97 protein-coding genes, 2 tRNA genes and 1 pseudogene (2 of these 100 only partly in view) are annotated in these 115,343 nt (G+C 72.9%); 61 read left to right on the forward strand and 39 right to left on the reverse strand.

What is annotated here, in order from left to right:
• On the forward strand, positions 1-272 hold the 3' end of the coding sequence (locus D7147_RS18225; protein ID WP_120679223.1) for a glycosyltransferase family protein. Its footprint begins 328 nt before the window's first position; the window shows 272 of its 600 coding nt (coding positions 329-600); the start codon falls outside the window, past its left edge; the stop codon is at positions 270-272.
• Between the two features lie 98 nt (positions 273-370).
• Here the strand turns inward: D7147_RS18225 and D7147_RS18230 are convergent, their stop codons facing one another.
• A complete protein-coding gene (locus D7147_RS18230) occupies positions 371-1,669 on the reverse strand; it encodes a zinc-dependent metalloprotease (RefSeq protein WP_199716579.1) in 1,299 nt (432 codons plus the stop codon).
• 112 nt (positions 1,670-1,781) lie between these two features.
• On the opposite strand from D7147_RS18230, the gene D7147_RS18235 reads away from it, so the two are divergent.
• From D7147_RS18235 to D7147_RS18290, 12 genes are all read left to right on the forward strand, one after another.
• The gene (locus D7147_RS18235) at positions 1,782-2,795 is read left to right on the forward strand and encodes a YlbL family protein (RefSeq protein ID WP_120679227.1); all 1,014 of its coding nucleotides are present in this window, start codon (positions 1,782-1,784) and stop codon (positions 2,793-2,795) included.
• A 187-nt stretch (positions 2,796-2,982) separates the two neighbouring features.
• Positions 2,983-5,994 carry a UPF0182 family membrane protein gene (locus D7147_RS18240; protein WP_120679229.1) on the forward strand — a complete coding sequence of 1,004 codons (3,012 nt, stop codon included), beginning with the start codon at positions 2,983-2,985 and terminating at the stop codon, positions 5,992-5,994.
• A 162-nt stretch (positions 5,995-6,156) separates the two neighbouring features.
• Positions 6,157-6,669: a SigE family RNA polymerase sigma factor gene (locus D7147_RS18245; protein WP_120679231.1), complete on the forward strand. Its 513-nt coding sequence runs from the start codon at positions 6,157-6,159 to the stop codon at positions 6,667-6,669.
• On the forward strand, positions 6,659-7,585 hold the full coding sequence (locus tag D7147_RS18250; protein ID WP_120679233.1) for a hypothetical protein: 927 nt from the start codon (positions 6,659-6,661) through the stop codon (positions 7,583-7,585). The genes D7147_RS18245 and D7147_RS18250 overlap by 11 nt, the downstream gene beginning before the upstream one ends.
• 95 nt (positions 7,586-7,680) lie before the next feature.
• A tRNA-Met gene (locus D7147_RS18255) sits at positions 7,681-7,754 on the forward strand.
• Between the two features lie 241 nt (positions 7,755-7,995).
• On the forward strand, positions 7,996-9,162 hold the full coding sequence (locus D7147_RS18260; protein ID WP_120679235.1) for an ROK family protein: 1,167 nt from the start codon (positions 7,996-7,998) through the stop codon (positions 9,160-9,162).
• 61 nt (positions 9,163-9,223) lie between these two features.
• Positions 9,224-11,083 carry an alpha-galactosidase D gene (locus D7147_RS18265; protein WP_120679846.1) on the forward strand — a complete coding sequence of 620 codons (1,860 nt, stop codon included), beginning with the start codon at positions 9,224-9,226 and terminating at the stop codon, positions 11,081-11,083.
• A 116-nt stretch (positions 11,084-11,199) separates the two neighbouring features.
• Entirely contained in the window at positions 11,200-13,611 is a 2,412-nt protein-coding gene (locus D7147_RS18270) for a glycosyl hydrolase family 95 catalytic domain-containing protein (RefSeq protein ID WP_120679237.1), read from the forward strand.
• Positions 13,608-14,903, forward strand: coding sequence for an SGNH/GDSL hydrolase family protein (locus D7147_RS18275; protein WP_120679239.1), 1,296 nt, complete (start codon positions 13,608-13,610; stop codon positions 14,901-14,903). The genes D7147_RS18270 and D7147_RS18275 overlap by 4 nt, the downstream gene beginning before the upstream one ends.
• Before the next feature lie 101 nt (positions 14,904-15,004).
• Positions 15,005-15,078: transfer RNA gene (locus tag D7147_RS18280), tRNA-Met, on the forward strand.
• A gap of 122 nt (positions 15,079-15,200) precedes the next feature.
• Positions 15,201-15,764 carry a hypothetical protein gene (locus tag D7147_RS18285; RefSeq protein WP_147437410.1) on the forward strand — a complete coding sequence of 188 codons (564 nt, stop codon included), beginning with the start codon at positions 15,201-15,203 and terminating at the stop codon, positions 15,762-15,764.
• A gap of 112 nt (positions 15,765-15,876) precedes the next feature.
• The gene (locus tag D7147_RS18290) at positions 15,877-16,128 is read left to right on the forward strand and encodes a hypothetical protein (protein WP_120679243.1); all 252 of its coding nucleotides are present in this window, start codon (positions 15,877-15,879) and stop codon (positions 16,126-16,128) included.
• 50 nt (positions 16,129-16,178) lie between these two features.
• On the opposite strand, the gene D7147_RS18295 is transcribed toward D7147_RS18290, so the two are convergent.
• On the reverse strand, positions 16,179-17,552 hold the full coding sequence (locus tag D7147_RS18295; protein ID WP_233563207.1) for an ABC transporter substrate-binding protein: 1,374 nt from the start codon (positions 17,550-17,552) through the stop codon (positions 16,179-16,181).
• 124 nt (positions 17,553-17,676) lie between these two features.
• Here D7147_RS18295 and D7147_RS18300 point away from each other — a divergent pair, with 124 nt between their 5' ends.
• Positions 17,677-18,510, forward strand: a complete 834-nt coding sequence (locus D7147_RS18300; protein ID WP_120679245.1) for a phosphoribosylaminoimidazolesuccinocarboxamide synthase — start codon at positions 17,677-17,679, stop codon at positions 18,508-18,510.
• A gap of 37 nt (positions 18,511-18,547) precedes the next feature.
• Here the strand turns inward: D7147_RS18300 and D7147_RS18305 are convergent, their stop codons facing one another.
• Both D7147_RS18305 and D7147_RS18310 read right to left on the reverse strand, forming a co-directional pair.
• A complete protein-coding gene (locus tag D7147_RS18305; protein ID WP_120679247.1) occupies positions 18,548-20,527 on the reverse strand; it encodes a hypothetical protein in 1,980 nt (659 codons plus the stop codon).
• Between the two features lie 19 nt (positions 20,528-20,546).
• Positions 20,547-21,581, reverse strand: a complete 1,035-nt coding sequence (locus D7147_RS18310) for a hypothetical protein (protein WP_120679249.1) — start codon at positions 21,579-21,581, stop codon at positions 20,547-20,549.
• 247 nt (positions 21,582-21,828) lie between these two features.
• Here D7147_RS18310 and D7147_RS18315 point away from each other — a divergent pair, with 247 nt between their 5' ends.
• From D7147_RS18315 to D7147_RS18370, 12 genes are all read left to right on the forward strand, one after another.
• Positions 21,829-22,188, forward strand: coding sequence for a WXG100 family type VII secretion target (locus D7147_RS18315; RefSeq protein WP_233563209.1), 360 nt, complete (start codon positions 21,829-21,831; stop codon positions 22,186-22,188).
• Between the two features lie 33 nt (positions 22,189-22,221).
• Entirely contained in the window at positions 22,222-22,512 is a 291-nt protein-coding gene (locus D7147_RS18320; protein WP_120679253.1) for a WXG100 family type VII secretion target, read from the forward strand.
• A gap of 144 nt (positions 22,513-22,656) precedes the next feature.
• Entirely contained in the window at positions 22,657-23,058 is a 402-nt protein-coding gene (locus tag D7147_RS18325; protein WP_120679255.1) for a YbaB/EbfC family nucleoid-associated protein, read from the forward strand.
• Positions 23,051-23,425: a hypothetical protein gene (locus D7147_RS18330; protein WP_120679257.1), complete on the forward strand. Its 375-nt coding sequence runs from the start codon at positions 23,051-23,053 to the stop codon at positions 23,423-23,425. The genes D7147_RS18325 and D7147_RS18330 overlap by 8 nt, the downstream gene beginning before the upstream one ends.
• 45 nt (positions 23,426-23,470) lie before the next feature.
• Entirely contained in the window at positions 23,471-34,774 is an 11,304-nt protein-coding gene (locus tag D7147_RS18335) for a WXG100-like domain-containing protein (RefSeq protein ID WP_120679259.1), read from the forward strand.
• Positions 34,771-35,877 (forward strand): hypothetical protein, encoded by a 1,107-nt coding sequence (locus D7147_RS18340; RefSeq protein WP_120679261.1) that lies wholly within the window; start codon positions 34,771-34,773, stop codon positions 35,875-35,877. Before D7147_RS18335 ends, D7147_RS18340 begins: the two co-directional genes overlap by 4 nt.
• A 237-nt stretch (positions 35,878-36,114) precedes the next feature.
• A complete protein-coding gene (locus D7147_RS18345) occupies positions 36,115-36,648 on the forward strand; it encodes a hypothetical protein (RefSeq protein ID WP_120679263.1) in 534 nt (177 codons plus the stop codon).
• 95 nt (positions 36,649-36,743) lie between these two features.
• Positions 36,744-37,274, forward strand: a complete 531-nt coding sequence (locus D7147_RS18350) for a hypothetical protein (RefSeq protein WP_120679265.1) — start codon at positions 36,744-36,746, stop codon at positions 37,272-37,274.
• A gap of 112 nt (positions 37,275-37,386) precedes the next feature.
• Positions 37,387-38,052, forward strand: coding sequence for a hypothetical protein (locus D7147_RS18355; RefSeq protein ID WP_147437411.1), 666 nt, complete (start codon positions 37,387-37,389; stop codon positions 38,050-38,052).
• 66 nt (positions 38,053-38,118) lie between these two features.
• The gene (locus D7147_RS18360; protein WP_147434642.1) at positions 38,119-38,361 is read left to right on the forward strand and encodes a hypothetical protein; all 243 of its coding nucleotides are present in this window, start codon (positions 38,119-38,121) and stop codon (positions 38,359-38,361) included.
• Positions 38,361-38,921 (forward strand): hypothetical protein, encoded by a 561-nt coding sequence (locus tag D7147_RS18365; RefSeq protein WP_120679271.1) that lies wholly within the window; start codon positions 38,361-38,363, stop codon positions 38,919-38,921. Before D7147_RS18360 ends, D7147_RS18365 begins: the two co-directional genes overlap by 1 nt.
• Positions 38,918-39,466 (forward strand): hypothetical protein, encoded by a 549-nt coding sequence (locus D7147_RS18370; RefSeq protein ID WP_233563211.1) that lies wholly within the window; start codon positions 38,918-38,920, stop codon positions 39,464-39,466. Before D7147_RS18365 ends, D7147_RS18370 begins: the two co-directional genes overlap by 4 nt.
• Before the next feature lie 14 nt (positions 39,467-39,480).
• Here the strand turns inward: D7147_RS18370 and D7147_RS18375 are convergent, their stop codons facing one another.
• On the reverse strand, positions 39,481-39,924 hold the full coding sequence (locus tag D7147_RS18375; RefSeq protein ID WP_120679273.1) for a hypothetical protein: 444 nt from the start codon (positions 39,922-39,924) through the stop codon (positions 39,481-39,483).
• Positions 39,925-40,072: 148 nt separating this feature from the next.
• Here D7147_RS18375 and D7147_RS18380 point away from each other — a divergent pair, with 148 nt between their 5' ends.
• The 3 genes from D7147_RS18380 to D7147_RS18390 are packed head-to-tail and all read left to right on the forward strand — an operon-like array spanning position 40,073 to position 43,271.
• Positions 40,073-41,017 carry an SseB family protein gene (locus D7147_RS18380; RefSeq protein WP_120679275.1) on the forward strand — a complete coding sequence of 315 codons (945 nt, stop codon included), beginning with the start codon at positions 40,073-40,075 and terminating at the stop codon, positions 41,015-41,017.
• Positions 41,014-41,988: an SMI1/KNR4 family protein gene (locus D7147_RS18385; RefSeq protein ID WP_199734200.1), complete on the forward strand. Its 975-nt coding sequence runs from the start codon at positions 41,014-41,016 to the stop codon at positions 41,986-41,988. Before D7147_RS18380 ends, D7147_RS18385 begins: the two co-directional genes overlap by 4 nt.
• Complete coding sequence (locus D7147_RS18390; RefSeq protein WP_120679277.1) at positions 41,985-43,271, forward strand: S8 family serine peptidase; 1,287 nt, start codon at positions 41,985-41,987, stop codon at positions 43,269-43,271. The genes D7147_RS18385 and D7147_RS18390 overlap by 4 nt, the downstream gene beginning before the upstream one ends.
• Before the next feature lie 11 nt (positions 43,272-43,282).
• Here the strand turns inward: D7147_RS18390 and eccB are convergent, their stop codons facing one another.
• Together eccB and eccD are read right to left on the reverse strand one after the other, a co-directional pair.
• Positions 43,283-44,677, reverse strand: coding sequence for a type VII secretion protein EccB (gene eccB, locus D7147_RS18395; protein WP_120679279.1), 1,395 nt, complete (start codon positions 44,675-44,677; stop codon positions 43,283-43,285).
• Between the two features lie 7 nt (positions 44,678-44,684).
• Positions 44,685-46,061, reverse strand: a complete 1,377-nt coding sequence (gene eccD, locus D7147_RS18400; protein ID WP_233563213.1) for a type VII secretion integral membrane protein EccD — start codon at positions 46,059-46,061, stop codon at positions 44,685-44,687.
• 213 nt (positions 46,062-46,274) lie between these two features.
• Here eccD and eccCa point away from each other — a divergent pair, with 213 nt between their 5' ends.
• Complete coding sequence (gene eccCa / locus D7147_RS18405; protein WP_120679281.1) at positions 46,275-50,225, forward strand: type VII secretion protein EccCa; 3,951 nt, start codon at positions 46,275-46,277, stop codon at positions 50,223-50,225.
• Between the two features lie 44 nt (positions 50,226-50,269).
• Here eccCa and D7147_RS18410 read toward each other — a convergent pair whose 3' ends face one another.
• The 4 genes from D7147_RS18410 to glpK form a co-directional block, all read right to left on the reverse strand.
• Entirely contained in the window at positions 50,270-51,298 is a 1,029-nt protein-coding gene (locus D7147_RS18410) for a polysaccharide deacetylase family protein (RefSeq protein WP_120679283.1), read from the reverse strand.
• A complete protein-coding gene (locus D7147_RS18415) occupies positions 51,295-52,428 on the reverse strand; it encodes a type VII secretion protein EccE (RefSeq protein ID WP_120679285.1) in 1,134 nt (377 codons plus the stop codon). The genes D7147_RS18410 and D7147_RS18415 overlap by 4 nt, the downstream gene beginning before the upstream one ends.
• 385 nt (positions 52,429-52,813) lie before the next feature.
• A complete protein-coding gene (locus D7147_RS18420) occupies positions 52,814-54,490 on the reverse strand; it encodes a right-handed parallel beta-helix repeat-containing protein (RefSeq protein WP_120679287.1) in 1,677 nt (558 codons plus the stop codon).
• Positions 54,491-54,655: 165 nt separating this feature from the next.
• The gene (gene glpK / locus D7147_RS18425) at positions 54,656-56,140 is read right to left on the reverse strand and encodes a glycerol kinase GlpK (protein ID WP_199716583.1); all 1,485 of its coding nucleotides are present in this window, start codon (positions 56,138-56,140) and stop codon (positions 54,656-54,658) included.
• A gap of 126 nt (positions 56,141-56,266) precedes the next feature.
• On the opposite strand from glpK, the gene D7147_RS18430 reads away from it, so the two are divergent.
• Entirely contained in the window at positions 56,267-57,205 is a 939-nt protein-coding gene (locus D7147_RS18430; protein WP_120679858.1) for a ribose-phosphate diphosphokinase, read from the forward strand.
• 15 nt (positions 57,206-57,220) lie between these two features.
• On the opposite strand, the gene D7147_RS18435 is transcribed toward D7147_RS18430, so the two are convergent.
• From D7147_RS18435 to D7147_RS18450, 4 genes are all read right to left on the reverse strand, one after another.
• Positions 57,221-57,682 carry an ATP-binding protein gene (locus tag D7147_RS18435; RefSeq protein WP_120679289.1) on the reverse strand — a complete coding sequence of 154 codons (462 nt, stop codon included), beginning with the start codon at positions 57,680-57,682 and terminating at the stop codon, positions 57,221-57,223.
• Between the two features lie 143 nt (positions 57,683-57,825).
• Positions 57,826-58,398 carry a DUF5709 domain-containing protein gene (locus D7147_RS18440; RefSeq protein ID WP_120679292.1) on the reverse strand — a complete coding sequence of 191 codons (573 nt, stop codon included), beginning with the start codon at positions 58,396-58,398 and terminating at the stop codon, positions 57,826-57,828.
• 103 nt (positions 58,399-58,501) lie between these two features.
• Positions 58,502-59,266, reverse strand: coding sequence for an ATP-binding protein (locus D7147_RS18445; protein WP_120679294.1), 765 nt, complete (start codon positions 59,264-59,266; stop codon positions 58,502-58,504).
• Positions 59,263-60,264 carry an SDR family oxidoreductase gene (locus D7147_RS18450; RefSeq protein ID WP_120679296.1) on the reverse strand — a complete coding sequence of 334 codons (1,002 nt, stop codon included), beginning with the start codon at positions 60,262-60,264 and terminating at the stop codon, positions 59,263-59,265. The genes D7147_RS18445 and D7147_RS18450 overlap by 4 nt, the downstream gene beginning before the upstream one ends.
• Before the next feature lie 232 nt (positions 60,265-60,496).
• Here D7147_RS18450 and D7147_RS18455 point away from each other — a divergent pair, with 232 nt between their 5' ends.
• The gene (locus D7147_RS18455) at positions 60,497-61,696 is read left to right on the forward strand and encodes a glycosyltransferase (protein WP_120679298.1); all 1,200 of its coding nucleotides are present in this window, start codon (positions 60,497-60,499) and stop codon (positions 61,694-61,696) included.
• Here D7147_RS18455 and D7147_RS18460 read toward each other — a convergent pair.
• The 4 genes and pseudogenes from D7147_RS18460 to aroA form a co-directional block, all read right to left on the reverse strand.
• A pseudogene (locus D7147_RS18460) lies at positions 61,654-62,630 on the reverse strand (hypothetical protein). The gene D7147_RS18455 and the pseudogene D7147_RS18460 overlap by 43 nt on opposite strands.
• Positions 62,631-62,656: 26 nt before the next feature.
• Complete coding sequence (gene hisN / locus D7147_RS18465; protein WP_120679302.1) at positions 62,657-63,475, reverse strand: histidinol-phosphatase; 819 nt, start codon at positions 63,473-63,475, stop codon at positions 62,657-62,659.
• Positions 63,476-63,503: 28 nt separating this feature from the next.
• The gene (rsgA, locus tag D7147_RS18470; RefSeq protein ID WP_233563215.1) at positions 63,504-64,487 is read right to left on the reverse strand and encodes a ribosome small subunit-dependent GTPase A; all 984 of its coding nucleotides are present in this window, start codon (positions 64,485-64,487) and stop codon (positions 63,504-63,506) included.
• 121 nt (positions 64,488-64,608) lie between these two features.
• Positions 64,609-65,910, reverse strand: coding sequence for a 3-phosphoshikimate 1-carboxyvinyltransferase (aroA, locus tag D7147_RS18475; protein ID WP_120679306.1), 1,302 nt, complete (start codon positions 65,908-65,910; stop codon positions 64,609-64,611).
• A gap of 92 nt (positions 65,911-66,002) precedes the next feature.
• On the opposite strand from aroA, the gene D7147_RS18480 reads away from it, so the two are divergent.
• From D7147_RS18480 to rsrA, 5 genes are all read left to right on the forward strand, one after another.
• Positions 66,003-66,710, forward strand: a complete 708-nt coding sequence (locus D7147_RS18480) for an SOS response-associated peptidase (RefSeq protein ID WP_120679308.1) — start codon at positions 66,003-66,005, stop codon at positions 66,708-66,710.
• 198 nt (positions 66,711-66,908) lie between these two features.
• Positions 66,909-67,301 (forward strand): WhiB family transcriptional regulator, encoded by a 393-nt coding sequence (locus D7147_RS18485; RefSeq protein ID WP_120679310.1) that lies wholly within the window; start codon positions 66,909-66,911, stop codon positions 67,299-67,301.
• Between the two features lie 99 nt (positions 67,302-67,400).
• Positions 67,401-68,063, forward strand: coding sequence for an alpha/beta hydrolase family protein (locus D7147_RS18490; protein WP_120679312.1), 663 nt, complete (start codon positions 67,401-67,403; stop codon positions 68,061-68,063).
• 369 nt (positions 68,064-68,432) lie between these two features.
• Positions 68,433-69,245: a sigma-70 family RNA polymerase sigma factor gene (locus tag D7147_RS18495; protein WP_120679314.1), complete on the forward strand. Its 813-nt coding sequence runs from the start codon at positions 68,433-68,435 to the stop codon at positions 69,243-69,245.
• 1 nt (position 69,246) lies between these two features.
• Positions 69,247-69,534, forward strand: coding sequence for a mycothiol system anti-sigma-R factor (gene rsrA, locus D7147_RS18500; RefSeq protein WP_120679316.1), 288 nt, complete (start codon positions 69,247-69,249; stop codon positions 69,532-69,534).
• Positions 69,535-69,644: 110 nt separating this feature from the next.
• Here rsrA and D7147_RS33705 read toward each other — a convergent pair whose 3' ends face one another.
• A complete protein-coding gene (locus D7147_RS33705) occupies positions 69,645-69,719 on the reverse strand; it encodes a 50S ribosomal protein bL37 (RefSeq protein WP_369700219.1) in 75 nt (24 codons plus the stop codon).
• A gap of 246 nt (positions 69,720-69,965) precedes the next feature.
• On the opposite strand from D7147_RS33705, the gene D7147_RS18505 reads away from it, so the two are divergent.
• Together D7147_RS18505 and D7147_RS18510 are read left to right on the forward strand one after the other, a co-directional pair.
• Complete coding sequence (locus D7147_RS18505) at positions 69,966-70,181, forward strand: biotin/lipoyl-binding carrier protein (protein WP_120679319.1); 216 nt, start codon at positions 69,966-69,968, stop codon at positions 70,179-70,181.
• Positions 70,178-70,684, forward strand: coding sequence for a GNAT family N-acetyltransferase (locus D7147_RS18510; protein ID WP_120679322.1), 507 nt, complete (start codon positions 70,178-70,180; stop codon positions 70,682-70,684). The genes D7147_RS18505 and D7147_RS18510 overlap by 4 nt, the downstream gene beginning before the upstream one ends.
• Before the next feature lie 129 nt (positions 70,685-70,813).
• Here D7147_RS18510 and D7147_RS18515 read toward each other — a convergent pair whose 3' ends face one another.
• Positions 70,814-71,401, reverse strand: coding sequence for a TetR/AcrR family transcriptional regulator (locus D7147_RS18515; protein WP_199716584.1), 588 nt, complete (start codon positions 71,399-71,401; stop codon positions 70,814-70,816).
• A 110-nt stretch (positions 71,402-71,511) separates the two neighbouring features.
• Between D7147_RS18515 and D7147_RS18520 the strand changes: the two genes are divergently transcribed.
• Positions 71,512-73,077 (forward strand): MDR family MFS transporter, encoded by a 1,566-nt coding sequence (locus tag D7147_RS18520; RefSeq protein WP_120679326.1) that lies wholly within the window; start codon positions 71,512-71,514, stop codon positions 73,075-73,077.
• A gap of 87 nt (positions 73,078-73,164) precedes the next feature.
• Here the strand turns inward: D7147_RS18520 and D7147_RS18525 are convergent, their stop codons facing one another.
• Positions 73,165-74,979, reverse strand: a complete 1,815-nt coding sequence (locus tag D7147_RS18525) for a tetratricopeptide repeat protein (RefSeq protein ID WP_120679328.1) — start codon at positions 74,977-74,979, stop codon at positions 73,165-73,167.
• A 189-nt stretch (positions 74,980-75,168) separates the two neighbouring features.
• Here D7147_RS18525 and D7147_RS18530 point away from each other — a divergent pair, with 189 nt between their 5' ends.
• Complete coding sequence (locus tag D7147_RS18530) at positions 75,169-76,200, forward strand: SIS domain-containing protein (RefSeq protein ID WP_120679330.1); 1,032 nt, start codon at positions 75,169-75,171, stop codon at positions 76,198-76,200.
• Between the two features lie 25 nt (positions 76,201-76,225).
• Positions 76,226-77,842 (forward strand): PAS domain-containing sensor histidine kinase, encoded by a 1,617-nt coding sequence (locus tag D7147_RS18535; RefSeq protein ID WP_120679332.1) that lies wholly within the window; start codon positions 76,226-76,228, stop codon positions 77,840-77,842.
• Positions 77,843-77,865: 23 nt separating this feature from the next.
• Here D7147_RS18535 and D7147_RS18540 read toward each other — a convergent pair whose 3' ends face one another.
• A complete protein-coding gene (locus D7147_RS18540) occupies positions 77,866-79,314 on the reverse strand; it encodes a glycosyltransferase family 39 protein (protein WP_407663368.1) in 1,449 nt (482 codons plus the stop codon).
• Positions 79,315-79,679: 365 nt separating this feature from the next.
• Here D7147_RS18540 and D7147_RS18545 point away from each other — a divergent pair, with 365 nt between their 5' ends.
• From D7147_RS18545 to D7147_RS18555, 4 genes are read left to right on the forward strand one after another with little or no spacing between them, the layout of a single operon-like run.
• Positions 79,680-81,392, forward strand: coding sequence for a nitrite/sulfite reductase (locus tag D7147_RS18545; protein ID WP_120679334.1), 1,713 nt, complete (start codon positions 79,680-79,682; stop codon positions 81,390-81,392).
• A complete protein-coding gene (locus D7147_RS32695; protein WP_187398655.1) occupies positions 81,389-81,550 on the forward strand; it encodes a hypothetical protein in 162 nt (53 codons plus the stop codon). Before D7147_RS18545 ends, D7147_RS32695 begins: the two co-directional genes overlap by 4 nt.
• Positions 81,547-82,335: a phosphoadenylyl-sulfate reductase gene (locus D7147_RS18550; RefSeq protein WP_407663364.1), complete on the forward strand. Its 789-nt coding sequence runs from the start codon at positions 81,547-81,549 to the stop codon at positions 82,333-82,335. The genes D7147_RS32695 and D7147_RS18550 overlap by 4 nt, the downstream gene beginning before the upstream one ends.
• Complete coding sequence (locus tag D7147_RS18555; RefSeq protein ID WP_120679336.1) at positions 82,317-83,174, forward strand: sirohydrochlorin chelatase; 858 nt, start codon at positions 82,317-82,319, stop codon at positions 83,172-83,174. Before D7147_RS18550 ends, D7147_RS18555 begins: the two co-directional genes overlap by 19 nt.
• A gap of 155 nt (positions 83,175-83,329) precedes the next feature.
• On the opposite strand, the gene D7147_RS18560 is transcribed toward D7147_RS18555, so the two are convergent.
• Positions 83,330-83,587, reverse strand: coding sequence for a WhiB family transcriptional regulator (locus tag D7147_RS18560; RefSeq protein WP_076472094.1), 258 nt, complete (start codon positions 83,585-83,587; stop codon positions 83,330-83,332).
• A gap of 442 nt (positions 83,588-84,029) precedes the next feature.
• A complete protein-coding gene (locus D7147_RS18565; RefSeq protein WP_120679338.1) occupies positions 84,030-84,980 on the reverse strand; it encodes a diacylglycerol/lipid kinase family protein in 951 nt (316 codons plus the stop codon).
• On the opposite strand from D7147_RS18565, the gene D7147_RS18570 reads away from it, so the two are divergent.
• On the forward strand, positions 84,979-85,416 hold the full coding sequence (locus D7147_RS18570; protein WP_407663365.1) for a hypothetical protein: 438 nt from the start codon (positions 84,979-84,981) through the stop codon (positions 85,414-85,416). The genes D7147_RS18565 and D7147_RS18570 overlap by 2 nt on opposite strands.
• A 12-nt stretch (positions 85,417-85,428) precedes the next feature.
• Here D7147_RS18570 and D7147_RS18575 read toward each other — a convergent pair whose 3' ends face one another.
• The 3 genes from D7147_RS18575 to sodN form a co-directional block, all read right to left on the reverse strand.
• Positions 85,429-85,836, reverse strand: coding sequence for an ATP-binding protein (locus tag D7147_RS18575; protein WP_120679864.1), 408 nt, complete (start codon positions 85,834-85,836; stop codon positions 85,429-85,431).
• A 32-nt stretch (positions 85,837-85,868) separates the two neighbouring features.
• On the reverse strand, positions 85,869-86,324 hold the full coding sequence (locus D7147_RS18580) for a GNAT family N-acetyltransferase (protein ID WP_120679866.1): 456 nt from the start codon (positions 86,322-86,324) through the stop codon (positions 85,869-85,871).
• 65 nt (positions 86,325-86,389) lie between these two features.
• Positions 86,390-86,794 (reverse strand): superoxide dismutase, Ni, encoded by a 405-nt coding sequence (sodN, locus tag D7147_RS18585; RefSeq protein WP_120679342.1) that lies wholly within the window; start codon positions 86,792-86,794, stop codon positions 86,390-86,392.
• Positions 86,795-86,819: 25 nt separating this feature from the next.
• Here sodN and D7147_RS18590 point away from each other — a divergent pair, with 25 nt between their 5' ends.
• The 3 genes from D7147_RS18590 (at position 86,820) to D7147_RS18600 (ending at position 89,602) form a co-directional block, all read left to right on the forward strand.
• The gene (locus tag D7147_RS18590) at positions 86,820-87,227 is read left to right on the forward strand and encodes a S24/S26 family peptidase (RefSeq protein ID WP_199734201.1); all 408 of its coding nucleotides are present in this window, start codon (positions 86,820-86,822) and stop codon (positions 87,225-87,227) included.
• A 143-nt stretch (positions 87,228-87,370) separates the two neighbouring features.
• Positions 87,371-88,549 carry an NAD(P)-dependent malic enzyme gene (locus tag D7147_RS18595; protein WP_120679344.1) on the forward strand — a complete coding sequence of 393 codons (1,179 nt, stop codon included), beginning with the start codon at positions 87,371-87,373 and terminating at the stop codon, positions 88,547-88,549.
• A gap of 90 nt (positions 88,550-88,639) precedes the next feature.
• Positions 88,640-89,602, forward strand: a complete 963-nt coding sequence (locus D7147_RS18600) for a zinc-binding dehydrogenase (RefSeq protein ID WP_120679346.1) — start codon at positions 88,640-88,642, stop codon at positions 89,600-89,602.
• An 18-nt stretch (positions 89,603-89,620) separates the two neighbouring features.
• Here D7147_RS18600 and D7147_RS18605 read toward each other — a convergent pair whose 3' ends face one another.
• The 3 genes from D7147_RS18605 to D7147_RS18615 all read right to left on the reverse strand — a co-directional run bounded on the left by D7147_RS18605 (position 89,621) and on the right by D7147_RS18615 (position 92,317).
• On the reverse strand, positions 89,621-90,586 hold the full coding sequence (locus tag D7147_RS18605) for an alpha/beta hydrolase family protein (protein WP_120679348.1): 966 nt from the start codon (positions 90,584-90,586) through the stop codon (positions 89,621-89,623).
• A gap of 200 nt (positions 90,587-90,786) precedes the next feature.
• Complete coding sequence (locus D7147_RS18610; RefSeq protein ID WP_120679870.1) at positions 90,787-91,392, reverse strand: nucleotidyltransferase domain-containing protein; 606 nt, start codon at positions 91,390-91,392, stop codon at positions 90,787-90,789.
• Positions 91,393-91,429: 37 nt separating this feature from the next.
• A complete protein-coding gene (locus D7147_RS18615) occupies positions 91,430-92,317 on the reverse strand; it encodes an alpha/beta hydrolase family protein (protein WP_120679350.1) in 888 nt (295 codons plus the stop codon).
• 154 nt (positions 92,318-92,471) lie between these two features.
• Between D7147_RS18615 and D7147_RS32700 the strand changes: the two genes are divergently transcribed.
• Positions 92,472-92,645: a hypothetical protein gene (locus tag D7147_RS32700; RefSeq protein ID WP_199734202.1), complete on the forward strand. Its 174-nt coding sequence runs from the start codon at positions 92,472-92,474 to the stop codon at positions 92,643-92,645.
• A gap of 4 nt (positions 92,646-92,649) precedes the next feature.
• Here D7147_RS32700 and D7147_RS18620 read toward each other — a convergent pair whose 3' ends face one another.
• Both D7147_RS18620 and pta read right to left on the reverse strand, forming a co-directional pair.
• Entirely contained in the window at positions 92,650-93,765 is a 1,116-nt protein-coding gene (locus tag D7147_RS18620; protein WP_120679352.1) for an acetate/propionate family kinase, read from the reverse strand.
• The gene (gene pta / locus D7147_RS18625; RefSeq protein ID WP_120679354.1) at positions 93,762-95,837 is read right to left on the reverse strand and encodes a phosphate acetyltransferase; all 2,076 of its coding nucleotides are present in this window, start codon (positions 95,835-95,837) and stop codon (positions 93,762-93,764) included. Before pta ends, D7147_RS18620 begins: the two co-directional genes overlap by 4 nt.
• Before the next feature lie 176 nt (positions 95,838-96,013).
• Between pta and D7147_RS18630 the strand changes: the two genes are divergently transcribed.
• Entirely contained in the window at positions 96,014-96,967 is a 954-nt protein-coding gene (locus D7147_RS18630) for a hypothetical protein (RefSeq protein ID WP_120679355.1), read from the forward strand.
• Positions 96,960-99,146 carry a bifunctional polysaccharide deacetylase/glycosyltransferase family 2 protein gene (locus tag D7147_RS18635; RefSeq protein WP_120679357.1) on the forward strand — a complete coding sequence of 729 codons (2,187 nt, stop codon included), beginning with the start codon at positions 96,960-96,962 and terminating at the stop codon, positions 99,144-99,146. The genes D7147_RS18630 and D7147_RS18635 overlap by 8 nt, the downstream gene beginning before the upstream one ends.
• An 87-nt stretch (positions 99,147-99,233) precedes the next feature.
• Here D7147_RS18635 and D7147_RS18640 read toward each other — a convergent pair whose 3' ends face one another.
• The 6 genes from D7147_RS18640 to D7147_RS18665 all read right to left on the reverse strand — a co-directional run bounded on the left by D7147_RS18640 (position 99,234) and on the right by D7147_RS18665 (position 107,180).
• A complete protein-coding gene (locus D7147_RS18640; RefSeq protein WP_233563216.1) occupies positions 99,234-100,268 on the reverse strand; it encodes a glycoside hydrolase family 6 protein in 1,035 nt (344 codons plus the stop codon).
• A gap of 31 nt (positions 100,269-100,299) precedes the next feature.
• On the reverse strand, positions 100,300-100,479 hold the full coding sequence (locus D7147_RS18645; RefSeq protein ID WP_076472068.1) for a DUF6104 family protein: 180 nt from the start codon (positions 100,477-100,479) through the stop codon (positions 100,300-100,302).
• 113 nt (positions 100,480-100,592) lie between these two features.
• Positions 100,593-104,309 (reverse strand): multifunctional oxoglutarate decarboxylase/oxoglutarate dehydrogenase thiamine pyrophosphate-binding subunit/dihydrolipoyllysine-residue succinyltransferase subunit, encoded by a 3,717-nt coding sequence (locus D7147_RS18650; RefSeq protein WP_120679359.1) that lies wholly within the window; start codon positions 104,307-104,309, stop codon positions 100,593-100,595.
• A 303-nt stretch (positions 104,310-104,612) separates the two neighbouring features.
• Positions 104,613-105,425 carry an ABC transporter permease gene (locus D7147_RS18655; protein WP_120679361.1) on the reverse strand — a complete coding sequence of 271 codons (813 nt, stop codon included), beginning with the start codon at positions 105,423-105,425 and terminating at the stop codon, positions 104,613-104,615.
• Positions 105,422-106,354 carry an ABC transporter ATP-binding protein gene (locus D7147_RS18660; protein ID WP_120679363.1) on the reverse strand — a complete coding sequence of 311 codons (933 nt, stop codon included), beginning with the start codon at positions 106,352-106,354 and terminating at the stop codon, positions 105,422-105,424. Before D7147_RS18660 ends, D7147_RS18655 begins: the two co-directional genes overlap by 4 nt.
• A 160-nt stretch (positions 106,355-106,514) precedes the next feature.
• Entirely contained in the window at positions 106,515-107,180 is a 666-nt protein-coding gene (locus D7147_RS18665; RefSeq protein WP_120679365.1) for a hotdog family protein, read from the reverse strand.
• Positions 107,181-107,342: 162 nt separating this feature from the next.
• Here D7147_RS18665 and D7147_RS18670 point away from each other — a divergent pair, with 162 nt between their 5' ends.
• The 8 genes from D7147_RS18670 to D7147_RS18705 all read left to right on the forward strand — a co-directional run.
• Complete coding sequence (locus D7147_RS18670) at positions 107,343-108,140, forward strand: GNAT family N-acetyltransferase (RefSeq protein WP_120679367.1); 798 nt, start codon at positions 107,343-107,345, stop codon at positions 108,138-108,140.
• The gene (locus tag D7147_RS18675) at positions 108,137-109,078 is read left to right on the forward strand and encodes a lysophospholipid acyltransferase family protein (RefSeq protein ID WP_120679369.1); all 942 of its coding nucleotides are present in this window, start codon (positions 108,137-108,139) and stop codon (positions 109,076-109,078) included. The genes D7147_RS18670 and D7147_RS18675 overlap by 4 nt, the downstream gene beginning before the upstream one ends.
• A gap of 94 nt (positions 109,079-109,172) precedes the next feature.
• Complete coding sequence (locus D7147_RS18680) at positions 109,173-110,006, forward strand: DUF4097 family beta strand repeat-containing protein (protein WP_120679371.1); 834 nt, start codon at positions 109,173-109,175, stop codon at positions 110,004-110,006.
• Positions 110,003-110,635: a PadR family transcriptional regulator gene (locus D7147_RS18685; RefSeq protein WP_120679373.1), complete on the forward strand. Its 633-nt coding sequence runs from the start codon at positions 110,003-110,005 to the stop codon at positions 110,633-110,635. Before D7147_RS18680 ends, D7147_RS18685 begins: the two co-directional genes overlap by 4 nt.
• 120 nt (positions 110,636-110,755) lie before the next feature.
• The gene (locus tag D7147_RS18690; protein WP_120679375.1) at positions 110,756-111,457 is read left to right on the forward strand and encodes a response regulator transcription factor; all 702 of its coding nucleotides are present in this window, start codon (positions 110,756-110,758) and stop codon (positions 111,455-111,457) included.
• Positions 111,454-113,010, forward strand: a complete 1,557-nt coding sequence (locus D7147_RS18695) for a sensor histidine kinase (RefSeq protein WP_120679377.1) — start codon at positions 111,454-111,456, stop codon at positions 113,008-113,010. Before D7147_RS18690 ends, D7147_RS18695 begins: the two co-directional genes overlap by 4 nt.
• Positions 113,011-113,072: 62 nt before the next feature.
• Positions 113,073-114,860: a trypsin-like peptidase domain-containing protein gene (locus D7147_RS18700; protein WP_120679379.1), complete on the forward strand. Its 1,788-nt coding sequence runs from the start codon at positions 113,073-113,075 to the stop codon at positions 114,858-114,860.
• Positions 114,861-115,029: 169 nt separating this feature from the next.
• Positions 115,030-115,343: the 5' portion of a BON domain-containing protein gene (locus D7147_RS18705; protein WP_120679381.1), read on the forward strand. It continues 358 nt past the right edge of the window; the window shows 314 of its 672 coding nt (coding positions 1-314); it begins with the start codon at positions 115,030-115,032; its stop codon lies off the right edge, out of view.

The following is a 115,343-nucleotide window of genomic DNA, read 5'->3' on the forward strand; positions in this document are numbered from 1 at the left end:
CCAGTCGCCCCGCCGCGGTGGCGCCGGCCGAGGGCGCCGGCCCGGGGCTGCTCGGCGTCGCCGTGCGGCTGCCCGTACCGTCGTGGCTTCCGTCGTTGGACCTGGACCGGACGAGGCCGACGGAGATCCGCGCCGCCGCCCCACGCCCCGGCGACCTCTCGGTGACGCCGGCGTGGCGCCGGCTCCGCGGCCCGGCCGACCTGGCCACGCTCGACCCGGCTCTGGAGGGCTGGGAGGCCACCCGCGCCCTGCTCTCGGGCACCGCCGGCTGACCCGACCCGGGCAAGGATGCGGGGCACGATCGCGGCCGGTGCCGACCGCTGGTCGGCACCGGAACCCGGGTCGGTGGAACTCGGCCCAACGGGTGAGGTCAGGAACGCTTGTCGTCGTCGCCCTCGTCGCCGCGCCGCTCCGACTCGCCGGGCGTCTCCTCGTGCGGCCCGCCGGGAGCGGTGAAGTCGAAGTTCTCCAGCTCGCCGATGACGTCGAACTCGGCCATCGCGAACGCCACCGGATCGGCGAAGTCGTCCTCGGAGGGGAGCAGGTCGGGGTGGCCCCAGAGGGCGTCCCGCCCGGCGATGCCGCGGTGCTCGGTGAGCGCCGCCCAGAGCGCGGCCGCCTCCCGCAGCCGGCGCGGACGCAGCTCCAGGCCGACCAGGGCGGCGAAGGTCTGCTCGGCGGGCCCACCGGCCGCACGGCGACGGCGGAACGCCTCGGCGAGGCGTACGACGTTCGGCAACCGGCCACCGGCGGCGCTGTCCACCACGTGGCAGACCCACCCCTCGACCAGCGCCAACGCGGTCTCCAGGCGGGCCAGCGACGCCTTCTGCGCCGGGCTGTCCTCCGGGGTGAAGATCCCCTCCAGGGCGATCGCCTGCATCGACTCCGGGTCGGTCGGGTCGACCCGACCCATCGCCTCCTCGATCGCCTCCCGGTTCACCCGGATGCCCGCGGCGTACGTCTCGACGGCGTTGAGCACGTGCCCGCGCAGCCACGGGACGTGCTGGAAGAGCCGCTGGTGGGCGGCCTCGCGCAGGGCCACGTAGAGGCGTACCTCGTCCTCCGGCAGCTCCAGACCCTCGCCGTACGCCTTGATGTTGGCGGGGATGAGCGCGGCCGTGCCGGCCGGGCCGAGCGGCAGCCCGATGTCGCCGGCCGAGAGCACCTCGGCGGCGAGCGAGCCGAGCGCCTGACCCAGCTGGCCCCCGAACAGGGCCCCGCCGAGGGTGGCGACCATCGACTGCATCGGGCCGAGCTGGGCGCGGGCCTCCGGCGGCACCAGGTCACCCATCGCGCCGACCATCCGGCTGGCCACCGGGTCGCAGAGCTTCCGCCACACGTCCAGCGTCTTGTAGATCCACTCGTTGCGGTTCCAGGCCAGCGAGGTCTGGATGCCGGACGGCAGGGCCGAGGCGGGCTCGAGCCAGAGGTCGGCCAGGCGCAGCGCCTCCTCCACGGCGTTTCGCTCGTACGGCGAGACCGCCGGGTCGCCGGCGGCGGCGAGCTGGCTGGCGGCCACCTGCCGGGCGAGGTCCCAGTTGACCGGCCCGCTGCCCGGCGCGGAGAAGAGCTGCTGCAGCTGCGCCATGAACTGCTGCATCTGCGCGGGGTCGTTGGGGTCTGGTGGTTGCCCACCCGGTAGCGCGAAACCGAACGGAATATCAGGCACGAGGTCTACGGTACGCGCGCTGCGCCCCAGGTAGCGCCGCTGGCGTTGCGCTTAGGGCGAAGTCCTCCGCGCTGCGGTCGGCCGATCCGTGGCGGTCGGTACGCTCTGCCGCATGAGACGTCGCGGCCTGACCGTCCTGCTCGGTGCCCTGTTCACGGCCCTGCTCAGCATCGGGGTGCTCGGGGCGCCGATCCCGTACGTGGTGCTCGGTCCCGGCCCGACCGTCAACACGCTGGGTGCGGAGAACGGAAAGGACGTCATCCAGGTCTCCGGACGGGCGACCTCCACCTCGGCCGGGCAGCTGCGGCTGACCACGGTCGGCGTCCAACCCTCGGTCAAGCTCCGGTCGGCCATCGCCGGCTGGTTCTCGAAGGACGAGGCGGTGGTGCCCCGCGAGTTGATCTACCCGCCCGGGGAGTCGCAGCAGCAGGTCGAGAAGCGCAACGCCGAGGACTTCGCGGCGTCGCAGACCAGCGCCGAGACCGCCGCGCTGCGGGAGCTGGGCTTCCCGGTGCAGGTGGTGGTGAAGGCGGTGACCGCCGGCGGCCCGTCGGTCGGGATGCTGGCCCCCGGCGACGTCCTGACCTCGGTCGACGGCCAGCCGGTGCCGGTCGCCGCCCGGCTCACCGAGCTCATCCGCGCCAAGCGCGCGGGCAGCGCGCTGACCATCGGTTACACCCGGGACGGAGCTCCGGCCACCGCGCGGATCACCAGCCGTGAGCAGGACGGCAACCCGCGGATCGGGGTCGAGGTCGAGCAGAAGCAGCCGCACCCGTTCACTCTCAACATCGACCTGGAGGACATCGGCGGGCCGAGCGCCGGCCTGATGTTCGCCCTCGGCATCGTGGACAAGCTGACCCCGGCCGACCTGACCGGCGGCATGGTGGTGGCGGGCACCGGCACCATCGACGACGAGGGGAAGGTCGGCCCGATCGGCGGGATCGCCCAGAAGCTGGTGGGCGCGAAGCACGCCGGGGCGAAGGTCTTCCTGGTGCCGGCCGACAACTGTGCCGAGGCCGTCCGCAATCCGCAGCCCGACCTGCCGCTGATCCGGGTCGGATCACTGGACGAGGCGCTCACCGCCCTCGAGAAGCTGCGCGCCGGGGGGCAGCCGACCCGCTGCTGAGCCGCCGAGCCCGGCGGTGCGCCACCGCCCGACCGCCTCCGCCGGATCCGCGGAGCCGGTCGGGTGGGCTTCGCCGACGCCCCGTGACCGGCCGAACGCGACCATGGGACGCCGCATTCAGGAACACCCCGTACTCTGGGTGCCTGGTCGGAGCCGATCAATCGAGCGTGCGGAGCCAACAGTGGTCATGCGAAGCGGCAGCCCTCTGCCGAGGATGAGTCGGCGGGGACGGGTCACGATCGCCGTCCTGGTCGGGGTGTTCGCGCTCTTCACCCTGCTCGGTTGGGGCGTGCGCGCCTGGACCGACTGGTTGTGGTTCGACGAGGTCAACTACACCGAGATCTTCACCGGTGTGCTCGTCACCCGGCTGCTGCTCTTCCTGGTGATCGGGCTCGCCATGGCGCTGGTCATCGGCGGCAACCTCTGGCTGGCCTACCGGCTGCGTCCACGGCTGCGCCCGCACTCCATGGAGCAGGCGACCCTGGAGCGCTACCGGATGGCGCTCACGCCGCGCCTCGGCACCTGGATCGCGATCATCTCCGCGGTCGTCGGTCTCTTCGCCGGGCTCTCCGGGCAGGGCCGGTGGAACCAGTGGCTCCTCTTCCGCAACGGTGGTGACTTCGGCGTCAAGGACCCGGAGTTCGGCGTCGACGTCGGGTTCTACGTCTTCCAGCTGCCGTTCTGGCGCTACCTGCTCGGCATCGGCTTCACCGCGGTGGTGCTGGCCGTGATCGGTTCGCTCGCCATGCACTACGTCTTCGGCGGGGTCCGCTTGCAGGGCGTCGGCGACCGGATGACCACCGCCGCCCGGGCCCACCTGAGCACGCTGGTCGCGGTCTTCGTCGCGCTGAAGGCGGTCGCGTACGTGCTGGACCGGCGGGCGATGCTGCTGGAGTACAACGAGGGCGCCAAGCTCTACGGCGCCGGCTACGCCGACGTCAACGCGCTGCTGCCGGCGAAGGAGATCCTCGCGTACATCTCGATCGTGGTGGCCATCGCGATCATCATCTTCTCCAACGCCTGGATGCGGAACCTGGTCTGGCCGGGCATCTCGCTCGCCCTGCTCGGCGTCTCCGCGGTCGCCATCGGCGGCATCTACCCGTGGGCCGTGCAGACGTTCGAGGTGAAGCCGAGCGCCAAGGAGAAGGAGGCGCCGTACATCGAGCGCAGCATCCAGGCCACCCGGACGGCGTTCGACCTCGGCGACACCAAGACCACCGCGTACGCGGCGAACAACCTCACCCCGCCGGCCAGTCTGGCCACCGACACCTCGGTGGTGCCGAACATCCGGCTGCTCGACCCGCAGCTGGTCAGCGAGACGTACACGCAGCTCCAGCAGGTGCGCGGGTTCTACGACTTCGGCCCGAAGCTGGACATCGACCGGTACGGGGTGAACGGGAAGACCTCCGACTACGTGGTCGGCGTCCGCGAGATCAACTACGGCGAGCTGACCGACCAGCAGAACACCTGGATCAACCGGCACACCGTGTACACCCACGGGTACGGGCTGGTGGCCGCGCCGGCCAACCAGGTGTGCAGCGGGCAGCCGTTCTTCGTCTCCGGCTTCCTCGGCGACAAGGCCGGGCAGGGGTGCGCCTCGCAGACCGAGCAGATCCCGGCCGACCAGCCGCGGATCTACTACGGCGAGCGGATGGGCGAGGACGACTACGCGATCGTCGGCCAGACCGACCCGAACAAGAAGGCCGAGTTCGACCGGCCGGTCGGTGAGGGCGGCGGCGAGTTCTACACCTACACCGGCACCGGCGGTGTGGAGATCGGTTCGTTCACCCGGCGGCTGCTCTACGCGATCAAGGAGCAGGAGTCGAACTTCCTGCTCTCCGGGGCCGTCAACGACGACTCGAAGCTGCTCTACGTACGCAACCCGCGGGACCGGGTGGAGAAGGTCGCCCCGTTCCTGACGCTCGACGGCGACCCCTACCCGGCGGTCGTGGACGGCCGGGTCCAGTGGATCGTCGACGGCTACACCACGTCGGCGAGCTACCCGTACGCGCAGCGGGTCAACCTGCGCGAGGAGACGACCGACGAGTTGACCGGCCGGGGGACCTTCCAGCTGGCCCGGGAGAACGTCAACTACATCCGCAACTCGGTGAAGGCGACGGTCGACGCGTACGACGGCACCGTCCGGCTCTACGAGTTCGACGAGAACGACCCGGTGCTCAAGGCCTGGAACAAGGCGTTCGGCGGCGACCTGGTGCTGCCGAAGAAGGACATCCCGGTCGAGCTGGCCGAGCACTTCCGCTACCCGGCGGACCTGTTCAAAGTGCAGCGCAACCTGCTCACCAAGTTCCACGTCACCAACCCGGGCGACTTCTACTCCGCGCAGGACTTCTGGCAGGTGCCGAACGTGCCGGACGCCCCGGACAGCGGCCAGACGCAGCCCCCGTACTACCTCTTCACCCAGTTCCCGGGGCAGGAGGGGCCACGGTTCCAGCTCACCTCGGCGGTCACCCCGAACGGGCGGCAGAACCTCGCCGCGATGATCTCCGGGTCGTACGTCGACGGTGAGCCGCAGTTGGAGGTGCTGGAGCTACCGGACCAGACCCGGATCTCCGGGCCGGTGCAGGTGCACCAGCAGATGACCAACAACGGAGACATCCGGCAGCAGCTCAACCTGCTCGCCGCCTCGGGCCAGGCCCAGGTGTTGTACGGCAACCTGCTCTCGCTCCCGTTCGGCAACGGCATGCTGTACGTCGAGCCGGTGTACGTGAAGAGCAACAACCAGGACGCGTTCCCGCAGTTGCAGCGGGTGCTCGTCTCCTACGGCGACGGCAGTTCGTTCGTGGCGCTGGCGAACAACCTCGCCGACGGCATCAAACAGCTCGTCGAACAGGGCAAACGGGCTGCGGAGAACGCGCCGCCGCCACCGCCCACCGGGGACAACCCGCCCGCGCCGCCGCCCACCGGGCCGGACACGCCGCCGCTCACCGGTGAGCTCGCCGCCGCGGCGGACCGGGTGCAGACGGCGATCGTCGAGGTGCGCGCGGCTCAGGCCTCGGGCGACTTCGAGCGGTACGGCCGGGCGCTCAAGACGCTGGACGACGCGATGAAGGCCTTCGAGGCGGCCCAGTCGCAGGCCACGCCGACCGCCGGCACGCCGGCCAGCCCGACGCCGAGCGGAACGCCGACACCGGGCGGTAGCAGCCCGCCGCCGAGCAGCGGCGCCCCCTCGGGCGGCTGACCGCGGCGGAACGACAGTTCAGCCCCCGGCCCGTGGACCGACTCCGGTCCCGGTGTCCGGGGGCTGTGTCGTCTCTCCGACTCGTCACCGACTGCAACCACCCGCACCGCCCGTCCGTCCTGTCTGCATACGGGCGATGACCGTGGGGAGCGTGGTGGCGAGATGAGGGACGCAGGCAGTTTCGACGATTTCTACCGGAGCACGTCACGGCGGATGCTCCGGTACGGGTACGCGGTCGCCGGTGACTACGTCGAGGCACAGGACCTGGTGCAGGAGGCGTACGCCCGGGCCTGGCGGCAGTGGGGGCGGATGTCGACGCACCCGGCGCCGGAGGCGTGGCTGCGCCTGGTCGTCGCGCGGCTGGCCACGGACCGCTGGCGTCGGCTCAACGGCTGGCGGGCGGCGCTCATCCGCAGCGGCCCGCCGCCGGCCGTGGTGCCGCCACCCGGTGAGGACGGCGTGCTGCTGCTCGACGCGCTGCGGCAACTGCCGGCCGCCCAACGGCAGGCGCTCGCTCTGCACTACCTCGTCGACATGTCGGTGGAGGAGATCGCCCGGGAGACGCAGGTGCCTGTCGGCACCGTGAAGTCCTGGTTGTCCCGGGGGCGGGCGCGGCTGGCCGCGCTGCTGCCCGACGGCGCCGCCGAGGAACTGGAGGCCAACGATGTCGCGTGATCTGTCTGACTTCTACCGATCGCTCGCCGCGGACGCCGACGGCCGCCCGCTCGGCGGGCCGGGCGAGCTGCGCCGGCGGGCCGACCGACGGGCGCGGGTACGGGCGGCGGGGGGAGTGCTGGCGGTGGCGCTGCTGGTCGCCGGCACAGCCACCGGCACCCGGCTGGTCCTCGCCGCCGACGAGGGCCCGGTGGGGCCGCCGGCCGGTCCGCCGGCCCCGACGGTGACCGCGCCCAGTCCGTCGCCGTCACCTGTCACCCCGTCGCCGTCACGGGCCGACCCGTCACCGGTCGGCTCGGCGACGGCGACCGCACCGAGCGGCGGTACGCCCTCGACGAGCAGCGCCCCGCGTACGCCGACCTCGATCCCGGACCGGGCGTTCTTCACCCAGCCCGCGTCGACCACGGCGGCACCACCTGTTTTCCGGCAGGGGGAAGACGTTCTGCCGGACTTCTGCGGGGCGGACCTCGATGGTCGGGTGGTGCAGACCCGGAGTCGGGTGCTCACCTATCACCTGACCCCGAACCAGCCGGAGGCGACGGTGCCGTACGGCATCTACCGCAACTCCATCACCATTCACCGATCCGGTCGGGCGGACGACTGGATGGCCGACCTGCGCCGGGCGGTGCGGGAGTGCCCGGAGCAGGAGACCACACCGGGACGGTTCGACCGGCACCGGCTGCTCCCCGGCGGCGACCTCGGTGACGAGGCGGTGCTCGTCGAGGTGCGCGAGCCGGCCTGGGAGGCGGGTGAGCCGGCGGAGGGCGAGGTCCTGCGGTTGATCCGGGTGATCCGGATCGGCGACGTGGTGACGGTGCTCTGGGAGATGGGCTGGGAGGGCACGTCCAGCGACCGGGCGCAGGTCGACGACTACAGCCGTCGTGCGGAACGGGCCATCTCGAACTGGCTGGACTGATCCACTGCCGGGCCGGCGCTGCGGGTGCCGGCCCGGCACCCGCCCCGATGTCGTTTTGCTACCTGGGGGACGGTGCGCTACCGTTGTCGAGCCGACGCGGGGTGGAGCAGCTCGGTAGCTCGCTGGGCTCATAACCCAGAGGTCGCAGGTTCAAATCCTGTCCCCGCTACGAAGAAACACCAGATCGAGCCCGTCCCCGTTCTCGGGGGCGGGCTCGATTGTTTTGGACCGGCGCTGCCGTGCGGCGCGAGGGCGGGGCTGGCCGTCGCGCCGTCGACCGTGCCAGCGGCCGGACTGCCGCGGACCGGTCCGACCTGGCGTTGCGGGGGTCACGTCGCCGCGAACTGTAGGGCGGCCAATCGCCAAATTCAATACTTGAAGAAGTTAAATATTTACCTAGGCTTGCGGGCATGTCTCCGGTCAGCGACGCGGGTTCGCCAGTAGGGGCACCGGCCGCGACGGCGGTGTTCACGACGGTGTTGACCGAGGGCCCGGTGAGCAGGGTCGGCCTCGCCCGCCGGCTCGGGCTCTCCTCCGCCGCGGTGACCAAGGCGGCCCGCCCGCTCATCGAACTGGGCTACCTGCACGAACTCGCCGCCACGGAGCGCAGCGGCCCGGGCGCCGGGCGCCCGGCCAGTCCACTGGCCGTCCGGGCCGACCGCGAGTTCTTCGTCGGTGTGAAGATCACCGCTGACGAGCTGATCGGGGTGATCTGCGACCTCTGCGCCCAGGTGCGGGCCACCGCCCGCCGCCCGCTCAGCGGTCCCGACGTCGAATCCGTGCTCGCCGAGGTCGGTCTGCTCGTCGACGGACTGCTCGACACGCTGCCCGAACATCGCCCCCGCCTCCGTCGGCTCGGGCTCTCCCTCTCCGGCGACGTGGACCACACCAGTGGTCTGGTCCGCTACTCGCCGTTCCTGCACTGGCGGAACGTGCCGCTGGGCGAGCGGGCCGCCCGGCTGACCGGCCTCGCCGTCACCGTCGAGAACGACGTCAAGGCGCTGACCGCCGCCGAACACTGGTTCGGCGAAGGGGTGGGGGCCGAGTCGTTCGCCCTCGTCACCGTCGGCACCGGCATCGGCTGCGGCCTGGTCGTCAACGGGCGACTGGTCTCCGGCTCGTACGGGGTGGCCGGCGAGATCGGGCACGTCGTCGTCGACGCGACCGGCCCCGACTGCCACTGCGGGGGGCGCGGCTGCGTGGAGTCGATCGCCGGCACGGACGCCATCGTGGCGCAGGCCCGGGAACGAACCGGCCAGCCGGACCTCACCCTCGACGAGGCGGTGGCCCTGGCGCGCGGCGGCCACGAGGGGCTCCGCTCGGTCTTCGCGCGAGCGGGCGACGCGATCGGCTGCGGCATCGCGGCCGTGGCGAACCTCGTGGGTCCGAGCCGGATCGTCGTCTCTGGTGAAGGGCTGGCCGCCTACGACCTGTTCGACGCTCCGATCCGGGCGAGCTTCGAACGCCAGGCCTTCGGCGCGGCCGCCCGCTGCCCCGTCACGATCCGCCCGCTGCCCTTCGAGGAGTGGGCCCGCGGGGCCGCCGCGGTGAGCATCCAGTCGCTCGTCCTTCCCTGACCCCTCGGGGCCGGCCCCGGCCCCGTCGACGCCGGCACCACCCGCCACCAGGAGGTTGATGATGAGAACCAGCAGAGGTTCCCGGTACCGCACAGGCGTGGCCGTCGTGGCCGCGGCGCTGGCCGGGACACTCGGCGCGGGAGTCGTCCCGGCGCAGGCCACCCCCGCCTCGCCGGTGGCAGCGGTACCGGGCGGCGCGGCGGTCACCTCGGCCGACGTCGACGCCGACGTCGACGCGGACGGCGACGTCGCGGCCCGCCCCTACATGGGGTGGACCAGCTGGAGCATGCAGTCCTCGAAGTACCCGGGCCTGAACCCGGACGGTGACTACAGCTACCTGACCGAGTCGAACGTGCTGAAGCAGGCGGACGCGTTGGCGCGCAAGCTGAAGCCGTACGGCTACGAGTACGTGAACATCGACGCCGGCTGGTGGCGTGACTTCGCCTGGAAACCGAGGTTCGACGAGTACGCCCGGCAGACCCCCGAACCGTCGCGCTTCCCGCGCGGGATGAAGGCGGTCGCCGACGACATCCACGCCAAGGGGCTGAAGGCCGGTATCTACCTGCCCGTCGGCCTGGAGAAGGAGGCGTACGTCGAGGGCGCGGCGCCGCTCTGGAACGCGCCGGACTGCACCACCGCCGACATCGTCTACCCGGACCTGCGTACCACCAACGGCTGGGACAGCGCCTACAAGCTGAACTTCGACAACCCCTGCGCCCAGCGGTACATCGACTCGCAGGCGCAGATGTTCGCCGACTGGGGGTACGACTTCCTCAAGCTCGACGGTGTGGGACCGGGCTCCTTCAAGTCCGGCGACAACTACGACAACATCGCCGACGTGGCCGCCTGGCAGCGGGCCATCGCCGCGACCGGCCGCCCGATCCACCTCGAACTCTCCTGGTCGCTCGACATCAACCACGCCGCCGACTGGAAGCGCTACTCCAACGGCTGGCGAATCGACACCGACGTCGAGTGCTACTGCAACACCCTGGTCACCTGGGAGAACTCGGTCGACGACCGGTTCGACGACGCACCGGCCTGGAGCCGCTGGGCCGGCCCCGGCGGCTGGAACGACCTCGACTCGCTCAACGTCGGCAACGGCGTGATGGACGGCCTCACCAACGCCGAGCGGCAGACGTACACGACCTTGTGGGCCATCTCCAAGTCCCCGCTCTACACCGGCGACGACCTCACCCGCCTCGACGAGTACGGGCTCTCGCTGCTGACCAACCGCGAGGTCATCGCCGTCGACCAGAACGGTGGCCCGCCCGCCCGTCCGGTCACGCCCGCCGGCGACCAGCAGGTCTGGGGTACGCACAACCCCGACGGCAGCCGGACGATCGCGCTGTTCAACCTCGCCGAAGCGCCGGCGGCCGTCACCGCCGACTGGGCCTCCTTCGGGTTCACCGGCAAGGCCTCGGTGCGCGACCTGTGGAACCGGAAGAACCTCGGCACGTACCAGAACAAGATCACCGCGACCCTGCCCGCGCACGGCTCCCGGCTCTTCACCGTCCGCCCCGGCGGCACCGAACTGGTCACCACCAGCTACGAGGCCGAGGCCGGCACGAACACCCTGAGCGGCAACGCGTCCGTGAACGGTTGCGACGCCTGCTCGGGCGGCCAGAAGGTCGGCAACCTCTACCTCGGCGGCAAGGTGCAGATCAACGGCGTCACCGTGCGGAAGGCGGGGATCTACACGATCAACGTGGCGTACGTCAGCGGCGACGCCCGGTCGGTGACCGTCTACTCCAACGACGGCAACGGCACCAGCCTCAAGTTCCCCGCCACCGGCGACTGGGGCACGGTCGCGACCGTCAGCGTCCAGCTCGCTCTGAAGGCGGGCGTCAACACGGTCACCTTCGACAGCGCCGACTGGTACGCGCCGGACATCGACCGGATCGACGTACCGCGGACCCCCTGACACGACGCGCGGGGCCCGGTCGTCGACGGCCGGGCCCCGCCTCCCGCCGGGCCGCCACACCCGCCGCCCCCGTCCTGACCCGCGCATCCGCCGAACGCCGGAGTTGGAGCACCGACATGGATTTCCGGAACACCGAATCGCGCGACCTCCGTCCGAGCCGCCGCGGCTTCCTGGCCCTCGCCGCCACCTCCGGCCTGGCCACCGCCCTCGGCGGCGTACCGGCGTTCGCCGCCTCGGCGGCACCCCGGCGCCCCACCGAATCCCCGCTGCTCTCCCCGGGCGACGCGGCACGCAACCAGCTCTGGTGGTCGGCGCCCGGCTCCGCCAACTCCATGATCGAGCAGGGGTTGCCGGTCGGGAACGGGCGTCTCGGCGCCCTCGCCAGCAACGACCCCGCCCGCGAGCTCCTGACGATCAGCGACGCCACCCTCTGGACCGGGGGGCTCAACGACACTCTCCAGAGCGACGGGCAGTTTCCCTACGGGCGGGACGACTTCGGCTCGCTGACGCTGCTGGGGACGCTCACCGTCGACATCCCCGAGCACGACCTGGGCGTCGTCGACAACTACCGCCGTACGCTCGACCTGGCCCAGGGCCTGGTCGGCACCACGTACGAGATCGACGGGGGCAGCTACCGCCGGCAGATCTTCGCCAGCCGCCCGGACGACGCCATCGTGCTCCACTTCAGCCGGGAGGGGCGCGGCACCTACACCGGCACCGTCTCGCTGGCCGGCACCCACGGCGAGGCCACCACCGCCGGCGGTCGGTGCGCGTCGTTCGGCGCCTCCTTCGCCAACGGGTTGAGGTACGGCGCCGCCGTCACCGCCCACAGCAGCAGCGGCACGGTCGCGGTCCAGGGCAACTCGATCACGTTCACCGGCTGCCGGGACCTCACGGTCGTCGTCAGCGGCGGCACCAACTACGCCCCGGACGCCGGCACCGGATTCCGCGACCCGTCGGTCGAGCCCGAGCACCTGGCCCGGGCGAAGGTCCTGGCCGCGGCCCGGGAGTCCCTCCGCGATCTGCTGCACACCCACGTCGCCGACTTCCGTCCGCTCTTCGAGCGCTTCGACCTCGACCTCGGTACGTCGTCGCCGGCGCAGCGCGAGCTCGACACCTGGGGCCGGCTGGCGGCGCGCTGGCGGGACAACGTGCCAGACCCGGAGCTGGAGGCCGCGTACGTCCAGTTCGGGCGCTACCTGACGATCTCCGGTTCCCGAGGCAGCCTGCCGATGGGCCTGCAGGGGCCGTGGCTGGACGGCAACGACCCGGACTGGATGGGGGACTACCACACCGACGTCAACATCCAGATGAGCTACTGGCTCGCCGACCGCGCCGGCCTCTCCGACTGCTTCGACGCCCTCGCCGACTACTGCGTCGCGCAGCTGCCCGCCTGGACGGACGTCACCCGGCGGCTCTTCAACACTCCGACCAACCGGTTCCGCAACTCCAGCGGCAGGGTGGCCGGCTGGACGGTGGCCTTCTCCACCAACCCCTACGGCGGCAGCGGATGGTGGTGGCACCCGGCCGGGAACGCCTGGCTCTGCCAGAACCTCTTCGAGCACTACGAGTACGTCCAGGACCGCGCCTACCTGGCGAAGATCTTCCCCCTGCTCAAGGGCGCCGTGGAGTTCTGGGAGACCCGCCTCGTCACCATGACCGTCACCGACGCGGCGGGTGTCACCCGCGAGGTGCTGGTCGCCGACAGCGACTGGTCGCCCGAGCACGGCCCGCAGGACACCAGGGGCAACACCTACGCCCAGGAGCTGGTGTGGAACCTCTTCGAGAACTACCGCACGGCGACCCGGCTGCTCGGCCGGGACACCGGCCACGGCGAGACCGTCGACGGCCTGCGCCGGCGCCTGTACCTGCCCGAGGTCAGCCCGACCACGGGCTGGCTCCAGGAGTGGATGTCGCCGGACAACCTCGGTGAGACCACCCACCGGCACCTCTCCCCGCTCATCGGCCTCTTTCCCGGCGACCGGATCCGCCCCGACGACTCGACGCCCCCGGAGATCGTCGCCGGAGCGACCGCCCTGCTCACCGCGCGGGGCATGAACAGCTACGGCTGGGCCAACGCGTGGCGGAGCCTCTGCTGGGCACGACTGAAGGACGCGGAGAAGGCCTACCAGCTGCTGGTCAACAACCTGAAGCCGTCGACGAACGGTAGCAACGGCACCGCCATGAACCTCTTCGACATCTACGAGACGAACCCGGGCCGCGGCATCTTCCAGATCGACGCGAACCTCGGCACCCCCGCCGCCGTGGTGGAGATGCTGGTCTACTCGCGACCGGACCACGTCGAACTGCTGCCCGCGCTCCCCGCCGCCTGGGCCGCCTCCGGTGCGGTCTCCGGGGTGGGCGTACGCGGTGGTTTCGTCGTCGACGTGGCCTGGAAGGACGGCGCGGTCACCCGGGCGACGTTGACCAGCGTCGGCGGGCGCGCCACGACGGTCGTCGCCGGTGGCCGGTCGCGGCAGGTCACGCTCCGCCCGGGGGAGTCGGTCACGCTGCGGAGCTTCCGGTGAGGGCACGGGACAACCACGTCGGACGGGGCGCTCGCCGCCGCCGCTCGTCGGTCGTCGTCGCGGCGGTCGCCGCGGTCTGCGTACCCCTGACGACCGCGACGGCGGTGCAGGCCCGGCCGTCGGTCCCGGCCGACCCGCCGGCGGCATCTGTCGCGGCGGGCGGCCCGGCGACGACCCGGACGGATCGACACTCCGTGATCACGTGGGGGGCCAGCGCCGATCGGCAGGGCGCCGGGCCCGCGGACCGCAGCTACCGGCTGGTCGTACGCACCAGCGTCGGCGGGTCGAAGCCGCGCATCCGCCTGACCAACGCCTTCGGCGAGCACCCGGTGACCTTCGCGAGCGCCTACCTCGGGCTGCAGCGGCAGGGTGCGGAGCTGGTGCGGGGGAGCAACCGTCGGCTGACGTTCGGCGGGCAGGGCTCCGTCGTCGTACCGGCCGGTGGGACCGTCTACAGCGATCCACTGCCCGGGCGGTTGGCCGCCCAGGTCGACCTGGTCGTGAGCCTGTACGTCACGGGTGCGCAGGGGCCGACGACCGGACACGGAATGGCGATGCAGACGTCGTACGCGGCCTCGGGCGACCATGCGGCGCAGGAGGAGGCCACCGGCTGGACCGATCGGATCAGCTCCTGGTACTGGCTGGACGCCGTCACCGTGGAGACCTCGGTCGAGGTCGGCGCGGTGGCGCTCCTCGGTGACTCCATCACCGACGGCTGGGCCTCCACCCAGGACGAGAACCGTCGCTGGCCCGACTATCTCTCCCGACGGCTCCAGGCGGCGCAGACCGGCGGGGTGAAGGGTGTGGCCAACGAGGGCATCTCGGGCAACAAGGTGCTCGCGGACGGCGCCGGTGAGGCAGCCCTGCGCCGGTTGGACCGGGACGTGCTCTCGCACCCGGGGGTGGAGACGGTTGTCCTGTTCGAGGGGATCAACGACCTCAAGGCCCACAGCGGTGTCACGGCCGACGACCTGATCGCCGGGTACCGGGAGATCGTCGAACGGGTGCACGCGGCGGGGAAGTGCGTCGTCGGTGCGACGGTCATGCCGTTCAAGGGCTGGTCCGAGTACGACGACGCCGGCGAGGCGGTGCGCCAGGCGGTCAACGACTGGATCCGGCGCGGCGGCGAGTTCGACGCGGTCGTCGACTTCGACCGGATCACCCGCAGTCCGTACGACCCGCAGCGGATGCTGCCGTTCTTCGACGGCGGGGATCACCTGCACCCCAACGACAAGGGGATGCAGGCGATGGCGGACGCGGTCGACCTGGCCGCCCTGGAGTGTGACCGCTGAACCGTTTTCGCAGGTGGCAGCCCTTCTCGAAGGGGTGCCTGAGCGAATCTTGGGCCCACCGAACGGGCCTGCAGAGGATGGGGTAGAGTTGTCTTCACCGACGCGGGGTGGAGCAGCTCGGTAGCTCGCTGGGCTCATAACCCAGAGGTCGCAGGTTCAAATCCTGTCCCCGCTACGAGAGAAGAAGAACCCGGTTCCCCGGTTGGGGGGCCGGGTTCTTTCGTATCCGGAGGTCTCTGCGGGACGGCGGGCCAGGGGCGTGGCGCGTACGGTGTGGGCAACCTGAAGGAGATCCGGATGGCAGTCCGACCGCAGGGGCGTCGCAAGCCCAACAAGCTACGCTTCTTCGTCCTGTTCACCGCGCTGATCGTCGTCGGTGTCGGCGCTGTCTACGGCTTGCACTGGGCCGCGAATCCGTGGGCCCTCTCCCTGCCGGGCCGGCCGGCGCTGACGGGTCACTGGCAGGGCACGGTGCCGTACGGGCCGGCCGACGATCGACGGATCGTGCTGCGCCTCGACGACGACCCGCCGAGCGCGACCGACCGCTGTGGCGACTGCCCCGGCATGGTGGGCGTCGCCAAGGTCTGCGCCGCGGGGCGGACCGAGACCTACGAGCTGTGGGGAGACGCCCGTAACTACCGCGGGACCCGCTTCTCGCTGCACACCCGATCAGAGATCGAAGGCCCGGGGCCACAGCTGAACGAGCTCCACGGCGAGTGGGACGGCGATCTGGTGCGAATCCGTACCTCGTTGACCACGCTCGGCGCCGATGGCACCACCACCGGGTCGGACTCGCCGCCGCTGACGTTCGAGATGACTCGCGCCGACGAGGACGACTTCGACGGCCTCTCCTGCGGCTGACCGGGCTCGACGCCCGGCGCGTCGACCGAGCGTCGGGGGCGGTGGCCGTCCCGGCCGGGACCTTCTAGGCACCGATGCTGCCCTGGTTGCGGCCTTCGGCGAGGATGTCAGCATGTCTTCTTTCGGCAAGTGGTGGAGCCGACTCGGCGCGGTCCTCGGCGCGGTCGTGCTCTCGGTGTTCGTACCGGTGGCCGCGTGGGCGTCGACCGGGACGGGCGAGCTGGTGGTGGAGGCCGCGCGACGGCGTTCGCGGGGCGGAATCGGTTTCGGCTTCCTCGGGGCGCTCTGCTGCCTCGCGGTCGTCGTGGTGATCGTCCTCCTGCTGCTACGCCTGACCCGCAACCGTCGCGGTCCGCGGCGCTGACCGACGCGGCGGCGCCGACGTGTGACGTCGCGGTGCCGCCCCCGGCCGGCTCAGCTGGTCAGGGCAGCGTCGGCCTGGGCCAGGAAGCGGGTCGCGGCCGCCCGGGCGCCGCTGTCACCGGAGCGGACGCTCTCGGCCGCCGCGACCAGCAGGCTGCGAACCTGGGCGTGCCCCCGCGGCGGTGGCGCCGGGGCGGGGCCGGGGGCCGCGCCCAGAAGGCCACCTAGGGCGGCGGCGCGCCGCTGCGCCGGATCGGTGATGCTGCCCTCGACAGCCCGCCGGACGGCCTGGTTCGGGGTGAGGCCGCGCTCGTGCCCTAGGAGGGCTCCCGCCGCGACGTCGCTGGTCAGAAAGTTGATCACGTCGATCGCCGTCTCGGGGTCGCGGCTTCCCCGGAAGACCGCCCAGTACATCGAGGCCCGCGGCCACTGACTGGTGGGGGAGCCGGGAAAGGCGATCAGCCCCAGCCCGGCCCGGGTGAGGCGTTGCAGCTCGGGCAGCTGGTGCGACCAGGCGAAGGAGGCGGCGGTCAACCCCGACACGACGAGCTGCTGGGCCGGCTCGCCGCTGTCGGTCTGCTCGACCAGCGCGGCGCTCGGGGTGGCTCGCCCGGCGCGCGCCCGACGCCACAGCTCGAACCAGCCGACCAGCTCCTCCACACCGAAGGCGAGCTGCCGGCCCCGGTAGAACTCCCCGCCGCGCCCCCGCAGCCAGAGCCACAACGCCCGGTAGTCACCGGACGGATCCGTGCTGCCGGCCACCCGCCCCCTGCTCGCCTCCGTCACCTGCTCGGCCCAGTCGACGTACTCGTCCCAGGACATTCCGGTGCGTGGCTCGGGTACCCGCAGTTCACTCAGCAGGTCCCGGTTGAAGATCACCGCTGCGGCGGTCTGCCCGGCGGCCACCGCCATCGTCCGGCCCGCCACCTGGCCGTACTGGGCCAGCCCTTGGGGAAGGTTGCGCAGATCCAGCCGGTTGTCCGCGACGTGGTCGGTGAGGTCGCGGATGATCTCCCGATCGGCGTACTCGGTCAGGATGCTGTCGTCCAGCTGGATCAGGTCCGGCACGTTGCCGCCGGCGGCCTGGGTGGCCAGCCGCCCGTAGTAGCCGTCGATGCCCTGCCAGGTCACCCGGAAACTCACCCGCGGGTTGCGTTCGCTGTAGAGACGCAGCGCCTGCTCGGTCAGCTTCGCGCGGTCCGGTCCGCCCCACCAGAAGACCGACAACTCGATCGGCCCGTCCCCGGTGGGGGTCGTGGCCGGCCCGGAGGTGCAGCCCGTGAGCCCGCCGGCCGCGAGGAACGGCGCACCCAGTAGCGCGGCGAGCACGCGGCGCCGGCCGGGGTCGGCTGCCGGCACCGGCGGTCGGGAAACGGGCACGCGGGACTCCCGGGACGAGACGTTGGGGACGATCGGATCATTCACGCAGGCACCGCCCGAAGGTGTCAACGTCCGTCCGGGCAGAGCCGCCGCGCACCACTGGCGTACGCATCGATGCGCTCGGGCCACCCTGACCGCCGTACGTGTGCCGCGTGGTCTACTAGGCCGCGTGGAACTTCTGCACTCGGGCAAGGTCCGGGACGTGTACGCCGACGGCGACGACCTGATCCTGGTCGCCTCCGACCGGATCTCGATCTACGACGTGGTGCTGCCGACACCCATTCCCGACAAGGGCAAGCTGCTCACGGCGCTCTCGCTCTGGTGGTTCGAGCAGCTGTCGGATCTGGTACCGAACCACGTCATCTCGGCCAGCGACGTGCCCGCCGAGTTCGCCGGCCGGGCGATCCGCTGCCGACGGCTGGAGATGGTGCCGGTCGAGTGCGTCGCGCGCGGGTACCTCACCGGCGGGGGGCTCAGGGAGTACGAGCGCACCGGCATGGTCTCCGGTGTTCAGCTGCCCCGGGGCCTGGGCGAGGCCTCGATCCTGCCTGAGCCGATCTTCACGCCGTCCACGAAGGCGCCGGCCGGCGAGCACGACGAACCGATCACCTACGCGGACGTGGTGGCCAAGGTCGGTGAGTCGCTCGCCGAGCGGCTGCGTCAGATCACCATCGACGTCTACCGCCGCGGTGCCGAGATCGCCGCCGACCGGGGCATCCTGATCGCCGACACGAAACTCGAGCTGGGCTGGGCGCCGGACGGCAGCCTGCTCCTCGGCGACGAGCTGCTCACCTCGGACTCGTCCCGCTTCTGGCCGGCCGAGTCGTACCAGCCGGGGCGGGTCCAGTTCTCCTACGACAAGCAGTACGTGCGGGACTGGGCCGTCAACAGCGGCTGGAACAAGCAGGCGCCCGCGCCGGACGTGCCGACCGAGGTGGTCGAGGCGACCCGGGCCCGCTACGTCGAGGTCTACGAGAAGCTGACGGGCAACAGCTGGAGCTGACGGTTCCCGGCCGGCGAGCCGGCCGGGAACGCGTCACTCAGTTACCGCCGCCGAGCGCGGTCTTCGGCTCCGGCCGGTACGAGCGGTCCTCCGCCTGCCGACCGACGACCCCGCCGCCCGGCGTCTCCACGCTGAACGCCTGCTCGTCCGTGACGATCTTCAGCTCGTCCTGCTCGTCCCGGTGTGCTGCCTGCTCGGGGATGCTCGTCCGGCGCTTCGCCAGCTCCGGAGGAACGGCCTGGCCACCGCGGGCCGGACGCGCCGGCCCGCTCGCCGCCGGACGGCCCCGCAGGCTGCTCGGCACCTCCTCCAGCCGGGACACCCGCGCACCCGTCGGCGGCGCCACCGGCCCGTCGAGCACCGGCGCGACACCTTCCGGCTGACCGTCGCCCAGCCACTCGCCGCCCGGCTGCACGGGCCGGGTCGTACGCTCCTGGTCCCGCCTCGACCGGGCCGGCGTCGCCGGTGGCGTGCTGCCGCCCTTGGCCGAGTTGCCCAGCACCGATGGGGAGGTGCCCGGGCGGGTCGGCGTCGAGCTGCCGTGCCCGTCGGAGGGCAGTCCCGTCCCCGGCCGGCCCTTCGTGGGCTGCCGATTCTGCAGCACCGGCGGGGCGGTGGCGTTGCTGCGCGGCGCGAACTGCTCGGCACCGGGCGCCCCTGGCCGGCCCGGCGTACGGCCGGTGGTGGACTCGCTCGTCGTGCCGGGCGCACCCGGCCGACGCGTGGTCGACGCCGGCGGGGCACCCGTCTGGCCGGGATTGCCCCGGGTTCCGGCCGGCGGCGGCGTGGCGTTCGCCGACGCCCCCGGCGAGCGCAAGGCGTTCGGCGGTGCGGACCGTCCACCGGCCGGGGGTGGGGTGGCGGTGGCGCCGGGGGAGCGCAGCGAGGCCTGCGGTGGCTCCGCCACGGGCGCGCCCGTGCCGCCCCGGATCACCCCGTTGCGCATCGCGCCGCGTTCAGCGGCGTTCAGCCCGTCGAGCCCCGGCGGACGCGTCACGCTGGGCCGCGGCACGCTCGTCGCCGGCGGGCCGGTCCGGACCGGCGGAGGCACGACCATGGGGGGCGTCGCGACCGGCGGCGGGGCCACCGACGGCGTCGGCGTCGGGGTCACCACCGTCGGTGGCGGCTGCATCTTCTCCAGGATCTGCTTCTGGATCTCCGCCGGATCGGTCGGCCTGGGCACCGCCTTGACCGGCACGGGCGGCTTCGCGACGGGCGGCTTCGCAACCGGCGGAGGCGCGACCGGCGGGGGTGCCACCGGCGGAACCCCGGTCGGGCCGCGCCACGGCGGGTGACCCACCAGGTTGAGCACGGCGTCCATCGGGAAGAACGGCGGACCGTGCCCGCCGCTCACCTTGCTCATGGTGTCGAAGTACTCGTTGGCCGTCTGGTGGGCCAACTGCTGTGCCTTGCGGTTGTACTCCTTCTGCTTCTCCTGGACCGCCTCGGCCTCGGCCGCCTGGATGCCCTTCTCACCGTCGTAGAGACCCAGGGTGAAGCCCTGCTTGAAGCCCTCGGAGAACTGTGTCCAGCCGTCCGCGTTCTTGGCGTCGTCGATGGCGTTCTGGTACTCCGTCCAGAGCCGGTCCATCTCCGCCCGGGAGTCGCGGGCGATGCCCACCATCGCCCGCAGCGCGGCGACGTTGTTGAGCGTGGCGTCCATCCACTCGTCGAGGTAGGCCAGGGTCTTACCCGGACCAGCCTGCAGGAAGGCGTCCCGCGCCTGCGGTGACTTCCAGGTCTCGTCGTGCAGCGCCTGGCTGGCGTTGAAGAGCTGCTGGTGGATGCTCTGCAGCAGGTTGTAGGCGTTCTGCCACTGGTCGGCCAGCGCGGAGATGTCCTCCGGGTGCTGGCCCAACACCTGCTGGCGAACCGCCTCGATCGTGGCCCCGCCCTCGTCGGACGGGGGTGGGGTGAACTGCAGATCGGTCTGCTGCGGCGGAGTGACGTAGCGGGTGCCCTCGCCGCTGGGGCCGCCGTGTGGATAGATCGCGCGGGCACCCCAGTAGTCCGCCATGGCGTCTTTCCTCCCTGGCTCAGATGCCGTAGTCGTGCCGCTTGATCTCGTCCAGGGCGTTCCTGGTCGGCGAGTCGCAGACCTCGCTGGGATCCACCCCGTCGGTGTTCTGCCCGACGTGCAGCTCCTGGGTGACGTTGCCCTCGCCGTCGCTCTCCGTGACGTGCCGGGTGCCGTCGGCGTTCTGCCGGTCGACCGACCTGGACGTCGTTTCGCCTTCGGCGTCCAGCTGCTCGTCGGTCCGGCTGTTGCTGCCGTCCTCGCCGTACGTGGTGGTCTGCCGGCTGCCGCCGGTCGTCTTGCCGTTCGCGTCGTAGTTGGTGGTCGTGGTGATCGTCGAGTCGTCCCGCACGACCGTGGTGGTCCGGCTGCTGCTGGTGCTGGTCACCTTGCCGGACGGGTCCTTGGTGACGATCGTGGTCAACGTCCCGCCGCCCGGCAGCGTCTGGGTGGTGAGAGTACGCACGCTGCCGTCCTCGGCGAGCGACGTGTGGGTGACGCTCCCGTCGGGGTTGACCGTCGGCTGGCCGGTGTCGGTGAACTTCTGCTGCTCCCCGCCCCCGCCCTGGTCGGTCGCGGACAACGACTCGAATTGCTGGTCCCAGTAGGTCTTGCCGGTGACGAAGGGGGGCAGGCCCGGCGGCCGCGGCGCGTTCGCGTCGCCGAAGGCGAACCGCACCGCGTCCAGCGACGCCGCGGAGAAGCCGTCGGTCGAGGAGTAGGCGTCGGCGATGGTCTGTGCCGCCATGCCGGTGTTGGTCAGCGCCGTGCCCAGGTAGGTGATGTAGCGCTGCAGCTCGCCGTAGTTGCCCGCCATCTGGCCCTTGATGTATCCGGCCTCGGGCAGCACCGCGCCTTCCCAGGCGCTGTTCGGCAGCTCCGCCAGCAGGCTCAACTGGCCACCGTGGTTCTGCAGGTTCTCCTGGATGGTGACCATGTTCTTGCCGTAGTCGACCATGCCGTCGATGTCGACGTCGACCGGCTTCTGATCGGCGAGCCAGTCCGTGCGGGTGTTGAGATCAGTCTCCCGCTGGTAAGGATTTTCCTCCGCCACCGACCCTCCCCTGGTGCGGCGGGCCCCCGCCCGAGTGTGCACAGATCGATGCCCAGACTAGCTTCTGTCAGCAACGCGCGGGTAACGGCGAACGGTCACGACCTGTCATCATCCACCACATCGGACCGATCGAGGTAGCCCGATTCGGCACGGGACGCTACCGTCAGCATCGGCCGTACTAGGCCACCACATCAAGGGGACGCTTCCCTGAACGGGGGGCGCGAGCAGAGGAGCGGGTGAGTCCACCTTGACCGACACTCCAGGACTGGGTCAGGTTCACGCCACCCAGGAACAGCTCAACGCGATGGCGCAGCGGTGCAACGACACCGGTGAGGGTCTCGCGCAGGGAATGGCTCAGCTCATCGAGCGGATCCAGACCCTGGGCGGCGGGGGAATGCGGGGCTCGGCGAACAACGCCCTGCAGGACGTGTCAGTTCAGCTCAACGACGGTCTGCGGACGATCATCACGGCGCTCGACGAGCTGTCCGGCAAGATGACCAACGCCGCGACGCAGTACGGGATGAACGACGAGGACGCGGCGACCGAGATCCGTAACGCCGCCGCCGAGACCGGCGACACCAGCGTGATGAGCATCCTGCGTGGCTGAGGCCGCAAGCGACGAGCGAGAGGTGAGAAATCAGTGACCAGTCCCATCACTTACAACTTCGGCCAGATCTCGGACGTGGCGACGGCCATCGGCACCTACCAGGGCCACATGGACGGTGCTCTCCAGGACCTGTACGGCCAGTTCCAGCAGCTCTTCGCCGCGGACTGGCAGGGTGCCGCGGGCCAGGCCTGCAACGAGGCCCAGCAGAAGTGGAACCAGGGCGCCGAAGAGATCAAGAGCGCGCTGATGCGCGTCGGTGTCAAGCTCGGTGCCTCGGCCGAGCGGATGCAGCAGGTCGATCAGGCGATCGCCGCCGGCATGTGACGGGCGGGACGGGCCGCCTCCATCCACGGTGGAGGCGGCCGGCCCGGTCGTAGCGCCACCGGCGACCCGCATCGCGGCACCAGCGGGGCGGTCGGACGGCAGGGATTTCGATAGGCTTCCGTCGGCGACCTTGGGGGAGGGGCGATGGAGGAGCGACCGAACTTCGGCGCGTTGAGCGCCATGATCGGTGACCTCAAGAAGGCCTGGTCCGGAATGGACGAGGTGCAGAGCAAGATGCTCAAGGTCACCGGCACGGCCTGGTCGGACGACCAGACCATCAAGGCGGTGGTCGGGCCCCGAGGTCACCTGCTCGAACTCGAGATCGACCCGCGGGTCTTCCGGCACCCCAACTCGAAGGCGCTGGCGGCGACGATCGTGGCCACCGTCCGACTGGCCGTCGAGGACGCCGCCGAGCAGTCCAAGGAGATCCTCGACGGCAGCCTCGCCCCCGACCTGCGGCGCATCGCGCCCGGCGGGAACCAGCTGCAGAAGCTGCTGCACAGCCACGACGCCGACGTGCTCGTGAAGGGGGACGACGATGAGTAGCTTCGTCGAGATCAAGTCCAGCGTCGCCGACATCATCGGCATCGCCAACCGCATCAGCGCCAGCGGTCAGTCGCTCGCCTCGACCATGACGTCGAAGCTCGACGCGGTCACGGCCATGGAGTCCGGGCACGGCACGCTGCCCCGCGGCGACGAGTTCGTCGAGGAGTTCCTCAAGACGTACCACAAGTCGATCGAGGTGCCCGGCGGTGGCGCGCAGCCGATGAACGAGGCCGTCAAGAGCAGCATGCCGAAACTGGGCGAGGCGATGGTCCAGCTCGGCAAGTACGCCGCCGACGCCATGTGGAGCTACACCGGCACCGACGACGACAACCGCGACCAGATCAACCGGGCCGGTGGCCGCAGCTGACCGTGGCCCCGTCGTGAAGCACGGCGGTGAAGGAGAGGACTGCGCGTGAGCGACAGTGACCACGCGCTCGCCGAGATTCTGGAGTGGTTCTCCGACCTCGAAGCCGCGATCCCCGGGGTGCGCTCCACCGTCGGCGAGATCCTGATCGGCAAGATCCCCGAGTCCGACATCGGCGCCGTCTACGACCTGGCCGACACCTGGGCCGACGCCACCGAGGCACTCGGGACGTTCTACGAGGAGGCCGCACACGCGGCCGACGGCATCCTGAACAACTGGTCCGGTGACGGCGCGTCGGCCGCCTTCGCCGAGCAGTGGTACAAGTACATCGAGTCGCTGGCCGGATCGGTCGACACGCTCGCCTCGATGGAGCAGGCCGTACAGAGCTACGGGCTGCAGGTCGAGCTCATGAAGTTCATGGCCCTGATCGGCCTGATCATGCTCGCGGTCTCGCTCTTCATGCTGGTCGCCGCGGCCATTCCGTCGCTCGGCCTCTCCACCGCCGGAATCCCGGGGGCCTTCGCCGCCTGTCGCGCGGCGATCGGCGCCGCGGCCAGCAACGCGATGCGCGCGATCGGCAGCATCTCGGTACGCGCGGCGCTCGCCGAGGCGACCGCGCTGGTGACCCGGGCGCTGCCCACCCTGGTCCGTACCCAGCTGCCCAATCTGGTCCGCACCCAACTGCCCCGCCTGGTCACCACCCAGCTACCGAACCTGATCCGGCACGAGCTGCCCACGCTCATGCGGCACACCCTGCCCACCCTGCTCCGGCAGGGCGGCACCACCTTCGCGCGCGGCGTCCTGCCCCGCAACGTGATCGCCCGCTCGGTGGCCGACCGGATGGCCGGGCAGTGGCTGCGCAGCGCCACCAACCGCGAGCTGCTCCGCCAGCTCGGCCGCGAGGCCGGGCTGGAGTCCCGTCGGCTCGCCGGGCGTGGTCTGCTCGCCGCCCGAAACCAGCTGGCGAAGGAGATCGAGGAGCAGCTGCTCCGTAAGTTCGGCGCCCGGGTCGGCACCGACCTCGCCGGACGCGCGGCCGGCACCTCGCTGACCCGGATGGCCGGCAACGAGGTGTTCGAACAGGTCAGCCGCGAGGCGCTGGGCCAGTACGCGGCCCGCGAGATCGCCGCCACCACGTTCAGCCGGGAGCTGGCCAAGTACGTGGGCACCCGGGTGGCCTTCGGCGCCGGCTTCATGGGCGCCGGTGACCTGCTCGGTCAGATGTACCAGATCGCCGGTGGCGAGCGGGCCAGCCTCGACCTGGGGCAGCTGGGCATGTCCACGCTCCAGGGCGGTGTCTTCGGCGCCTCGATGTTCGGCGGCATCACCGGGCACATCGTCGGCGGCGGGGTGGTCGGCGCGGGCATGTCGGCGGCGACGCTCGCCGCGCAGGGCAAGCTCGACCTCACGAACATCACCGGGGCGAACGTCACCGAGATCCTGCACGGCGGGGCCGAGGGCGCCAAGGCCGGCGCGATCTTCGGCGCGCAGAACAAGATGGAGGCCGTCAACGTCGGGAGCACCCTGCGGATCGGCCACGACGTCGTGGTGCTCCCCGAGGGGATCGGCGCGTTCGACCGGGCCGACGGGCTGCAGGTCACGTACAGCGAGTACGGCGCGTCCTGGCAGCGGGTCGACGGCAGCGGCACCCGGATCGACGGTGGGAGCATCGGCGCCGACGGGACGGTTCTCTCCCGGGACAGCACCCAGTCGCCCGCCCCGCACGTGGTCGACGGGGACGTCATCCGGTCCGAGCCGTCCGCCCCGCACACGCCCCTCGCGCAGCTGCCCAGCACCGACGTCCCGCAGCGTACGAACCTGGTCAGCGGGACGGGCGGTGGGGACGGCGGAGGCGGCGGAGGTGGCCCGCGTCAGCCCGCCCACCCGACGTCCGGCGGTCGTACCGGAGATGTCGGGATCCGGACGACGGACCCGTCGCGGCCGGTCGGCGAACTCACCCGGCCGACCACCGATCACAGTGCGCCGGTCGCCGACCGCACCCCCACCGACGCGTCGCCGCAGCGCCCGACGCCCGACTCGGCGCCGCCAGGCGACCGGACACCCACCGACGGCGGGCCGACCGGCGACCGTGGCCCGGAGGGTCCTTCCACGCGGGAGACGGCGCCGGATCGGATCGGGGACGACCCGAGCCGGCCGGAGCAGCGCGAGCCGGGCGACGCCCCGCCACCCGAACCCACCCGCTCGGAGCCGCCCGGGTCGCCCCGGGACACCACCGGCCGGCACCCCACCGATCCGGCTCCGACCCGGCCGCACTCGGATCCGGTTCGGTCGGGCGACGCGCCTCCGCCGCGGACGGATTCGGAGTTCCCGACGGAGCCGCGCTCCGGGGCACGCGCCGACACCGCCCCGCCGGCCCGGCCGGACACCGCCCCGCCCGTGGAGACCGGGCCCGCCGTCCGGGGCGACACCCCGCCGCCGGTACGCACCGATGCTCCGCCGCCGCGCGTCGAAGGCCCCACCGCGCCGCGCGCGGACGCCCCCACGCCGCCGCGTGCCGACGGGCCCACGACGCCGCGTGCCGACGGGCCCACGACGCCGCGTGCCGACGGGCCCACGCCGCCACGTGCGGACAGCCCCACGCCGCCACGCGCGGACAGCCCCACGACCCCGCGCACCGACAGCCCCACGCCGCCGCGTGCGGACGGTCCGCCGTCGCCGCGCGACCACTCCGCGCCGACGAGTCGGCCGGAGACGCCCACGAGCCGGGACGGTCAGCGCGGTCCGACCGATCCGGTCCAGGACCGGCCCACCGGCACGGGCGACCGGAACGGTGCACCCACAGGCCGGGACGAGCACGGCCCACCGCCGAGCCGCCACGAGGATCCGTCCGCGCCGGTCCGCGCCGACGAGCAGCACGCCGACCCGACGGCGGGGGAGGCGCAGAGCGGCGCGTCCATCCGACCCCGCGACGAGCTGCGGGCCCAGGAGTGGGCCAACAAGGCGTACGACCGGTTCCGGGCCGACCCGGAGGACGTGCCGGAGATCGCCGCGCACCTCGCCGAGGTGGAGCGCCCCGACGGCACCATCGGCTACAGCCAAGCCGAGATCGCCCGGGTCAAGCAGCACCTGATGTTCGACGAGCACACGCTGCGCGACTACCCCGACGGTTGGGAACGGCGCCGGTTCGATGCGGACGAGGACATCGCGGAGGCCTGGATCCGCCTGCGGGAGGGGCGGCACCTCGAGCCCGACCTGGTGCTGCTGGAGCACGAGCTGGCCGAGTCGGGCTACATGCGGGTCCACCCCGACGCCACCTACCCGGACGCCCACGCGCACGCCCAGAGCCTGTTCAATTGGGAGCGGGTCGCGCCCGGGCGTACCGGGGAGGACCTGGACAACGCGTATCCGAGGAGAACCGGCGATGGCGATTCTGGTGGACTTCGAACTGATCCGACAGGACAGTCGGGAGGTCGAATACAGCTTCGGCTTCCCGGAGAAGGATCGTCGACTGGTCATCCAGAAGGACTCCCGCCAGGGGACACCGCTGGACGGGGCGGAGGACATGCAGTACCGGAAGGCGTTCGGCAAGATCCTGCGGATGCAGGCCGAGGCGGCGACCTGGCCGGCCGGGGGGAGCTACGCGGCGTAACGCCGGAGGGCGAGCGGGTTCCGTTCGAGCTGGTGCCGGTCGAGCCTCGTCCGGTCGGGCCGTCGGTGCCGATGCCCGAGGCTGTCCGGTCGACCTTCGACGGGCACATCGGCGAGCTGCTCACCGGCCGCGATCCCGGCCCGGTGGATCAGCCGCACCGGGCGAGCTGGGACGAGTCGTCGCGGCTGCTCACCGTGGAGTACCCGGACGGCGTCACCGTGCAGGTCGCGCTGCAGGTCAACTCGTCCCTACCGCCCGGTCAGCCGGTGGTGCTGCGACCAGGGCTGGAGGTCGAGCACGGGCAGTGGGTGCAGCGCGAACCGGCCGGTGTGGTGCTCCCCGACCACCTGCCGACCGACCCGAACACCCGGGCGGCCTTCGTCGACCGGCAACTCGGCGACGCCTGGAGCACCCTGCACCGGGAACTGCACCAGGTGCTCGACCGGCCGGTCGAGCCCCCGTCGCCGCGTGGCGACGGAACGACCCGGACCGACACCTCACGCATCGAGAGCGGGCCGCGTACCGATCGGACGCCCACCGACGGTGGACCGCGTACCGATCGGACGCCCACCGACACGTCCCGGACCGACACGGCGCGGAATGACGGCACGACCCGGACCGAGCGGCCTCGGGATGACGCCGCCGGGCCGCGTACGGACCGGGACGACACCGCCGGGCCGCGTACATCGCGGGATGACGCCGCCGGGCCGCGTACGGAGCGGGACGATGCCGCCGGGCCGCGCGCGGACCGCGACGGCACCCCGACGGAGCCGAGGCGTGGGCCGGACGCGAACGATCCGGCGCCGGTCCGGCCCGAGCACGACGCGCGGGCCGACGGGGTGCCGGAGAGCCCGCGCGACACCGCGGCGGCGCCGCGTCCGGAGGAGCCTCCGCGCCGGGCAGACGAGCCGTCGCTGGCCGAGCTGGAACGACCCCTGCACCCCGACCCGCCGGTGCTCGACCGGGTCACCCTCCGCGACGCCACCCCCTCGGATCCCGCGCCGCCCCGGCCGCTCACGCCGGACACCGTTCGCGGCCTGCTGGCCGACGCCGGCACCCCGGAGCAGGTCCGCGGCTGGGCCCGCGACCACCTCGCCGTACGGCAGGAGGACGGCTCGTACGTGCCGCGCTCGCAGGCCGAGATCGACGCGGCGGTGACCCGGCTGCACGAGGAGACCGCAGCGGTCGTCGACTCCCACGTGCCGGCCGACCCCAACGCGACGCCGGAGGGCGCGGTACACCCGGAGCAGACGGCGCGCCCGGGCGACTCGCCGATCCTCCAGGAGTTGGCGCCCAGCGAGAACTTCCCGCCGCATCGTACGAGGACCGGCGCCGAGCTGCCCGAACAGGTCCACGAGCTGGTGCAGCGGGCCAAGGAGAACCTGCTCGGCCGCTACCCGGAGACGGCGGTGGCGGCCCGGATCGCCGACCTGGACGCCATCGGCGGTATCGCCGACCGGTTGCAGACGGCCGCCGACGCGGCCCGCGAGAGCGGCCGGCTCGGTGACGTGGTGCAGGGCGTCCGCGACCTGAGCCGAGCCGTCAACGAGTACGCCGACCAGTACCGGGACTGGCGTGACTTCGAACGCGGCGGTGACTACGCCGACCCGGGTTGGCGGGACCTCGACGGCGTCGACCCGCTGAACTCGGTGGAGATGGCCACCCGGGTGGTGAGCGTCGACCCGCAGACCCACCGCTTCCACGTCATGGACCAGGCGATCGCGATCGCCAAGATCGGTGACGTGCTCGGGCCGACGTTCGAGGGGCACGCGGCGCGTACGTTCGAGCGGCTTGTCCCGAAGGACATGGAGAGCGTCGACGCGCTGCTTCCGCCCGAACTGCGCAGCCCGGAGCTGGACAAGTGGATCCAGGGGACCGCCCGGGGCGGCTTCAACCCACGAACCGAGATTCTCTACGTCGACCCGCGAGACGCAGGAGGGTCGAGCCGGCCGATCAGCGCGGTGGCCGCGACCGTGGTGCACGAGAGCATGCACCGCCTCCAGCCCCGCACGGACCTGGTGGCCGACCACATCGATCAGGGCGTGGCCGAGGGGCGATACGGCGAAGACGTCTTCCTCAACGTCATGGCCCCGCTGCGTTTCGAGGGCGAGTTCCAGGCGTTCGCCGTCCAGCAGCAGTTCCTGCGCGGGCTGGCCGGCTTCCGGGAGATCCAACACGGCGGTGATCTGCGCGTACCCCGGAGCGACGGCTATCAGGAGATGGCGGACTGGACCCCGCAACAGATGCGGGACAGCATCCTCGACCGGTACGTCCCCAACCCCGCCGAACGTGCCGCCATCCCCGATCATCTGCTCGACCAGCTGGTGGCGCTCACCCCGGAGAGTGTTCTGGATCGGGCCCGCCTCTCGATCGACGAGGCGAACTTCCCGATCGCCGACGACCGCCGGCAGGGCACCTTCTACGGCCCGATGACGCGGGAGACCGCCGACCGGTACGGCATCGACCTCGACGCGATCGGGCAGGAGCACGGCAGGCAGTCGCTGCCCCGGCTGCTGGATCAGGAGGCCGCGCCGGAGACTTCGGTACCCCGGAACGGCTCCGACTCGCTGCCGCTGGCGGAGTGGGGACCTCGCCGGGACGGGGACGCGGCCTGGCCGCCCGAGCAGCAGTCGCCTTACACCGCCCCGCCGTGGCGAACCGACGGGCCTGCCCACGACAGCACACCCCCATGGCACGACCCATCGCCGACGCACGGGCCGGGTGCGCACCACGACGGGCAGCCGGCCCGCCCGGAGCCGGAGCGCCGGCCCGGTGCGCTGTCGCGGGCGTTGCGCCGGATCACCGGCCTCTTCGGCGGTGGCGAGGCGGCCCCGCACGCCCCCGAACCGAACCCGGCGACCCCGCAGCCGTGGGCTCCGCGCCCCGGTGAGCCGAGCCACGGTGGCCTCGGAGAGTGGGGCGGGCAGCGGCCAGGGGAGCCGACCCAGGGCGGCTTCGGGACGTGGGGCCAGCGGTCCGGCGAGCCGGTTCACGGCGACACCAGCCCGTGGGGCCAGCGCCCAGGTGAGGCCCAGCAGTGGGGTCAGCGTCCGGCGGAGTCTCAGCAGTGGGGTCAGCGCCCGGCGGAACCTCAGCAGTGGGGTCAGCGTCCGGCGGAGCCCCAGCAGTGGGGCCAGCGCCCCGGCGAGGCGGCCCCGAGCTGGCGGCCCGGCGAGGCCTACCCGCCGGCCCACGACCCGTATGCGAGCCGAGGCTGGCCGCCGGAGGCCGACCCGGGTCACACCGGGACGCCGGGGCGGCCGGGCGTCGACCCGTACACCGGGCAGGCGCGTCCGACGTCGGATGCTCCCGCCTGGGGCACCCCCGAGCGTGCGCCGGAACCGAGGACGCCGGCCTGGTCGACGCCGGAGGCCGCCGACCGTCCCGCCTGGACGAACGGCCCCGAGCGCGCCTCCGCCGACCCGGTTGCTGCCGACGGGCGGACAAACCTGGCGCTCACCGAGCGTTCCATCGCGCTGGAGGAGCTGCGCGCGTCGACGGACCCGGTGCACCAGGCCCAGGTACGCGCGGATCTCCAGCGGATCGACGCCGATCTGGCCCAGCGCGGCTACCCGGTGCACCAGTTGGAGCGGGTGCCGGAGGCGGAAGGTCCCACAGCCGCCGACGCTCCCGCGGCGGACGGTCGGGACCACTCCCGGCACGACGAGATCTGGTCCGACCCGCCGTGGCGGCAGGAGGACCGGCGGCCCTCGCTGGACGAACTGATCCCCAGCTCGCAGGAGGAGGCGACGGCCTGGGGCGACTCGGTCCGGCGGGAGTTCGCCGACCAGCTCGACGGGCGCGAGTTCGCGGGGCTGCGGATCCGGGTGGACCTGGAGGACCCGTACAGCGTCAGCGTGCACCGCAACGAGGTCGTGGTCCGGGCGGAGGTGCAGGACGCGAACGGGGTGAGCGCCGGGCGGGTGGTGCGCTCCTTCCAGCGCGACCACAACGGCAGCCTCTTCGTGGAGCACGTCTCGCTGAAACTCGACGACCGCGTCCAGGGCCACGGCTTCGCCCGGGAGTTCAACGACAGCCTCATCGACTGGTACCGCTACTCCGGCGTCGAGCGGATCGAGGTGCACGCCGCCTCCACCGTCGGCGGGTACGCCTGGGCGCGCGACGGCTACGACTGGGCTCCCAACACGGAGCACCGGTCCAGCGCCGTACTCGACCGGCTCCGGGTCGAGCTGCGCGGTCTCGACGCCGACGTCGACATGGCTCGCCGGCTGGCCACGGACGACCCGAGCGTGGACGCCGACCGGCTGCGCAAGCGCTACGGCACCACTGATCCGGAGCAGGTGGCCCAGGAGGTGCAGCGGCAGCGGGAGGCAGCCGAGCAGATCCTCGAACGCGCCCGTACCAGCTCCTTCGGCAGCGCCCGGTACCCGACGCCCTTCGACATCAGCCAGGCCGGCTGGGGCGACCACCACCACGGCCGGGAAGCGTCGTGGGTCGGCAAGCGCGCGCTGCTCGGCGCGGACTGGAAGGGCGTCAAGGAGATCAGCGACACCGGTCCGCTGCATCCCCGGTCGGCGCACACCCAGGGCATGCCCCGGGTTCCCGACCCGTCGTCGATCCACAGCCTGCTCAGCGGGGACGGGCATCCGCCGGTCACCGCCGCCCGGGTGCCGGAGGGCGAGTTCCACGGGTACGGCCGGGACGTCCCCGAGCCGGACGCGGTGCGGCAGCTCGGTGACGACGCCCTGCGCCAGGTCACCGAGGCGCTGCCGGAGGGGAGCCCACTCAAGGGCGTACGGCTGGAGTTGACCACGGTCCCGGCGGACGCCCTGCCGGACGGCGCGGTGGCCCGGTCCGTGCCGATCGATGCGCAGGGGCGGGACCTGCCGCACGGTACCGTTCCGCCGGAGGGCGGCGGCTGGCGCGTCGAACTGTCGGACCGTGCGAGCGATGTCAATGTCGCCCGCGCCGTCGCGCACGAGGCGGCCGAGCTGACGGCGATCCGGCAGCGGGCCGACGGTGGGCTGGACCCCTTCACCCCGGACGCCCTCGTTCCCGGTGCGATGGCCGACGGCGCCACGCTCAGCCCGCACGACCACGGTCGGCTGGCCGAGGCCGAGGTGCTGGCGGACCTGCTGCGCGATCCGGCGCAGGCCGCGCACGCCCGGACCGAGCTGCGGGCCCTCCGCGACCACCTCGGCCTGCACCCGGACGATCCCGGCGCGGCGGCCCGGTCGCGGCTGCTCGACGGGCGGATCAGCGACGCCGGCCGGGACGCCCTGCTCGGCCGGGAACGGCCTCCCGCCGACTCCACCCGTTCGCCGGCGGACGGCGGCCCGGCACGGGCGGCCGACGGTGAGACGGTCCCGCCGGCGGGTCGCGACAGCGACGGCGCGGCGCCCGATCGCGTCGACGCCGATCCGGTGCCGGACCGGTCAGATCCCGCCGAGCTGACGGCGCCGGAGCGGTCCGACTCCGCCGAGCTGGCGGTGCCGGAGCGGGCCGAGACGGCCGCCGCGACCTACCCGGCCCGGACCACGCGGGTGCCGTTCGACTTCGAGCGCTTCCTCAACGACCCGCGCTGGGCCGACGAGGCGACGCAGTTCGAGCAGCGCCTCGGCGCGTACTACTTCCGCGACCCGGAGGTGCTGGACACCGTCCGTACGGCGTTGACCCGGATGCGGGACATCCTGGTGGACCTCACCGAGCCGCGCGCCGGCGAGACCCCCGCCCAGGTGAAGGCCCGCGTGGAGAGCGCGTTCTTCCGGGACGACGCGAAGGACAGCGCCGGCCAGGTCGGCAGCGGGGTTGGCTTCGACCGGCTGATCCGCGAGGGCAACCTGCGCGAGACGATGACCGCCTTCTACAACGCCGCGTACACGAACCAGGCGAACCCGCACACGCTGTCCCACGCCTTGCGGGCGGTGTTGGACGGGGACCGCTGGGAGCAGGCCCGGGCGGCGGGCGTCGACGTGCCGTCCGTACGCCGGATGGGCGAGCTGCTCGACGGCAACCTGAACCGGCTGATGCCGGAGGCCCTACAGAAGACGTTCAAGTTCGGTCGCGACTTCTTCGCGACCGGGAACGTGGCGCGCAACTCCGAGCACGGCGTCCGCGACCTGACCGAGATGACGGCGAGCCAAAAACCCCGGCAGAACCGTAGCCACTCCGAGATGCTGGAGCGGGCGAACACCCCGGACCACTACGCGAACCTCGGCACGCCGCTGGGACGGCTCGAGCGGGCCTACGTGGACCAGCTGGAACGGAACAAGACCGGCGAGCCGCTCGGCGAGCATGGCAAGCTGCCGTGGCGGGAGGGCGTCACGGCGCACCACACGGATCGCGGCCCGTGGGCCTGGTGGGTCGGTCGGGACGGCTTCCCGGTCATCGACGGTGTCTCGGGCACCACGGCACGGATGCTGACCGCCGCCCGCTTCATCGGTCTCGACGGCCCGCAGCTGGAGCGGTTCCTCAGCGGATTGATGGGCTGGATGCTCCCTGCCCGCGACCACAGCCTCTTCGAGATCCTGCGCGGATCGGAGATCGCCGGCGTCGCGCGGGTCGACGTGCGTCCGCCGGGCACCCGGTTCACCGCGGTGGACCTCTACCGGGCCCTGCCGGACATCGACCTGCCGACGTTGCGGAGGGAGGTCGGCGTTGACGGGCTCCTCCCGCACGAGGCCCGCTACCTGGAGCACGCCGTCGACCCGCGCGGCTTCTCCGAGACGCAGCACAAGGTGCCGCAGATCGCCGACCGGTTGTGGCCGCAGCTGGAGAGCGGGCACGTCCGGGACCCGGACCTGGCCGACTGGCTGCGGCGCAACGGCATCGACCCGACCGACTCGGCCGCGGTGCGGGAGCTGGGCCAGCGCCTGTCGAAGCCGCACGTGATGGCCTTGACCGTCTACACCCGGCACAGCCACTACCTGATCAACAATGTGATCCGCGGCCACCTGTGGACCAGGTTGGCCGGAGACGTGCCGATGGAGGTGCTCTTCGGTCGTAAGATCCGCGAGCTGGTGACCAACTACCTCGACAACCTGACGGCGGACACGAAGGCTTTGCCGCTGCCCCTGAAGCTGCGTTCCGTGGTCCACGTCGGGGAGGGGCATCTCAACTCCCGATCCGACCTGGCCGAGCCGGCGCAACGGTACGTGGACGCCCACCGCCGGATCGCCGACGCGAATGTCCGAATGGCGGAAGAGAGACGACTGGGCAACCTGCGTGAGGAGGGCCAGGCCCGGCTCGAAAAGCTTCGGGCCCAACGGGACGCCGCGGTTGCCTGGAGGCAGATCCGGCGTGAGCTGGACGCTGTGACACCACAACTGCTCGACGAGATGCGTTGGCACGCCGACATGGTCCACGACGCCATGATGCAGCTACCCGCCCTCGGCAGCCCGGAACGCCCGACGGTCGCCTACCGGGGCGACTGGATCACCCCGGTCTACTCGCCGATCTACGGCAGTTCCACCTTCCCAGTTGGTATTGCGCGGGAGTTCCTCAGCGTCAGCCGCCAACTCGACGTCGCGGTGCGGTTCATGTCGGAGAACCCGGCGTCGGGCGGTAAGGTGCTGGTCGTCTACCTGTTGACCGGCGAGCAGGCGCGCGACATCTCCGTCTTCTCGTCGTTCGCCGAGGACGACGAGGCCGTCTTCCCGCCCCGGTCGAGGATGCGACGGACATCCGATCATCCTGAGTTGGTCGAGCAGGTACGGGCCGGATTGCCCGAGGAGTTCCGGGACAACTGCGAGATCATCGTGATGGAAGAGGAAAGACCGTGACGGACGGAACCGGCTGGGACGACGCAAGCCAGTTCTTCGCCGACGTGCACCGGATGCTGACGCGGCTCGCCGGTCGGGTGCCGGACGAGATGCTCACTCGGCTCCGTGAACTCTTCGGTAGCGGCGACCTGCGCTATCTGCCGGACGCCGTGTCGGTGGCGGCGGTGGAGCTGGACGTTCCGCTGACTCCGGCCGACCGAGACCTGCTGGCCCACATCCTGGACGTGCTGGACGTACCAGGCGGGAAGCCCCAGTTGTTCGACCGGGTGCCGGTGGCCGCCGACCCGTCGGCCGTCGGGCCGTTCCGGTTCCTGCCGGTGCGGCCGGCGGTGCTGGCGGAGGCAGGCCCACGTGTGCCACCCAGACTCGATCTGACCGGCGGCGACCCCGACGACCTGACCGATCTGCCGCCGGAGCTTCGCTCCCTCGCCGATCTCGCCAACCGCCTCACCGAACCGTCCGATGACACGGCGATGGTGACGCTCACCGTCGAGCCGGGAGTGGTGGGCGTCTGGCGTGCCTGGCGGGTGGGAACGGACCAAGAGGCCGCAGCCCGTCCGGTGTACCTCGCCGAGGTGGCGCCCGGCGTACCGGCGTGGGACCTCGCGTACGACACTCAGCGCTCGCTCGCCGAGGACGGCGACCCTGCGCCGCAGGTCGAGGTGTGGTGGACCGGCGACGTGCTCCCGGCGTACCACCGGCTGGCGCTGGCCGGGGCGGCGCTGCTGTGGACGCCGGAGGTGGGCCGGGTCCGGCTGGCACTCGGCGCGGAACAGCTGACCGATCTCGTCCGGTCCGGGGCTCCCCGCGTACCCGTGCCGGAGCGTCGGATGTTGGCCGAGCGGTTGGCAGCGGGCGCGGCGGTGCCCGGCCGGGCCGAGCGGCTTACCGACCTGGTCGAGCCGGGGCGCGGCGAGGTCGTGCCGGGCGGGTACCGCACCGACGGCCGCTGGGTGTGGCCGGAGGCGCTCGGCTACTACCTCACCGAGTACGGCGTGACACCCCCTCGGGAGCTGACGGAGGCGCTGGCAGCGGGTGGCGCGACGACGCCGGCGAGCCAGGTCGCGGCCTTCCGCGCCAGCCTCGCACTCTCGGGCCGCTGACCGCCCGATCGCGGCGCCCACGCCGCGCGTGTCGACGGCCCGGCGTTCGGCGCAACCGATGAACCTGGCGGGCTGAGGCAGGAGGAGCCGTCGCCCGGTACGACGGGGAGGGTGTCCGAGTGGATGCGGAGCGCGTCGCCGCGGCAATTCAACATCAGGTGCTGACGCCAGGTGAGACCGCAGAGAGCATTCTGGTCCTCGCTTGACGACCATGGGCCGCCGGGCGATCGTTGGCTCATGTATGACGCGAGCCTCGCGAACCTGGACCGGCTGCCGGACCACGTGCGCGACGATTACCTGCGTCTTGTGGAGTGGACGCTGGCCGAGTTGCCCTCGCGGGGGTCGTCGAGGTTGTCCGTGCCCCTGCTGTGGCTGACTCTCGGGACGGCAGGAAACGCCGTGCACGTGGAGCGGGTCGACACCACCGAGTTGTATCGCCGCAACGGCTACCCCGACGAGTTCTCTCGCTGGGTGCTGTCAGCGGTGCGGTCACGGCTGGCGGAGGTTCATGCACGGTGTGCTGCGATCGTCTCCAATGACCGCATGGACTCGTCGTTCCCGGGCCCGATATTGGGCGCGCTGCTAGGTCCGTCGGAGGACAACCTCTTTCTGTATGCGGCCCACCGGGACGTCTCGCGTACGTTCCGGGATTCCTTCCGGATCGGGCGCGGGCCGTTACGGCGGTTGCGGTTCGCTCCCGAGGTACACCAGAAGCTGGCGGAGGCACGACGCGACTGGCCCGATCAGAGGGATACCCGGCGCGGGCTTTGACGCGGATTGCCGGGCTTGCTTTCCGGCCGGGTGCTCGGCGTATTCGGGCGGGTGAGCCGCTTGACGACGATGGGCCGTCGGGTGAACGTTGGCCCGTGTACAACGCGAGCCTCGCGCACCTGGATCGGCTGCCCGACCACGTACGCGACGACTACCTGCGGATATCGGAGTGGGTGCTGGCCGAGCTGCCCGCCCGGTGGTCGTCGAGGTTGTTCGTGAACTCGTTCTGGCTGACGCTCGGAACGACCGGGAGCATCGTGCGGACGGAGCGGGTCGACCTCACCGAGTTGTATCGCGGCAATGGGTATCCCGACGAGTTCTGGCGCTGGGTGATGTCGGCGGTGCGGTCACGGATGGCGGAGACTGGGGCACGGTGCGCCGCGATGATCGCGAACAACCGCATGAACGCACCGCTGTCCGGCCCGCTGCTGGGCACGCTGCTCGGCCCGGCGGAACGGAACGTCTTCCTGTACGCCACCCACCGGGATGTCTCGCTCGAATTCCGGGACGCGTTCCGGATCCGGCGCGGGCCGTTGCGGCGTCTCGGGTTCGTCCCTGAAGTCCACCAGAAGCTGGCGGAGGCCCGGCGGACCTGGCCCGACCGGACGGATTCCGGGCGCGGGTGACAGCGGCTTTCGCGCCCTAGGCCCGGCCCCGGTCGGGCGCTCGGCGGCCCCGGAGGGGCGGGCCGTTGTGGCAGGATTGGGCCGCTGCGGGTGAGCACGGGGAGGGTGTCCGGTGGATACGGAGCGGACCGCCGAGGCGATTCAGCGTTATGTGCTGAGCCCTGCGGAGACGGTCGAGAAGATCTGGCAGGGCCCGACCTCGGTCACGGTCCGGTCATCCCGTTACCGCTACGCGGCCCGCCCGGCCGACTGGGCCGTCGCCGACGAGGGCTGGGTGTCCGAGGCGGTCCGGGTGGTCGCCTCGGGGCAGCCGATCTACGTGACCCATGGCCTGCTCCTTCCGGTCGATGGTGAGTCGCTGCACCTGAACCGTCCGGAGGTGATGGCGGAGCTCGGTCGTCGGGTCGGTGCCGGGTTGAGTCCGTTGGCGTATGCGGAGCTCTTCGGCGAGCTGTATTCGGTGCAGGACATCGACGGTCCGGTGGTGTATTCGTTCGGGGCGACGGAGAGCGCGCGGGCGGGTTGGTTGGTGCGTGAGGCCGACCACTTCGCGCGGGTGATGGTCGTGCCCGACGCGCCTGCGGTGGCTCCTCCCGTGTTCGAGCAGGGCCCTGGCAGTGAGTGGACATTGACGTTCTTCTCGCACAACTATTACTTCGTGTCGGAGATGATGACGGCGGTGGACGTCTACGCGTGGACGGTGACCGGCGGTCCGAACCGCGCGGCCACCTGGGAGCGGAAGACCATCGCCGACCGGGTGCTGATCCCGCTCTCCTGAACGGGTACGGCGGGAGACCGGAAACCGTCGACCAGCAGCTGGAACCGGGTGCTCGACGACCACGGCGTGAAGGGAGACAGCGCGGCGATGAAGACCGATCCGGAGCGGCAGCGGCGCCTACGGGAGCTGACCGAGCTGCACCGTCGGTGGCAGGCGGAGCACCGGGTGGACGACGCGGACTTCACCCCCGACGGGGCCGACTCGGAGAATCGCCGACCGCCGTCACCGGAGGCCGAGCGCGAGTACATGCGCCGGGCACGAGAAATCATGGGACTCGACCCGGATACCGGGCACTACCGGGAGGCGTGATGACGCTGCTGCCCGCCGTACGCAGCCGGGACGAGGCGGACCTCTACCTGGAGCTGCATCCGTGTCCGCGGTGCGGGGCGATGGAGGCCGCCTGGGACGAGGCGCCCGCCGCGCAGGGGACCCGGCCGGCTTACCGGTACAGCGGTCGCTGCGTGGACTGCGGTGACCAGCGCGAGTTCCTCTTCGCGCTGCCCGACGGGCAGCCCGCCCCCGCCGCTCCCGGTCCGCACCCCACCAATCGCTTCGGCGGGCCGCAGCCCTCGGCGCTGCTCGACCCGGGCGAGTGGCTGCTGGTCGCCGACTGGTGCGGGGAGGCGTCGGAGATCGCCGAGCGGCAGGGCGACGACGCCGAGGCGGCGGACCTGCGCTGGACCGCGGTGGCGGCCATGGAAGAGGTCCGCAAGTTCGTCCCGACGGAGGGCGACGTGGTGCCCGAGTCGGCGTTCTGGTCGACCCGGGGCCGTACGGTCTACCAGCGTGACCCGGGCCGCTTCCGGCGTCGACGGCTCGAAGGGATCCGCGACTTCTACCTTGACCACATGCCCTGGAGCCCGTCGTGAGCGCGCTGGCGGCCCGTAGCGCCAACGAGGCGCACCTCTACATGGATCTGCACCCCTGTGGCTGCGGGGAGGGCCGCTTCCCCCGTGCCTCCACGATCCTCGCGCTGCCCGACGGCGAGCTGGCCCGCCGGTACGCGGGTTCCTGCGAACGCTGCGGCACCGCCCGGGAGTTCCTCTTCCGGCTGCCCGCGGAGCCGGAGAGCGCCGAGGCGGGCTTCCGTTACGGTGCTGCCGAGCCCTCCGCGCTGATCGACGCGGGGGAGTGGCTCTGGGTGGCCGAGGGGCACGCGCGGGGCGTACCCGCCGGTGCGGAGCGGTTGCCGGAGGCCGACCGGCGGCGGTGCCGTACCCGGCTGACGGCGGCGGTCGCGGCGGTGGACGAGGCGCTGAAGTTCGTGCCGGCGGGGGGCGGTCGGGTGCCGTTCACCGCCGTCTGGAGCCCGCTGGGCCGCTCGGTCTACCAGCGGGAGCCGGGTCGGTTCCGGGCCAGCCGCCTCACCGCCGTCCGTTCCGCGTACGACACCGCGCTGCGGCGGCTGGGCTGACGCCGGGGGAACCTTCAGCCGGCGCTGCCGCTCGGCGCCGCGGGCGGGGTTCCCGTGAGGTTGAAGTCGCACTGCGGGGAGGCGTTCGTCGCCGTCTTGACGACCTGGCCGTTGATGCGCAGGCGGCACTCGACCGACGGCTGGCCGTTGACGAAGGCGAGCCGGTCGTCCACAGTGGGCTTCTTCCGGGCGGTCCCGTTGACGTAGACGTACACGTCGTCGGGCCAGGTCAGCGTCAGATCCTTCACCCAGTTCGGTGCCGGGGTGTGCTCCTCCTTGTTGGCGACGGTGGTGTGCCCCCACTGCACCACGAGGTCGAAGAACTCGGCCGGGCCGACCAGCGCCAGCTCGAGGGTGACCTTCTGCTGAACCGGCTTCTGCGCGTCCAGCGCCGAGGTGTCCGGCGAGCAGCCGGCCAGTAGGGCGGTCAGCGCGGCGATCGTGGCGACACGTCGCATGGATCCTCCTCAGGGGACGTCGATGGACGGCGACCGGCCCGTAGCCTAACGTGCGCCGTCGGCGGGGTCCCGCCCATCGACGTCGGATCGCTAGGCTCGGACCCGACGGCGCGGGAAGCGCGACGACGCGTGGGGGAGGAGACCCGTCGTGGACGAGTCGTGGCAGCCGGCCAACGACACCGAACGGGCGCTGCTGCGTGCGGCGCAGGCCGACGACCGGGTGGAGTTCTTCCGGATCCTGACCCGGGCCGAGCTCTACCTTCCGCAGCTGAGCGGCGACACCGACACCGCAGGCCAGCGGTTCATCACCATGGACCTCTTCGGGCAGCCGTTCCTGCCCGTGTTCACCTCGGTCGAGACCATGGCGCCGCGGATCGCCGGGGTGGCCGACGCCTACACCGTGACCGGGTACGACGAGCTGCGTGAGCGGTGGCCGATGGCCGACTGGAAGCTGGCGGTCAACCCAGGCACCCCGCTCGACGTGTACCTGCCGGTGGAGGCGGTCCAGGCGGCGGCGGACGGCGAGTTGACCGTACCCGCGGGTCTGGAGGTCCTCGCCGAGGTCGCCGAGGCGACCGCCGGTGAGGAGATCACCGCCGCCGTCACCGACGGCGACGACGGCGACCTGATGGCGGAGTTCGAGGCCGCGATGGCGCGGACCGCGCGCACCCCGGAGCCGGACACCGCCGAGCTGCTGCTCAGCGCCGGGGAGAGCGGGGACGTGGCCGGCTACCTGGACGCCCTGCTGGACGCGATGGTGGTGCTCCCGACCGCCCGCCCGGTGGACGATCCGGCCCAGGTGGTCGACCTCGACTTCCCGTGGCGTCCGGTGGGGCCGCCGGAGGCCCCGGTGATCGAGGTCTTCACCACGCCGGAGCGCTTCCAGCGGGCGTACCCGGACGGTGCGCCGAGCCTGCGCGCCACTCTCGTCTCGCTGCTCACGGTCTGGCCGGAGGGGCATGCCCTCGCCGTCGACCCGGACTCACCGGCGGGCATCACCCTGCCTCCCGAGCAGGTGCAGTTCCTGCTGCTCTGGCCGTCCGCCGACGAGGAGGCCTCCGACGGGGACACCACCGGCGGGTGGCCGAGGTGAGCGGGACGCCGCGGATTCCCAGCTCGGGGTACGCCTTCGGCGTGTTCCACCCGGCCTCCCCGATGCTGCGGATCCGCTACCGCCAGGGCGTGGCCGTCGACCCGCACGGGTTTCCCGACTGGGTCCCGTACGCGCGCGAGGTGGTCGAGCTGCCGCCGCTGCCACCCGGCACCGGCGTCGACGTGGCCCGGGTGCTGGCCGTGGTCACCGCCAACCTGGCGCTGGCCGACCCGGCCGACCCCGACGCCCGTACGCCGCTGGGCTGGACCTGGGCGCACCTGGCCGGAGCCCGCCGGGTGGCGCTGGTCCCCGCCGAGCTGCACGCCGCCTTCCGGCACCTGGGCGGGGTCAGCGCCGGAGACGCCGACCACGGGCGGCGGGGGTTGCCGGTGGAGACCGCCGAACCGCCACCGATCGAGGTCGCCGAGCGGCTGTCGCCCGAGGTGGTGGCTCTCGTCGAGGAACGGGTCGGTGGTCCGCTGCCCGCCGGCTACCGCGACTTCCTCGCCCGCACCAACGGCGGGCGGCCCGGGTGGCCGGCCGTACACCCGCGTTTCGGGTTCGTGGTCGACCAGCCGTTCCTCGGAGTCGCCCGCTCCGACGGGCTGCAGGACCTCGGCTACGCCAACACCTGGTGGGCGGACCGCTTCCCCGCACAGTGGCTGGCCGTCGGCTACGTGCAGGGCGGGCTGCTCCTGGTGAAGATCCGGGGCGGGGACGAGGGGTCGATCTGGTACTGGGACGATGACGACCCGCGAGCCCGCGACGGCGACAGCGCCGCGGAGATCGGTGACCGGTTGCTGCACCGGTGCGCGGACGGCTTCGGTTCCTTCTGGCAGGCGCTGCGCGCGGTCCCCGCCACGCTGTGGGAGTCCGCCGCCAGAGCGGTCGCCGAGGGCCGGGCGGTGCGGGTCGACGACGACCGGATCGGTACGGCCCTGCCGGTCACACGGCGGGCCGGCGTGAGATGACGGAGGTACAGGTCGGAATGGCGAACCGTCGGCTGGCACGGACGGTACGACGCTGGACGGCGGGGGCGGCGGCCGCCGGCACCGTGGCCGCCGTCCTGGTGGGGCCGGCGGCGCCGGCGCAGGCGGCACCGGAGTGCGCGCAGCCGGGTGGCCAGGTCACCGCGATGCCGTGGGCGCAGCAGGTGCTCGCCCCCGAGCAGGTGTGGCCGTTCAGCCAGGGAAGCGGAGTGACCGTCGCCGTGCTCGGCTCCGGTGTGGACGGTTCACACCCGCAGCTGCGCGGCCGGGTGCTGGAGGGCTACGACGCGGTCCGCCGAGGCGGCACCGCGAACAGCGACTGCACCGGGGCGGGTACCCGAGTGGCCGGGCTGATCGTCGCCCGGCGGACCGAGGGGGCTCCGTTCACCGGACTCGCGCCGGCGGCCCGCATCCTGCCCGTCCGGGTGCGCGACGACGCCAGCCCCGGCGACGCGCCGGCCGATCCGCAGGTGCTCGCCGACGGCATCTCCTGGGCGGTCGACCGGGGTGCCCAGGTCGTCGCGGTCACCATCGACTCGGACCGGGACGCCCCGGCGCTGCGGGAGGCGGTGGGCAGGGCGGCCGACCGGGGGACCATCGTGGTGGCCGCCAGTGGCGACCACGGCGACGACGGCAATCCGCCGTCGTACCCGGCGGCTTATCCGGAGGTGCTCGCGGTCGGGGCGATCGACCAGCAGGGCCAGCGCTGGGGCCGGTCGCAGTTCGGTTCCTACCTCGACCTCGTCGCCCCGGGGGTGGGCATCACCACCACGCAACGCGGTGGCGGGCTGACCGAGGCGGCCGACGGCACCGCGCTGGCCTGCGGCTTCGTCGCCGCCTCGGTGGCACTCACCCGGGCGAAGCGGGCCGGGACGCCGCGCAGCGAGCTGATCCGGCTGCTCACCGCCAACGCGGTGCCCGGAGCCGACCCGCAGCAGTACGGGCACGGCCTGGTGAACCCGTACGGCGCGATCAACGGCCAGCTGCTGCCGAACGGGAAGCCGGCGTCGCCCCCCGGGTTCACCGCCGCCACCGAACGGACCGACCCGGCCGAGGCGGCGAGCCGCCGCACCGCGCTCACCGGCGCGCTCGCCGCGCTGATCGTGGTTCTGCTGGTCGCCATCGTCGCGATCATGCTGCCCCGGGCGCGGCGGCGGCGCTGGCGGGCGGCGGTCGCTTCCCGTCCGGTGACGCCGCCGGAGCCCGACGAGCCGGGGCCGCCCGTTCAGCTCTTCGACGAGGTCCCGGCCGGCCCGGCCCGCTGACGCCCGGGCGCTCAGCTCCCCGCGCCGGCCACCGCGGGCAGCGTGGCGGCGCGGGGATCGAGCGACGGCCCGGTCGGGATGAGCAGGATCAGGCTGGGCGGCACGTCGAGCGCCGCCTCCGCCGGGTATCCGAGCAGGCCGAGCACTGCCGCCGACGGGACCGGATACCGGATGCCGAGGTCGGTGACGATGCTGTACGAGCCGGGGCTGTTCAATGCCTTCAGCACGGTGACGCGCCCGGCCGGGGCGAGAATCCGGTCCGCGAGCGGGATACCGTCGGGTGAGACCGAACCGGTCGGCGTGGCCCGTTCCGCACCAGCCACGCCGCCGCCCACCGTCAGCTCCGGCGGCTCGCCGGAGCTCCGGGTGACGGCACAGATCTGCTGACCGCCGTCGACCGTGACGAGCCGTGGCGGCGTGGCCGGCGGCTGACCGTTCGTCGCGGGCGGCGGAGACTGGCTGCTCCTCGGCAGCGAGGTCACGTCGGAGACCGGCACCTCGATCGGCTGGTGGCCGTACCGTCCACTGAGGATCGCCTGCTGCACCGGAGTGATCGGCGCCACGCCGTCGGCGAGCACCAGGTAGTGCTGGGGGCCGGAGCCGGTCTGCGCGACAAGCACGTCGCCGTTGCGTCGCCCGGGCACCGCGTCCGACCGCTTCTCCCGGTTCGCGATCGGCACGGCGGCGAGGTCCGCACCGGCCGGCATCGCGTTGAGCCAGGAGGTGCCGACCGGCGCGGGGGTGACGGCGCCGAAGAGCGCGGGCACCAGGACCCGGGACTCCTGCACCAGGTGCCGGCGACCGTGCCACACCAGGTACGTCATGCCCAGCGCCGCGTCCGTGACGAGGAGCCCGCCGTCGCCGACCCCGGTCCCGCCGGAGGGCGTGGCGGCGAGCGCGAGGGTCACCGTGGTCGCCGCCTGCCCGCTGCCGTTCGGGTTCGGTGTGGAGCAGACCGACCACGGCAGGCCGGTCTGCCCCTTCACTCCGGGCAGCGAATCGGGCGCGTTCGGGATGCCCATCGGAACGCCCCGGGGCACACCGGCGAGGGTCCCGCTGGAGACCCGAGCCACCGGAGCGCCGGGCTTGCCCACGGCCAGCAGCGCCGAGGTGTAGTTGAGCGTCGGGTGCAGCCTGCCGTCCAGGAAGACGTAGGTGGCGCCGTTCTCCTTCTCGACCACCACCGAGCCGGGCTTGCGCCAACTGTCGCCGCCGACCTTGGTCAACAGGCCGTAGATGCCGACGCCGGCGGCGACGAGCACAGCCACCATCAGCCCGCCGAAGAGCGCGCCGATGCCGCGGCGCAGCGGTGACTGTTGCGGATCGGTCTCCCGCATCACGAAGGCGGAGATGACCCGCTGGGTCATGAACTGGTACGACTGAAGCTGATCCCGCCGTGTCGCCATCCGTGCCTCACCCGCCGATCGAGGCGAACATTCCCTGGATCGCCCCGAACAGGCCGATCACCGCGCAGGCCAGCGGAATGAGCGCCATGATGGCGACCACGTCCGCGATGTCGGCGGCTCGGCCGAGGTAGGGCGTCGGCCGCCGCCGGCTGAACCGCAGCCCGGCCGCCAGCACCACCGCCGCCGCGGCGAGCACACCGACCAGAACCAGCAGCCGTCCGCCGCCGGACCCGGTGCCGGACATCTCGCCCATCGCGAGGGCGACCAGCCCGAGCAGGCCACCTGCCAGCAGCGGAATCCGCTGCTCGGCGGTGGGGAAGAGTCGGGCGCGCAGCAGCATCGCGCCGGACCCGCAGAGGGCCAGCAGCGCGCCCGCCGGCGTCTGGTCGTGGTTGAGGAGGAAGGCGATGGCCAGCGCGCCGCAGATCGAGACGGAGAGCAGCATTCCGGTGAGCAGCTCGGCGGCCCGGGCGACGGTCACGAAGACCTTCGCGCGCTCGGGCACCGGCCGGTCCTTGAGGATCTCCTCCGGCCGGTCGGGCAGCTCCGGCACCGGCAGCTTGCCCAGCCAACTGGCGATCAGCGGGTAGCCGGGCAGCAGCCCGATGACCGTGGTCAGCGTGGCGGCGGCCGCCCCGGCCGGGGAGACCCCGGCGTAGCTGAGCAGCGCGGCGAGCAGGCCCGTCACGCTGGCCGCGAGCCCGGCCATGAAGAGCCGCTGCACGCCCGCGACGGTGGCGTACCCGATCAGGCTGAAGACCAGCAGTGTGGACGAGCCGAGCAGCAGCCCGGGGGCGCCGATGCCGGTGACCGGGGTGCCGTCGGGGGTCGCCAGCAACGCTCCACCGAAGAACCCGTAGGGGAGGCCCGCGGCGGCCACCACCGCGCCGGTGGTGGCGTCGCCCATGGCCCGGGAGAGCACCGGCCCGGCGATCGCGAGCAGCAGCGCGACGCCGAGCGCCACCAGCGCCGGAACGAGCCACGGCGAACCGATCGCCAGCAACGCGATGAGGCCGACCCCGAGCAGCGCCGCGGTGACCGCCAGCGCGCATCGTCGGGTGGCGTCGTCGCTCCAGGGCCGGCCGGCCCGGCGCGCGCTGCTCGCGATCACCTCGACCACGTCGTCGTAGGCGAGATCGGGCCACTCGTCACGGCCGGGCGCCAGGTGCAGCAGTTCGCCGTCGCGTACGCCCTGCGCGGACAGGTTCCGGTTGGCTTCCAGCAACGTGCCGGTGGCCCGCCGGAGCACCCAGCCGCCCTGCTGCTCACCGACGTCGCCGAGCCCTTCACCGGCGTGCCGGAGCAGGTGCGGCATCAATTCCGCAACGAGCATGGCGTTCGGTAACGCCACGTCCATCCGCCGCTTGGGAGCGGCGATAGTCACCCTGGCCAGACTGAGACCGCCGGGGGCCGTCACGCTGGTCACCTCCCGTGCATGCGTCTGCGCGCGGTCGCTCCTCGGCCTCCGCGCCGGTCAACGTAACACGGCGGGATCGAGGCCGGCGTCCGTCCGTCGGCGGGCGGCGGTCCCTGCGCGTGACGAACGGTCGATAGGATTGGCGCCGCTGTCGGCCAATGTGGTGGGAGGGACTGGCAGATGTCGTCGTTGGTGGTCGTCAAACGGCCGCCCCGTCGGCCGGCGCCCATGTTGCCGACCGGTGAGGTGTTGCTCGATCCTCCGCCCGAGGTGCCCCCCGCGGGTGGCCGCGGCTGGACCCGCATGCTGATGATCCTGCCGATGGCGGCGGGCGCCGCCGCGATGGGCCTGATGATGGGCATGCAGCGCGGCGGGGTCATGACCTATGTGGTCGGTGGAATGTACGGCGTCTCCATCCTCGGCATGATCGCCGTGATGGTGGTGAACCAGTCCGGCCCGGGCAAGAAGGAGATGATCGAGTCCCGCCGGCAGTACATGCGGCGACTCGCCCAGCTCCGGGCGCAGGTACGGGCCACCATCCGCCAGCAGCGGGAAGCCCTGCACTACCGGCACCCGGACCCGGACGCGCTCTGGTCCACGGTGACCAGCGGGCGGCTGTGGGAGCGACGCCGCGGCGACGCCGACTTCGGCGTGGTGCGGATCGCGCTGGGGCCGCAGGAGGTGGCGACCCCCCTGGTGCCGCCGCAGTCCCGCCCGGTGGACGAGCTGGAGCCGCTCTGCGCGCTGGCGCTGCGTCGCTTCGTCTCGACCTACTCGGTGGTCCCGGACCTGCCGGTGGCGATCGCGCTGCGGGACTTCTCGCACGTCTACCTGCGCGGCGAGGGGGACGCCGTGCCGAACCTGGTCCGCGCGATGCTGGCCCAGATGACGTCCTTCCACGCCCCCGAGGACCTGCTCGTCGCGTTCTGCGTCGCCGAGGAGAAGCGGGCCGAGTGGGAGTGGGCCAAGTGGTTGCCGCACGCCCAGCACCCGGACAAGCTCGACGCCGTCGGGCCGATCCGGCTCTTCGCGCCGACCGTGGTGGCACTGGAGGCGATGCTCGTCGACGTGTTGGCCAACCGGCCCCGCTTCGACCCCGCCGTGACCCAGTCGGCGATGCCGTACGTGCTGGTGGTGATCGACGGCGGACATGTCGGTGGCGCCGACCACCTGATGACCGAGGGCGGCCTGGCCGGGGTGACCGTCCTGGACCTCACCAGCCGGCCGCCCCGCCTGCTCGACGAGACCTCGGTGGTGCTGGAGGTGGCCCCGGACGGCAGCGTCTCCGGCGCCACGGCGGACGGCAGCACGCGGGTCGGCCAGGCCGACCGCCTGGAGCGGGACCGGATCGAGGTGCTCGCCCGCGAGCTGGCCCCGCTGCGCCTCTCCGCGGTCTCCTACCAGGACCAGCCGGCGGTCAACGTCGACCTGGGCCTCGCCGAGCTGCTCGGCCTCGGTGACCCGTACGAGCTGGACCTCACCGAGAGCTGGGCGAGCCGCCCCACCCGCAACCGGCTCCGGGTGCCGATCGGCGTCAACGAGAGCGGGCGCCCCATCGAGCTGGATCTCAAGGAATCCGCTCAGGAGGGCATGGGCCCGCACGGCCTGCTTGTCGGCGCCACCGGCTCCGGCAAGAGCGAGCTGCTCCGTACGCTGGTGCTCGCCCTGGCGGTGACGCACAGCCCGGAGATCCTCAACCTGGTGCTCGTCGACTTCAAGGGTGGCGCCACGTTCGCGGCGATGGACCGGCTGCCGCACACCAGCGCGGTCATCACCAACCTCTCCGAGGAACTCTTCCTGGTGGACCGGATGCTCGGCGCCATCCAGGGTGAGATCACCCGCCGGCAGGAGCTGCTGCGCCGGGCCGGCAACTACGCCTCGCAGCGGGACTACGAGCGGGCCCGGGCGGCCGGGGTGCCGCTCGCCCCGCTGCCGAGCCTGCTCCTCGTGGTCGACGAGTTCAGCGAGCTGCTCAGCGCCCGCCCCGACTTCATCGACATGTTCGTGCAGATCGGCCGCGTCGGCCGGTCACTCGGCATGCACCTGCTGCTCGCCTCGCAACGGCTGGAGGAGGGGCGGCTGCGGGGGTTGGAGACGCACCTCTCCTACCGGCTGGGCCTGCGGACCTTCTCCTCCATGGAGAGCCGCGCGGTGCTCGGGGTGGCCGACGCGTACGAGCTGCCCCGCTCGCCCGGACACGGTTACCTGAAGGCGGGAACCGAGGGGCTGATCCGGTTCAAGGCCGCGTACGTCTCCGGCGCGGTGCGGCACTTCAGCGGCGTACCGACCGTCGGTGGCCGGCAGATCGACCCGGTACGCGACTACAGCACCGACTACGTTCCGGTGGCAACCGACGAGGAGCCGGACGAGACGCCGGAGACCTCGAACGAGGAGGTCGTCGGGGAGAGCCTGCTCGACGTCCTGATCGAGCGGATGGAGGGGCGGGGCGCCGCCGCCCACCAGGTGTGGCTTCCGCCGCTGGACGAGCCGCCCACCCTCGACCAGCTGCTCGGTTCGATCGTGCCGATCCCGCAGCGGGGCTTCGCGGCCGCCGCAGAGGAGCGGCACAACGCGCTGCAGGGCGTCGCGGGCATCGTGGACAAGCCGCTGGAGCAGAGCCGCGACCCGTTCTGGATCGACCTGTCCGGGGCGGCCGGCAACGTGATGGTGGTGGGCGCCCAGCAGACCGGCAAGAGCAACGTGCTGCGTACGCTCGTGGCCAGCCTCGCGCTCACCCACACGCCGCGCGAGGCCCAGTTCTACTGCCTCGACTTCGGCGGCGGCACGCTCGCCGCGCTGAGCGGCCTGCCCCACATCGGTGGCGTGGCCAACAAGCGTGAGGTGGACAAGGTCCGCCGCACCATCGCCGAGTTGCACGGCCTGATGCAGGCCCGGGACGCGATGTTCGCCACGGAGGGCATCGAGGGTGCGGCGGGCTACCGCCGGGCCCGCCGCGAGGGGCGGTTCCGGCAGGACCCGTTCGGCGACGTCTTCCTGGTGGTGGACGGCTGGTCCACGCTGCGCGCCGACTTCGAGGACCTGGAGCCCCTGGTCACCGAGCTGACCAACCGGGGTCTCGGCTACGGCATCCACATCCTCGCCGCGACGAACCGGTGGATGGACGTCCGGCCGGCGGTGCGCGACATGTTCGGAACCAAGGTGGAGCTGCGGCTCGGCGAGCCGGCCGACTCGGTCATCAACCGCCGGGCCGCGGTCAACGTGCCCGAGCAGAGCGGTCATGGCCTCACCCCGGACGGCCTGCACTTCCTCGCCGGCCTGCCGCGGGTGGACGGTCGGCCGGAGACCGACGACCTGGCGGACGCCCTCGGCGCCCTGGTGAAGCAGGTCCAGCAGAACTGGACGGCGGCCGGCGCCCCGCCGGTGCGGCTGCTCCCGGCCGAGCTGCCGTACGACTCGCTGCCCGCCGCGCAGGGTGGCCTGATCCCGGTCGGCATCGCCGAGACCAACCTGCAGCCGGTCACCCTGGACTTCACCGCCGAGCCGCACCTGCTGCTCTTCGGTGACGTCGAGGCCGGCAAGAGCACCTTCCTGCGCACGTTGGCCCGCAGCATCGTGACGGGCAACGACGCGGCGCAGGCGCGGATCATTCTGGTGGACTTCCGGCGCAGCCTGCTGGGCGCGGTGGAGAGCGAGCACCTGATCGGCTACGGCACCTCCCAGCAGGTCACCACCGACCTGGTGAAGCAGGTGGTGACGGTGATGAAGGAACGGCTCCCCGGCCGCGACGTGACCCAGGAGCAGCTGCGCAACCGCTCCTGGTGGAAGGGGCCGGAGCTGTACCTGCTGATCGACGACTACGACCTGGTGGCCGGTGCGTCGGTCAACCCGCTCGGGCCGCTGCTGGAGTTCCTGCCCCAGGCGCGGGACATCGGCCTGCACCTGATCCTCACCCGCCGGATCGGTGGCGCGGGTCGGGCCATGTTCGACCCGGTCATCGGCCGGATCAGGGAGCTGGCCTCACCGGCGATCATGATGTCCGGCCCGCGCGAGGAGGGTGCGTTGTTCGGCAACATGAAGCCGCAGCGGCTCCCCGCCGGCCGGGGCTGGCTCTTCACCCGCCGGGGCGGCGCCCAACTGGTTCAGCTGCCCTGGCTGCCGCCCAACCAGTGAAACCGGGTGGACCGGGCCGGCGGTGCCGGCCCGGTCCAGCACAGTCAACGGCGCGGCGGCCCCAGCACCTGGCGCTCCAGGTCGGTCTGGTGCAGCCACAGGTGGCGGTCACCGTCGGTACCGACCATGGTCAGCATGTCGTCGGCCATCACCTGGAGGAACCGGGCGCTCTCCTGCGGCAGCCGCAGGGCGTGCTGGGCCAGTGAGGACTCGGCCGCCCCCAGTCGCTGCAGCAGACAGAGCCCGCTCTGCTTGAGCGTCGGCCAGGCGGCCGGTTCGAGTCGCCGCACGATGGTGAGCCGGGTCTGCCACGGCTGCTCCGGCAGCGCGGTGTTCAAAGCGGCCGGCGGCACGTCGTGGATGAGCAGCGTCGGGCGTTGGGCGGTGGCCGGCCGGACCGCACCCGGCTCGGTACGGATCTCCACCCGGTCGTCGACCCGCCCCAACGCGGCAGGACCGAGGCCGCTCCACACCGCCGGTTCGGCGGTCACCACGGTGACCCGTGCCCCCAGCGCCAACGCGCGGAAGGCGAGGAGCTGCCCCGCCCAGACCCCACCGACCAGGGCGATCCGCCCGGGCTCGGGGCGGAACATCCGGACGGTCACCGGTGTCCGTCGACGGTCGGCCCCCAGCACGAGACCGGCGGAGTAGCGGGCCGGACTGAGCCGGGTCAGGGCCGTCGAGGAGACGCTGTGGCTACCGATCCGCAGGCGGGGCATCCGACCGGCGGGTCCACGCCGCGCCGTCCCCGGCTCGGCCTCGAACGGATGGGCCGGCGGGTCGGTAGGCCGGCCCGGATCTCCGTATCCGGCGGCGAGCGGGCTGGCCACGGCGCGGGCGAGCCGGTCGCCGCGGGCCGTCGCCAGGGCGGTGGCGGTGGCCGTGGCACCGGCCTCGGCGCCGGCCGACGGCGCCGCGACCACGGCCGCGTTCTCGGCCGGCGCGGGGGCCGGTTGGGTGGCGGTCGACGGCGGGGCGGCCGCCGCGGCGGCACCCGGGTACCCGGAGTTGCCCGGCGACCCGGCGAAGTTCCCGGGTACCGCCGCGCGCCCCTGGTCTCCGGATCGGCTCATCCCGCGCCACCTCCCGTCGGCGCCGACGCGTAGACCGCCGGGCCGTGCTCGCCGTCGAGCGGGAAGAGCTCCCCACCCGCCTTGCCCACCCCGTCGGCGACCGCGCCGGAGAGCTGGGCGAGCGCCTGCGCCGGGCCGGTCAACCGGACCAGCCCGCGCAGGCCGAAGTCTTCGTCCGCGCCGTTCGCGGTGAGGGTCAACGAGACCGTCACCATCGACGTGGGAATGGTGTCCAGCCAGCCGAACATCGCCGCGGCCCGGTCGACCGGCGGCCATTGGCGGATCCAGTAGCAGCGGTGCGCGAGCTGGCCGTAGTGCCAGGCGGACCACTCCTCGCGGACCTGCTCGGCACCCGCGTGGGTCTCCGGGGTGAACCCGCAGGACTGGGCGAGGGCCGCGACCAGCGCCTCGGCGTCCAGCAGCCGGTGGACGACCCCGACCCGGCGCAGCGACTTGCCGACCCGGCGGGCCAGCGCCGCCACCACGGAGGGGGCGAGGCTCAGGTCGACCGCGTAGTCCGAGAGCGCCTCGGCGAGGGCGCGCGCGTCCAGCCGGACCGTGACCCAGGTCGTCCGCTCCGCCGGTACGACCGGGCTGTCCAGACCGGCCAGCAGGCGGCGGTAGGACTCCTTCGCCACGGTCGCGTGGGCCGCCTCCGCGCTGTTCGAGGGCACCGTGCTGGTCACCACCTGGAGCACGGCACCCTGCTGGCCGGCCTCGCTGAGCGCGGCGGCCAGCAGGTCCAGCGGCAGGCCGGGGGCCGGCCCGGCGCCGGACTCCGGCGGGACGACGGCGGCCACGGCGAACCAGCCGGCGTCGTCGCGGGCCACCCCGATCACGCTGCCGTCGGACATCGCCACGTTCTCCGCCGACAGGCTGGGGGTGAGGCGATGCAGGATCCCGAGGCGTGCATCGGCGGTGACCGGCGCCCCGGTGAGCCCACGGCGTCGGTGCTGGCGGGCCATCACCTGGCGCTCCAGCCACCAGCGCCCCTGGGAGCGGAGGAAGGTCACCGACAGCACGAGGACCCCGAGCACGGCGGTGCCGATCAGCGCCGGCATCCCGATCAGGCCGCTGGCCAGGACGCCCAGCACGACCGCCTCGAGAACGAACAGTTGCAGTACGTGCACCTCGCCGACCCGGCCCGGGCGGCGGCGGGCTCGAAGTCGCGGAGCTTCGGCGGAGCCGTCGGGTCGTGTGTCGGGGCGTGCTGGTCGCGGTGCTCCGGTCATCTCCGGCTGCTACCTCCAGACGCATTGACTTGTGTGGTCGGCACTCGGGCTCCGCTCATCATAGGAACTTCGGTGCCTCGCCCGGGACCCGTGGGCCACCGGACACTGAAGACCGTACGCGCATCGTCTCCCGCGCCCTCCCGGTAGGCGTTCGACGCCGACCGGTCGTTGTCGACCATCCGGTCGCCGCGGCCCGTCGAGCCGTACCCCGATGGCGGCGACCGGGCCCGCCGCCGGCGCGGTGGCCTGGCAGGGAGGGCAGCCGTCGGATCGGGACCCCCGGTCAGCGGGTGGCGACGAGCAGGTCCTCCAGCACCAGGGTGCGCAGGTCGTCCCGGCTCGGCATCCGGCCCAGCGCACGCAGCCGCCCGGACTGGGCCTTGCGCATCCCCTCGATCAGCTTGCGAGCCTCGCGCGCGTTGCCGAAGTTCTGGTCCCGGTCGATCTGGCCGAACCACTCCAGCAGCCCGTCGGTCAGGCCGTCGAGCAGCACGTAGTCGTCGTTGCGGGCGATCCGCCCGACGATCTCGACCAGCTGTTCCGGGCTGTAGTTCTCGAACTCCAGCGTCTTGGCGAACCGGGAGGCCAGACCCGAGTTCGCGTCCAGGAAGGCAGCCATCTCGTTGGTGTAACCGGCCACGATGACGGCGACCTGGTCCCGGTGGTCCTCCATGAGCTTGACCAGGGTGTCGATCGCCTCCTGACCGAAGTCGCCACCCGTGCTCCCGGCCCGGGAGAGGGTGTACGCCTCGTCGATGAAGAGCACGCCGCCCAGCGCCTCGTTGAACACCGAGGAGGTCTTCTCCGCGGTGTGGCCGATGTACTGCCCGACCAGGTCGCGGCGGGCGACCTCGCGGAACTGGCCGTTCGGCAGCACCCCGAGGGCCTTGAGCAGCTGTCCGTACAGGCGGGCCACTGTCGTCTTACCGGTGCCCGGGGCGCCGGTGAAGATCAGGTGATGGCTGACCGCGCCGACCGACAGGCCGGCGTTGCGCCGCCACTCGTTGACCTGGATCTCGTCGATCAGCGAGCGGACCTCCGCCTTCACCCCCTCCAGGCCGATCATCGAGTCGAGCTCACCGAGGAGTTCGTCGACCTTCTGTTCGTCCTGCCCGACGGAGCTGCCCGAGCTGACGCCGGCCTTCGGCCGCCCGCCGCCCGCCTCGCCCTCGCGGAGCACCGTGGTCGCGCCCTCGGCGATCCGGATGCCCGGCCGGGCGGTCTGCTCGGTCCGGCAGCCCTCCACCACCCCGGCGCAGCCCCGGCCCACGTCGATGCCGACGCCGGGGGTGTCGTGCACCCAGCAGTCCACGATGGTCGGGCCGCTCTGCAGCGCGACCACGATGCCCGCGTCACCGGTGGCCGAGATGTCGCAGCGTTCGATGGTGGGGCGGGCGGCCTGGTAGACGTACATGCCGCGGAAGCCGCTGTTGACCACGGTGCAGTTGCGGATCGTCGGATCGGCGCCGAGCCGGACGATGATGCCGTCCTCGGCGACGTCCCGGATCTCGCACTGCTCGATCGTGCCGCCGGCGTCGGAGATGACCATGCCGTGCTGCCCGCCGGTGACCGTCACCTCGACGGCGTCCAGCCGCGCGCCGTCGGTGACCGACACCGCCGCGGCGTAGCCCGCGGCGACCGTGCACTTCTCCATCCGTAGCCGGCCGCCGGCCGCCTGGACGGCGGGGTGATCGGCGCCCTTCACGACCAGGCCCTGGAGGACGACCTCGCCGCCGGCGCAACCGATCGTCGGCCGGCCGGCCCCCTCGCCGTCGATCGTGACCGAACCGGCCTCGCCCGCGGCCGACAGGGTGATCCGCCGACCGGCGAGGTGCAGGGCCTCGCGGTAGACGCCGGCCTCGATCGAGACCACCGCGCCGTCCGAGGCGATCTCGAGCGCGTCCGAAATGGTCGGACAGGCGCCGGGTCGATCTGGGGAGACTGTCAGCACGCGCACGATGGCCCCGCTCGGTCGTGGAAGGGACGGACCGGAACGCCCGTGGGCGTCCGGCTCGAAGAGTACCGGTCCCTTCGTGACGGTGACGGCCGCGTCAGATGGTGAAAGTGCCGGCCGGCGCCGGGGCAGCCGTCTCGCGCGCGCCGCCGGACGTGGTGCCCGGGAGCGTCAGTCGACCCAGTCCAGGGTCCGCTGCACGGCCTTGCGCCAGTTGCGCAGCTCACGGTCGCGATGCGCCGGGTCCATCCGCGGCGCCCACTCGGCGTCCGAGCGCCAGTGGGAGCGCAGCGTGGCCAGGTCGGGCCAGAAGCCGACCGCCAGGCCGGCCGCGTACGCAGCGCCGAGGCAGGTGGTCTCGGTGATCCGGGAGCGGACCACCGGGACGTCGAGCACGTCGGCGAGGAACTGCATGAGCAGCCCGTTGGCCGTCATGCCACCGTCCACCCGGAGCCGTCGCAGCGCGACGTCCGAGTCGGCGTTCATCGCGTCGACCACCTCGCGGGTCTGCCAGGCCGACGCCTCCAGCACCGCTCGGGCCAGGTGCCCCTTGGTGATGTAGCCGGTGAGCCCGGCGATGACTCCGCGCGCGTCGCTGCGCCAGTGCGGGGCGAAGAGCCCGGAGAAGGCCGGCACCACGTAGCAGCCGCCGTTGTCCTCGACCGTGCCGGCCAGCTCCTCGACCTCGGGCGCGGTGGAGATGAGGCCCAGGTTGTCCCGTAGCCACTGGACCAGGGCGCCGGTCACCGCGATGGCCCCCTCCAGGGCGTACGCGGGCGGCTCCTCCGCGATCCGGTAGGCGACGGTGGTGAGCAGGCCGTGCGCCGAGGTGACCGCGCTCGTGCCCGTGTTGAGCAGCAGGAAACTGCCGGTGCCGTACGTGCACTTCGCCTCTCCCGGCTGGAAGCAGGCCTGCCCGAAGAGCGCGGCCTGCTGGTCGCCGAGGGCGCTGGCCACCGGCACCCCGGCGAGCACCCCGGTCGCCGTCGCGTAGACCTCGGCGGAGCTGCGGATCTCCGGCAGCATCGCGGCCGGTACACCCATCGCGTCGAGCAGTTCCGGATCCCACTGGAGGGTGGCGAGGTTCATCAGCATGGTGCGGCTCGCGTTGGTCACGTCGGTGACGTGCCGGCCGGTCAACTTCCAGATCAGCCAGCTGTCCATGGTGCCGAAGAGCACCTCGCCGGCCTCGGCCCGGGCCCGCAGCCCGTCGACGTTCTCCAGCAGCCAGCGCAGCTTCGGCCCGGCGAAGTAGGTCGCCAGCGGCAGCCCGGTGCGTTCCCGGAACCGCTGCTCGCCGTACGCCTGGTCGAGCTCGCGCAGCAGCTCCCCGGTCCGGGTGTCCTGCCAGACGATCGCGTTCGCCACCGGGCGACCGGTCGCCCGGTCCCAGACCACTGTGGTCTCCCGCTGGTTGGTGATGCCGACGGCGGCGAGACCGGCGGCGTCGGTGCCGGCCGCCCGCAGCGCCTCGCGCACCACGTGCTCGACGTTCGCCCAGATCTCCTCGGCGTCGTGCTCGACCCAGCCGGGGCGGGGGAAGATCTGCCGGTGCTCCCGCTGCGCCACGGAGACGATCTCCCCCGCCCGGTCGAAGACGATGCACCTCGAAGAGGTGGTGCCCTGATCGATGGCGGCGACGTACTCTCCGGTCACGGCAGCACCGTACCCGCACCGGCGCGGTCGTGCCGACCGCTCCGATCGGCGTCCGTCGTGTTTCGCCGCCGAGCCGTACGGCCCGGCGCGCGGCGCGTCCCGCGTCCGGCCGTACGATCTGCAAACGTGCGCGACATCGCCGTCTTCAGCGGATCTGCCCATCCGGAACTCGCCGCCGAGATCTGCGACCAGCTGGGTGTGCCGCTTCGCCCGGTGCGGGTGTCCCGGTTCGCCAACGACTGTCTCGAGGTGCAGTTGCAGGCCAACTGCCGGGAGCGGGACGTCTTCCTGATCCAACCGCTGGTGCCTCCGGTGCAGGAGCACCTGGTCGAGCTGCTGCTGATGATCGACGCGGCCCGGGGCGCCTCGGCCGGCCGGATCACCGTGGTGCTGCCGCACTACGCGTACGCCCGGTCGGACAAGAAGGACGCCCCGCGCATCTCGATCGGCGCTCGGCTCGTCGCCGACCTGCTCACGTCCGCCGGGGCCGACCGGGTGCTGGCGATGACGCTGCACTCGCCGCAGGTGCACGGATTCTTCAGCGTCCCGGTCGACCACCTGCACGCGCTGCGCGAGCTGGCCGGCCACTTCAAGCGCTACGACCTGAGCAACACCGTGGTCGTCTCGCCCGACCTGGGCAACGCCAAGCAGGCGGCGGCCTTCGCCCGGATGCTCGGTACGCCGGTCGCGGCGGGCGCGAAGCAGCGGTTCAGCGACGATCGGGTCACCATCAGCGCGGTGATCGGTGACGTGTCGGGCCGGGACGTGATCGTGCTGGACGACGAGATCGCCAAGGGCAGCACGATGATCGAGTTGATGGACCACCTGCGGGAGCGGGATGTCCAGTCGATCCGGCTCGCCTGCACGCACGGCCTCTTCTCGGGCGGTGCGTTGGGTCGGCTGAGCGAGCAGCCCGGGGTGTTGGAGATCGTCTGCACCAACACCGTGCCGATTCCGGCCGAGAAGCGGGGCCCGAAGCTCGAGGTGCTCTCGGTCGCGCCGGCGCTGGCCGAGGCGATGCGGCGGATCCACAACGGCGAGTCGGTCAGCGCCCTCTTCGGTTGAGCCCGGCCGGCGCGCTCAGTCGGGCTGACCGGCCGAGGTCTGCGCGGGGACCGCGGTGGTGATCCGGACGATCGTGCCGGTCTCGGCGCTGACGATCTCGATGGTGTCGCTGAGTTCGCGGGCGAGCCAGAGGCCCCAGCCGCCGGCGGTGTCGGGCGCGGGGCGGTTGCGGTCGTCGAGCCGTTGTGAGCTGATGCCGATGCCCTGATCGGCGACCTCGCAGGTCAGCGTCCCGCCGTGCTGCCACAGGCGGAGCGAGCCCTGGCCGCCGCCGTGCCGCACGGCGTTCGTGATCAGCTCGTTGACCGCGAGCACGAAGTCGTCGAGTCGCTGGTCGCGCAGGCCCGCGGCCTGGGCGCAGGACGTGACCGAGTGACGCAGTTCGGTCACCCGGCCCCGGTCGAAGGCTTCGGCGATGAGGAGGGCAGGTTCGATGGGCCCAACGGTACGCGGTACGCGAGGATCGGCGTTCGTCATGGCCCGTCCCGGCAGCGGCTCTCGGAGTTTTTCGCGGCTTTTCCACCGTACGTCAGGGTTTGCTGGTGCGCACCAGCGCCCCCGGATGGTGTGACGGCCGCAGCGCCGCTGGACGGGTCGGAGCTGCCGAGCCGCCGTGCCGGTCAGACCGAGTGCGGTGGCTGCGTCTCGTGGATCGCCAGCTCCTCGGCGGTCGCGCCGCCGCCGGCCGAGCCCGCGTCGTACGCCACGTTGTCGGTCTCCTGGTCGGTGTGCGCCCCCTCGTCCGGTTCGACGATGCGCCCCACCTCCGCGTCGGCCACCGTGCCGAGCTGACCGTGGTCGTAGAGCGAGACCGGCGAGTCGGGGTCCGAGCGCGGGCCCGCGTCCATCACGTCGGCGTCGAGCTGGGCCTGCGCCGCGGCCTCCTCGCTGTCCGCCTCGGCCGCGATGCCGGGATCGACGGGACCGGCCAGCGGGTCGTCGGTGGGGCGCTCGTACTGCTCGCGCTGGAGCTTGTAGTCGAGCGACTCGCCGTCGAGCTGCTCGTCGGCGGTGATGCCGTAGCTGTCCACGGCGACGGGGTCCCGGTCGCCGGGGAGCTGGGCCGGATCCGGGCCGTCCGCCTCGCGACCGGTCAACACGTCGTCGTTCGCGGTCGAGTCGTCGTCGGCGGTCCCCGGCAGGCCGTTCGCCTCCGGGTCGGACACGGGCGTCGGGTACTCGTCGTCGCGCATGACGGACCTCTACCCACTCGACCCGTCGGTCATGCAGTCGGCCCGGCCCGCAAAGGCGGCACAAGCGCAGATACCGCCCAGCAGTCCACCCGTCCCGAAGGGGTCAGGGCGCGGCGGGGAGAACGCACCAGACCAGCTTGCCGTCGGGCAGGCGAGTGCTCCCCCAACGGTCGGCGAGGGCGTCCACCAGCAGCAGGCCCCGGCCGCCGATCGACGTCGTGGCGGCCGGCCCGACGAAGGCTGGCGGACGCGGCGAGTGGTCGCGTACGGACAGGTGCAGGGCCTCGCCCGCCGGGGCGATCCGCACCGTCATCGGCGTACCGGCGTGCGCCACCACGTTGTTGACCAGCTCGGTGACCGCGATGCCGCCCGCCTCGGCGAGCGCCGGCACACCCCACCGCCGGCACCCCTCGGCGACCAGCCCCCGAGCCTGTCGAGCCGCATCGACCACCGGGGCGAAGTCCGCGCTGAGCACCGCGGCCATCGGCGAGCGGGCGAGCGCGGCCAGGGCCGCGTCCAGGCTCGGCAGGACCGGCACCCCGGCCAGCGCCGGATCCGGGTCGTCGCCCGTGGCGGCGGGATCGCAGAGCAGCAGACCCGCCGCCGGCCAGCCGGCGACCTCACGCTGCACGTCGGCGAAGACGGAACGGGTGGCCGGATCCGCCACCCACAGGTCGGTCAGGTCGACCACCACCGGGCCGGGACGCTCGCTGAGCCGGGCGAGCAGCGCTTCGCGTACGGCCGGGGCGCCGGCCGGTTCGAGCAGCCCGAGGACCCGGACCACCGCCGACGACTCGTCGGCCTCCACCCGGCAGGGCCCGCTCGCCGTCTCCTGCCCCACGGTCGCCGGGCGCTCGGTCCGCCTCATGCGCGCTCCGTCCGAGCCCGGCGGGACCGGGCGGCGATCGTGCCGACCGCCGTGCCGGCCGCCGCGAGTCCGAAGGCGGCGGTCATCCGGACCAGCCGCCTGCGTCGGCCGTGCCAGCCGCCGTCACGCCGGCCGTCGGCGTCGGCCCGGAACACGTTCCCCGAGCTCTCCAGGCGGACGCCCGGCCCGAACTGCGTCCGGTGCGTGTACCAGCCGAGAGTCCGCTCGGCCAGCGCCGGAGCCAGCCGCCACTGGAGCCCGAGCAGCCGCGCCGCGTTGCCGGCGTACGCCTCGCGGCGCGGCCGCCGCAGCAGGCGCACGATCGTCGCGGCCACCATCTCCGGCGGGTAGACCGGAGGCGGCGGCAGCACCTCGCGTCCGCTGTGGTTCGCGGCGTGCCGGAAGAACGGGGTGTCGACGGTGGCCGGCAGCACCGTGCAGATCGAGATGTTGGACCGTCCGGTGACCCGCAGCTCCTGACGGACGGTGTCGGCGAGGCCGCGCAGGCCGTGCTTCGTGGCGTTGTACGCCGACTGGTAGGGCATCGCCACCTCGGCGAGCATCGAGGCGTTGTTCACCACCACCCCGCCCCCGGCGGCGCCGAGGTGGGGCAGTGCCGCCCGGATGCCGTGCACCGCGCCGAGCAGGTTCACCTCCAGCACCCGGCGGAACTCGGCCACCGGGATCTCGTCGAAGAGCCCGACGGCACCCACCGCCGCGTTGTTGATCCAGGCGTCGATCCGGCCGAAGCCCGTCGCCGCGCGCTCGGCGAGCCGCTCGACCGAGACCGCGTCGGTGACGTCGGTCGGTACGACCAGCGGCCGGCCGCCGAGCTCCTCGCAGCGCTGCGCGACCCGGCCCAGCGCGGCCTCGCTTCGTGCCGCGAGCACCACCGCGGCACCCCGCCTGGCCAGCGCGTACGCGGTGGCGGTGCCGATGCCGCTGGAGGCGCCAGTGATCACGACGGTGGCGGCGTCGAGGCTGCGCGTGAGTGGCATTCCTGGCCCGTACCCCCGGCCGGGGCGGGTCATGCCGGTGAAGGTGACCGGATCGCCACGAAAGTGATCAACAGGGCGATGTTCCGAGGCGTCTGGTGGCCCTCGTGGCGAATGTGTCCGGGTGACCTGCCGGGCTCTTCCTGATCTGCCAGGTTTCGGCTTCTCGGGCCGTGGTTAATGGGACCCTCTGACCGGGAGGACCACCGTTGGACACATCGCATGGAGGTGACCCATGCGCGTCGGCCTCGTCTGCGCGCACGCCGGCCCGTCCAGGACGACCGACGGCCCGACCGTCGGCACCCATCAACACATCGCACGGGTCGCCGCGGAGCTGGCCGGACGAGGCCATGACGTCCGGGTCTACGAACGCCGGGACGACCCCGAGCTGCCGTCGACCCTGGAGCTCGACGGCTACCAGGTCGAACGGGTTCCCGTCGGGCCGGCCGAGCCGCTGCCCACGGCCGAGCTCATCCCGTACGTGGCGGAGTTCGGCGGCTGGCTGACCGACCGCTGGGCCGGCGAGGAGCCGCCCGAGGTGGTGCACGGCCACTACTGGGTCGGCGGGCTCGCCGCGGCGCACGCGGTGCGGGAGACCGACATCCCGGTGGTGCAGACCTTCCACTCGCTCGGCATCGAGCAGCTGCGCCACCTCGGCGGGGCGTACGACGGCCCGGGGGAGCGGATCCCCCTGGAGCGGGCGCTGACCCGCGCGGTGGACGTGGCGGTCGCCCAGTGCAACGACGAGGTCGACGAACTGACCCGGATGGGGCTGCAACGCACCTCGGTCGCCATGGTGCCCACCGGGGTGGACGTCGCGCAGTTCCACCCCGACGGCGAGGCCGCGCCCCGGGACCAGCGGCCCCGGATCCTCTCCGTCGGCGGGCTCGCCCCCGGGCACGGACAGGACGACCTGATCCAGGCGATGCGGCTGGTCGGTGACGTCGAGCTGGTGATCGCCGGCGGGCCGCCCGTCGAGCAGCTGGAGAACCACGCCGAGGCGCGCCGGCTGCGCGAACTGGCCGAGCGCAACGGAGTGGGCGAACAGGTGCGCCTGGTGGGGGCCGTGCCGCACGACCAGATGGCCACCTGGTACCGGTCGGCGGACGTGGTCGCCTGCACCCCGCACTACTCCTCGGCGGGGCGGGTCTCGCTGGAGGCTATGGCCTGCGGTGTGCCGGTGGTCGGCTACGCGATGGGCGGGATCGCCGACGCGGTGGTCGACGAGGTGACCGGGCGACTGGTGCCGCCGGGCGACGTACGCGCGCTCGGGGTGACGCTGCGCCGGCTGCTCGCGGACAACGCGGGCCGGTTCGCGTACGGGCACGCGGCGGTGGACCGGGTGCGGTGCAGCTACACCTGGGAGCGGACCGCCGCCGCGCTGGAGCGCCTCTACGAGCGGGTGGTGGGCAAGCGCAAGCCGGTCGAGGCGTGAGCCGCACCGGCGGCGGCAGGGCGTGCGGTGACGCCACCGCCGGCGGGTCTCAGCGGGGACGGCCGACGCCGGCCATCGCCGGTCCGGGCGTCCGGGCCACCGGGTGCTGCTGTGGCTCGGCGTACCGGGTCAGGCCGATCACCGCGGCGAGCGTGACCAGGAAGCCGACCGCGGCCAGCCACTCACGGCCGGGCCAGATCTTGTCGTTGAGCAGCAGCAACCCGACGATCGCGGCGGGCACCGCGCCGGCCGCGTCCATCGCCGCCACCGCCGCGGTCGTGGAGCCGCGCTGCATGGCCAGGCCGAGCAGCAGCTGCCCGACCACCGAGTGGGCCACCAGCAGGTAGAGCAGCGGGTTGCGGGCGAACGCCTCCACCGACGGCGCGGAGGCGAGCGGGCGGGCGGCCACCGCCGCGGCGGAGAACGCCAGGCCGGCCAGCGACCCGAGCGCCACCGAGCCGGGTGCCCCGTGCAGCCGCACCGCGAAGAAGCCGAGGGCGGCGATGAGGGCGAGCACCAGCAGCAGGACGAGCACGGCGCCCGTGCCGAGCTGCCGCGACGGCGCCGGGCGGGCGGCCAGCACCAGCGCGCTGATCCCGGCGAAGAGCAGCGCCAACAGCGCCACCTCGGCGGCCGGTAGTCGCCACTTCAGCACCACCACGCCGAGGATGGCGGTCACGCCGAGCCCGGCGGCCACGCTCGACTGCACCAGGAAGAGCGGCAGGTCGCGGCGGGCCAGGAAGGCGAGCAGGAAACCACCGAGCTGGCAGGCCACGCCCACCAGGTAGGTGCGGTGCCCGGCCAGCCGCAGCAGCAGCCCGGGATCGAAGGTGTGGTGCACCGTTGTGCGCGCCGCGGCCACCGACTGGAGCAGGTTGGCGACGCCGTACGCGACGATCATGGCGGCGAGGAAGCACCAGCCGGAGGAGACCACCTGGCGAGGATAGAGGTAGACGAGGGTCAGCGCTCGGCTGGTCGACGCAGCCGGTCGAGGATGTCGGCGTGCAGCTCGCCGTTGCTGGCCACCGCGCTGTGCTCGGTGCCGGGGCCGCCCGCCGGGGCCGGCGTGCCCGCCAGGTCGGTGATGGTCCCGCCCGCCTCACGCACGATCGGCACCAGCGCGGCGACGTCCCAGAGCGACAGCTCCGGCTCCACCATCACGTCCAGCGCCCCCTCGGCCAGCAGCACGTAGCCGTAGAAGTCGCCGTACGCGCGGCTGCGCCAGCAGTCCCGCATGAGGCCAAGCATCGCGTCGAGCCGTCCGGCGGCCTCCCACCCCGTCAGCGAGGAGTAGCAGAAGCTGGCGTCGCCGAGCTGCCGCACCGCGGAGACGTGGATCGGCTCGCCGCTGTCCCGGTCCGGCCCGGCCCAGGCGCCCGCGCCGGCCGCGGCCCACCAGCGGCGTCCCAACGCCGGAGCGGAGACCAGCCCGAGCACCGGCCGATCCCCCTCCAGCAGGGCGATCAGGGTGCCCCAGACGGGCACGCCGCGGACGAAGTTCTTGGTGCCGTCGATCGGGTCGATCACCCAGCGCCGCCCGTCCGGTCCGGCGGCCGGCTGCGCGCCGTACTCCTCGCCGAGCAGCCCGTCGGCCGGGCGGTGCTCGCCCAGCAGGTCCCGGATCCGCCGCTCGACGGCGGTGTCCGCGTCCGAGACGGGGGTCAGGTCGGGCTTCGACTCCACCCGCAAATCCAGTGCCCGGAACCGGGCCGTCGAGATGGCGTCGGCGGCGTCGGCGAGGGTGTGGGCGAGGGCGAGGTCGTCGGCGTACCCGGTCATTTGGAGAACCTAGCCGACCGGGCCCGGGTCAGCCGAGCGTGGGCGGCTCGCCCCGGGACTCCGGCTCGCCCCGCGGGTCGCTGTCGCCGGCCCGGGAGGCCAGCAGCCGGCGGTACGACGCGAGCCGGCGCGGGTCGGCCTTGCCGGCGGCCACCCAGGCGTCCAATCCGCACTCCGCCGCGTCCGGGGTGTGCGGGCAGTTGGCCGGGCAGTCGACGGTGCCCTCGACCAGGTCGGGGAAGCCGTGCAGCAGGCTGTCCGCGGAGACGTGCGCCAACCCGAAGCTGCGTACGCCGGGCGTGTCGACGATCCAGCCGGCCGAGGTGCCGGACCCCCCGGGCGCGGCCGGCAGAGGCAGCGCCACGGCGCTGGTCGAGGTGTGCCGGCCGCGGCCGATGGCGCTGACCGTGCCGACCGCTCGGGCGGCCTCCGGGACCAGCCGGTTGACCAGCGTCGACTTGCCGACGCCGGAGTGCCCCACCAGCACCGAGACCCGCCCGGCGAGCAGCGCCCGCAGCGCGTCCAGCTCCGAGTCGGGCCGGACCAGCACGTACGGCAGCTCCAGCTCGGCGTAGTAGTCGAGCACGGCCTCGGGGCCGGCCAGGTCGGCTTTCGTGAGGCAGAGCAGCGGCTCGATGTCCGCGTCGTACGCGGCCACCAGGCAGCGGTCGATGAACCCGGTGCGCGGCGGCGGGTCGGCGAGCGCGCTGACGATCACGAGCTGGTCGGCGTTGGCCACCACCACCCGCTCCAACCGCCCCTCGGCGGTGGTCTCGTCGTCGTCGGCGGTGCGGCGCAGCACCGACGACCGTTCGGCGATCCGGACGATCCGGGCCAGTGCGCCCGCCGTGCCGGAGGTGTCGCCGACCAGCGCCACCCGGTCGCCGACCACCACCGACTTGCGGCCCAGCTCGCGGGCGCGCATCGCGGTGACGGTGGCCGCCACCGTCGCGGCGTCATCGAGCACGCAGGTGTAGCGCCCGCGGTCCACGGCGATGACGAAGCCCTCCACCGCGTCGGCGTGCCGGGGGCGGGTGCGGGTACGCGGGCGCGAGGACCTACCGGGTCGGACCCGTACGTCGTCCTCGTCGTACTCCCGCCGCTTGGTCGTCAGGACCCGCCCCTCCGTCGTGTCAGCTCTTGCCCGTCACCATCGCTGACCATAGCGCCGGGAACTCGGGCATGGTCTTCGAGGTGCAGGCGACGTCGTCGAGTTCGATGCCGGGCACGGCGAGCCCGGCCACCGCGGCGGCGTGCGCCATGCGGTGGTCGGCGTAGGTGCGGAAGGTGCCGCCGCGCAGTGGACGGGGCCGGATGTGCAGCCCGTCGTGGGACTCGGTGAGGTCGGCGCCGAGCGCGGTGAACTCCCGGGCCAGCGCGGCGATCCGGTCGGTCTCGTGGCCGCGGATGTGCGCCACCCCGGTGAACCGGGACGGGGAGTCCGCCAGCATGGCCAGCGCGGTCAGCGCCGGGGTCAGCTCGCTGACGTCGGAGAGGTCGGCGTCCAGGCCGTGCACCGTGCCGGTGCCGCGTACGGTGAGCCCCTCGGTGGAGAGGGTCACCTCGCCCCCCATGAGTTGCAGCAGCTCCCGCAGCCGTTCGAGCGGCTGGGCGCTGCTGTGCGGCCACCCCTTGAGGGTGACCTCGCCGCCGGTCACCAGGGCGGCGGCGAAGAAGGGCACGGCGCCGGAGAGGTCCGGCTCGATCTGCCAACCGCGCCCGGTGAGCGGCCCCGGTTCGACGGTCCAGACGTCCGGGACGGTGTCGTCGACGGCGGCGCCCGCGGCGCGCAGCATCTGCACGGTCATCCGCAGGTGCGGTGCGGACGGGACCGGCGGGCCGACGTGCCGGACCACCACCCCGCGGTCGAAGCGGGGCGCGGCCAGCAGCAGGCCGGAGACGAGCTGGCTGGAGGCGGAGGCGTCGATCACGACCTCGCCGCCGGTGACCCGGCCGACGCCGAGCACGGTGAGCGGGAGGCTGCCGGGGCCGGCGACGTCGATCCGGACACCGAGCGAGCGCAGCGCCCCGATCAGCGGGCCGAGCGGGCGCGTCCGGGCGTGCGGGTCGCCGTCGAAGCTGATCCGTCCGTCGGCCAGCCCGGCGACCGGTGGCACGAAGCGCATCACCGTGCCGGCCAGGCCGACGTCGACGTGCGCGGGGCCGACGAGCCGGTGCGGTCGTACGAGCCAGCGCTCGTCGTCGCTGATCGACATGTGCGCGCCCATGCCGCGCAGGCCGGCGGCCATCAACTCGGTGTCCCGGGCGCGCAGCGGCCCGGCCAGCGTCGACGGACCGTTGGCCAGTGCGCCGAGCACCAGCGCGCGGGCGGTCATCGACTTGGATCCGGGCAGGCGCAGCGTGGCCGCGACCGGGTCGGTGGCGGTCGGTGCGGTCCACGGCTTCAGCGGCCGGGTCGCGGTCAGATTCCCCACGGTTACATTCTGCCGTGTCCGCCGGCCCGTGACGTCGGCCGCCCGGTAGTCGGGACAGCCGGCGAGCCGTCCGGCGGGTTAGCGTGGGGGCCATGTGCGGCAGGTACGCGACGACTCGGAGCTCCGGCGAGCTGAGTGCCGTCTTCGAGTCCGCCGACGACACAGGTGGCGAGCTGGGCCCCGACCACAACGTCGCGCCCACCGACCGGGTTCCGCTGGTCCGGTTGAGCCCGGAGCAGCAGCGCATCCTCTCCGTGGGTCGCTGGGGCTTCCTGCCGCACTGGGCCCGCAGCGCCGCCGGGGCCGCGCGGATGATCAACGCGCGCGCGGAGACGGTGGCGACCAGCCGGGCCTATGCCGGCGCCTTCGCCCGTCGTCGCTGCCTGGTGCCGGCCGACGGATGGTACGAGTGGGTGCGCACGCCGAGCGGCCGGCAGGCGTACTACATGACGCCGAGGGACGCCTCGGTGCTCGCCTTCGCCGGCATCTGGTCGGTCTGGGGCTCGGCCGACGGCGAGCGCCTCACGTTCAGCGTGCTCACCACCGCCGCGCTCGGCGAGTTGGCGGAGGTGCACGACCGGATGCCGCTGCTGCTGCCCCGCGAGCGCTGGGCGTCGTGGCTGGCCCCCGCCGACGATCCGGCCCCGCTGCTCGTCCCGCCTCCGTCCGAGTGGCTCGCCGGGCTGGAGGTCCGTCCGGTCGGTCCCGCGGTGGGCGACGTACGCAACGACGGCCCGCAGTTGACCGCTCGGGTGCCGCTCGCCCGCGCCGTCGACCTGGCGGAGCCGACCTTGTTCTGATCGCGGCTTGCGCATTGTCGCGTGCCGATTTGCCAGTGTTACGGGTGAAACGTCGCCCGGCCGTTCAGCCATCTTCCCGATAGCCCCTTGTGACCGCCCGCACAAGTGCGGTAGAACACAGCGCCGGTGGTGAGTGTCGATTCGCAGGGGGCGGACGACACCCATCGATCTTGCCGGTCCCACGGGGGAGGTGGGTGGATGACCCGGGCGCGTATGCCCCGCCCGCACGAGGTTGCTGCCGCACGACGAGATCCACGTCTGCTCCGCGCACTGCGCGAGCGGCGTGAGGACGAGGCGTGGCGGACCAGAGGAACCTGCCAGACCGTTGATCCGGAGACGTTCTTTCCCGCGCCGAACGAGCCCGCCGACGCGGCGGTGGCGCTCTGCCGCAGCTGCGACGTGCAGGGGTCGTGCCTCGCCTGGGCGCTCGAGGTCGGTGACTGCCACGGCGTGTGGGGCGCGACCACGCCCCGGGAGCGCCGGGCCATGCTGGTCGCCTGGCGGGCCGAGGTCGAACCGGATCCGGAGGCCGCCGAGGAGGCCGGCCCACCGGTCCGCGACCGCCTGCTCACTCTCGTCCCGCTCAGCTGAGCGGTCGGCTCGGAGCTCCTGCCGTCGGTCGGCCGTCGGGCGCCGACTCCTGGCCAGGTCCGAGCCTGCTGATGGTCTGCCGGGGCGGAGAATGGCCCGGTGACGCAGCACGACGAGATCACCACTGTCCGCGGTCCGGCCCGGATCGACGCCGACCTGCCGGCCGGGCCGGTCGCCTCCCTGCTCGTGCTCGGGCACGGCGCGGGCGGCGACGTCGACGCCCCGGATCTGCTCGCGGTACGCGACGCCGTGCTTTCCGTCGGCGTCGGCGTCGTCCGGGTGACCCAGCCGTACCGGGTGGCCGGCCGACGTGCGCCCGCGCCCGCCGGGCACCTCGACGAGGCGTGGACTGCGGTGCTCGCCGTGGTACGCGAGTGGCACCCGGGCGTGCCCGTGCTCGTGGGCGGGCGTTCCAGCGGCGCGCGGGTGGCCTGCCGGACGGCCGGCGCGGTCGGCGCGGCGGGGATCGTGGCCCTGGCCTTTCCGCTGCACCCGCCGGGCCGGCCGGAGCGGTCCCGGGCGGCGGAGCTGCTCACCGGGCTGCCGACCCTGGTCGTGAACGGTGACCGGGACCCGTTCGGGGTGCCCGAGGCGAGCCCCGGCGTGACCGTGGTGACCCGGCCGGGTGAGGTGCACGACCTGCGGAAGGATCCCGCCGGCACGGCTGCGGTGGTGCGCGACTGGCTGCGCGGGCAGGGCTGGGCGGGCGACCGAGCGGCGGGTGTCCCGGCGGATTCGGTCGCGCGGTCGCGGTCGCGGTAGGACGTCGGCGCGCGGATCGGGCCGGGCCGGGACCGGCTTCCCGGCGGCGGGTGATGCTCGGCGGAGTGGACTCCGCGTCCCGATCGAGCCGTTTCCGGCAGCCGAGGAGGGTCGTTGCATCGGATGGTGCCGAACGTCCGGTTCGGGCGGCGGAACCATCCTCCCAGGCCCTTCCTGGTCCCAGCGCCGGCCGCGCCGACGCCGGGACCAGGAAAGGGGGCGGGCGGCGAGCAAGTCGCGGTCTCGACCCTGCCGGGCGGCCCGACTTCCCGGCACCCGAGTCGATCAAGGTGCGGCGCTCGGAATGCTCCACCCCACAGCCGTGTTACTACCCCCGGGACGACTTTTCTTCGCGGAGGGGGGACCGGGGTGCCGATCGAGACACCGAGCCGGGAGCGGGACGACCGGGACGTGCGGCAGCTACGCCAGCTGCTCGCCGGGCCGGAGTGGCCCGCCACGTCGGGCGGAACGGCCGCGGTGAGCACGAGCACACCGGCCGGAAGTGAATCTGCGGGCAGGCCCGTGCGCGTATCCTCGGCGAGAAAGCATCCGACGCGAGGGGACGTGCGGTTGACGACCGAGAAGACGGACGAGCGCAGGGCCCGCTTCGAGCGGGACGCGATGCCATTCGTCGATCAGCTCTACGCTGCCGGGCTGCGGATGACGCGTAACCCGGCGGACGCCGAGGACCTCGTCCAGGAGACCTACCTGAAGGCGTACGCCGCCTTCCACCAGTTCGAGCAGGGCACGAATCTCAAGGCCTGGCTCTACCGGATCCTGACCAACACCTACATCAACTCCTACCGGCGGCGGCAGCGCCAGCCGGTGCAGGCGCCGACCGACGAGATCACCGACTGGCAGCTCGCCGAGGCCGAGTCGCACACCTCGAGCGGGCTGCGTTCGGCCGAGACCGAGGCGCTGGACCGGCTGCCGGACAGCGACGTCAAGGAGGCCCTCCAGCAGCTGCCGGAGGAGTTCCGCCTCGCGGTCTACCTGACCGATGTCGAGGGCTTCTCCTACAAGGAGGTCGCCGACATCATGGGCACGCCGATCGGCACGGTGATGTCGCGTCTGCACCGTGGTCGCCGTAATCTGCGCAAGCTGCTGGAGCAGTACGCCAAGGAGCGGGGCTTCAGCGCCGCCACCAAGGGTTCGACCGCTCCCGCCGGCCGGGAGGTGTGACGTGAGCTGTGGAGAGCCGCACGAGACGGACTGCCGCGAGGTGCTCGCCGAGGTCTACCTCTACCTGGACCTGGAGTGCGCCGACGACCGGCGCTCGCTGATCCGGCACCACCTCGACGACTGCGGGCCGTGCCTACGTGAGTACGGCATCGAGCAGGAGGTCAGGGCGCTGGTGGCGCGGTGCTGCGGTAACGAGACCGCGCCGGAGCAGCTGCGTGAGCGCCTGCGCGTCAAGCTCACCGAACTGGTCGTCTTCGAGAGCACCGAGTCGCGCGAACTGGCCGACTGAGAACAGCACACGCAACGGTGGCCCGGGTCGATCGTCGACCCGGGCCACCGGCGTTCCCGGCCGGGGCCGGGGATGCTGACTGGTCGTCGGCGGGCTGGCCCGCCGCGAGGTCAGGAGTTGGGGCGCTTGCCGTGGTTGGCGCCGCTCTTCTTACGGGCCTTCTTCTTGCGAGCCTTCTTCGCCATGGTGACCTCCTTTGATGGTCGGATCCGGTTTGACGACCTCGGCGCCGGTGCACCGACCGGTCGCCCGGCACCGGGTCCGACCCGCTGATGCTAGTGCGGGCCGCGTGGCCCGCGCCGCGCCGGGGCGTCGGCCACGCCGGTCGGCCGGCCGGGCCGGGTCGAGGTGGGTGCCCGCCAGCGCCGGCCGCACACCTGCCGCCGCATGATTGGATACGTCGGCAGGCAACCAGGAGAGGGAGGGCGAAGATGGCCGAGGAGATTCGCGCCGAGATGGTGGCGAACGTCTGGAAGGTCGTCGCGTCGCAGGGTGACTCGGTGTCCGAGGGGGACACGCTGGTGATCCTCGAGTCGATGAAGATGGAGATCCCGGTCGTCGCAGAGTCCGACGGGATCCTGCAGCAGCTCGCGGTCAACGAGGGCGACGTGGTGCAGGACGGCGACCTGATCGCCGTGATCGCTTGACGGGGCTGCTCGTCCGGCCGGCCACGCCGGCCGACTTTCCCGCGATCGCCCGGCTCACGGTGGCCGCGTACGAGGCGGACGGGCAGCTCAAGGGGGAGAACGGCTACGGCGCGGTGCTGGCCGACGTGCCGGCCCGGGCGGAGCACGGCACGGTGCTGGTCGCCGAGGACGCGGCGGGCCGGCTGCTCGGTTCGGTCACCTTCGTGCTGCCCGGCTCCCGGTACGCCGAGCTCTGCGGCCCGGGTGAGGCGGAGTTCCGGATGCTGGCCGTCGACCCCGCCGCGCAGGGGCTCGGTGCCGGGGTGGCGCTGGCCCGCGCGTGCGTCGACCGTGCCGGCGAACTCGGCTGCTCGGCCGTGGTGATCTGCATACGCGACGGGATGGCCGAGCAGGCGCGGCGTCTCTACGACCGGCTCGGTTTCGTCCGGGTCCGGGAGAAGGACTGGTCGCCGCTGCCGGGGGTAGAGCTGCTGGCCCTTCGTCTCGAGCTGCCTCGGACCTGACGCACGGCGCCGGGATCCTTGTGTGTCGGGGCCTCCGCGCGATCGGACACCCCGACATGCACGGAATCCGGGTCGACCAACCCGCAATCGGCCGCGCCGGGCCGCCGGGCCCGGCCGTTGCGCCGGTGGCTAGGCCTTGCCGGTCTCCGGTTGGCCGATCCGGGCGAGCAGCTCGTCGGCCACCTCAAGGGCGATCTTCCGGCGTTCCGCGTCGGTGATGTGCGGCGTGCGCACGGCGAACCAGCTGCTGTGCACGGCGAAGAGCGAGAGCGCGGCGCGCAGCTGCGCCGCCGGGGAGTCGTCACCGCGGCAGAGGGCGCTGGCCAGCTGCATCATCCGGCCGCGCATCTGCTGGCCGGCGGCGAGGCTCTTGAGCACCGTCTGGTTCTGCTCGAAGAAGCGCATCACCGACGGGTGGTCGTCGGTGAACATGGCGTCGGCGTACCGGGCGATCAGCTCCCGCCGGGTGTCCCGGTCGGGCGGCTGCGCCTCCGCCCAGGCGACGAGCGAGTCGATCTGCTCCAGCCGGTCCTCCACGAAGCTGGAGACGATCTCGTCCTTGCTCTTGAAGTGGTAGTAGAGGGCGGCCTTCGTCACATTGAGCCGCTCGGCGATCTCCCGTAGCGAGGTCTTCTCGTACCCCTGCTCGGTGAAGAGTTCCAGCGCCACGGCCTTGATCCGGTTCCGCGTGCCGCTCGTGCTCTCCCGCACTCTCACCCACCCAATTCACTTGACCCTGGTCCGCCACCAACTTACCGTGCGGCTAGTAAGTTAACTAGCCGGCCGGCAAGTAAGTTGGCCGTACACGCTTCCGGGGGAGCTTACCGATGAGTCAGCCAAGCCAGGCCGCCGTGCGACCCAACGTACGGGTCGTGCTCTTCGGCCTGATGATCGCGATGATGCTCGCGATGCTCGACAACATGATCGTCAGCACCGCGCTGCCGAGGATCGTCAACGAGTTCGGCGGCCTGGACCACTTCACCTGGGTGGTCACCGCGTACGTCCTGGGCACCACCGTCTCCACGCCGATCTGGGGCAAGCTCGGCGACCTCTATGGGCGCAAGTCGGTCTTCCTCACCTCGGTCGCGATCTTCCTGGTGGGCTCGGCGCTCTGCGGCATGGCCGGCTCCGGCCTCCTCGGCGGGCCCGCCGACGGCATGATGCAGCTCATCGCCTTCCGGGCGGTCCAGGGACTCGGCGCGGGCGGCCTGATGGTCGGCGTCATGGCGATCATCGGTGACCTCGTCCCGCCCCGGGAACGGGGGCGCTACCAGGGCATGATCGCCGGCATCATGGCGATCGCCATGGTCGCCGGCCCGCTGGTCGGGGGCTTCATCACCGACCACCTCTCCTGGCGCTGGGCGTTCTACGTCAACCTGCCGCTCGGCGGCGTCGCGCTGGCGCTGCTGATCACGACGATGCACCTGCCGAAGTACCGCACCGAGCACCGGATCGACTGGCTCGGCGCGGGACTGCTCTCCGTCGGCATCACCTCGATCGTGCTGATCACCACCTGGGGCGGCAACGAGTACGACTGGGGCTCCGGGCAGATCCTCGGCCTGGTCGCGCTCGCCGTGGTGTCGCTGATCGCCTTCGGCTTCGTCGAGCGGCGGGCGCCCGAACCGATCCTGCCGTTGGCCCTCTTCGCCAACCGCAACTTCGCGCTGATCTCGGTGATCGGTTTCCTGCTCGGGTTCGCGATGTTCGGCGCCATGAACTTCCTGCCGCTGTACCAGCAGACCGTGCAGGGCGCCTCGGCCACGAACAGCGGCCTGCTGCTGCTCCCGCTGATGTTCGGCATGCTGGTGGTCTCGCTGCTCGTCGGTCGGGCGATCACCCGGACCGGCCGCTACCGCGCGTACCCGATCATCGGCGGCGTGGCGATGATCGCCGGCATGGGCCTGCTGACCATGCTGGACGTCGGCACCAGCAAGCTGGAGTCCTCGCTCTTCATGGTCGTGCTCGGCGCCGGCATGGGCTTCCTCATGCAGACCTCGATGCTCATCGCGCAGAACAGCGTGGCCCAGAAGGACCTCGGCGCGGCGAGCGGCGCGGCCACCTTCTTCCGGTCGATCGGCGGCTCGTTCGGCATCTCGCTCTTCGGCGCGATCTTCGCCAACCGGCTCGCCGACTCGGCCGCGGGCGGAGCGTTCGGCGGCGGTGAGGGCGGCGGGATGGATCTGGAGCAGCTCAAGGAGTTGCCCGCCCAGGTCCGCGAGACGGTGCTCGCCGGCCTCGCCGACGCGGTCTCGCACGTGTTCCTGTGGGCGGTGCTCTTCACCGTCGCCATTCCGGTGCTCGCCTGGTTCATCAAGGAGATCCCGCTGCGTACGGCGAACGAGACGCCGGCGCCGGCCACCGGCGAGGAGAGCGAACCGGCTCCCGTCGCCTGACCCCCACCTCGCGGTGATCATGAGGTTGTCGCCACCCGCGTCGGCTGTCACGGCGACAACCTCATGATCAGCCGTGGTGGGGGCGGGTCAGGGGCGGCGGAGCGGGGCCGTGAGGCGTCGCCAGAGGCGGGTGAGCGGGTTGCGGGGGCGCGGCACCGGGGCCGCCGTGGCGATCAGCGCGGCGGCGAGCTCGCGGGTCTCGGCGTCCAGCGCCGGCGCGGCCAGCGCCAGGTGGGCCAGCGACGTGGCGATGGGCACCGGGCGGGTCCGGGCCGCGGCCGCCGCGTCGGCGATCCGCCCGGCGACCACCCCGGCCACGTCGGGGCGTACGGCCGGGTCGACCCAGGCCGCGGTGACCAGGGCGAAGAGCGCCGCTTCCGTGACCCAGTCCTCCACGCCCCAGACCAGGTCGAGCAGCACCCGGCGGCGAGTGGAGCCGTCCCACGGCTCGTCGGTGCGATGGTGCAGCAGCCCGAGGCAGGCCCAGACCTGCACGCAGCGCACCCAGAGCGTCGGGTCCTGCGCGGCCAGCACTCGGCCGACCGCGGTGGCCGGTGGCTCGGGCGGGTGCACCAGCAGCCCGACCAGGTCCGTCAGCTCCAGCGTGGCGAGCCCCACCGCCGCGTCGTACGCGGCCGGCGGGTGCGGCCACGCCGGGTGCGCGAGCTGGCGGAGCCGGTCGGCGGCGGCCACCGAGGGCGTCGGCACCGCGGGTACCGGGACGCCGTCGTCGTAGCGCCAGAGCCGCTGGGCGTCGGCGCGCCGGGGCTCGCGAGCCTCCGGTGAGCCGTCGCCGTCCACCTCGACCCGCAGCCCCGCCCCCGTGATCGTCCGCAGCGCGCTCGGTGCGGGCGGGGTCGGCAGCCGTACGGTGGCCGCCCGGTCGCCCTCCGCGGCCACCCGGCGCAGCGCCTCGGCCACCGGCCCACCGGCCGGCGTCAGCTGCCCGAGCCACGGGCGGCCCCGGCAGCACTCGGCCAGGTCGCCGTGTTCGTGCGTGTCGTCGGGGTGGTCCCGGATGAAGTCGGCGAGCGCGACCAGGTGTGCCACGTCTCCGTCGCGCAGGTAGCGCAGCCGATGCGCGGTGTGCACCGCGCAGTCGAAGGTCGGGTCCCGGCCCAGCGCCCGGTCGATCCAGTCCAGCGCCTCGTCGAGCCGGCCGTTGTCGGCCAGGGTGCCGGCGATGTCGGCGTAGACGGCGAGGTCGTCGGGGTCGTGCTCGATCGCCCGGCCGAGCGCCGCGAGCGCCTCCCGGGTCCGGCCGGCGCTGCGGTACGCGTAGCCGAGCCAGACCTCGCCGAGCTTCGTCGGTTCGGCGCGTACGCCCCGAGCGGCCCAGTCGATCGCGAGGGCGACCTCGCCGAGTCGCCGGGCCAGCGCGGACGCCGCGCCGAGCAGCAGCGCGTGCTCGGGGTGGGCGGTGACCGCGTTGCGGGCCAGGGTGAGGTACGCGGCCAGCGCCGGCCGCCCGGCGCGCGGCACCGGGTCGGGAACGGCCGCGCAGACCTGCATGAGGATCCGCGCGACGTGCTCCGGCGTGACCCGTTGGGTCAGCTCCGGCGCGATCACCCACGGCACCCCGGCCCAGTCCGTCTGCGGGGCGTAGCCGGTCGCCGCAGCGAGCAGGTCCAGTCCGTCCGCGGGTTTCCCGGCCGCCGCGAGCAGGTGGGCGCGTGCGACCGCGGCGCCGACGTAGGTGTGCTGGTCGAGCGGGAAGAGGTCCACCCCGCCGCCGCTGATCGCGGCGAGCCGGGCCAGCGTCTCGTGCGCCTCGGGCAGGGTCGGCGCCTGCGCCAGCGCGCCGGCCACGTGTCCCGCCGCGTGCTGCAGGTCGCCCTCCGTCAAGGCCAGCCGGGCCAGGGCGAGCTCCTCCGCGGCGGAGAGCGCGGCGTCGTCGGGCACGTCGTCCTTTCGTCGTCCGGTGGCGGAATCGAGCCGGGACAGCCTAGGTGATGTTGAACCGCCATGGTGATCGGCTGCGCACTACTGCGCGTTCGATTGCTCAGGCCAGATCAAAGATGCAAGACTGAGCAGGAAACGCGCGGCAACCGCGCAGTGGGAGGAGTTTCCGTGACGCGTGCAGGGGCCGGGATGGCCGCCGACATCGACGAGCAGCCGGCCGGCTACGAGCGGTTGCTCTCCGCCGAGCACGCCGGGGCGATCGCCCGGGTCGCCGCCGTGATCGCCGAGCGCCGGCCGCGGCACGTCGTCTTCACCGCGCGCGGCACCTCGGATCACGCGGCGCTCTACGGGGCGTACCTCACCGAGATCCGGCTCGGCCTGCCCGCCGGGCTCGCCTCGCCGAGCGTCGTCACGCTCTACGGCGCTCGACCCGACCTCTCCGACGCGCTGGTCGTCGGGGTGAGCCAGAGCGGCGGCTCGCCGGACCTGACCGAGGTGCTGCGGGAGGCCCGCGCCTCCGGAGCGCTCACCCTCGCGGTCACCAACGCGCCCGACTCGCCGCTCGCCGCCGCCGCCGAACTCAGCGTGGACGTCGCGGCGGGCCACGAGCGAGCGGTCGCGGCCACCAAGACGTACACCGCCGAACTGCTCGCCCTGCTCCTGCTCGTCGAGGGCGTCCGGGCCGGCGGCGGGCCACTGCCGGCGCAGGAGCAGGCCGCGCTCGCGGCGCTGCCGGAGCTGGCCGCCCGTACCCTCGCCGACCCCACCCCGGCCCAGCTGGCCCCGCGCTACCGGTTCGCCGCGCAGCTGGTCACCACCGGCCGCGGCTACGCCTACCCGACCGCGCGGGAGGCGGCGCTGAAGCTCATGGAGACCTCGTACCTGCCGGCGCTCGCCTTCTCCGGCGCCGACCTGCTGCACGGCCCGCTCGCCATGACCGACCCGGACGTGCCGGTGCTCGCCGTGGTCGGCTCCGGGCCCGGCGGGCGCTCGATGGAGAAGGTCCTGCCCCGGCTCGGTGAGCGCCGCGCCGACGTGGTCGTGGTCGGCTCCGCCGACGTCGAGGGGGCCACCCGGATCGCCGTCCCCGAGGTCGACGAGCGGTACGCCCCGCTGCTGGACATCCTGCCCCTGCAGCGGCTCGCCCTGGCGCTCGCCCTGACCCGGGGCGAGGATCCGGACTCCCCACGCGGGCTCAAGAAGGTCACCGCGACGATGTGAGGCGGCGCGTGGCACGCTAAAGCACGTGTCCACGCTGCGCGACCTCGCCGAGGAGCACACCCAGCTCCGCCCGGCGGACATCGACCACCTGCACCGGATCGCCGGAGACTGGCAGCTGCTCTCCGACATGTCCTTCGCCGATCTGCTGCTCTGGGCGCCGGTGGATGCCGACGGCACCTTCCTCTGCGTCGCCCAGGTACGCCCGACCACCGCGCCCACCGCCTACCAGGACGACCAGGTGGGCCGGATCGTCGGCGGGCCGGAGGTGGCGCACCTGGAGGTCGCCTACCGGCAGGGCCGCATCTGGCGGGAGGGCGACCCGGTCTGGTACGGCGACGTGCCCGCCCGGCACGAGGCGATCCCGGTCCGGCTGCGTACCGCCGACGGCGAGGCGGGCGAGGTGGTGGCCGTGGTCGGCCGGGACACCAACCTCTCCACCGCGCGTACGCCCAGCCAGCTGGAGCTGAACTACCTGACCACGGCCGACGACCTGGCCCAGATGATCGCCGACGGCACCTTCCCGCCGCCCCGACACCCGGGCGAGACCACCTCCGCTCCCCGGGTCGGCGACGGCCTGGTCCGGCTGGACGCGAACGGGAAGGTCACCTACGCCAGCCCTAACGCGCAGTCCGCGTACCGGCGGCTGGGTTACGCCTCGCACCTGGTCGGCGAGGACCTGGCGGCGCTGCACCGCCGGCTCGCCAACGACCCGCTGGAGGGGACCGACGCGGCGAACGCCGTCCTGGCCGCGCTGCGTGGCGACGCGCCGCCGCGCCGGGAGATCGACGCCCGCGGCGCCACCGTGCTGACCCGGGCGCTGCCGTTGATGCCCGCCGGGGTGCCGATCGGCGCGCTGGTGCTCGTCCGCGACATCACCGAGGTGCGCCGCCGGGACCGCGCCCTGATCACGAAGGACGCCACCATCCGGGAGATCCACCACCGGGTGAAGAACAACCTGCAGACCGTCGCCGCGCTGCTGCGCCTCCAGGCCCGGCGGGTCGCCATGCCGGAGGCCCGGGTCGCGCTGGAGGACTCGGTACGCCGGGTGGCCTCGATCGCGCTGGTGCACGAGACGCTCTCCATGTCCAGCGACGAGGCGGTCGAGTTCGACACCATCGTCGACCGGGTGGCGAGCGCCGCGACCGAGGTGGCGGCGACCGAGGTGCCGGTCGGCATGCGTCGCAAGGGGAGCTTCGGCGTGCTGCCCGCCGAGATCGCCACGTCGCTGGTGATGGTCCTCAACGAGCTGCTGCTCAACGCCGTCGAGCACGGCTTCCCACCGGCGGGCGACGAGGCGGAGGCCGTCGAGCACGGCTTCGCACCGGCGGGCGAGGAGGCGGAGGCCGCCGGGGCGGGGGAGCCGCCGGGGGCTGGTGACCTGGCGAGCGCGCCGGAGGTGGTGGTGGCGGCGCACCGGTTCCGCAAGCAGCTGCACGTCACGGTGACCGACAACGGGCGGGGCCTGCCGGCGGGCTTCGACGCCGACAGCGGCGGGAACCTCGGCCTGCAGATCGTCCGGGCCCTGGTCACCGGCGAGCTGCGCGGCAGCATCGAGCTGCGCGACGCCTCCGGCGGCGGCACCGAGGCGGTGCTGGTCGTACCGCTGGCGCGCGGCGGCGAGCCGGGGCGCTCCGCCTCCTGATCGCCGCGCCCCGGCCGCCCGGGTCACCGGGTGAGCAGGGCCAGCGTGAGACCCGGGCGCTGCCAGACCTGCGTGACGGTGAAGCCGTCCCGCAGGGCCGCGCCCTTGGCGCCGGAGACCGCGGCGACCGGATCGGTGTGCCGGCCGGAGAGCACCAGCCAGAGCCGGGGCACCCCGGCCAGGCAGTCGGCGGGCCGGCCGCACTCGGTGGCCCAGAGGTCACCGCGCCGGGCCGCCCCCTCGACCAGCAGCGCGTCGCGGGGGCGCCGGTCCCGGAGCTGGTACTCGATCCCGAAGTCGAGGAAGAGCCAGCTGCGCCGGGGTGAGTAGACGATCGCGTCGCCGGGGCGCTGGTTCGCCGCGATCACCTCGGCCACCGCCCGGTAGTCGATCGGCGCGCTGCGCGGCCACTCGTGCGTACGCCGCAGCGCCGCCTGGTCCGGCCCGCCGAGCAGCCCGGCCAGGACCACCAGGGCGAGCCCGCCGGGCAGCGGCACCGCCGCCAGCGCCGCCCCGGCCAGCAGGCACGCGAACGGGACCACGAAGACCAGGTAGCGCGGCACCCAGATGGGTACGGCCAACCCGGCGACGAAGAGCAGGAAGACCGGCAGCAGCACCGCGGCGCCCGGCAGCAGGGCACGCCGGCCGAGCCGGGCGGCACCGAGTACGGCGAGCCCCACCAGCATTCCACCCACCACGCTGCTCTGCGCCACCCCGCCCGGCAGCGTGGTGAGATCGCTCGGCCGGACGAGCTCCACCCACTGCAGCTGACGTCCGCGCTGCGACCGGGCGACCAGCGCGAGCGGGGCCACCAGCAGCACCGCCGGCAGCACGGCCGGCACCCAGAACCAGCGCCGCCGGTCGCCCCCGCCCGCGGTGAGCCCGGCAGGGTGGGTGGCGAGCACGGCGACCGCGTGCGCGGCGAGCAGGGTGAGGGCGATCAGGTGGGTCAGTCCGAGGGCGGCGAGGGCCGCGGCGTACCCGATCCAGCGTCCCCAGCCGGGTCGGCACAGCGCGTCGACCAGGAGCAGCGTGGCGAGGATGGCGAAGAGGCTGGCCAGCGCGTAGGGGCGGGCCTCCTGGGCGTACCGGGACGTGCCGGGTAGGAGCGCGAAGAGCAGTCCGGCGAGCAGCCCGGCGCGGGCCCCCGCGAGACGTCGGCCGAGCAGCGCGGTCAGTGCCGCCGTACCGGCCATGGCCAGTACCGACGGGAGCCGCAGCGCGACGATCGAGTCGCCGGCCAGCGCCGTCCAGAAGTGCATGAAGAGGTAGTACGGTCCGGTCGCCGCGTCGATGTTGCCGGCCAGCCGGACCAGGTCCCGCACCGAGCGGCTGGCCGCGTTCCACGTCGCCAGCTCGTCCCGCCAGAGCTGTGCGCCGGTGAGCCCGTAGCCGGTCACCACCAGCGTCAGTACCGCCGGCGCCAGCCAGACCGCGGTCTCCCGCAGGCCGCGCCGGGCCGCGGGCGGCACCGCGCCGCTCGCCGGCGGGGTTGCCCGATGCCGCCTATCGGACTTTTCGCCCACGGGTCGAGCCTATCGACGGCGCCGGCCCGTGATGTGGGATCAGGCACGCGATCGTTGGCTGCGCCCGGGTGGGTGTGGCAGCATGACGGGCATGACTGCCGCCGTCGTGCGTCGCTTCGTGGCCCGCCGCCACGTCGACTACGGCCGCGTGCGCAGCGCGATCTGTCCGGCCCACTGACGACGCCCGACTCATTCATCTCGGGCGCGTTCCGCGCCGGCTTCTCCGACATCGCTGTCCTCAGCCCGTCCTGACGGGCCGCCGTCGCGTACGCGCTCCCACCGAGGTCCAGCAGACGACTGAGGAGGCCGCGATGGCGGTCAGCAGCATCTCCACCCGGCCCGAGGATCCGCCGACCCGCCCCGCCAGGGCCCCGCGCCGCCCGCGCGGCGAGGGGCAGTGGGCGCTCGGGCACCGCGAGCCGCTCAACCCCAACGAACGGACCAAGAAGGACGACGATCCGCTGAACGTCCGCGCGCGGATCGAGACCATCTACGCGCACCGCGGCTTCGCCTCCATCGACCCCGCCGACCTGCGCGGCCGGCTGCGCTGGTGGGGCCTGTACACCCAGCGCAAGCCCGGCATCGACGGTGGGCGTACGGCGGTGCTGGAGCCGCACGAGCTCGAGGACGAGCACTTCATGCTCCGGGTACGGATCGACGGCGGCCAGCTCTCCCTCGCCCAGTTGCGGACGATCGCCGCGGTCTCCCAGGAGTTCGCCCGAGACACCGCCGACATCACCGACCGGCAGAACATCCAGTTCCACTGGATCCGGATCGAGGACGTGCCGGAGATCTGGCGGCGGCTGGAGTCGGTAGGTCTGCAGACCACGGAGGCGTGCGGCGACTGCCCGCGGATCGTGCTGGGCAGCCCGGTCGCCGGCGTGGCCGAGAACGAGGTGGTCGACGCGACCCCGGCGATCGACGAGATCGTCCGTCGGTACGTGGGCAACCCCGAGTACTCCAACCTGCCGCGTAAGTTCAAGACGTCGATCTCCTGGCTCGCGGACACCCCGTACGAGGCGAACGACATCGCCCTACTCGGGGTGGAGCACCCCGAGCACGGCCCCGGCTTCGACCTCTGGGTCGGTGGCGGGCTCTCCACCAACCCGATGCTGGCGCAGCGGCTGGGCGTCTGGGTGCCGCTGGCCGAGGTGCCCGACGTCTGGGCCGGCGTGGTCGGGATCTTCCGCGACTACGGCTACCGCCGGCTGCGCAACCGGGCCCGGCTGAAGTTCCTCGTCGCCGACTGGGGCGTGGAGCGCTTCCGGGAGGTGCTGGAGAAGGAGTACCTGGGCCGCACGCTGCTCGACGGCCCCGCCCCGGAGCTGCCCGGCAAGCCGATCGACCACATCGGCGTGCACCGCCAGCACGACGGGCTCAGCTACGTGGGCGCCGCCCCGATCGTCGGCCGGGTCTCCGGCGGCCAGCTGGCCCGCCTCGCCGACGTGGTGCAGGCGCACGGCAGCGACCGGGTACGGCTCACCCCGTACCAGAAGCTGCTGGTGCTGGACGTGCCGTCGGAGCGGGTGGAGTCCCTGGTCACCGCGTTGCGCGGGATCGGTCTGGAGGCCCGGCCGTCGGCCTGGCGGCGGGGCACGATGGCCTGCACCGGCATCGAGTACTGCAAGCTCGCCATCGTCGAGACGAAGGCCCGGGGCGAGGAGCTGGTGACCCGGCTCGAGCAGCGGCTCCGGGACTTCGACGCGGACATCTCGATCCACCTCAACGGGTGCCCGAACGCGTGTGCCCGTACCCAGGTGGCCGACATCGGGCTCAAGGGGCAGCTGGTCCTCGGCCCGGACGGGCGTCAGGTGGAGGGGTTCCAGGTGCACCTCGGCGGTGGCCTCGGCATGGCGACCGGGCAGACCGCCGGCTTCGGCCGCAAGCTGCGCGGCCTGAAGACCACCGCCGAGGAGCTTCCGGCGTACGTGGAACGGCTGGCGCGCCGCTACCTCGCCGGCCGGCAGGAGGGTGAGGCGTTCGCCCAGTGGGTGATCAGAGTCGACGAGGAGGAACTGCGATGAGCAGCGAGAACCGAGCGGCACCCCTGTACTGCCCGTACTGCGGCGAGGAGGACCTGCGGCCCAACGAGGCGAGCCACGGCGCCTGGGAGTGCCACGCCTGCGCCCGGGTCTTCACCGTCAGGTTCACCGGTCTGCTCGGCCGGGCGGTGGCCCGGTGAGCGCGGAGGTCGCGCCGGCCGCGAGGTCCCTCGTGTCGGCGGTGAACCTGGCTCTGGTGGGCGCCGGCGGGCCCGCGCCGGCCGACGCCGCCCGGCGTGATCCGCAGGAGCTGCGCGCGCTCGCCGAGGAGGCGGGCCGGGAGCTGGAGGGCGCCCCGGCGTTGGAGATCGCCCGCTGGGCCGCGGAGACCTTCGGCGACCGGTTCTGCGTCACCAGCTCGATGGCGGACGCCGTGCTGGCCCACCTGGTGTCCCGGGTCGCGCCCGGGGTGGACGTGGTCTTCCTCGACACCGGACTGCACTTCCCCGAGACGCTGCGGGTACGCGACGAGGTGGCCGGCCGGCTGCCGGTGCGAGTGCGTTCGGTCCGGCCCCGGCTGACGGTGGGGCAGCAGGACGGCCAGTACGGTCCCCGGCTCTTCGACCGGTCCCCGGACGACTGCTGCCAGCTCCGCAAGGTCGAGCCGTTGGAGCGCGCGCTGACCGGCTACGACGCGTGGGCGGCCGGGCTGCGCCGGGACGAGTCGCCGACCCGGGCCAACACGCCGGTGGTCACGTTCGACCCGCGGCGCGGCAAGGTGAAGGTGAATCCGATCGCCGCCTGGACCCAGGCGGAGGTGGACAACTACATCGCCCGGTGGGACGTGCCGGTGAACGAGCTGTTCAAGCAGGGGTACGGCTCGGTCGGCTGCTGGCCGTGCACCCGGCGGACGAGAGCGGGGGAGGACCCGCGCGCGGGCCGGTGGGCGATGTTCGAGAAGACCGAATGCGGTCTGCACACCTGAGTCGGCCGATCCGGTCCGTGCCCGCCCCGGTGGCGGCACGGGCCGCCGATCCGGTCCTGCTGGTGGCGCACGGCAGCCGTGATCCGCGAGCTGCCGCGGCGACCCGGGCGCTGGTCCGGGCGGTGCGCGCGGCCCGCCCCGGCGTCCCGGTCTCGGCGAGCTGGCTGGACCACACGGCCCCGGGGCCGACCGAGGCGTTGCGGGCGCTGGCCGTCGCCGGGCAGCAGCGGGCCGTGCTGGTACCGCTCTTGCTCACCGCCGCGTACCACCGTCGGGTCGACGTTCCGGCGGCGGTGGCCGCGGTTCGGGCCGCCGAGCCGGGCTTCGCGGTGCGGGTGACCGACGTGCTCGGGCCGGTCGGGGCGGAGGTGGATCCGGCGTTGCTGGCGGCGCTGCGGCGTCGGCTGGTCGAGGCGGAGCCGGGTCGGTTCGACGCGCTGGTGCTGGCGGCGGCGGGTACCCGGGACGCGCGGGCCCGTGGTTCGGTGGGTCGGGTGGCGGCGGCGCTCGGCCGGGAACTTGAGGTGCCCGTCCGGGTGTCGTACGCCTCGGCGGCTCCGCCGTCGGTCGGGGCGGCGGTGGCTCGGCTGCGCGCGCAGGGGGCTCGCCGGATCGTGGTGTCGGCGTACTTCCTGGCTCCCGGTCTCTTCCACGACGCGGTGACGGCGGGCGCTCGGGACGCGGGTGCGGCGGCCGTCTCGGCTCCGCTCACCGACGCGCCGGAGCTGGCGGGTCTGGTGCTGCGGCGGGTCGACGCGCTCCGCGCCGGGCCGGACCGGCGCGGGAATCCGGTTCCGGCCGTTCCGCTCGCTGCGGCCACGCGAATTGACGCTGCGTGACTGCGCTCGCCGTCACTCTCCGACAGATCGGTACGGTCGGAGGATGCCGCTGCGTGACGATCTCCGGTGCGCCGCGCTTTCGGCGGCGAATTTCCGGGTGCGGACAGCGAAACGCCCCGCGGGTTCACCCGCGAGGCGTTTCGCTGTGTCGTGGTTCAGGCGGAGTGGGCGCGCAGCACCCGGAGGCCACCGCGGCGCTTGAGGGCGCGCCGCTCCTCCTCGCTCATTCCGCCCCAGACGCCAGCGTCCTGACCCGACTCGAGCGCCCACTGCAGGCACTGGTCGGTCACGGAGCAGCGCCGGCAGACGGCCTTGGCCTGCTCGACCTGCAGGAGAGCCGGGCCAGACGTCCCGATCGGGAAGAACAGCTCCGGGTCCTCGTCGCGGCAGACAGCATGGTGACGCCAGTCCATGGCGGCAACACTCCTCATTCTGGATGGGTGGCAGTAATGCTTTGGTGCTTTTCCTATATGCGTCCGCATCGCCGGTCGTAACGGTTCGCGTTCGACTATTCGGCTATGCGTGAGCAGGCTGCTGGCCCCGGGGACCTGCTGGAACAACTCCGCTTCGTGAGTATGTCCAGGCGATGTCCCGGTAACTCAAGTTCGCTTGTGAATACTTTCACGAACTCACGCAATGTCAAGGGTGACGCTCGGAAAAACTCCGTGCGGTGAGCAAGCCCACAACCCATTTGTCCGTATTCTTGGGCCCTCTGGTTACCCGGAGTGCCACAGTCGAGGATCAATATAGTACGGATGAGGTATCAACGCTGACATTTCCGGCACCCTTCCTTCGGCGTGGCGGCCTCTCGCGTTCGGTGCGACGGCCGCGTCAACCTGCGGTGGTACCCGAGGCCTAGCAGATTACTCTCAGTGCGGCGGGAACGGATGCAAATCTGACTTTCTCCCGCTCGCCGAGATAGTCACCGTCGAGCTGGAACGCCTGCGGGCGGCTGGAGACCAGCGTGAACTCGGCGACGTCGTGCAGGCGCAGCGCCCCGCGTCCCTTGGGGTCGGGCCGAGTGGAGAAGAACTGGGTGACCGTCCGTGTCGTACTCGGCACCCGTAGTTGGCGCAACGCGAGGACGTCGAGGCCGAGGTCGAAAGAGGCCCCGGGATTGGGATTGACCTCCCGGTCGCCCACGTACGTCCACGGCGCGGTGTTCTGGATGATCGCCGTGGAGAGCCCCTCCTCCGCCGGTTCGCCCGGCCGCTCCAGCCGAACGGCCGGATGCCGCCGGTCCGAGGCGAGGAAGTACTGGCTCAGCATTGCGCGCAGGTAGAGACCGGGGCTGGAGACCCGTCCCCGGCGCCGCGCCTGCTCCACCCGGTGGATCACCGCGGCGTCCAGCCCGAAACCGGCGCAGAAGGTGAAGTAGCGGTCGTCGGCCCGGCCCAGACCGATCGTCCGGTAACGACCCAGACGCAGCCCTTCGAGGATCATGCTGGTCCCCTCCGGCCACTCCCGTGGCAGACCCAGCGCCCGCGCGAAGACGTTCGTCGACCCGCCTGGCACGGTGGCCAACGCCGGCAACCGCTCGGCCGACGACGCCGCGCCGGGCATGGTGGGCGGCTGCGCCGCCATCAGGCCGTTGACCACCTCGTTCACCGTGCCGTCGCCACCGAGCGTGACGACGACGTCGACGCCCTCCTCGGCGGACTCCCGCGCCAGCGCGGTCGCGTGCCCCCGTCGACGGGTGTAGCGCACGGTGAGGTCGACCTCGCTGCGCAGCGCCCGGACCAGCACGTCCCGGCTGCGCTCGCTGGTGGTGGTGGCCTTCGGGTTGACCACCAGGACGGCCCGCATGGGCGGCACTGTACCTCTCGGTAGCCCGAGTATCGTGGCGCGCGTGACCACCGACGCAGACCCGATTCCCGTCACGCTCCGCTGGGCCGTACGGCTGCTGCGCGCCGAAGCGCTCGCCGTGGGGCTGATCGCCGTCTGGCTGATCTGGGCCGACCTGACTGCGGAGACCACCGTCGGGCTGACCTCGGCGCTGCTGGTGACGGGGTTCGCGGTCGCCGGCGCCGTGGCGCTCTGGGCGCTCGGTGCGGCGCTGAACCGCCGCCGCGCGGGCGCGCGCGCCCCGTCGATCGTGCTCCAGCTGATGCTCCTGCCGATCGGCTGGTACATGATCCAGGGCGGGCTGGGCTGGCTGGGCGTACCGCTGATGGCGCTCGGGGTCGGCGTGAGCGCGCTGCTGGTCGCCCCCGCGAGCAACCGGGCCCTGGGCTTCTCCTGAGCCGTCGGCCGCTCAGTAGCCGGTGGACCGCCGGGTGAGCAGCGAGATGGTCGCCCGCCCGTCGCCCGCCGTGGCGGCGGCGGACGTGGTGAGCGCGGTCAGCACCTTCCAGGCGAAGGACGACTCCGCGGGGAGCGTGGCGCCGCGCACGGTCGGCACCGTCACCTCGACGGTCAGCGCGTCCTCCGTCACCGAGAAGCGGCACTCCAGCTCGGCGTCCGACGTGGCGATCGCCAGCAGCATGGCGCAGGCCTCGTCGACGGCGATGCGCAGATCCTCGATCTCGTCGAGGGCGAACTGCAGCCGGGCCGCGAGGCCGGCGGTGGCGGTGCGGAGCACGCCAAGGTAGCCGCCGTCAGCGGGCACAGTGAGGTGCACGACATCGTCATCGGTGGCCGCCTGGCCGGTCAGTTGAGTCACCACTCATCCCCCCGGTCGGGGACTCTACCCGCTCAGACGGTCGTACGCGTGGGGGCCGTCACCGCCTGGCGGGCCAGCTCGTGCAGCGCCTCGCCGCTGAGCCGGTACGGAACCCACTCGTTCTCCTGCCCCGCGCCGATCGCGGCGTAGAAGCCGGCCGCCGGGTTCCAGTCGATCATCATCCACTCCAGCCGGCGGTAGCCCCGCTCGACGCAGATCGATGCGAGGGTGGCCAGCAGGAGTCGACCCGCGCCGCTGCCCCGAGCCGTCGGACGGACGTAGAGGTCCTCCAGGTGGATGCCGTGCACCCCGGCCCAGGTCGAGAAGTTGAGAAACCAGAGCGCGAACCCGAGCGGCTCGTCCTGCGCGTCCACGGCGACGTGGCCGAAGAGCGCGGGCGCCGGACCGAACAGCGCGGTGGTGAGCTGCTCGTCGGTGAGGTGGCACTCGTCGGGGGCACGTTCGTACGCGGCGAGTTCGTGCACCATCGCGACGACGGCCGGTACGTCCTCGGGACGTACCGGCCGGATCGTCGGTGCCGGAGCTCCGGGCGTCACGCCTTCTTGGTCTCCCAGAAGATCTTGGCGATCTCGTCGATCTTCTGCAGCAGCTGCTCGGCGGTGGCCGGGTCGAGGCTGCCCTTGACGCCGCCGGAGCCGGCGAGCTTGGTGGCCTCGTTGAAGAGCTGGTGCAGGTTCGGGTACTTCTCGAAGTGGGGCGCCTTGAAGTAGTCCGTCCAGAGCACCCAGAGGTGGTGCTTGACCAGCTCGGCGCGCTGCTCCTTGATGATGACCGCGCGAGTACGGAACTCCGGGTCGGTGTTCGCCTGGTACTTCTCGCAGATCATTTTCACCGACTCGGCCTCGATGCGGGCCTGGGCCGGGTCGTAGACGCCGCAGGGCAGGTCGCAGTGGGCGCTCGCCGTGACACGGGGCGTAAGGATGCGTGGAAGTCGCATCGGGATCCTCCATGGGAAGTTTGCGATGATCCAAGACGACATTACTCCTGGACCGGCTCCCCGACCCGGTGGAGGTGAAACCGTGCCATCCAGTCACCCGGCGGAGCCGCACCGGCTGCGTCGGCCGCTGACCGCGGTCCTGGTGAGCGGCCCGTCCATGGCGCCCACGCTGCGCCACGGCGACGCGCTGCTGGTGCGCCGGGGCGGCCGACCGGTGCGCCCCGGCGACGTGGTGGTGGCGGTGTTCCGCAGCCGCCCGGACCTCCTGGTGGTCAAGCGTGCGGTCCGGCCGCAGGACGGCGGTTGGTGGCTGCTCGGGGACAACGACCTGGTCACCGACGACTCCCGGGCGTACGGCGTGGCCGACGTGCGGGGCCGGGTGCTGGCCCGCTACTGGCCCCGGCCCGGTCGGGTCCGAGCCCGACCGTTATGACCCTGCTCACGTCCGGCGGTCACCGCCGACACTATGCTCGGAAAGTGCCCGGGTGACCCCCTGCACCGCGTGCCACCGCTCGCCGCCCACCTCGCGCCGCGAGCGAGCCGCCCCGTCTGCTCGACAGAGTTCTGGAGTCACCGATGCCTTCGTCCCGCGTGGACCCCGCCGATCCCGTCTTCCAGCTGCACCGGGGCGGCAAGATGGCCGTCGCCTCGACGGTGCCGCTCACCAGCCGGGAAGACCTCTCCCTCGCGTACACCCCGGGAGTCGCCCGGGTCTGCGAGGCGATCGCCGCCGACCCGGCCCTGGCCGCCGACTACACCTGGGCCTCGCACACCGTCGCGGTGGTCACCGACGGCTCGGCGGTGCTCGGGCTCGGCAACATCGGTCCCCGCGCGGCGCTGCCCGTGATGGAGGGCAAGGCGGTGCTGTTCAAGCAGTTCGGTGGCGTCGACGCGGTGCCCGTCTGCCTGGACACCCAGGACGTGGACGAGATCGTGGCGATCGTGCGGGCGCTCGCGCCGTCGTTCGGCGGGATCAACCTGGAGGACATCAGCGCACCGCGCTGCTTCGAGGTGGAACGCCGGCTCGACGAGGCGCTGGACATCCCGGTCTTCCACGACGACCAGCACGGCACCGCCATCGTGGTGCTGGCCGCGCTGCGCAACGCGGCGACGCTGCTCAGCCGCAAGCTCGGCGACCTGCGGGTGACGGTCAGCGGCGCCGGCGCCGCCGGGGTGGCCGTGACGAAGATGCTGATCGCCGGCGGGGTCGACCCCGACCAGGTGGTGGTCTGCGACTCCAAGGGGATCATCGGCCGGCACCGCACCGACCTGACCGGTACGAAGGCAGAGCTGGCCGCGACGACCAACGCCGACGCCCGTACCGGCGACATCACCGAGGCGCTGCGCGGAGCCGACGTGCTGATCGGCGTCTCCGGCGGGCAGATCCCGGAGGCGGCGGTGGCCGGTATGGCGGCGGACGGCATCGTCTTCGCCCTCGCCAACCCCACCCCCGAGGTGCACCCGGAGGTGGCGGCCCGGCACGTCGCCGTGGTCGCCACCGGGCGCAGCGACTACCCCAACCAGATCAACAACGTGCTCGCCTTCCCCGGGGTGTTCCGGGGCGCGCTCGACGCCCGGGCGACCCGCATCACCGACGGGATGAAGGTGGCCGCCGCCGACGCCATCGCCGGCGTGGTCGCCGAGTCGCTCACCGCCGAGGCGATCGTGCCGTCGCCGCTCGACCCGCGGGTCGCCCCCGCGGTGGCGGAAGCGGTCGCCGAGGCGGCCCGCCGGGACGGTGTCGCCCGCGCCTGACCCCGGCCCGCCCGTGAAGCTGGAGAAGGCCCTTTCCTGTCGCGTTCGGCACAGGAAGGGGCCTTCTTAACGGGCGCTCAGCTTGTTACCGTGCCGACCATGCGTGCCGCCTTCGCCTCCCGCTTCGATGACGCCAACCCGCTCGCCGCGCTCAGCGTGGGGGAGCGGCCGGAGCCGACCCACCCGGCCGACGACTGGGTGACCGTCGAGGTGCGGGCCAGCTCGCTCAACCACCACGACCTCTGGTCGCTACGCGGTGTCGGTCTCACCGAGGCGCAGCTGCCGATGATCCTCGGCTGCGACGCGGCGGGGGTGGACCCGGAGGGCAACGAGGTGGTCGTCTACCCGGTCGTCCCCACCCCGGGCGACCCGCGCGGGCTCTCCATCCTCTCCGAGCACTTCCCGGGCACGCTCGCCGAGCGGGTGGCCGTACCGCGGGCGAACCTGGTGCCCCTGCCCGCGGGGCTGGCGTCGGCCGACGCGGCCTGCCTGCCGACGGCCTGGCTGACCGCGTGGCGGATGCTGACCACCAAGGGCCGGGTGGACGAGGCCGACTCCGTGCTGGTGCAGGGCGCGGGCGGTGGGGTGGCGACGGCGGCCGTCGCGCTCGCCGTGGCCATGGGCAAGCGGGTGTACGCGACCAGCCGCGACGCCGGCAAGCGGGAGCGGATCACCGAGCTGGGCGCGACCGGCGTCGAGCCGGGTGCCCGGCTGCCGGAGCGGGTGGGCGTGGTGATCGAGACGGTCGGCGCGGCCACCTTCGACCACTCGCTGAAGTCCGCCGCGCCCGGCGCCCGGATCGTGGTCTCCGGCGCCACCGCCGGGCACGAGCCGAAGGTGAACCTGCGCCGGGTCTTCGCCATGCAGCTGGAGATCCTCGGCACCTCGATGGGTACCCCCGGCGAGCTGTACGAGCTGCTGACGTTCTGCGCGGACCGGCAGGTCCGCCCGGTGGTCGACAGCGTGGTGCCGTTCAGCAAGGTCGAGGAGGCCTTCGCCCGCCTGCAGACCGGCGAGGTCTTCGGCAAGGTGGTCGTCGACCACACCGCCTGACCCCGCCGAGGTGCGCGGTCAGAGGTGGTTGTCGAAGGTGGCCAGGCCACCGCGGGTGGCATCGGACGCGATCCGGCCCTTGGCCGCCGCGTCGCCGTAGAGGGACCAGCGGAGGAACTCGACGGTGGTGTCGGCGACCACGCGCAGCGCGGCGCCGTCGGAGAGCAGCGCCCGCCCGTGGTCACCCTCGCTGAGGCTGAGCATCGCCTTCGGCCAGGGCACCGCGTCGTAGACGGCCTTCCCCGCCGCGTACTCGATCACCTCGTCCAGCTCGCCGTGCACGAAGAGCTGCGGGGCGGTCGCGCCGGCGAACGCCGTGCCCACGCCGAGCGACGTGCCGGCGAAGACCACGCCCGCGTCCAACCGCTCGTCGCGGCCGGCCGTGAAGAGGCCGACGGTGGTCACCCCGCCCGCCGAGTGCCCGGCCGCCGCCACCCGGTCGGCGGCGAGCCGGCCGCGCAGCGGGTCACCCGCCGCGCCGTCGAGCGCGAGCACCCGGGTCAGCGCGTACGACACGTCGGCCGGCTGGTTGAGCACGTCGAGCACGTTCCCGTCGGCGCCCCGGGAGGTGTGCGGAAAGGTCGGCGCGGCCACCACGAAACCCGCCGCCGCCCAGCGGGTGAGCAGCGCCCCGTAGTCGTCCGGCCGGCCGCCCAGCCCGTGACTGAACATCACCACCGGGAAATCCCCGTCCGCCGCCGCGACGGAGCGCTCCGGATCGCCGCCGGCCGTCCCGGCCGCCGGGTACCAGACGGTCACCGGCAGGGAACGGTCGTCGCGCTTCAGCTGCAACTGTCGTACGCCGACCGCGAAGCTCTCCGTGGGCGCGTTGCCCGCGGGCACCCGCGGTGTCGGCGTGGTGCTCGTCGACCGGTCCGCCGGGGCGGCTGGCCGCTCGGCGGTGGGCGCCTTCGCGGAACAGCCCGTCAGGCCGGCCGCGAGGAGGCCGGCGGTGAGCAGGGTGGCCCTCCAGCGACGGGACATGAATCCGATTGTGCCCGGATCCCGAGGCTGCCGGTCCGGTATCCGACGGACCGTGGTCGGCCGCGCACTCGACACCGCTCTGACCGGGGCCCCTCCGACGCGGACCTGCGCCGCAGGCTCGTTCCGCTCGGCGCTGGTCGCGGGCGCGACAGATGGCGTTGAGCCTGATGACTCCGAGGTATGAAAATGCCCCAGAGTCATCAAGCTCGTTCGGAACCCTCGTCCGTCCAGGCAGCGCGCGGCACCGGGGAACGGAGCTGCGCGGGATCCTCGCCGGTCGCTGCCGAGGTGATGAGGGACGCGCGCAGCCGGGCCACGTCATCGGCGTCCTTCGGCCGGCGCGGGCGCTCCGGCATCCAGACCGGGAACATCTCCTTGAACTCGATCTGCGCCGCCACCGAGATGATCGGCGCGGTGTGCGACCCGATCTCTCCGCGCGGACCGTCCAGCATCCCGGCGGGCAGCGGGGTGCCCGTCCACGGGCCACCGCCCACGGTGACCCGGCCGGTGTCGTCGCGGGACAGGTAGGCGAAGCTCACCTCGACGTCGCCCCGGAACAGGTCCAGCTGAACCTCGACCGGCATCCGGGGGTCCGGGCGCCAACCCCGGCCGGTCAACGTCGCGGCCAGGCGCTCCGCGTCCGCACGCCAGCAGTACCAGTCGACGTCGACGTGCGGGCGGGTCACCTGACCGAGGTGGAAGTCCATCGCCCAACCTCCGCGCAGCCACACCTCGATGCCGGCCGCCGCGGCCGCCTCGACGACGTCGTCGACGCTCGCCAACTGCCGCTCCGTGAGCCCGTCCACCCGCAGACCGTACAACCGGACCGGACCGCCGATGAGGTCAGAAGGGTCGGCGGGACTCGTAGCGGGTCAGCGGCGGCGAGTTCGCGTCGGCGGGAAGGCGGTCACGGGCGGCCCGGTCGCCGTAGAGGGTCCAGCGCAGAAAATCCGTGATGGTGGCGAAGACCTGCTCGAAGGCCGGCTTCCCCGGGATCAGGTACTCGCCGTGGCCCTGCCCGAGCACGCTGACGAAGCCGGCCGGGCCGGGGGCTCGGTGGTACGCCGCGCGCCCCACCGCCAGCGGCACGATCGGATCGGCGGTGCCGTGTACGAAGAGCAGCGGGGCGGGCTGCCCCGCGAGACCGCCCGCCATCCCGCCCCCCGCGACGATCACGCCGGCGCGCAGCCGGGACGAGTGGCCCGCGGAGAACATCCCCGCGGTGGTGTAACCGCCCGCCGAGTGGCCGGCCGCCGCGAATCGGGCCACATCGAGGTGCCCGGCGAGCGGGTCGCCCCGGTGCGAGTCCAACCGGACCAGGTGCCGGATCAGCCGCCAGCAGTCGGCCGGCTGGTGGCGTACGTCCGCCCTGGTGAACCGGGCCGCGCCGCGCCGCGTGTGCGGGAAGGCGGGCGCGGCCACCACGAAGCCCGCCCCGGCCCAACGGCGGGTCAGCCCCGCGTGCAGCTCGGGCAGGCTGTCCAGGCCGTGGCTGTAGATCACTACCGGGAACCGCCCGGCGGCCACCGCCCCGTCCCGAACCGGGTACCAGACGGTCACCGGCAGGGGACGCGCCGAGCCCGGATCGAGAGTGAACGTACGCACGCCGACGGCGTACGTTCCCTCGGGCGCCCGGCGCGTCGGGTCCGGCTCCCCGCCGACGGCGCCGGCCGGCGCGCAGCCGGCGAGCAGCACCGCCACCAGCGCGGCCAGCAGCCGCCTCGTCCCCATGGTTCCACGGTAGGGGCCCGAGCCGGGCCGCACGCCCCGCCGTCCGGGTCGGGCCGTCGCACCCGGTGGCCGGGTCGCGCTCCACCGCCCGGTCCACGCCCGCGTCGGCGATGCGGCACGACCGGCCTGGACCGGTTTCGCTAGGGTCACTCGCATGCCTGAGACCCACAGCGACCCGAGCGGCAACACCGAGGCCTTCCGTGCCTTCGTCCACACCCCCGAGCCGGAGGCGCCGGTGGCGACCGCCAGCCGGCTGCCGTTGATCATCGGCGCGGCCGCAGTCGTCGTGGTGCTGGTCGCGGTGGCCGTCTGGCTCGCGGCCGGCTGAGCGGTCAGGCCGTTCCCGCGATCCGGCGGGCGGCGCGGGCGATCTCGCGCTCCTCGTCGGTGGCGACCACGCAGACCGTGACCTCGGCCCCGTCGGGCGAGATGACCCGGTCGCCCTTCCCCGCGTTGAGTGCCGGGTCGACGGTGATGCCGAGGCGCTCCAGGCCGGTCAGGGCCGCCTCCCGCACCGGGGCGGCGTGCTCACCGACGCCGGCGGTGAAGGTGATCGCGTCGACCCGGCCGAGCAGCGCGTAGTACGCCCCCACGTAGCTCGTGATACGGCGGCAGTAGACGTCGAAGGCGAGGGACGCCGCCGGGTCACCGTCCGCCCTGCGGGCCAGCACCTCCCGCATGTCGTTGGCGCCGGCCAGCCCCTGCAGACCGCTGCGGTGGTTGAGCAGGTCGTCGATCTCGTCGACGGAGAGCCCGCCCTCGCGTCGCAGGTGGAAGATGATCGTCGGGTCCAGGTCGCCGCTGCGGGTCCCCATGACCAGGCCCTCCAGCGGCGACATACCCATCGAGGTCGCCACGCTCCGGCCACCGGCGATCGCGCAGGCGCTCGCCCCGTTACCCAGGTGCAGGGTGATGGTGTTCAGTTCGTCGTACCGGCGGCCGAGCAGCTCGGCGGTGCGCCGGGAGACGTACGCGTGCGAGGTGCCGTGGAAGCCGTACCGGCGTACGCCGTAGCGCATCGCCGTGTCCCGGTCGATCGCGTACGTCGCGGCCGCCTCGGGCAGCGTGCGGTGGAACGCGGTGTCGAAGACCGCGACCTGCGGCACGTCCGGCAGCGCCTCCCGGGCCACCTCGATGCCGGCCAGGTTGGGCGGGTTGTGCAGCGGCGCCAGCGGCACCAGGTCACGGATCGCGGCGAGCACCTCCTCGTCGATCCGCACCGGTTCACCGAAGCGCGTGCCGCCGTGCACCACCCGGTGGCCCACGGCGGTCAGCCCGGTCAGGTCCAGGCCGGAGATGACCTGGCGGACGGCGGTCTCGTGGTCGGCGGGCCCGCCGCCCGGCTCACCGATCCGTTCGACCGTGCCGTTGTCCCGCACCTCGTCGCCGTCGTAGAGCCGGTACTTGACCGACGACGACCCGCAGTTGAGCACCAGCACCCGGCTCATTCGGCCTCCTCGGCCGGCACCGCGGCCTGGATCGCGGTGATGGCCACCGTGTTGACGATGTCCGGCACGGTGGCCCCTCGGGAGAGGTCGTTCACGGGGCGGCGCAGACCCTGCATGACCGGCCCGACCGCCACCGCCCCGGCGGAGCGCTGCACCGCCTTGTACGTGTTGTTGCCGGTGTTCAGGTCCGGGAAGATGAAGACCGTCGCCCGTCCGGCGACCGGGCTGCCCGGCAGCTTCGTGGCGGCGACCGCCGGATCGATGGCCGCGTCGTACTGGATGGGGCCCTCCACCAGCAGGTCCGGCCGGCGTTCGCGGACCAGCGCGGTGGCCGCGGCGACCTTCTCCACGTCCGCGCCCGCCCCGGAGCTGCCGGTCGAGTACGACAGCATCGCCACCCGGGGCTCGATGCCGAACCGGGCCGCGGTCTCCGCCGAGGAGATCGCGATGTCGGCGAGCTGGGTGGCGTCCGGGTCACGGTTCACCGCGCAGTCACCGTAGACGAGCACCCGGTCGGCGAGCAGCATGAAGAAGACGCTCGAAGCGACCGAGACGCCCGGCACGGTCCGGATCACCTCGAAGGCGGGGCGGATGGTGGCGGCGGTGGTGTGCGTCGCCCCGGAGACCATGCCGTCGGCGCGGCCGGCCCGCACCATGAGGGTGCCGAAGTAGTTGGGTTGGGCCACGATGTCGTACGCCAGCTCGGCCGACACGCCGCGGTGGGCGCGCAGCCGCGCGTACTCGGTGGCGAACTCGTCCCGCCACCGGCTCGCGGTCGGGTCGACCAGATGCGCGTCGCCCACGTCGACACCGAGCTCCCGGGCCCGCCGGGCGATCTCGTCCGGGCGGCCCAGCAGGGTCAGCTCGGCGACGCCCCGGCGCAGCAGGATCTCCGCCGCGCGCAGGATGCGCTCCTCGCTCCCCTCGGGCAGCACCAGGTGGCGGCGCTGGGTGCGGGCCCGGTCGATCAGCTCGTTCTCGAACATCAGCGGTGTGACCCGTTCGGACCGGCTGACCCGGAGCCGGCCGGCCAGGTCGGCGGTGTCCACGTTCGCCTCGAACGCGCCGAGCGCCGCCTCGACCTTGCGCGGGTTGGCGGCGCTCGGCCGCCCCTCGATCCGGCTCGACGCGGCCACCGTGTCGTAGCTGTCGGTGCCCACGGAGAGCACGGCGAGGCCGGTGTTCAACTGTTCGACCAGCCGCATCGCCCGCGGGTCCGGCCGCTCGCCGAGGGTGAGCACCAGCCCGGCCAGGGAGACCTGCCCGGCCACGTGCGCGGCGCTCGCCGCGACGAGCAGGTCGGCGCGGTCACCCGGGGTGATCATCAGGGCCCCGGTGGTCAGGTGGTCGAGGAGGGTCGGCACGTGCGCCGCGCCCACCACGAAGTCGAGCACGTCCCGGCTGAGCGCCGCCTCGTCGCCGGCGAGCACGGTGGCGTCGAGCGCCGCCGCCACCTCGGCCACCGTCGGCGCCGAGACGCTCGGCACCTCGGGGATGGCGTACGCGGGAACCGGCAGCTCGGGCAGCGCCATCGGCTCGGGCACCCGATTGGCGATCACGGCGAGCACGGTGGCGCCCAGGTCCGCGAGGTCGTGGTAGGCGCCGCGGGTGGTCGCCGCGATGGCTGCGGCCTCCTGGCCGAAACCGTCCACGACGGGCACCACGACGCTGCCGAACTCGGTGGCCAGCCGGGCGTTGAACGCCAGTTCGCGGGGGCGGGCGGGATCCCCGGTGTCGTCGAAGTCACTCCCCACCACGACCATCGCGGAGCACTGCCGCTCGATCGCCCGGTACCGCTCGACGATGAGGGAGATCAGCTCCTCGCGGCGGCCGTCGGCGACCAGGGTGGTGGCCTCGGCGTACGTCGCTCCGGCCAGGTCCGCCAACGGCAGGTCGACCCGGTAGCGCTCGCTGAGCAGCGCCAGGATCGGATCCGGGCCGGTGCCGGCGATCAGCGGTCGGAACACGCCGATCCGGCCGACCTGGCGGGAGAGCAGCTCGGCCAGCCCGAGCGCGATGGTCGATTTCCCACCGCCGGACCCCACGCTGGTCAGGTACACACTCCGCGCCACGATCTCACGCTACAAGATCGTGCTGTGCCCCGTCGGGCCGAGCCCGGTGCCGGGCACCGCCGGACGGGTCTAGGAATGCCTGGTCAACCGGTTGCTCGCGGCGCGAGCCCGGTGGGATCGGCATCGGTGGTAGTGCGCCGCACGGACGTGAAGACCCCTCGCTAGAATCGCCACCTGTGACCGACCGCCCGACCGTCGTCCCGGCCGTGCTAGAGAATCCGATCGAGACCGCGGCCGAGAGCTCGACGGTGGTGGGGCCGTCCGTCTCCGACGAGCTGACCGTCGTGATCACGCCGGCCGTGCTGCGGACTCCGGCCGTGGCGCCGTCCGTCTCCGACGACACGACCATCATCATCAAGCCCGCCGCGCCCGCGCCGCTGCGGACTCCGGCCGCAGTGCCGTCGGACTCCGGTGAGCTGACCGTCGTGGTCACGCCCGCCGCGCCGTCCGCGACCCGGACCCCCAACGTGCTGTCGCTGCCCTCCGAGGATTCGACGGTCGTGATCACGCCTGCTGCGCCGCCCGCGGTGCCGACTCCGGCCGTGGTGCCGCCCGCGGTGCCGACTCCGGCCGTGGTGCCGCCCGCGGTGCCGACTCCGGCCGCCGCGCCGTCGGCCTCCGACGACACGACCATCATCATCAAGCCCGCCGTGTCGCGCCGGCCCCGGACAGCCGCCGCAGCGCGGTCGGAGTCCGACGACACGACGGTCATCATCACGCCCGCCGCCAGGCGCGTCGACACCCCGACCATGCTGATGGCCGTGATCCCGCGGCTCCCGCCCGTCTTCGTCGACCCGACCGGACGGCGAAGGTCCCGGCTGCGGCTGGTCGCGTACGCCCTCGGGCTGCTGGGGTTGGCCTACACGGGGCTCGTCGGGGCGAGCTTCGCCGGGGCGTCGGTGAGCCCCGGCTCCATCCTCCCCTTCGTCGAGTCGACGAAGCAGCCGTGGCAACCGCCACCGATACCGGCCACCATCCCGGACCCCACCCCGACCGGTTCCAAGCCGGCGCCGGGGGTCAGCGCCAGCGACGCGTCAGCCCCCGCCGGGCTCGCCGACGAACCGTCGTCGGCCGGCGACCGGCAGCCGCCCGCCTCCGGCAGGGCGTCGGTGACCGAGCCGCATGGCTGACCAGCTCTCCTCCGTCACACCCCCCACCGCCGCCCGCCGGGTGCGCCGGGTGGTGCCGTCGCCGAGCTGGGCCGTGCTCGGCATGCTGCTCGTCGTCCTGGCCGGTGTGCTCTTCGTGGCGGCGTACTCGAACGCCGCCTTCGTGCCCGACCGTGAGCACACCGACCACGACCAGAGCCGGGTCCCCGCCGAGGTGGTGGACGGCGGGCCCGTCATCGGCGCCGCCGACGGGAAGGTCCGCTCCTACCGCTTCCCGGCCCGGACCATCGCGCTCACCTTCGACGACGGCCCCGACCCGACGTGGACCCCCGAGATCCTGAGGGTGCTGGCGAAGTACGACGTCAAGGCCACCTTCTTCGTGATGGGTTCACAGGTGGCCCGGCACCCCGAGCTGGTCCGCGAGATGTCCGGCTCGGGACACGAGCTGGGGGTGCACACCTTCACCCACCCGGACCTGGCCAACCTGCCCGGCTGGCGACGCCGGCTGGAGTACGCCCAGACCCAGCTGGCGATGGCGAGCGCGGCCGGCGTCGAGACCTCACTGATCCGCTTCCCGTACTCGTCCTTCGCGAACGCCATCGACGACCAGGACTGGCCGCTGGTGAACGAGGCCGGTCAGCTCGGCTACCTCACGGTGCTCAACGACACCGACAGTCTGGACTGGGAGCGGCCCGGCACGGAGAAGGTGATCCAGAACGCCATCCCGCCCGGTTACTCCGGTGCGATCACCCTCTGGCACGACGCCGGCGGCGACCGGGCGCAGACGGTGGCCGCGCTGGACCGCTTCATCCCGCTGATGAAGGAGCGGGGCTACCGGTTCACCACGGTGTCGGAGGGGGTGAACCTGGCGCTGGCGGCGGCCGGGGTCGACCAGCGGGTGGTGGGGAACCCGGTGGCCTCCGAGTCGGACCGGTGGCGCGGCAAGTTCCTCGTCTGGGCGGTGCAGGGCGCCGACGGCATGCTGGGCCTCTTCGGGATCCTCTTCGTCGTGGTCGGTGCGCTCACCATCGGGCGTACCGCCCTGCTCTTCGTGCTCGCGGCCCGGCACGCCCGCCGTCGCCGCTCGCCGGAGTGGGCCTGGGGGGAGCCGGTGACCGATCCGGTGTCGGTGATCGTCCCCGCCTACAACGAGAAGGAGGGGATCGAGGCGGCGGTCCGCTCCCTCGCCGACGGTGATCACCCGGGCGGCATCGAGGTCATCGTCGTCGACGACGGTTCGACCGACGGGACCGCCGACATCGTCGACGGTCTGAGGCTGCCGAACGTCCGGGTGGTCCGCAAGCCGAACGGCGGCAAGTCCAGCGCCTTGAACACCGGGGTCGCGTTGGCCCGGCACGAGCTGATCGTGATGGTCGACGGCGACACGGTCCTGGAACGCGACTCGGTGCGCCGGCTGGTGCAGCCCTTCGCCGACCGGCAGGTGGGCGCCGTCGCCGGCAACGTCAAGGTGGGCAACCGTAAGAGCCTTATCGCCAAGTGGCAGCACATCGAGTACGTCATCGGGTTCAACCTCGACCGCCGCCTCTACGAGACGTTGCGCTGCATGTCCACCGTGCCCGGCGCCATCGGCGCCTTCCGGCGGCAGGCGTTGCGCTACGCCGGTGGGATGAGCGACGACACGCTGGCCGAGGACACCGACATCACCATGGCGATGGGACGCGCCGGCTGGAAGGTGGTGTACGAGGAGAGCGCCCGCGCGTGGACCGAGGCGCCCGCGACCATGGGCCAGCTCTGGAAGCAGCGTTACCGGTGGAGCTACGGCACCATGCAGGCGATGTGGAAGCACCGCCGCTCGCTCTTCGACAGCGGTGCCTCCGGCCGGTACACCCGGCGCTGCCTGCTGTTCCTGAGCCTCTTCGGGGTGCTGCTGCCGCTGATGGCGCCGGTCATCGACCTGCTGGCCCTCTACGGCCTCTTCTTCCTCGACCGGACCGAGACGGCGGTCGCCTGGCTGATCATGCTGGGCGTGCAGACGTTGACGGCGGCGGTGGCGTTCCGCCTGGATCGGGAGAAGCTCGGCGTGCTCTGGGTCCTTCCGTTGCAGCAGTTCGTCTACCGGCAGCTGATGTACCTCGTGATGGTCCAGTCGGTCGTCACCGCGCTGACCGGAGGTCGGCTGGGCTGGCAGAAGCTGCGCCGTACCGGGCTGGAACCGGGGCTCTCCGGCGGAAGCCGCTGACGCCCCTGGCGCGCTGACGTCCTGGCGCGCGAACACCCGCTCGGCCGAACGCCTCGGCGCTCGAGACGCCCGCCGCTCGAACGCCGGTCAGCGTGCGCCGCGGGCCAGCCCCAGGGCGTACTCGGGCCACCACTCGCCGCTCTCCGGTTCGCCGGGGCGGCAGTCGCTGTCCGACTCGCCGGGGTACTTGACCCAGAGCAGCGCGTCCACCCGGTCCGCCCCGGGGGCGGCAGTCGGCTCCGCGCCGAGCGCCCGGCCGGGCGGATTGCACCAACTGGGCGCGCGGCCGACGGTAGCCGCGGGATACGGGCCGTTGCCGTTGCGACTCGTGTCGATGACGAACCGGGTCTTGCCGCCGAGCTTGTCGGAGATCTGGTGTCCGTAGCGGACGTTCTCGTCGGTGCTCACGAAGTTCGCCACGTTGAGCGCGAACCCGTCCGCCTCCGCGGCGCCGGCCTTGCGCAGCGCCGCCGCGAGGGCGCCGACGTCACGGATCCACGCGGGGTGGCCGGCGTCGAGGTAGACCCGCGCGCTGTCGGTGCTCTCCAGGACGTCCACGGCGTCGCGTAGCAGGGCGAGCCGCCCGCTGACGTCCCGCGGGCAGCCGTCGACGGCGTCCGGGACCGCGCCGGGTTCGAGGATCACGATGACCGGCCGGCCGTCGACGCCGGCCGCGAACTCGCGGATCCAGCGGTGGTACTCCGCGGCGCTCGAAGCACCCCCACTGCCCTCCCGACCGCAGTTGCGATCCGGCACGTTGTGCGCGACGAGCACCGGCGTCTGGCCGGCCAGGTTCGCCTCCGCGAGGAACTCGTCCACCTCGTCGCGCACCGAGTCCTCGTCGCCGGTCAGCCACTTCGCCGTCGGCCGGGTGGCGATCCGGCGCAGCAGCGCGGCGTCGTCGGCCCGGCCCTGCGTGTCGAGGCGCGCCGCCTCCTGGGCGGCCGGGTTGTCGGGGTCGACGTAGAAGACCGGCGGTGGGGGCGGCACGGAGATCGGGGGACCGGTGGGGGCCGCCGGCGGCGGTGTGGGCCCGCTGCCGCAGCCGGTGAGGAGGAGGGTGAGGGCGGCGCCGACCGTCACGGCCGATTGCCGGGCGAGCAGGGGGCGGGACGGCAACACGCGGGGGTCCGTTCGTCGGGGGCGACGGGGGTCAGTCCTCGTCCTCGTCGTCGAGGCGGGCCAGCCAGGTGGCGAAACGTTCGACGGGCGTCTCGAACTCCGGGTTCAGATCGACGAAGTCGCGCAGGCGTTCGGCGAGCCACTCGACGCTGATCTGCTCGTCGCCCCGGCGCTCGACGAGCTCCTCGATGCCTCGGTCGGTGAAGTACATGTCGTACGTCCTTCTTCTGGCCCGGCAACCGCCGGGCGGGTTCCACCGACGCAGCCGGGGCAGGGCCGTCCACGACGGTCCTGCCCCGGCTGGCGACGGTTCGTTCGATCAGGTCACGGGCGGGGGAGAGCCGCCTCGATCAGGGCGTTCTGCTCGACGTCGTGCATCTTGGCCGAGCCGACCGAGGGGGCGGCGGCCGCGGGCCGGGAGATCCGGCGCAGCCGCACGTCCGCGAGGTGCTCGAGCAGGTTCAGCGCGACGAACGACCAGGCGCCCTGGTTGGCCGGCTCCTCCTGCACCCAGGCGAAGTCCTCGGCGTTCGGGTACTGCGCGAGCGCGGCCCGGATCTCCTCCACCGGCATCGGGTAGAGCTGCTCGATCCGGAGGATCGCGGTGTCGGTGACGCCGCGCTCCTGCCGGGCCTGGAAGAGGTCGTAGTAGACCTTGCCCGAGCAGAGCAGCACCCGCTTCACCGACTCCGGCGCCGGGGCGGCGGAGTCGGCCAGCACCGGCTGGAAGGCGCCGGTGGTGAACTCCTCGACGCCGGAGACGCAGAGCTTGTGCCGCAGCAGCGACTTCGGCGTGAACACCACCAGCGGCTTGCGCTTCGGCGACAGCGCCTGGCGGCGCAGCAGGTGGAAGTAGTTCGCCGGGGTGGTTGGGATGGCGACGCGCATGTTGTCCTCGGCGCAGAGCTGCAGGAAGCGCTCGGGGCGGCCGGAGGTGTGGTCCGGGCCCTGGCCCTCGTGCCCGTGCGGCAGCAGCAGGGTCAGCGCCGAGCGCTGGCCCCACTTGACCTCGCCCGAGGAGATGAACTCGTCGATCACCGACTGGGCGCCGTTGACGAAGTCACCGAACTGGGCTTCCCAGCAGACCAGCGCGTTGATGTTCTCCACCGAGTAGCCGTACTCGAAGCCCATCGCCGCGTACTCGCTGAGCAGCGAGTCGTGCACGAAGAGCCGGGAGCGCTCGCCCTCGCCGGTCAGCGACTTCAGGGGGAGGTAGTCCTCGCCGGTGCGCGCGTCCACGATCGAGGCGTGCCGCTGCACGAAGGTGCCGCGGCGGGAGTCCTGCCCGGCCAGCCGCACGGTCACCCCGTCGTGCAGCAGCGTTCCGAACGCGATGATCTCGCCGTAGCCCCAGTCGATGTGGCCCTCGACGGACATCTTCGCCCGCCGGTCGAGTAGCTGCTGGATCCGCTTGTGCGGGGTGAAGCCCTCCGGCAGGTTGACGTGCGCGTCGCCGACGGCCCGGACGAGCGACGCGTCGACGGCGGTGTCCACCTGCGGCTCCGGCTCCTCCTCGCGGCGGGGCCGGCTGAGCTGCCGCGGCTTGGTGGCGGCGTCCCGGGTGGCCTTGAAGACCCGCTCGAGCTGCGCCTGGTAGTCGCGCAGCAGCTCCTCCGCGTCCTCCACGGTGATGTCGCCGCGACCGATCAGCTCCTCGGTGTAGAGCTTCCGAACGGAGCGCTTCGAGTCGATGATCTTGTACATCTGCGGGTTGGTCATCGAGGGGTCGTCGCCCTCGTTGTGGCCACGCCGGCGGTAGCAGACCATGTCGATCACGACGTCCTTGTTGAACGTCTGCCGGTACTCGAAGGCCAGCCGGGCGACCCGGACCACGGCCTCGGGGTCGTCGCCGTTGACGTGGAAGATCGGCGCCTGGATCATCCGGGCCACGTCGGTGCTGTAGAGGCTGGACCGGCTGTACTCGGGGGCGGTCGTGAAGCCGACCTGGTTGTTGACCACGACGTGCACGGTGCCGCCGGTGCGGTAGCCGCGCAGCTGGGACAGGTTCAGGGTCTCGGCCACCACGCCCTGACCGGCGAAGGCCGCGTCACCGTGCACCGCCAGCGGCAGCACGGTGTAGCCCTCCAGCTTCAGGTCGATCCGGTCCTGCTTGGCCCGGACGATGCCCTCCAGCACCGGGTCGACGGCCTCCAGGTGCGACGGGTTCGCCACCACCGAGACCTTGACCGAGTTCGCCCCGTCGGGGGTGGTGAACTTGCCGTTCTGGCCGAGGTGGTACTTCACGTCGCCGGAGCCCTGCGTCGAGCGCGGGTCGAGGTGCCCCTCGAACTCCGAGAAGATCTTCTCGTACGGCTTGCCGACGATGTTGGCCAGCACGTTGAGCCGGCCCCGGTGCGCCATGCCGATGACCACCTCGTCGAGGCCGCCCTCGGCGGAGGCCTCCAGCACCTCGCCCAGCAGCGGGATCAGCGACTCCCCGCCCTCCAGCGAGAAACGCTTCTGGCCGACGTACTTGGTCTGCAGGAACGTCTCGAACGCCTCGGCGGCGTTGAGCCGGTTCAGCACGTGCTTCTGCTCGTCGGAGGCGGGCTTCTCGTACTTGCGCTCCACCCGCTCCTGGAGCCAGCGCCGCTCCTCCGGGTCCTGGATGTGCATGTACTCGATGCCGACCCGCCGGCAGTACGAGTCGCGCAGCACGCCCAGGATCTCGCGCAGCTTCATCCGCTGCTTGCCGGCGAAGCCGTTGACCGGGAAGGTGCGGTCCAGGTCCCACAGGGTCAGCCCGTGCTGGAGCACGTCCAGGTCGGGGTGCTTGCGGATCTTGAACTCGAGCGGGTCGGTGTCGGCCATCAGGTGGCCGCGCACGCGGTAGGCGTGGATCAGCTCGTGCACCCGGGCCGTCTTGTTGATCTGGCCCTCGCTGTCGACCGCGACGTCGCGCATCCAGCGCACCGGCTCGTACGGGATCCGCAGCGAGGTGAAGATCTCGTCGTAGAAGCCGTGCTCGCCGAGGACCAGCTCGTGCATCGCCTTGAGGAACTCGCCGGACTGGGCGCCCTGGATGACCCGGTGGTCGTACGTGCTGGTCAGCGTGATCACCTTGCTGACCGCCATCTCGGCGAGGGTGGCCTCGGACATGCCCTGGTAGGGCGCCGGGTACTCCATGGCGCCGACGCCGATGATCGCGCTCTGCCCCTGCATGAGCCGCGGCATCGAGTGGACCGTGCCGATGCCGCCCGGGTTGGTCAGCGAGATCGTGGTGCCGCCGTAGTCCTCCATGGTCAGCTCGTTGCGGCGGGCTCGCCGGACCACGTCCTCGTACGCCTGCCAGAACTGCCGGAAGTCCATCTGCTCGCAGCCCTTGATGGAGGGGACCACCAGGTTGCGGCTGCCGTCGGGCCGGGTCATGTCGATGGCGATGCCCAGGTTGACGTGCTCGGGGCGGACCAGCGTCGGCTTGCCGTCGACGACGGCGTAGGAGTTGTTCATCTCCGGGTGCTGGGCCATCGCCCGGACCAGCGCGTAGCCGATGAGGTGGGTGAAGCTGACCTTGCCACCGCGACCGCGGGCGAGGTGGTTGTTGATCACGATGCGGTTGTCGACCAGCAGCTTGGCCGGGACGGCGCGCACACTCGTCGCGGTCGGCACGCTGAGCGAGGCGTCCATGTTCTGGACGATCTTCGCGGCGACCCCGCGCAGCGGCGTGTTCTGCGGGCCGGTGGCGGTCGGCGCGGACGCGGCCGGCTTGGCCGCCGGCTTCGCGGCGGGGGCGGCGGGCTTGGCCGGGGCGGCCTTGGCGGGCGCGGCCGGGGCCGGCTTGGCCTCAGCGGGCTGGGCGACCGCGGCGACCGGCTCCTGCTGCTCGGCGGGCTCGGGCTGCTGGGTCGCGGGCGCCGGCTTCGCGTCCGGGCGTGGTGTGCCCGCGCCCGGGCCGGGACGGTAGTCGGCGAAGAAGTCGTGCCAGGCCGAGTCGACACTCTTGGGATCGGCGAGATACCGCTGGTACATCTCTTCGACGATCCACTCGTTCGGGCCGAAACCCGCCAGTGGGTTCTCCTGCGAAGTCTGCTGGGTCGACACGGCCGGTAATCGCCTCTTTCACGCGGGTTTGTGTGTCACGCGACGCCCGGTGGCCCCCTGTATCACGGGCTGCCGGGACGCTCCAAGGCTACGCCGTACAGATCCCCACGGCATTTCCGCCTCCGTCGCGTGGTCCGTTTCACAGAAGATGCCAGAAGTTCACGAAGCGCTGCGTGTCCCATTGACTCCTGCTATGGCTCCCGGCCCAGGTGACGGCGGACCGGCGTGGGTCCGGGGAGCGGCGGATCCGGTGGCCGTTCGCCACCGGATCCGGGCTCGTTCCGGGCAGCCGCCCGACGCGGGTCAGGAGATGTCGCGCCGGCGCGTGATCAGGATGCCGGCGACGCCGCTCGCGAGCGCGTAGCCGAACAGCACCAGAGCGCCGACCCACCAGGCGGGGACGAACTCCGACTGCCCCTCGGTGATCATCACCTGGGACGCGACGGCGGGCCAGATCACCTGCCACTTGAGGACCGCCTGCGTGTCCAGCAGGTTCGACAGCAGGAGGAAGAGCAGACCGACCACCTGGGTGCCGACCAGGTAGAGCACGGCGGCGGTGATGACGGCACCGAGCTGGTTGGTGATCAGCGTGCCGATGCCCACGCCGAGGATGGTCCAGATCGCGTACGCGAGCAGGTTGAACAGCAGGGCCCGCTGGACCGGCCACTCGCCGAGCTGCGTGCCGTAATCGTTCAGCGTCAGGAAGATGCCCCCGGCCACCAGGTCGATCACCGTGGTCGCCAACCAGAAGGCGAAGCCCAGCAGGCTGGCCGCGACGAGCTTGCCGACGATCACCGACGTCCGCCGCGGGGTCGCCAGGAACGTCGTGGTCGCGGTCTGGTGGAAGAACTCGTTGGTGACCATCAGGATGCCGATGAGCATCACGAACATCAGCCCGAGGTACTGGCCCGAGGTGTAGATGTTCGCCGCCTGCGCGGCCGGCGTCGACTGCTCGGCGCTCATGCCGACGTTCCCGGCCTCGCCGCCGAGCACGACGGTCGCCAGGTACGCGTTGAACGCGAACGCCAGGACGATCGAGACGAAGGCGCCGACGGCCAGCCACCACCAGGTGCTGGTGGTGCGGATCTTGAGGAGTTCGGCTCGGACCAGGTTCATCGGATGCCCGCCTTTCCGGCCGTCAACTCCAGGAAGACCCCTTCCAGGTCGGGCCGTTCCGTGGTGAGTTCGTGCAGCTCGACACCGGCCGTCAGGGCGGTCCGGCCGACCGTCGCCGCGTCGACCCCGGCGACCAGCAGGGCGCCCTGCCCGTCGGCGTCGACAGTGGCGTTCTGGTCCTTCAACGCCGCGGCGAGCGCCTCGGCCTGCGGGGTGCGGACGCGCACCCGTACGCCCTGCGTCATCGACCCGATCACCTGGTCGACCGGGCCCTGGCGGACCAGCTGGCCCGCCGCGATGATCACCACGTCGTCGGCGAGCAGCTGCATCTCCGACAGCAGGTGGCTGGAGACCAGGATGGTGCGCCCCTCCTGGGCCAGGCCCTTGAGGAACCCACGCATCCAGCGGATGCCCTCCGGGTCCAGCCCGTTGGCCGGCTCGTCGAGGATCAGCACCTTCGGGTCACCGAGCATCGCGGCGGCGATCCCCAACCGCTGCTTCATGCCGAGCGAGTAGCCCTTGAACTTCCGCTTCGCGGCCGGGGTCAACCCGACCAGGGCGAGCGCCTCGTCGGCGCGCTGCCTCGGCAGCCCCGCCGCCGCGCAGAGCACCCGCAGGTGGTTGAGCCCGGTCCGTCCCTTGTGCGCGCTCGAGGCCTCCAGCACGGCGCCCACGTGCCGCAGCGGCTCGGGGAGGTCGGCGTACCGCCGGCCACCGATGGTCGCCGTGCCGCTGGTCGGGGTGACCAGGTTCAGCAGCATGCGCAGCGTGGTGGTCTTACCCGCGCCGTTCGGGCCGAGGAAGCCGGTCACCCGACCCGACTCGACCGTGAAGGACAGGTTGTTGACCGCCCGAACGTTGCGGTACTGCTTCGTCAGGCCGGACACCACGATCTGACCACTGGTGGGGCTTGGCTGCCCGTCAGACATCGTTCTCCTCCCGTGCGGTGGCGTCGAGATACGCCGCTGCACAGCGTGACCGGAGCGCGCGGCGAGGTCAATCAGGCGCGGTCCGTACCCTCGCCTCCGCCTCACGCAGGAGTCCGGTCATCCGCGAGGACTACTGCCGGGCCGACAGCCGCCGCTCGGGTCAGGCCCGGTCCGCCCCGGACGGCAGGGCGATCCAGGTGGCCCGGGCGCTGGCGAGCAGGGCGCCGTCCGGCCCGTACAGGCTGCTGTGCACCCGTGCCTTGCGCCCCTCGACCGAGACGGTCACGCCGGTCACCACGCACTCGTCACCCGGCTCGGGCAGCGCGATCAGCCGGGCGGCCATCCGTCCCAGGACGTACGGGCGGCCGGGGGCGATCACCGACCAGCCGCCGGGGCAGTCCAGGGCCGCCCAGACCGTGGCCCCGCCGACCTGCTCCGGCGCGCGGAACGGCGCGGCGGTCCGGCCGTCCGGCAACCGGCCGGGGAAGATCCGCAGCCCGTCGGTCCGCTCCGGCCCGCAGACGTAGCAGCCGGGGAAGGGGTGGTCCACCAGTCCGGGGTACCGGGCGGCCGCGTCGACGGCGGTGGCCCGATCAACCGGCGGCACCACCGCGTCGACGGGCGCGCCGGGGCGCACCTCGGCGACCACCTCTCCGGCCGGATCGCGGACCTCGCCGTCGACCAGGGTCAGCGGCGTCTCCAGCGGTGGCGGCCGGCGCAGGGTCACCTCGACCGGTCCGGGCCCGGCCTCGGCGGCGAAGACACCGGCGCTCCAGCCGCCGTTGCCCGATCCGGGGGGCCCGTTGTAGCGGGATTCGATGCGCATCGGCCGACCTCCGTGGGGCGCGTGACCCGGCGCCGCGGCCGGATCCGTCCGGCAGCCTCGCACGGCCGGCACGCACGATGCACACCGGTGGCCCGCCGTCGTTCACCGGATCGACACTCCTCGCCCCCTGGAGTGGCAACCCGCGCCCCTTACACAGATCCCATGTCCGTTCTGCACGCCGCCGGGACACCCCTACCGACCGCTGGGACATCCCTCACGACCAGCGGTTACACCCTGCTGATCGCCGACGACCCGAGCCAGGTCGCGGCCGCGCAACGCCTGCGTCACGAGGTGTTCGCCACCGAACTCGGCGCCACCCTCCGCCCGGACGCCGTCGGGCTGGACGTGGACCCGTTCGACAGGTACTGCGACCACCTGATCGTGCGACAGGACAGCACCGGTGACGTGGTCGGCACGTACCGGCTGCTGCCGCCCGGCCGGACCGACCGCCGGTACGCCGAGGACGAGTTCGACGTGAGCGCGCTCGCCCCGTTGCGGGACGAGCTGGTCGAGGCGGGCCGCTCCTGTGTGCACCCGGATCACCGCAGCGGCGCCGTGATCAACCTGATGTGGGCCGGCATCGCCCGTTACCTGCACCTGCGCGGATCCCGCTGGCTGGGTGGCTGCGCCTCGGTACCGGTGGCCGACGGCGGCCGGGCCGTGGCGGAGGTGTGGGAGCGGGCGCAGGCCCGGCACCTCGCGCCGCCGCCGCTGCGGGTGCGTCCGCGGCGCCCGTGGTTCGCCGAGGCGCCGGCCGTGCCGCCCGCTCCGGCCGGTGCGCTGGACGGTGCGAGTCTGGTGCCGCCGCTGCTGCGCGGCTATCTGCGACTCGGCGCGTGGATCTGCGGTGAGCCGTCGTACGACCCGGACTTCGCCGTCGCCGACTTCTACGTGCTCCTCTCCATGGACCGGATGAATCCGCGCTACCTGCGGCACTTCCTGGGCGGGGTGGGGCAGTGACCGCGGTGCCGTTCGACCTGTGGCGCCCCACCTCCGGCTGCGACGACAAGTGCCTGCCGGTTCCGGGGGAGACGCCGACCGTGCCGGCGCTCCGGCAGGTGGCACGCCTGCTCGCCGGGGTCGGGATGCTGCTGCTCGGCGCCGGACTGGCCGCGGTGCTGCCGGTGCTCCCGGCCCGGGACGGGCAGGCGGCGGTGCGGGCCTGGGCGCGGGGGACCGCACGGGCGTTCGGTGTGCGGCTGGTGGTGCGCGGCCGGCCGCCCCGGCGGCGGGCGTTGGTGGCCGCCAACCACATGTCCTGGCTGGACATCCTGGTCGTGCTGGCCGTCGCCCCGACCCGGATGGTGGCGAAGCGCGAAGTCCGCTCCTGGCCGCTGATCGGCCTGCTGGCCGCCGCGGCGGGCACCGTCTTCGTGGACCGGTCGCGGCCCCGCGCGCTCCCCGACACCGTGCGCCGGGTCGCCGACGCGCTGCGCGCCGGTCGCGCGGTCGCGGTCTTCCCGGAGGGTACGACCTGGTGCGCGGGCGAGGACGCGGTCGACTGCCGACCGAACGGTGGTTTCCGCCCGGCCATGTTCCAGGCGGCGATCGACGCCGGCGCCCCGGTGGTCCCGCTGCGGATCGCCTACCGCTGCGCGGCGACGGGGGAGAGCACCACGGCCACCGCCTTCCTGGGCGAGGAGACCCTGCTGCGCTCGGTACGCCGGGTGGTCGCGGGGCGGGGGCTCGAGGTGACGGTGACGGTCGGCGCTGCGCTGCACCCGAGCCGGGACGCGGACCGTCGGGTGCTCGCCCGGGCCGCCGAGTCGGCTGTGCACCTCGTGCCGGCCGGCGCCGTTCCGGTCCGTCGGGCCGGTGTCCCGCTGGCGCTGCCCTCGACGGGCCTGCCGGTGCGCCCGAGCCGGCCCGGCGCCGGGGGGCTCGACCTGGCGGCGTGAGCGACTCGCGATGTCTTGTGCTGTCGCGATGTATCGCGTTACTGTTCCTCTCGTCGGACGCGCTGTCGGCGTGTCGTCGGAAGGGGAGGACACCATGGCCGGTTGGACGGTCGACGCTCCGCAGCGACTGAGCCTGGACGAGCCGGTCAGCCGGCTGGACGTACGCCTCTTCAGTGGCCGGCTCAACGTGGTGGCCACGGACGGGCCGGCCCGCGTCGACATCACCCGGGTGGGCCGCCGGCCGATCCTGGTGGAGCAGCACGAGGGGCGACTCTCCGTCCGGCAGGAGCGGCACTGGCACTGGCGGGACGTGCTGCGGTGGATCGGGCCGTTCGGGCACTGGTCCCGGGTGGACGTCTCGATCGCGGTGCCCGCCGACGTCCGGGCCGAGCTGCGGCTGGTGGACGGCTCGCTGGTCGTCTCCGGGCTGCGCCGGCACACCCGGGCCGACGTGACCTCCGGGCAGATCACCCTGATGGGCCTGCGCGGAAACACCATGGCGAAGATCGTCTCCGGCCCGGTCGAGGCGCTCGGCGTCGGCGGTGACCTGCACCTGGAGACCGTCTCCGGCGAGGTCATCCTGGCCGACAGCGCGGCCGCCCAGGTCCGGGCGCAGACGGTCTCCGGGGCGATCACCTGCGATCTCGACAATCCCCGCAGCAGCGAGATCCGGCTGCACACCATCTCCGGCAGCATCACCGTCCGGGTCCGCGAGGACAGCGACCTCGCCGTACGCCTGCACACCACGTCCGGCCGGATCACCAGTGGCTTCCCCCAGGTGATGCGGGAGTCGAAGCTGGGTTCGGTGGCGAACAGCGAGGGAGTGCTCGGCGCCGGCGACGGTAAGCTCTGGGCGTCCGCCACGTCCGGCAGCATCGCGCTGCTCGCCCGTCCGGTGGACGACGACGAGGAGGATGAGCTGCCGTGACGGCCGTCTTCAGTCACGGGCGGCTGCGGCTCTACCTGCTCCGGCTCCTCGACGACGGCCCGAAGCACGGCTACGAGCTGATCCGGCTGCTCGAGGAGCGCTTCCTCGGTCTCTACGCACCCAGCGCCGGCACCATCTACCCCCGCCTCCAGCGGCTGGAGGCGGAGGGGCTGGTCACGCACACCGCCGCCGGTGGCCGGAAGACGTACGAGATCACCGAGAGCGGCCGCGCCGAGCTGCGGCAGCGCGCCGACGAACTGGCCGCCCTCGAGTCGGACATCGCCGCCTCGGTGGAGGACCTCTCCGCGCTCGCCGGTGAGATCCGCGACGAGGTACGCGGCTCCGTTCGCGACCTCAAGCGGGAGCTGCGCGAGGCCACCCGGCAGACGCGACAGGGCCGACGGGCCCGGTGGGAGTCCCCCTCGTTCACCCCCGGCGCACCGCCGCCCCCGGCCGGTCCGCCGGAGCCCGGCCCCGCCGTGCTCGCCGAGTTCGACCAGCGGCTGGCCGAGTTCACCGCGGAGGTGGCGCGGCTGGTACGCGTCCGCCGGTTCACCGACTCCCAGCTGCGCACCGCGATCCGGCTGCTCGACGGCGCGCTGGACGGGCTGCGGCGGTTGCTCCGCTGAGCGGGCCCGACCGGCGACCCGCGACGGCGAGTCACCCGCCCGGACGTTGAGGGCTCGCTCACAGGTTCTTTGCAGGAAGCATGCAGCGCGGGCGCAGTCAGTTCGCGGATGATGGGGCACATGCCCGCTACCCAGACCGAGGCGCGACTGCTCGTCGTCGAGGACGACCCGAACATCCTCGAACTGCTCTCCGCGAGTCTGCGCTTCGCCGGCTTCGACGTGGCCACCGCGACCAGCGGCAGCACGGCGTTGACCGCCGCCAAGGATCACCGGCCGGACCTGGTCGTGCTCGACGTGATGCTGCCCGACCTGGACGGCTTCGAGGTGATCCGGATGCTCCGGGAGGCCGGCACGCGTACGCCCGTGGTCTTCCTGACCGCGCGGGACGCCACCGACGACAAGATCCGCGGGCTGACCCTGGGCGGGGACGACTACGTCACCAAGCCGTTCAGCCTGGAGGAGCTGACCGCCCGGATCCGGGCGGTGCTGCGCCGGACGACCAGCGGGGAGCAGCCGCCCTCCCGGCTCACCTTCGCCGATCTCGAACTCGACGAGGAGACCCACGAGGTCTACCGCGCCGGCCAGCGGGTGCAGCTCTCGCCGACCGAGTTCAAGCTGCTGCGCTACCTGATGTTGAACGCCAACCGGGTGCTCTCGAAGGCGCAGATCCTCGACCACGTCTGGAACTACGACTTCCGCGGCGACGACAACATCGTCGAGTCGTACATCTCCTACCTGCGGCGCAAGGTCGACACCACCCAGCCCCGGTTGATCCACACGCTCCGCGGCGTGGGGTACGTGCTACGCAAGCCGGCGGCGTGAACGCGGTCGACCAGGCGAAGGGACGGCTGCGCAGCGTACCGCTCCGGTTGAAGCTGGTCACCGCGGTCCTCACGCTGGTCGCGCTGGCCCTGCTCGTGATCAGCTCGCTGACCACCTACTTCCTGCGCAACTACCTGGTGGGGCAGGTCGACTCCGAGCTCAAGGGTTCGGTCCGCAATATCGAGACGGCGCTGATCTCGGAGCAGCCCGCGCGGATTGGTGTTCCCACCGACTATCTGGTTGTGGTGACGGACCGAAGCACCGGGAGGGTTATCGGGGTCCAGTTCGACAACCAGCGGTTCGATTCGAACGACCTGCCACGCTGGCCCGCCGACGCCAGCGGATTCCAACGGCTGTCCGGGGACCCGCTGACCGTCCGGGCGCAGGGCAGTCCCATCCGCTGGCGGATCCTCTACACAGAGCTGCCCAACGGGCAGTGGGCGGCTATCGGCCAGAACCTCACCGACGTCGATCTCGCGGTGCGGCAGCTGGTCTGGATCGACCTGCTGGTCGGCGGATCGGTGCTGATCCTGCTCGCCTCGGTCGGCGCGGCGATAGTGCGGACCAGCCTGAAACCGCTGGTCGAGATCGAGCGGACCGCCGCCGCGATCGCCGGGGGTGATCTGACCCAGCGGGTGCCCGATCCGGAGCAGGGGCAGGAGTACCCCACGTCGGAGCTGGGGCGGCTCTCCCGGGCGTTGAACGCGATGCTGAGCCAGATCGAGGCCGCCTTCACGGCCCGGGCCGCCTCGGAGAGCGCCGCCCGCTCGGCGGAGGCGGCCGCCCGGGACGCGGCCGTGGCAGCGCAGGCCTCCGAGACCCGGGCGCGGCGCTCGGAGGAGCGGATGCGGCAGTTCGTCGCGGACGCCTCGCACGAGCTGCGTACCCCGTTGACCACCATTCGCGGCTTCGCCGAGCTGTACCGGCAGGGAGCGGCCCGCGACCCGGAGCAGACGTCCGGGCTGCTGCGCCGGATCGAGGACGAGGCGGCCCGGATGGGTCTGCTCGTGGAGGATCTGCTGCTGCTCGCCCGGCTGGACCGGGAGCGGCCGATCTCCCTGGCGCCGGTGGAGCTGCCGGTCCTCGCCGGTGACGCGGTCCAGGCCGCCCGGGCGGTCGCCCCGGAGCGGCGCATCGAACTGGAGATCGAGCCCGGCTCGGGCCCGCTGGTGGTGCTCGGCGACGACGCCCGGCTGCGGCAGATCATCGGCAACCTGATGACCAACGCGCTGAGCCACACTCCGGCGGACGCCTCCGTGACGCTGCGGCTGCGGGCCGAGCGCGGAAACCTGGCCGTGGTGGAGGTGGCCGACACCGGCCCCGGGTTGACCCCGGAGCAGGCGGAACGGGTCTTCGAGCGGTTCTACCGGGTGGACGCGGCCCGCACCCGTCGGGCCGATGGCAACACCGGCACCGGTCTGGGCCTGGCCATCGTGGCGGCCTTGGTCAGTGCCCACCGGGGGAACGTGGAGGTCGCCGAGACGCCGGGTGGTGGGGCCACCTTCCGGGTTCGGCTGCCGCTGGTGCCGGAGGCCGACGGGCACGGCGACTGACTTTCAGGCAACTTCCAGGTCGAATCCAGCTTGATCGCAGAGGCGCGGGAGAAGGTTAGGTCATGACCGAGTACGAGTCCGACCCGCAGCACCGGCCGGCCACCGCCGACGCCGAGCCGTCGCAACCCACCGACGAGCTGCCGCGCGTGGAGCGCGCGCAGTCCGACTCCCCGACCACCGACCTGCCCGCGGCTCCGGCCGCCTCCGCCACCGCGGAGCCCGCCGGCGTCGAGGACAGCACCGGAACCGGCCCCGGCCGGGACGCCGACCCGACCGTGCCGGTGGTGTCGCCCGGCCCCGGCCGGGACGCCGACCCGACCGTGCCGGTGGCTACGACTTCGGACGCCGACGTGACCGCGCCGGTGGCCGTGACGTCCGGCCTCGGCCGGGACGCCGACCCCACCGTGCCGGTGGCGACGCCCGCCGGGCCCGACTACCAGCCGTACGCCGGCACGCCGGCCTACGCCGGCCACCAGATGCCGGGTCACCACGCTCCGGGCCAGCCGGGTCACCACGTTCCGGGCCAGCCGGGCCACCACGTTCCGGGCCACCACGTTCCGGGTCAGCCGGGGCAGCAGGTCCCGGGCCAGCACGTTCCGGGCCAGCACGTCCCGGGCCAGCCCGGCTACCCGCAGCCGAACGCCGGCTACCCGGGCGGCCACTGGTACCCGGGCCAGCACACCGGCTGGGCGGGCGGGGGTCAGCCGGGTGCCGGGGCGCAGCCGTACGGGCAGCAGCCGGGCCAGTCCCTGCCGCCCTGGGCGGTGAACACCCAGGTCGACGCCCAGCCCGGCGGGCCGCGGATGGGCCGGATCGCCAAGTTCGCCGGCGGTGGCCTTCTCATACTCGCGCTGATGCTCGGCTCCGGGGTCGGCGGCGGTGCGCTCGCGCTCGCCCTGGACGGCGACGGTGGCGGTGTCACTCGTACCTACTCCGCCGCGCCGGTGATCAACAGCGCGGACCTGCCGAAGATCGCCGCCTCGGTGCAGGACAGCGTCGTCTCCATCGCCACCGAGAACGGCGAGGGCTCCGGCGTGATCCTGACCGCCGACGGCTACGTGCTCAGCAACAACCACGTGGTCGCCTCGGCCAGTGGCGACACCGTGCGGGTGATCTTCGCCGACGGCACGAACGCCGAGGCCAAAATCATCGGTACCGACCCGAAGACCGACCTCGCCGTGGTGAAGGCCAACGGGGTGAGCAACCTGAAGGCCGCCAAGTTCGGCGACAGCGACGGAATGCAGGTCGGCGACCAGGTGCTCGCCCTGGGCAGCCCGCTGGGGCTGCAGGGCTCCGTCACCGCCGGCATCTTGAGCGCCCGCGACCGCACCATCCAGGCCGGCGACGGCCAGCAGCAGGACCCGCGCCAGACCGCCTCCTCGATCTCCGGGCTGCTCCAGACCGACGCCCCGATCAACCCCGGCAACTCCGGCGGCGCGCTGGTCAACACCCGAGGTGAGGTGATCGGCATCAACACCGCGATCGCCACCTCCGGGCAGAGCACCGGCAACATCGGCGTGGGCTTCGCCATCCCGAGCAACAAGGCCAAGGACGTCGCCGGGAAGCTCCAGCGCGGCGAGAAGGTGAGCCACCCGTCGCTCGGGGTCAGCGTGAACATGGCCGAGGGCGGCGGCGCTCTGGTCGCGGCCGTCACCCCGGGCAGCGCGGCCGAGAAGGCCGGCCTCCAGCGCGGCGACGTCATCACCCGCTTCGGCGACAAGCCGATCAACGACTCGGACGACCTGGTCGGCGCGGTCCAGGCCGGCAAGGTGGGCGACCGGGTCGAGGTGCAGTACAAGCGGAACGGCTCGGAGGCCACCGCGACCGTCACGCTCGCCGAGACGTCCTGACCGGGCACTGAACCTGCCTCCTCCTCCAGGCGGCGGGTGACGGAGACAAGGGGGTTGGCTCCGTCACCCGCCGCCGCCTCCGTCGGCGACGGCGGTTCACCCGGTGCGGGTGAACCGCCGTCACCCGTATCGGGGGCAGTCTCGGCAGCACCGGCGAGGGGAGGACGCGATGGGCAGCGCAGCCGTCGCCCGCGAGGACCAGCGCATCCAGCAGGACGTCCTGGCCGAGCTGGCCTGGGCCGCCGAGGTGCAGCCGAACGAGATCGGGGTGAGCGTCCAGCAGGGCATCGTCACCCTGACCGGCTGGGTGGACAGCTCGGCCCGGCGCTGGGCCGCCACCCGCTGCGCGCAGCGCGTACGCGGGGTGCGCGCGGTCGCCGACGACGTCGAGGTACGCCTGCCCGGCAGCCCCGGGGTCACCGATCCGGAGATCGCCGTCGCCGCCGGCCGGGCGCTGGAGTGGGACAGCTTCGTCCCGGCGGA

Origin of the sequence: Micromonospora musae (assembly GCF_003626545.1) — a bacterium.
GTDB lineage: Bacteria > Actinomycetota > Actinomycetes > Mycobacteriales > Micromonosporaceae > Micromonospora > Micromonospora musae.

Excerpts from the sequence above, each read along its gene's own strand:
- D7147_RS18530 (WP_120679330.1), top strand. The coding sequence starts at position 75,169 with ATGGCCGCCGACATCGACGAGCAGCCGGCCGGCTACGAGCGGTTGCTC.
- D7147_RS18365 (WP_120679271.1), top strand. The coding sequence starts at position 38,361 with ATGACGCTGCTGCCCGCCGTACGCAGCCGGGACGAGGCGGACCTCTAC.
- D7147_RS18290 (WP_120679243.1), top strand. The coding sequence starts at position 15,877 with ATGTCTTCTTTCGGCAAGTGGTGGAGCCGACTCGGCGCGGTCCTCGGC.
- D7147_RS18605 (WP_120679348.1), bottom strand. The coding sequence starts at position 90,586 with ATGTCCCGTCGCTGGAGGGCCACCCTGCTCACCGCCGGCCTCCTCGCG.
- D7147_RS18445 (WP_120679294.1), bottom strand. The coding sequence starts at position 59,266 with ATGAGGCGGACCGAGCGCCCGGCGACCGTGGGGCAGGAGACGGCGAGC.
- D7147_RS18590 (WP_199734201.1), top strand. The coding sequence starts at position 86,820 with ATGATCCAAGACGACATTACTCCTGGACCGGCTCCCCGACCCGGTGGA.
- D7147_RS18660 (WP_120679363.1), bottom strand. The coding sequence starts at position 106,354 with ATGTCTGACGGGCAGCCAAGCCCCACCAGTGGTCAGATCGTGGTGTCC.
- D7147_RS18635 (WP_120679357.1), top strand. The coding sequence starts at position 96,960 with ATGGCTGACCAGCTCTCCTCCGTCACACCCCCCACCGCCGCCCGCCGG.
- D7147_RS18305 (WP_120679247.1), bottom strand. The coding sequence starts at position 20,527 with ATGGCGGACTACTGGGGTGCCCGCGCGATCTATCCACACGGCGGCCCC.
- D7147_RS18270 (WP_120679237.1), top strand. The coding sequence starts at position 11,200 with ATGGATTTCCGGAACACCGAATCGCGCGACCTCCGTCCGAGCCGCCGC.
- hisN (WP_120679302.1), bottom strand. The coding sequence starts at position 63,475 with ATGACCGGGTACGCCGACGACCTCGCCCTCGCCCACACCCTCGCCGAC.
- eccB (WP_120679279.1), bottom strand. The coding sequence starts at position 44,677 with ATGGCGACACGGCGGGATCAGCTTCAGTCGTACCAGTTCATGACCCAG.
- D7147_RS18485 (WP_120679310.1), top strand. The coding sequence starts at position 66,909 with ATGACCCGGGCGCGTATGCCCCGCCCGCACGAGGTTGCTGCCGCACGA.
- D7147_RS18565 (WP_120679338.1), bottom strand. The coding sequence starts at position 84,980 with ATGCGGGCCGTCCTGGTGGTCAACCCGAAGGCCACCACCACCAGCGAG.
- D7147_RS18520 (WP_120679326.1), top strand. The coding sequence starts at position 71,512 with ATGAGTCAGCCAAGCCAGGCCGCCGTGCGACCCAACGTACGGGTCGTG.
- D7147_RS18285 (WP_147437410.1), top strand. The coding sequence starts at position 15,201 with ATGGCAGTCCGACCGCAGGGGCGTCGCAAGCCCAACAAGCTACGCTTC.
- D7147_RS32695 (WP_187398655.1), top strand. The coding sequence starts at position 81,389 with ATGAGCAGCGAGAACCGAGCGGCACCCCTGTACTGCCCGTACTGCGGC.
- D7147_RS18620 (WP_120679352.1), bottom strand. The coding sequence starts at position 93,765 with ATGAGCCGGGTGCTGGTGCTCAACTGCGGGTCGTCGTCGGTCAAGTAC.
- D7147_RS18410 (WP_120679283.1), bottom strand. The coding sequence starts at position 51,298 with ATGAGCCGATCCGGAGACCAGGGGCGCGCGGCGGTACCCGGGAACTTC.
- D7147_RS18480 (WP_120679308.1), top strand. The coding sequence starts at position 66,003 with ATGTGCGGCAGGTACGCGACGACTCGGAGCTCCGGCGAGCTGAGTGCC.
- D7147_RS18700 (WP_120679379.1), top strand. The coding sequence starts at position 113,073 with ATGACCGAGTACGAGTCCGACCCGCAGCACCGGCCGGCCACCGCCGAC.
- D7147_RS18345 (WP_120679263.1), top strand. The coding sequence starts at position 36,115 with ATGTATGACGCGAGCCTCGCGAACCTGGACCGGCTGCCGGACCACGTG.
- D7147_RS18545 (WP_120679334.1), top strand. The coding sequence starts at position 79,680 with ATGGCGGTCAGCAGCATCTCCACCCGGCCCGAGGATCCGCCGACCCGC.
- D7147_RS18260 (WP_120679235.1), top strand. The coding sequence starts at position 7,996 with ATGTCTCCGGTCAGCGACGCGGGTTCGCCAGTAGGGGCACCGGCCGCG.
- D7147_RS18435 (WP_120679289.1), bottom strand. The coding sequence starts at position 57,682 with ATGACGAACGCCGATCCTCGCGTACCGCGTACCGTTGGGCCCATCGAA.
- D7147_RS18390 (WP_120679277.1), top strand. The coding sequence starts at position 41,985 with ATGACGGAGGTACAGGTCGGAATGGCGAACCGTCGGCTGGCACGGACG.
- D7147_RS18680 (WP_120679371.1), top strand. The coding sequence starts at position 109,173 with ATGGCCGGTTGGACGGTCGACGCTCCGCAGCGACTGAGCCTGGACGAG.
- D7147_RS18560 (WP_076472094.1), bottom strand. The coding sequence starts at position 83,587 with ATGGACTGGCGTCACCATGCTGTCTGCCGCGACGAGGACCCGGAGCTG.
- D7147_RS18245 (WP_120679231.1), top strand. The coding sequence starts at position 6,157 with ATGAGGGACGCAGGCAGTTTCGACGATTTCTACCGGAGCACGTCACGG.
- D7147_RS18235 (WP_120679227.1), top strand. The coding sequence starts at position 1,782 with ATGAGACGTCGCGGCCTGACCGTCCTGCTCGGTGCCCTGTTCACGGCC.
- D7147_RS18450 (WP_120679296.1), bottom strand. The coding sequence starts at position 60,264 with ATGCCACTCACGCGCAGCCTCGACGCCGCCACCGTCGTGATCACTGGC.
- D7147_RS18265 (WP_120679846.1), top strand. The coding sequence starts at position 9,224 with ATGAGAACCAGCAGAGGTTCCCGGTACCGCACAGGCGTGGCCGTCGTG.
- D7147_RS18440 (WP_120679292.1), bottom strand. The coding sequence starts at position 58,398 with ATGCGCGACGACGAGTACCCGACGCCCGTGTCCGACCCGGAGGCGAAC.
- D7147_RS32700 (WP_199734202.1), top strand. The coding sequence starts at position 92,472 with ATGCCTGAGACCCACAGCGACCCGAGCGGCAACACCGAGGCCTTCCGT.
- D7147_RS18240 (WP_120679229.1), top strand. The coding sequence starts at position 2,983 with ATGCGAAGCGGCAGCCCTCTGCCGAGGATGAGTCGGCGGGGACGGGTC.
- D7147_RS18330 (WP_120679257.1), top strand. The coding sequence starts at position 23,051 with ATGAGTAGCTTCGTCGAGATCAAGTCCAGCGTCGCCGACATCATCGGC.
- D7147_RS18665 (WP_120679365.1), bottom strand. The coding sequence starts at position 107,180 with ATGCGCATCGAATCCCGCTACAACGGGCCCCCCGGATCGGGCAACGGC.
- D7147_RS18570 (WP_407663365.1), top strand. The coding sequence starts at position 84,979 with ATGGGCGGCACTGTACCTCTCGGTAGCCCGAGTATCGTGGCGCGCGTG.
- D7147_RS18505 (WP_120679319.1), top strand. The coding sequence starts at position 69,966 with ATGGCCGAGGAGATTCGCGCCGAGATGGTGGCGAACGTCTGGAAGGTC.
- D7147_RS18325 (WP_120679255.1), top strand. The coding sequence starts at position 22,657 with ATGGAGGAGCGACCGAACTTCGGCGCGTTGAGCGCCATGATCGGTGAC.
- D7147_RS18645 (WP_076472068.1), bottom strand. The coding sequence starts at position 100,479 with ATGTACTTCACCGACCGAGGCATCGAGGAGCTCGTCGAGCGCCGGGGC.
- D7147_RS18455 (WP_120679298.1), top strand. The coding sequence starts at position 60,497 with ATGCGCGTCGGCCTCGTCTGCGCGCACGCCGGCCCGTCCAGGACGACC.
- D7147_RS18690 (WP_120679375.1), top strand. The coding sequence starts at position 110,756 with ATGCCCGCTACCCAGACCGAGGCGCGACTGCTCGTCGTCGAGGACGAC.
- D7147_RS18670 (WP_120679367.1), top strand. The coding sequence starts at position 107,343 with ATGTCCGTTCTGCACGCCGCCGGGACACCCCTACCGACCGCTGGGACA.
- D7147_RS18615 (WP_120679350.1), bottom strand. The coding sequence starts at position 92,317 with ATGGGGACGAGGCGGCTGCTGGCCGCGCTGGTGGCGGTGCTGCTCGCC.
- D7147_RS18555 (WP_120679336.1), top strand. The coding sequence starts at position 82,317 with ATGCGGTCTGCACACCTGAGTCGGCCGATCCGGTCCGTGCCCGCCCCG.
- D7147_RS18250 (WP_120679233.1), top strand. The coding sequence starts at position 6,659 with ATGTCGCGTGATCTGTCTGACTTCTACCGATCGCTCGCCGCGGACGCC.
- D7147_RS18655 (WP_120679361.1), bottom strand. The coding sequence starts at position 105,425 with ATGAACCTGGTCCGAGCCGAACTCCTCAAGATCCGCACCACCAGCACC.
- D7147_RS18595 (WP_120679344.1), top strand. The coding sequence starts at position 87,371 with ATGCCTTCGTCCCGCGTGGACCCCGCCGATCCCGTCTTCCAGCTGCAC.
- sodN (WP_120679342.1), bottom strand. The coding sequence starts at position 86,794 with ATGCGACTTCCACGCATCCTTACGCCCCGTGTCACGGCGAGCGCCCAC.
- eccCa (WP_120679281.1), top strand. The coding sequence starts at position 46,275 with ATGTCGTCGTTGGTGGTCGTCAAACGGCCGCCCCGTCGGCCGGCGCCC.
- D7147_RS18580 (WP_120679866.1), bottom strand. The coding sequence starts at position 86,324 with ATGGTGCACGAACTCGCCGCGTACGAACGTGCCCCCGACGAGTGCCAC.
- D7147_RS18375 (WP_120679273.1), bottom strand. The coding sequence starts at position 39,924 with ATGCGACGTGTCGCCACGATCGCCGCGCTGACCGCCCTACTGGCCGGC.